The organism is Paenibacillus gyeongsangnamensis (assembly GCF_027533625.1).
GTDB lineage: Bacteria > Bacillota > Bacilli > Paenibacillales > NBRC-103111 > Paenibacillus_G > Paenibacillus_G gyeongsangnamensis.
This window is the reverse complement of record NZ_JAQAGZ010000010.1, coordinates 1-115,343: the sequence shown is the minus strand read 5'-3', so window position 1 is coordinate 115,343 and position 115,343 is coordinate 1. Positions and strand designations below refer to the sequence as shown.

Genomic DNA, 115,343 nt, shown 5'->3' with positions numbered 1-115,343 from the left:
CCGTCCCCGTACATTTCGGCCGTATCGATGACGCGCAAGCCCAGCTCGATGCCTTGTCTCAATGTACGGATTTCCTCCCGCTTCTTGGACGGCTCGTCCCCGATATTCCATGTGCCCTGTCCGATTGCGGGCAGCAGCGTTCCGTCCGGCAGATTGACCTGCGGTACCGCTTGATCGCTCATATGATGCCTCCTTCCGCTTCCTTTTCATGTTAAGTTCCTCAAAAAAACGAAAATTCCTGCCCCTTCAAGACATTTCACTCGATCCGTACACGCAAAAAATGAGCCCGGCCGTTTTATTCGGCGAGCTCATTTCATCTTGTGTTTAGATCCACTTCTTCTGATACTCGGCAATCGCCTCGTATTCTTCGGTCAACAAGCGGGACAGGCGGATATAGATGGGGATCAAGCCCTTGTACATCTTCACGTTCCCCGGATCCGGCTTCAGGTGATGCGTCTTGCCGACCATGCCGGAGACGACGCTGAGCGAATCGATCTCCCCGAGGCTGTACAACCCGAGGATCGCCGCACCGAGGCACGAGCTCTCCACGCTCTCCGGCACGTACACGTGCTGGTCGAAGATGTCGGCCATCATCTGGCGCCATACCTGAGACCTTGCGAAGCCGCCAGTCGCCTGAATTTTGTTCGGCACGCCGATCAGCTCTTCCAGCGCCAGGAAGACCGTATACAGGTTGATCAGCACGCCCTCCAGCGCGGCGCGGATCAGATGCTCTTTCTTATGATGCAGGCCGAGTCCGAAATAAGAGCCTCGGGCGTTCGCATCCCATAGCGGCGCCCGCTCGCCCGACATGAACGGATGGAACAGCAGCCCGTCCGAGCCCGGCTTCACCTTCGCGGCGATATCCGTCAGGATGTCGTACGGGTCCATGCCGAGCCGCTTGGCCGTCTCGACCTCGGATGCGCCGAGCTGGTCACGGACCCAGCGGAAGATCATCCCTCCGTTATTGACCGGGCCGCCGATAACCCACATATTTTCCGTCAGCGCGTAGCAGAAGATCCGGCCCTTCGGATCGGTCACCGGCTTGTCCGTTACGGTGCGAATCGCTCCGCTCGTCCCGATCGTAATCGCGACGACGCCGGGATCGATCGCGTCCACGCCCAGATTGGACAGCACGCCGTCGCTGGCGCCAACGACGAACGGCGTCGATGCAAACAGGTTCATTTCCTTTGCATAGGCTTCGTCCATGCCGGTCAGACTGTACGTTGTCGGGACCGGCCTTGAAAGCTGCTCCGCCGCCACTCCGGCAACCCGAAGCGCCTCTTCGTCCCAGGCTAGCGCAGACAGATTGAACATGCCGGTAGCTGAAGCGATGGAATAATCGACGACATATTCGCCGAACAGCCGGAAGAAAACATATTCCTTAATCGAAATGAATTTATGCGCCTTCGCGAACAGGTCCGGGTGATCATGGCGCAGCCAGGTCAGCTTGGACAGGGGCGACATCGGATGAAGCGGCGTTCCCGTCCTAAGGTATATCGCATGCCCGTTCATCTCTTCGCGGATCTTGCGGGTCCAGCCCGCGGCCCGGTTATCCGCCCAGGTGATGCACTTTGTTACCGGATGGCCTTCGCCGTCCACCGCAATGACGCTGTGCATCGCGGAGCTGAACGACACGCACAGGATATCTCCGGGCGCCGCGCCTCCGGCGGCGATCACTGTTTTGATCGTCTGCACGACGGCATGCAGGATTTGCTCCGGGTCCTGCTCCGCCACCTCCGGCGTCGGCGAATACAGCGGGTATTCGATCCCGTGGCTTGTAACGATTGTTCCTTCCTTGGTGAACAGGACCGACTTCGTGCTGGTCGTGCCGATGTCCACGCCAATCATGTAGGTAGAACTCATGCTTGTTCCCTCCTTTGGCCGGGCCGCCGTCTATTCTTTCACAACCTGATGCCCGCCGAATTCGTTCCGCAGCGCCGCCACCACTTTGCCGGAGAACGTATTCTCCTCCAGGGAGCGGTACCGCATCATCAGCGACAAGGCGATAACCGGCGTAGCGGTCTGCAGGTCGAGCGCGGTCTCGACGGTCCATTTGCCTTCGCCGGACGACTGCATGACGCCCCTCAGGCCTTCCAGCCTCGCATCCTTCGAGAAGGCGTTCTCCGTCAGCTCCATGAGCCACGAACGAACCACGGACCCGTTGTTCCATACGCGCGCGACTTTCTCGTAGTCAAAGTGGAAGGCGCTCTTCTCGAGGATCTCGAACCCTTCGGCAATCGACTGCATCATGCCGTACTCAACCCCGTTATGCACCATCTTCAGGAAGTGGCCGCTGCCGCTCTCGCCCGCATACAAATAACCGTTCTCCACGCAAATATCCTTGAAGAGCGGCTCCACATGGGCGAAGGCCTCTGCGTTGCCGCCGATCATCGTGCAGGCGCCATGCCGCGCGCCCTCCATGCCGCCGCTCGTACCGACGTCGAGGAAGTGTATGCCCTTCTCCTTCAGCTCTTCCGACCGGCGAATCGACTCCTTATAATTGGAATTTCCGCCGTCGATCAGAATATCCCCCGGGCTCAGGAGGCCCTTCAGCTCCTGAACGACTCCTTCCGTAATGTCGCCCGCAGGCACCATAATCCAAACGACCCGCGGGACGGGAAGCTGCTCCGTTAGCGCCGCGATCGTGGATACGCCGGCCGCTCCCTCCCGGGACAGGCGGTCCACCGCCTCCGGGTTCACGTCCGTAGCCACGACCTCATGCCCGTGCTCCATCACGTTGAGCGCGAGATTAAATCCCATTTTACCTAATCCGATTAGTCCCAGTTTCATGTCCAAAACTCCTTTGTGATTTGGCATCTTCATTAGCTCTATTATACGAAAATTATTTTCTCATTCAAATAAATAAAAGAAAAATTTTTTTCCAGCAAATCCATATGCTATAATTTTGTCACAAAAAGAAATAAGAGGGGGAGCCGCCATGGACAACTGCCTGGGCAAGATCCGATCCTACTACAGCAAGCTGAGCGAAAAAGAGAAACGGATCGCTAAATATATATTGGATCATCCTGACAAAATTATTCACAGCACCATCAATGAAGTCGCCGACGATCTGAATGTGGCGGACGCTACCGTATTCCGTTTTTGTAAGCGCTTAGGGTTCCGCGGCTACCAGGCGCTCAAGATCGCACTCGCTTCCGAGATCATGACCCCGATCCAACAAATCCATGAGGAGATTTCCGAGGACGACAACGAGAAGGTCGTTGCGGAAAAAATTTTCAAATCCAACATCCGCACACTGGAAAACACGCTGCAGATTCTGGACCGAAGCGCCATCGAAAAGGCCGTTGAGTGGATTCTGCAAGCGAACCGGCTTGAGCTGTACGGCATCGGCGGCTCGTCCGTCATCGCGATGGACGCCTACCATAAATTCATCCGTTCGGGCATTCTGGCGGTGGCGAACTACGATTCACACTTCCAGCTCATGTCGGCCTCGCAGCTGACGCAGCGGGATGTAGCGCTCGTCATCTCGCACTCCGGCACGAACAAGGACACGCTGCGCATCCTCCATGCGGCGAAGAAGAGCGGCGCGAAGACGATCGGCATCACGAGCTACCCGAAATCCCCAATCGGGCAAAATGTCGACGTCGCGCTCTTCACCAGCTCCGAGGAAACGGAATACCGGTCGGAGGCGCTCGCTTCGCGGATCGGCCAGCTGAGCCTGATCGACGCGCTCTACGTCAATATCATGATCCGCAACAAAGCGAACGCGAAGGTATCGCTCGAGAAGGTGCGGGAGGCGATCTCCGAGACCCGCATTTAGGGCGCTGAAGCGCCCCGCAGCAGCACGGTGATCCATCCAGGATAAACGGCTACACCGTCCTTGTCATACAAGGACCAGCGCGTTTATCAAGGTTAATGTGAAGCTATAAGTTACGACAACTTATAATTCTAATCATCGAATGAAAGGTGAACCCTACGTCCTATCGTAGAGTCCACCTTTTTTGCGCGCTTACACGAACACGGCCAGCACCATGATCAGCGCGAGCGCCACTACGGAGATGATCGTCTCTACGGCCGTCCACGTGAGCAGCGTTTCCTTCACGCTCATGCCGAAATATTCCTTGATCATCCAGAAGCCGGAATCGTTCACATGGGATAGAATCAGCGATCCTGCGCCCGTAGCGAGCACCAGAAGCTCTGCGCTCGTCCCCGGAATGACGGCCGCGATCGGGGCGACGATGCCCGCAGCGGTCATCATCGAGACGGTAGCCGAACCGGTGGCTACGCGAATCATTGCCGCAATGCCCCACCCCAGCAGAATGGGAGATACGTGCGAGGACTGCGCCCAATCGGCGATATATTTGCCGATCCCCGAGTCCAGCAGCACTTTATTGAAAGCGCCGCCCGCTCCGATGACGAGCAGAATGGTTGCTGTCGGAGCCAGGCAATCATTCGTAAATTTCAGGATCGTTTCCCTGCTCAGCCCCCGGGCGAAGCCGAGACTGAAGAAGGAGTATACAGTTGCAACGAGAAGCGCCACAACCGGGTCTCCCAGAAATTTAAAGAAATTGAACAGCGGGCTGTTCTTGACCAAGAAGAGATCGGCTATGGTCGCCGTCAGCATCAGGATGACCGGGACCAGCACGGTAAATACCGTGTTGCCGAAGCCCGGCAGCTCCTTCCCTTCCTTGCTCTCCGCCAGCTGCTCGCCGATTTCCTTCGGGATTTCCTTGAAGATGCGCTTGCCGATCCACTTCCCGTAGATCGGTCCGGCTATGATGGCCGTCGGAAGACCTACGATAATCGAATACAGAATCGTGAGACCGACATCCGCCTTGAAAATGCCGACCGCCGCCATAGCCGCCGGATGCGGAGGAACAAGCCCATGCACGACCGAGAGGCCCGCAACGAGAGGCAGACCGATCTGTACCAAGGATGCGCCGGTCTTGCGCGCAATCGTAAAGATGAGCGGTACGAGCAGGACGAAGCCTACTTGGAAGAAGACCGGGATCCCTACGATAAAAGCGACGAACATCATGGCCCAGTGAACGTTTCGTTCCCCGAACCGGTCGATGAGCGTCCTGGCGATCCGCTCGGCGCCGCCGGATTCCGCCATCATTTTGCCCAGCATCGTGCCCAGCACGAGGACGATCGCCAAGAACCCGAGCGTGTTACCCATACCGGCCTTGATCGAATCGATGATGCCGGGATGCGCCGAATCCGGTCCGACCAGAGGCATGCCAGCCGCATAGCCGACGCCGATCGCCGTAATGATCAGAGAGACAAAAGGATTTAATTTGGCCACAGTGATAAGCAACAGAAGTACGACAATCGCAGCCAATACGATAAGTAATAACAAGGTGAGCCCTCCTATCTTTTCTCCTGCCGCGAAGCGGCTTTTCAATTATATGAAAAAAAATTTCTCAAATCAATTATTATTTTGAAAAAATATTAATTCATATTGTTTCCATGTTGCTTCTGCGGTTACACTTTTTTCCACTCTTTGAAAACATTTCTTATATTGCGCCGATACGTCCGATCTATTCACAGAATGGGCAAAAAAAGAGAGCCTCGCCTTCCGGCGCGCCCTCCCCGCGCTTGCTGGGTTACCCCTTTAAATTAGGCCGATAGTCTCATAAATTACAAAATATTTATCTAAATTTTTCTTGCGGTCGTTCCAATACGTATGCAATAATTAATTGAGTTTCGTACATCACACGCTGTAGCTTGGAGCTGTTTATACAAGTGGATCTTCTCTTACTTAAATACAAGGATTCAGCGTACCGGCTGTTGCAAAAGTACAAGGACCGCGACTTTATTTACTATATTCCGTTTATCCTGCTGTCGCTTGACGCCCGATTGAGCTATTTCTTCTATTTGCTGAGGCCGGGGAATAGCTTGCCCCAATCCGAAGACTCCCAATGGTACATTGATTATGCCTACGCTTTAATGAACCATTTCAACATCGGCCTCCATATGAACGATATTATGTATTTAGGGTATAACGTCCTGCTTGCCTTGCTGCTTGCCGCAGTCAAGGACCCTGTTTCCGTCATCTTCATCCAAGCTGTCGTCGCCAGCCTGAGCATCATACTTGTATTTAAGATTGCGAGAATGCTGTTCAACCGCAGCACGGCCATCCTGGCGGCTTATTTCTACTATGATCTTTGGGACATGACGCTTTGGTCGACGTATATCCTGACCGAAACGTTCTTCATCACCCTTTTGCTGTTGAATGTCTACTTTCTCCTAATGGCTCTAAAATTCAATAAAAGCGTTTACAAAATTCTGTTCGTCGCAAGCGGCGCCTATATGCTGATCTTCCGTCCAACGGGGCTCGTCTCTTTTCTCTTTATTCTCATCTATATCGTGATCAATCTGGACCGTGCCGTCATCACCGGGTTTCTCCGAAAATACGGATGGATCATCGGCGGCTCCATCGCGTCCATGATTGCAGCCCTGGCTTTTGTGTACTCGCTCGGCAAGCTGGACCCCCTTCTCGCATCCATGCAGTTCAACGCCAAGAAAGTGCTGTACAATATATACGCCAACGGCTGGATTTACGATAAGCCTTCGCCATACGACCATAAATTCAAACCGAACTATACGATAAACATAGGGAACAGCCTTATCGCCAGCTTCATCGTCAACAACTGGGACAACGTACTTGTCATCTACGGCAAGCGTACGATTGCCTTCCTCGGAAGATGGGTGTGGCAGACGGACCTGCATACCAAACGCGGCGTGCTCCGAATCGTCCATCAGTTGCTTCCGACCTTGTTGTTCGTAACGGGAACGGTCGCGGCGATCGCAGGCAAGCGGTTCAGGAAAGCCTCGGTGCTTTGGCTGATCATTCTGGCCGTTTATCTCTTCTGTATTGTCTTCTTCATTGACTTCATGTACCGTTACAAAGCTCCAGGCATGCCGTTCATCGTCATTGTCGTCGCTTACGGGGCCAATCGCGTCATTTACTGGGCCTTATCAATCGCCAATAAATATTCGGGGATGTTGCTATATGGAACAAGGAAACCTGCAAAGAAAAATACTGATCGTTATTCCTGCATTCAATGAGCAGCACAATATCTCCAAGGTCATCTACGATGTCCGGGAGAGCATCCCCGATTCGGATATTCTCGTGATTAACGACTGCTCCCAGGACGCCACCTCGGCGACCGCCAGGAAGTCGGAAGGGGTCAAGGTGGTCGACCTCCCCTATAATCTCGGCATCGGCGGGGCCGTACAGACCGGTTTCATGTACGCTCATGCGCACGATTATGATTTTATGGTCCAAATCGACGGGGACGGCCAGCATATGCCGAAGGAAGTGGACAAGCTGTTTCTGACGATGTCCCGTACCGGGGCCGATATGGTCATCGGCTCGCGCTTTCTCGATATCAAGTCGTTTCGGACCAGCTGGACTCGAAGACTCGGCATCAAGGTATTTTATGTACTGTTCCGGCTGCTGATCCAAACGAAGGTGACCGACAGCACCTCGGGCTTCCGCATCTATAACCGGAAGAGCATCCAGCTGCTGTCCAAGCACTATCCGGACGATTATCCGGAGCCGGACGCGATCATTTTGCTCAAAAAGCACGGACTTCACATATGCGAGGTAGGCGTTGAAATGAGGCAGCGCGAGCACGGCTCGTCCTCCATCACCCCCATTAAGAGCCCGTATTATATGATGAAGGTTATCTTATCAATCTTATTCTCTTATACCAGGACAAGGTGGTGAACGGACATGCCGGGTGCAAATCTGGACAGCATTCATCTGATCGGCACTGCCTTCAGTCTGTTCCTCCTGATCTCCGTGTTTCTGCTGGTCAGGGCAAGACTGATCAAAGAAAAATATTCGCTCGTCTGGTTTCTGATCGGGATCTTTACGCTGGTGATGTCCCTGTTCAAAGGCTTGATGGACTGGTTCTCGAATCTGATCGGCGTAGATTACGCGCCCTCCGCTTTCTTCGCCATCCTGGTCTCCTGCGCTTATTTGCTGCTGCTGAATATGAGCGTCAGCCTCTCCGGGATGAAGATGCACAACAAAGCGCTCACCCAGGAGCTGGGCCTTACGAAGCTAAGGCTGGAGGAGCTGGAAAAGAAATTGACAAGGGGCGATTCCCATTAAGTTTTTGATGTTGTTCGGAAGCGTTACGTTAACCGTCCTGGCCAGCACCCTGTTGAAAATCGGGAGCCGGTCGGTGAACTTCGAGGGCCCTCTCTGGACGATCGCGCTCGGATACCTTACCTCTCCCGTCATTATTGCGGGCTTTGCCGTCTACGCCATGGCCGCCTTGGTCTGGGTGTACTGCCTGTCCGCATTCGATCTGAGCTATGTGACGTTCGTTTCGAGCGTGCAGTATGTGCTGCTGATTCTCGTCTCGATCCTCGTATTCCAGGAGCAGATCAGCGTGATGAAATGGTCGGGGACGGTCATTATTATGATCGGCGTTATTTTTTGGTTGAGAGGTTAGCATGGCGATGTTCAGGTGCGTAGCTTATACCGACTCGATGCAAGAAGCCTGGGACCGGCTGGCCTGGTCCGAAGGAACGGTGTACCATACGACGGCCTTCCGCCAAATTCTACTCCGCTCATTCGGTTACCGCTGCAGATACCACGCCGTGGTGGACCGGGAGGACCGGATCCGCGCGCTGCTTCCTCTCGTCGGCGGCCGAAACCTCGGGCTGAAGCAGGCGGGGGTCTCGCTGCCTTTCATCAACTATTGCGATATCGTGTCCGACAGCGAGGAAGCCTTCAGGTTTGGCCTGGAATCGCTCGCGGAGCTGAAGGAGAGGCTGCGGCTGGGCTATATCGAGCTCCGGTTCAAGGAACGGAGCCCGGACCTCCCCGGCTGGACGGAGAACCTGGCCCACTACACCTTCGTCCTGCCTTTATCGGAGGATGAGGAGCAGGTATTGGCCCGTTCTAGCGGCAGCAACCGCAACCATGTCCGGAAGGTATACAAGAACGATTGGTTCGAGACGTCCTTCGATACGGGCCATCTGGATGCGTTCTATAACGTCTATGTCCGAAGGATGAAGCAGCTCGGCTCGCCCGCTCCCTCCATTCGTTATTTCCGGCAATTTTTCGAATGCTTGCCGGACCACGCTGCGCTGCTGACCGTCCTGGATAAGGCGACCCGGAACGTAGTAGGCGGGATGCTGCTTGTGAAAAGTCCCGGCAATTCGACCGTATACTATCCGTACGGGGCCAATCTTATCGAATACAACGGCAAGTATCTTAACAATTTCATGTACTGGGAAGCGGTCCGTTTCGGCATTCGCAGCGGAATGCGGTATCTGGACCTCGGCCGCTCGCAGGCCGGCTCCGGTACGTATAAGTACAAGCTGCAGTGGGGCGCCGAGCCCGTGCAGCTCTCGTATAGGACGTACGATGGCGGCTCATCGGTCTCCGGCACGCCGGACAAGGATCGCCTGCGGCTCTTCATCGAGCTGTGGAAGGTTGCGCCGGGCTTCATCACAATGCCGGTGGGCGAGCGGCTGATTAAGTATTTGATGCCTTAAGGTTTTGGAAGCATACGCTTAGCTTTCCATTAGGAAAGCTGCTTCGGAAGCATTATAACGGCAAGCATTTTGTCATCAGCGGAGGAATGCAAGGGATGAGCAGTTCCAATATGAACTGGAAGCAATATTTTGACCAAAAGGCCGAAACGCACGGAGCATCCGTCAAATCATCCGATTATTTCGATGACGACAGCTTCTTCATGCAGCGGGACCATACCCTCCGCTGGCTGGGGGAGCTGCAGCACAAAGAAATTCTCGATGCCGGCTGCGGCGTGGGCGCCTTCAGCGAGCCGCTTGTGAAGCGCAATACCGTGTACGGTGTCGATTTCTCTCAGAAGAGCCTCGAATTCGCGGCGGCCCGCGGGCTGAAGACGATGACGGAGGACTTGACGGCGCTGCCGTTCGAGGACGGCAAATTCGATGTAGTCTTGTGCATCGGCGTCATCCAGCTGATCGAGCAGCATGCAGCGGTGCTGAAGGAGCTCGCGAGAGTGACGAAGCCGGGGGGGACGCTGCTCATACAGACGCTCCACCGGGGCTCCATTCAGCGGAAGCTGCTCAAGCTGTTCGAGCAAAGCAAGAAGTTCGATAAAATGTACGGTATGGACGAGCTGAAGCAGCTGTTCGATCAGTACGGCCTGGAGGATATGCAATATTTGAAGATGTATCATCCGTTCAAGTTCGTCACCAAGGGCGAGGCGCGAACGGTCTCTGACCTGTTCTGCACCTCGTTCGCGATCAAAGGGAGCAAGAAAATTGACTAGCCCGACATCTCTCCATCCATCCGCCCCTGGGACGGGCGTCACCAATATGCTGACCTTTGATATCGAGGAATGGTTTCATGCCAATTACGACGATGTCGTGCCGGACCGCAGCAAGGGCTCCGGCTTTCGCTCCCATATGGATAAGCTGCTGGAGCTGTGCAGCGAGACCGGGAGCAAGGCGACCTTTTTCGTGCTCGGCTATATTGGGGAGCATTACCCGGATGTGGTCCGGGCGATCGCCCGCGAGGGGCATGACGTGGCGTCCCACGGATATGCTCATGAGCTAGCCTATAAGCAGACCATCGATGTCTTCAAGGCGGATGTGAAGAAATCGGTCGATATCCTGGAGGAGCTTACCGGGACGAAAATTATCGGATACCGGGCGCCGTCCTGGTCCATCGTGGAGAGCAATCTCCACTACCTGGAAGCGCTGGAGGAGCTCGGCATGAAGTACGACGCCAGCATTTTTCCCGTGAAGACGTTCCTGTACGGCATTCCGACGGCTCCCACGGAAATCCATAAGCCCCGGGTTAACGGAAGAACGCTCGGGCTGTACGAGGTCCCGATGTCCGTCATGAAGCTGGGCGGGAGGAACATAGGGTATTCCGGGGGCTTCTACTTCCGGTTCTTCCCCAGGTTCGTCGTCAAGCAGGCGATTCGCTCGGCGAACCGGCAGGGGAACAGTTCCATCGTCTACCTGCATCCGAGAGAGATCGACGAGAAGGAGCACAAGCTCGACCTGCCGATGAAGGAGAGCTTCATCCATTATTACAATGTGCGCGGTACTTACGCCAAGCTGGAGAATGTGCTCCGGAGCTTCCGCTTCACCTCGATATCGGACCACCTGAAGCGGCATTACGGCCTGGAGACTTGAATCTTACGCAGAAAAGCACCGACCCAACGGGTCGATGCTTTTTTCGTTTTTTAACAGTTATTTAGAGAAGAGCTTCTCCTCGTCATCCATGGCCAGCTCTGCGCCCAACGCCGAATAATCGAGCCACGGCTGCTCCGCCGCCCAAGCGGGAATCAGCCGAATTTATACGTGATCCCGTATCCGCCCTTCGGATACACCCATTCAATGTTATCGTAGGGACAGGCGATCCGGCACGTGCCGCATTCGATGCAGTTCTCGTACGCCACCGTCGTCATCTTCTGCTTCTTCTCCCATTCGTACACATCGGCCGGGCAAAAATAATTGCAGTCCTTCGTCACGCACTTCAGGCAGTTCTGGTGCTCCTTAATGATCAAGTGAGATACGTCGTCGCATTTGAAGCGGATCGTAAACAGCTTGTCGGAAATCAGCTCGCTCATCCGTTCATCGCCCTCCAGCTCTTGTAGCCTAGCTTCATCAGGTTCATCGTGCCGCCGGCAGCCTCCTTGATCAATTTCACGGCGAGCCGCTGCTTCTCCGCCTTGGGCACGCCGTCCACCAAGAACATATGGTATGCCGCTTCATTCAGCGCATGAGGCAGCTTGTCGAACAGGAGCTCGGGGTCCTGCTCCTTCAGGAAATGGTGCATCCCCTTGTACTTCTTCAAGTCCTTCTCGATAAAAGAGCTCCGGAGCTTTTCGTCATACCGCTTCAGCGAAGCCCTCGTATAGTCGCCCTTGGCCTTCGCCTCGACAATCGCCTCGCCGGCCAGCCGCCCCGAGGTCATGGCGAGGTTCGTGCCCTCCCGGTGGACGAAGTTCACGAGCTGCGCCGCGTCGCCCACAATGCACCATCCGTCTCCGGACAGCGGAGGAATGGAATGATAGCCGCCTTCCGGGATCAGATGTCCCGAATATTCGAGCGCCTCCCCGCCCTGGATCAGCTTACGGATCATCGGATGCTGTTTGGCCGCCTCCAGCAAGGCATACGGCTTGATCCGCTTCTCCCGGAGCTGGTCGACCATGACGCCGACCCCGAGCGAAAGCGTCTCCTTGTTCGTGTACAGGAAGCCCATCCCCGCCATCCCGAGCGTCGTTTCCCCCATGAACTCGATCGTAACGCCTTCGTCGCCCTCCAACTGGAAGCGATCCTCGATCTTCTCCCTCGGCAGGGCGATCACTTCCTTCACCGCCAGGGAGACCTCATCCGGCTTCCATTCCTTGTGGATGCCCAGCGACTTGCCGAGCAAGGAATTGACGCCGTCCGCGACGACCACCACATCGGCATACAAATTCCCGTCCGACCGGTCCGTCTTGACGCCGACGACGCGGTCCCCTTCCTTGAGGAATTCCGTAGCCACCGTCTGGTACACCGGGATCGCCCCGGCCTGCACCGCCTTGTCGGCAAACCATTGATCGAACTTCACCCGCAGTCCGGTAAAACAGTTGTACGGCTCCTTATACGCCTCGTTCCGATGGCCGAACGTCACCACCGATTCCTTGCCCATCATCCAGATGCGCTGCTCCACGATATGCCGTTCCATAGGGAAGCCCTTCTCCGTCCAAAACTCCGGCACGAGGTCCTCCAGCATCCTGCGGTACAGCACGCCGCCGAATATATTTTTGGCGCCCGGGAACTCGCCCCGCTCCAGCAAAACAACCGAGAGGCCCGCCCGGGCCATCGTGAGAGCCGCTGCGGCTCCGGCCGGACCGGCGCCCACGACCACCGCGTCGAATTTCTCGCTCAATGTCCCCCGCTCCTTTCCTGCAGCAGCGCCGCTTCCGCTATCGCGCCAGCTGGAGGCTTCGGCGCAGCCGTTCCCCCGGCCCGGTCCGCCGCCCGCTTCTTCCGGACCTCGGCCGTAATGGCCGGGACGATCTTGAACAAATCCCCGACGATCCGGTAATGCGCGGTTTGAAAGATCGGCGCATCCGGATCCTTGTTGATCGCCACGATCACCTCCGAGCCCGACATCCCGACCGTGTGCTGCACCGCCCCCGAGATCCCGATTGCAAAATACAGCTTCGGCCGCACCGTACAGCCGGTTTGTCCGACCTGATGCTCGTGCTTGATCCAGCCGGCATCGACCGCCGCCCGCGAAGCGCCCACCACGCCCCCGAGCGCATCCGCCAGCTCCTTCAGCAGGGCGAAGGGCTCCGGCCCGCCGAGCCCCCGCCCGCCCGCGACAATGATGTCCGCTTCCTCCAGGTTCACCTTCTCCTGACCCTGGATGAAATCCAGCACCTCCGTCGCAATATCCTCCTCGGTCATCGGGCTGGCTATACGGATAATGTCTCCTTCGCGGCTCGTGTCGCGGGCCAGCGCCTGGAACACGCCCGCGCGGGCGGTCGCCATCTGCGGACGGTACTGCTTGCACAGGATCGTCGCCATCATTTTCTCGGAGAATGCGGGCCGACTCGCCAGCAGCAGCCGCGACGGATGCGGCTCGACATCGAGCTCAGTCGTATCGGCCGTAAGCCCGGTCGGCAGGTGCGTCGCGATCGCTCCCGCGAGGTCGCGGCCCGTCCCAGTAGCTCCGAACAAGCAAATCTCCGGCTTCGCCTCGTCGATGACCTTCATCGCAACCCGGCTGTAAGGCCGGGTCCGGTAAGCCCGAAGCTCCGGCGCATCGCACAGGAATACCTTGTCCGCGCCGTAATACACCGCCTCTTCGGCCAAATGCTCCACTTGATGCCCGATGACCAGCGCGATCAGCCCGACCTCCAGCTTCTCCGCGAGCCGCTTGCCTTCCCCGAGCAGCTGCCAGGAAACCTTCTTCGCCTCGCCTCCGCGCTGCTCCACAAACACCAGCACGCCCCGGTACGCGGACCAATCGGGCGCCTCAACCGTATCTCTTCTTGCAGACACCGGCTTCTCCTCCTTTATGACGTCCAGCCTAACCGATCCGGCAGACCGATTCCCCACAGCTTCTCGACCAGCTGCGCGGCCGCCTGCTCCGGACGGTCCCCGCCGACCTGCTCCCCGTTGATTTTGCGGACCTCGGGCACCCAAGTCTTGCTGACGATGGTCGGCGATCCCTTCAGCCCGATCTTCGCCCCGTCCAGATCGGGAAAATCCGCCGTCGTCCATACGACCGGCTTAAACCGCGCCGCCTTGATCATCCCCGGCAGCGAAGCCCGGCGAACCGTATTCAGCTCCTTCAGCGCCGTAATGAGCACCGGCATCGGGGACCGGACGACTTCCGTGCCGTCCTCCAGCACGCGGTGGACCGTCACGGTCCGTCTGCCCGGATCGACCTCGGCGACTTTCCCTACATACGTGAGCTGATCTACATCGAGCCGGCAGGCAATGCCCGGTCCGACCTGTCCGGTATCGCCGTCGAGCGTCTGCTTCCCGCAGAAGATCAGATCCGCTTTTCCCCACTCCGCCTCCACCTTCTCGATGGTTTTGGCCAGTACGTAGGAGGTCGCCAGCGTATCGGCTCCGGCAAATTTCCGGTCGGTCACGAGCACCGCCTCGTCCGCCCCGAGCGAGATGCATTCCTTCAGCGCCTTCTCTGCCGGAGGAGGCCCCATGGTAACGACCGTCACCCGCGCCCCATGCTCATCCTTGATGCGCAGCGCCTCCTCAAGTCCGTGCAAATCATAGAAATTCACGATGCTCGGCACCCCTTGCCGGATCAAGGTATTGTTTACGGGATCGATGCGGATTTCCCGGCTGTCGGGGACCTGTTTGATGCAGACGATCAGATGAAGCATGTTCTCCCTCCTTCACATGAATTAGATGGCTTCCCAGTAGTCCCAGTAAGGATGGACGAAGGTGCGGGTCAGCCGGTCCTGCTCGGAGCTGGTCTTGATCGCCTCCGATAGTTTCCAGGCCTTCTCGAACGTACCCGGCGCGAGCGTATGAAACAGCGGCGGAGACGCCCAGAACACGCTGTGGACCGACACCGGAAACACCACCACCTTCCATCCGCGGTCCGGCGGGTCCTCCACCCACATCAGCGCTATCAGCCAGTCGGTGAACTTGCCGGGTCTTCCGTCCTTGCCGGTGTACATGTCCTCCAAGCCCATCCGGTCCTCCCGCCCGATCGGAATGAGCGGTCTCGGGTACAGGTCGGCCAGATGAAGAAACGATCCCATCGCTTTACCCCCTCCATGAAGCTCACGCGGAGATGGAATGCCATTCGGATAAGCGCTTGCAATGCTTCGCTTCGTCATGCACGTATGTTCTATCCTATGCGGACTTGTCAGAATCTTTCCATGCGGGAGGCACGTAATTTTTTCGAGCGGGAACGTTACGCAGTTGGAGAAGCAATTCCGCGATATCGACTGGGAGCCGCCTCTGGCCTATCAAAAAACAAAGAGCAGCGACCGAAGGGGTCGATGCTCTTTGTTTTTGCGCTTCACTTACCAGCCGAAGTCCAGCGTTTTGCCTGTTTCCACATACGTCTTGACGTTGCTTAGGATCATCCACCAGGAATTTCTGGCATTCTCGAACGAAGGATGGTTGTCACTATACTGGTCGTTGATCAAGGTCAGCTTCGTACAGCTGCCGACCGTATCCAGCGTATACATAATTCTTGAGGTCAGCTCTTCATGATTCGCGTGGTAGGATGGGCCTGGATGCTCGATGCAGCTCATCTCCTTGCCCGGCACACAGGTCAGGATCGTCCCGTACACATGCACCGTCTCGTCGCCTTCGGCTCCCGGACCAATATAGGCGAACGGTTCTCCTTCCTTAAGGGAGGACTGGAAGACGCAATTAAAAAAGATTTTGCGCGTCCCTTCATCCGATACGAGCGCATCCCACACCTGTTCGGGGGTGCCGTCGATATAAAATTCGTATTTCAGTTCCATAAGATCTCTCCTTTTCTTGAGACAAGCCTCGTGTTTGAAATTCCGGGACTTCTGCGGCTGCTAAGATGTGTTAAACTAAAGATAGCCGATCTCCAATTGGTAGTATTGTAAAAATGCGACAACCCCCGTCAAAATGATAGACAGGAGCGACCGAACATGAATTCCCATGTCCCCATGCCCAGTATGGGCGTCCTGTATTTAAGCGAAGGCTCGCAGAAGTTTCAATTGACGCGCCACGCTCCGTCGGAGGATCTTCGGTTTTTCGTCAAGCATTACTGGATCGTCACCTGGGATTTAACGGGACAACCTCCGTACTTGCAGGACGTTTTTCCGAATCCGTGCGTGAATCTCGTCATCGAACCGGGCAAGTCCGGCATCTTCGGCCCCGCCAAGGCTAAATTCTCTTATCTCCTCCAGGGCCAAGGCTGCGTATTCGGCGTCAAGTTCAAGCCCGGCGGATTTTATCCGTTTCTCCGGCGGCAGGTCACCGGCTTATCGGAGCATCCGATACCTATTAGAGACGTGTTCGATGTGGATGCTGCCCAGGCGGAGCGCGACATCCTGTCCCGGAAAGAAGAACGGCAGATGGTTGAGCTGGCGGAGGGCTTCCTGCGCCCTAAGCTTCCGGGGAAGGATGAAACCATCACCCTGATCAACGATATCATCGACCGGATCAGGGACGAAACGGACATCACCCGGGTGGATCACATCGCGGAATGCTTCGGCCTCAGCGTAAGAAAGCTACAGCGCCTCTTCCATCAATACGTCGGCGTCAGTCCGAAATGGGTCATTCAGCTGTACCGGCTCCATAACGCCGCGGAAGCGGCGGAACGCGGCCGGCAGCCGGACTGGCTGAAGCTGTCGATGGATCTCGGATACCATGACCAGTCTCATTTTATCAAAGACTTCAAGGCCGCGACCGGGAAAACCCCGGAGGAGTATGCTCGCCGGAATGCATAGGGATGACGGCCAAGGTTCGCCGCAAACCCGATACCGAATTTACGGCGCCCCCCTCCATATCCTTTCTCCCCATATTTCCAGCGTGATGCCGCCGTCGCGGCTGCGGGGCAAGCCGTTCATCTCATCCGGCTGCCCTGTGTCCTATTCGTACGGTTTCACGTCAAACCGATAGGTACCCTCATCCACCTTGCTTTTCTAGGTCGTAAAGCAAAAAACAGGCCCACGCCAACAACGTGAGCCTGCTTTCTGTGCAGCTTACTTATAATAAGACGTGGTCAGCGGCATGAACAAACTGCCGTCCTCCTTCACATCGTCGTAAATAAATCATTAAAAAACGCCGGAAGCGCCACAAGGGCGCCGTCGGCGTCGACCGGGAAACGGCCGGGCATCCGCCAGAGTTTTTCTGCTCCTCGGCGGGCCCGGATCAGGTTTCAATCCGCATACGAAGCTCCCGGTCTCCGATAGAGACGGTCTCCATGCCTTCTTCGAAGGCAAACCGTACGCCGGTCAGCAGCACATGGTCGTGCAGCACGCGGTTATGCTCCTCAAGCGCTTCTCTTAGCCCGGAGTCGACGCCCAGAACCAGACCGACGCGCTTCTCGATGGGCAGCTCCAGCTTCTTCCGGTAATCCTGAACGGCGCGTACGACCTCCCGTACGAGACCCTCCTGCTCCAGCTCCTTCGTCAGGACGGTGCTCAGCGTCACCGTGATGCCGTAACCGGAGGCGGAGGCGAAGCCTTCCTTGGCCCGCTTCTCCACCAGCAGCTCTTCCATTATCAGCCGAAGCTCCTCCCCGTCCAAGCTGACCGTCAGAAAGCCTTGTTCGACAACCTTCTTCGCTGACTCTGCGGACAAAGCCGCCAGATGCTGCTGCAGCGGCCCGACGAATTTGCCGTATTTTTTGCCGGCAGCCTTCAGGTTCAGCTTCAACCGGTAATCCACGAAGCTGCTGTCGCCAGACTCGAACCGGATCGCTTTGACATTGATCTCTTCCTTGACAATCTCCTCGAAACGGCTCAAGTCGAGCTCATGAGCCATCGACACGATCAGCTCGGACAGCGGCTGCCGGGTCTTGAGCGCCGTCTCGTTCCGGATATTGCGCGTGAGCTCGACGATTTGCCGGACGGCATTCATATCGCTCTCCAGCTTCCGATCGACGACCGCTTCATCCGGCTTCGGATAATCGACCAGATGAACGCTGTCCCGGCCTCCGAGGTTGCCGTACACGTCCTCAGCGATCAGCGGCATATACGGGGCGATCATACGCGCCAGGGTCAGGAGCACCTCACGCAGCGTCTGATAGGCTGCAATTTTATCCGGCGTCAGCCCCGCTCCCCAGAACCGGTCACGCGAGCGGCGGATGTACCAGTTGCTGAGCTCGTCGACGAAGATTTCGATCTGCTTGGCGGGGTTCAGGAAGTCGTTTGCCTCCAGCCCTTTCTCCACCTGCTGCAGCGTACTGTTCAGCCGCGAGACGATCCACCGGTCCAGCTCGTTCTTGGAGAGCTGCGGCGGATGCTGCTCGGGATCATACCCGTCAATGTCCGCATACAGCACATAGAACGCGTGGGTGTTATGGATCGTATCCACCAGCTTCGACTTGGCATCGGCTACGATCGACTTGGAGAACCGCTTGCTGTTCCAAGGCGCACTGTCCGACAGCAGCGCCCAGCGGAAGGCGTCCGTGCCGAATTCGTCGATGATGTCCCAAGGGTCAATGACGTTGCCTTTGCTCTTGGACATCTTCTGTCCGTTCTCATCCAGCACGTGTCCGGTCGAAATGACGGCCTTATAAGGCGACCGGCCGTTGTACAGCGTCGAAACCGCCAACAGACTGAAGAACCAGCCGCGGGTTTGGTCGATGCCCTCGCAGATCATGTCGGCGGGGTACTGGTCTTGGAACACGCTCCCGTCTCCGAACGGATAATGGTATTGGGCGAAAGGCATCGATCCGCTGTCGAACCACACGTCGATGACTTCCGGCGTCCGGTCCATGATGCCGCCGCAGGAGCAGCGCAGCTTCACTTCATCGACAAACGGCTTATGCAGCTCCAGGTGGTCGCCGATCGGGTTCACCGACTGTTCCTGCATGTCCTTGTAGCTTCCCGGCGCATGCTCGCTGCCGCAGTCGCGGCACAGCCACACATTGAGCGGGGTCCCCCAGTAGCGGTTCCGGCTGATGTTCCAATCGACCAGATCCTCCAGGAACTTGCCGAACCGCCCTTCCTGCAGGTGAGACGGATACCAGGCGATCTCCCGGTTGTTCTCGATCAGCCGGTCTTTGACCGCAGTCGTTTGAATGAACCAGCTTTCCATAGCATAATAGAGCAGCGGAGAGCTGCAGCGCCAGCAGAACGGGTAGCTGTGCTCGTAGCGCTCTTTGGCGTACAGGAGGCTGCGTTCGGCCAAGCTTTTGACCACATCCACATCGCAATCCTTGACGAAGCGCCCCGCATATTCCGTGACGACGTCCATATAGCGTCCGGCCGCATCTACGACATTCACGAAATCCAGTTCATGCCGACGGACGGTACGGTAATCGTCCTCGCCATGGGCCGGAGCGATATGGACGATCCCGGTGCCGCTCGTATCGCTGACGTAATCGGCGTCTACGATGACATGCCCCTTGCTTGCCTTCACATAGCCGAATGGCGGCTCGTAGGCCGTCCCTACGAATTCCGAGCCCTTATGAGTGGACAGGACGACATAATCTTCCTTCAGCACCTTCTCCGCGAGCTGTTTGGCAACCACATACACCTCGCCCTTCTGCTCCGCCTTGACATATTCCAGATCGGGGCCTACGGCCAAGGCTACGTTCGCAGGCAGCGTCCAAGGGGTCGTCGTCCAGGCAAGGAAGATTTCGCGGCCCGAACGGCTCCGGAATTTGACCGTCGCGCTCAGGTCCTTGACGTCTTCGTAGCCCTGCGCCACTTCGTGCGAGCTGAGCGTGGTTTGACAGTCCGGACAGTAGGGACTGACCCGGTGCCCTTTGTACAGCAGCCCTTTCTCATGAATGACGGACAAAATATGCCATACGCTCTCGATATAATCGTTCGTCAGCGTAACGTAAGGATGCTCCATGTCGGTCCAGTAAGCGATGGCCTCGGTCAATTCGCGCCACTGCTTCTCGTACTCGAATACGCTGCTCTTGCACTTCTCCACGAACTTGGCTACGCCGTAGTTCTCGATCTCCTGCTTGCCCGAAATCCCGAGCTGCTTCTCCACGCCGAGCTCGACGGGAAGGCCATGGGTGTCCCAGCCCGCCTTGCGAATGACCCGGTAGCCGGACATCGTCTTGTATCGTCCGATGAAGTCCTTGATCACCCGTCCGAGCATATGCCCGATATGCGGCTTGCCGTTGGCCGTCGGAGGCCCTTCGTAGAAAACGAAAGAGGGCCTTCCCTCCCGGTTGTCGACGGACCTCCGGAACGTATCGTCCCGTTTCCATTGCTCCAGCACCCGCAGCTCGCGGGTTCTCGCTTTTTCCTTCACATCCACTTTTCTCATCGTTCTCATCCTTTCTTCGCCTGTTCTCCAGTTTTTGAAAAAACAAAAAAATCCCGCCCCGTAAGGGACGAGATTTCATCTCGCGATACCACCCTTGTTCCGCAAGGATCACGCTCTAGTCATCCTGCGGCACCTCTACTACGTACCATCATACGCGTCCCTTGTAACGGCAGGATCCCGGGTCAGCTTACTTCGGCAGCTTCAGCTTTCCTTCTCGGAGAGGATTTTCGACTAAGTCTTGAACGTTGGCTTTCAGCGCGGGGCCAACTCTCTGGGGAACAAGAGATTAGTGTACTCTTTCTCGTCAACGAATTTGATCGAACGATTCGGTTTCTTCTGTTGTACACCTATTTCGCCGAAAAGTCAACCGGGCTCCCGCCCCGTTCCGCCAAACGGAGCCGCGATGCCCGAAAGGCTTGACACTCCTTGAACCCGTCTTGTATAGTTTACACATAACATAAACATTGGACGGCTTACGACGGAAGCACCCGTAAGAGAAGGCTTGATGCCTTTTTTTACAGGTGCTTTTTTTTTGTTTGCCCGCCGTCCCGCACCCCACACAACGGAAAGGAAGATTCTCATGACTCAATGCAAAAAGGTTCTGTCAACGCTCCTCGCTCTCCTACTGGTCTGGGCCGTCCCGACGACAGCTGCAGCCGCTTCCCTTGAAGTAACGGCCTCCCTGAAAGCATCGCTCGATAAGACCCTTGCCGCCGCAGACCGTGCGCAGGCGGAGAAGATCAGCGCCCTGTACAACGAGCTGCTGTCGCTTCAGCAGCAGGAGCAGGAGTGGGACAGTAAGCTCAAGGCGCTCCACGAGAGCAATAAGAACACATCCTCGGCGCTGGCCAAGCAGGTCAAACAAATCGATGAAGCCAGCCTGAACAGGCTCGAGGCCGAATTCAACCAGGCAAAGGAACGGTATAAACCGTTATTCGCCCAGTATACCTCGCTCAATAAGCAGATCGACGCGGCCCGGGCAGCGAAGAACAAGGATCTCAGCGCCATGCTTCAGCTTCATGCGAACGTGCTGAAGATCCCGATCAAGCTGGCGCGGATGGACCTTGAGGCCAAGATGAACGCATGGCAGGCCGCCAAGAAGGCTACGGGGCAAAAGGTGAAACGGATCCGAGGCATCCTGGATGACGCCGATCCGATCCGCGAGCAGATCAAAGCGAAGAACAGCGCCGTCCGTACACTCGAAAGCAGTATAACTCCGGCATGGAACGGATTCAAGCAAGCGGCGAGGAAAGGCGACTCCTCCGGCGTGCAGAGCAGCCTTGCTACCGCGGTCTCCCTTTCCCGGCAAATCCATTCAGAGAAACAAAAAACGTATCAGCTGGAAGCCAAAATCAGCGAAATCCTCTCCAAGGCCGGATCCCAAATCCCATGACGGCCAGGATAAACGACTACGCCGTCCTTGTATTACGAGGACCAGCGAGTTTACCAAGGTTGATGCGAAGCTATAAGTTACGGAAACTTATAAATTCTTATCAACCAAGAAAAAACTCAAAGCCGCGGAAGGAGATTCAATCCGCCGGCTTTGAGTTTCCGGGCAATTATTTATGGACAGGCGCTTCGTTTCTCAGCCGGGTCAGCTGCTCTTCAATCAAGGCTTCCCGCGATGCGGTGGCGGCGGCCTTCATCGACTCGGCGTACTCCAGCTGAGCCTCCTTTTGCATAATCCGCTCTTCGATTCGCTGAAACCCATGGACGGCCGCCCCGGTATCCGCCCGGTAGCCGAAGCTTGACGCGGCAGTCTGTTCCTTGTCCTGTACCTTCTGCGCGCGCTGCATAAGCTCATCCCGCTTCGCCTGCATACTTGCATATTCCGTTTGCGCCTGCTTCAGCTGCTGCTCCAGCTCTGCGGTGCGCAGCTTGGAAGCTTCATAAGCGCGCGTATACTCAGCGGCCTGGTCCAAATACGTCTGCCGGGCCTCCAGCGCCTGGCGTGCTTCGATTGTGCGGTCATCCGCCAGAGCCTCGCGCGCCTTCTGCTCGCTCTGCTCCGCCTGCCGGAAGCAGCCCGCGATTTGCTGCTCCCAAGTCCGGGACGATGCCGTTTCCTTGGTCAGCTCCCGCTGCAAAGCATGCAGCTCCTCTTCCATGCTGCGAAGATATTGGTTCAGCATCATTACCGGCTTCTCCATCTTGTCCAGCGTTTCATTCACTACCGCTTTCGTCAAATCCATTAATCTTCTCAGTGCACCCATCGTATATACCTCCCGAAATTGGTTTGGTTTGAAGCAAGTCCGACATAGAACATGCGAATTTGAACCGGAATTACATGAATTGGATATGATCGTAACGCTTAGGAATCAACAGGCTGGCTATGAAATACAGAAGGACGGTCGTTCCGAAGCTGCAGAATGCGGCGATTACCGTCAAGATCCGCACGAGCGTCGCGCTGATTCCAAGATAATCGGCCAGCCCTCCGCACAAGCCTGTAAACCAACGGTCCGAAGCAGAACGATACAATTTTCTCATTTGAAATTTCTCCTTTGCGTATATGGTCGGTGTTTCATTGATGTTCGTTTCATTTGGTGTCGTGCTGTCTTTCATGTCTTTATTGTAAACGGAACGCTCCATCTCCAAAACCGACCGGGGACGGTTTTGGAACCTGGTCTCAAGTCGGGGAAACAACTCGACCGACCGCGACTGACGGACGCTAGAAAACCGTACGGATGCCCGGCAAGTAATTGCTCCCATCCCGCGCCTAAGGCAAGTCAAAAAAGCCCGGATCCGATCAGGGATCCAGGCTTGATTTCTTTATTCAAGTTATTCCGTTACAATGTCATGCACAAGCACGGGCGCTTCCGCATGGTCCGCGATCCGGATGTTGGCGTAAATTTTCTCCACGACATCCTTCACGTCCTCCCGGTTCGCGTGAATGGTCACCAAGGATTCTCCGGCTTTGACCGGATCGCCGACTTTTTTGTTCAGCATCAGGCCGACGGCAAGATCGATGTCGGATTCCTTCGTAGCCCGGCCTGCGCCGAGCCACATAGCCGCGGTACCGATCTCATCGGCGATAATGTCCGCAACCACGCCGTCTTCTTTCGCCGGAACTTCGATTTGGTAAGCGGCTTGCGGCAGCTTCTCCGGATGATCCACGACGGACGGATCGCCACCTTGGTCCGCGATGAATTCCTTGAATTTCTCCAGCGCTTTGCCGCTGCGGATCACTTCTCTCAGCTTCTCTTCGGCTTCCTCAAGCGATGCGGCTTTGTTCGCCAGGAACACCATTTGCCGGCCAAGGGCGAGGCAGAGCTCCTCCAGATCCTTCGGCCCGTTGCCCTTCAGCGTATCGATCGCTTCCTTCACTTCCAGGGCATTGCCGATCGCATAGCCCAGCGGCTGGCTCATATCGGAGATGACCGCCATCGTCTTGCGGCCGACATTGTTGCCGATGCGGACCATCGCCTGGGCCAGTTCTTTGGCATCCTCGGCCGTCTTCATGAAGGCCCCTGCCCCGGTCTTTACATCCAGCACGATGGCGTCGGAGCCTGCTGCAATTTTCTTGCTCATGATCGAGCTCGCGATGAGCGGAATCGAATTGACGGTTGCCGTGACGTCGCGGAGAGCGTACAGCTTCTTATCGGCCGGCGTCAAATTGCCGGACTGGCCGATGACCGCGATTTTGTGCCGGTTCACCAGATCGACGAACTCCTCCTTGCTGATCTCTACGTGGAAGCCGGCGATCGCTTCCAGCTTATCGATCGTTCCCCCGGTATGGCCGAGTCCGCGGCCGGACATCTTCGCTACCGGGATGTCGAGCGCGGCAACGAGAGGAGCTAGGACAAGCGTCGTCGTATCGCCTACGCCGCCGGTGGAATGCTTGTCCACCTTCACGCCTTCAATCGCCGACAGGTCGATCGTTTCCCCGGAGTTCACGATCGCCATCGTCAAGTCCGCCCGCTCCCGCTCCGTCATATCCTTGAAGAAAATCGCCATGGCCAGGGCGCTGACTTGGTAGTCGGGAATTTCGTCTTTCGTATAGCCCTCGATAATAAAGTTGATTTCTTCCGTAGTCAGTTCCCCGCCGTCGCGTTTCTTCTCAATCAGATCCACCATTCTCATCGTCTGCTCTCTCCTCACTTTTGTTCTATGGGGTCTTCCGTATGGTTTTCTATAGGATCCTATCCTTGGGTCCGGTACAGCTTCTTACAAGGAAATGGCCGTGTCCAGCGCCACTTCCATCATGTCGTTAAACGTCGTCTGCCGCTCCTCCGCGGTTGTTTCTTCTCCGGTCAGCAGATGATCGCTCACGGTCAGAATCGTCAAGGCGTTGACACCGAATTTCGCCGCGAGCGTGTAAAGTGCCGTCGTTTCCATCTCGACACCCAGCACGCCGTAGTCCATCAGCTTCTGAACGACGGATTTGTCGTCGCGGTAGAACATATCGGAGCTGAAGATATTCCCGACATGCAGCTTCAACCCTTTGGCCGTGCCGCGCTCATAAGCTGCCTTCAGCAGCGGGAAGCTGGCGATCGGGGAGTAATCGAACCCGCCGAACACATGCCGGTTCATGCTGGAATCCGTGCAGCAGGCCTGCGCGAGAATGACGTCGCGCACGCGGACATGCTCCTGCATCGCACCGCAGGTGCCTACCCGGAACAAATTTTTAACGCCGTACTGGCTGATCAGCTCGTTGACATAAATGCTGATGGACGGAATGCCCATGCCCGAGCCCTGCACCGAGATGCGCTTGCCCTGGTACGTCCCCGTGAAGCCGAGCATGCCCCGGACCTGGTTATAGCAGGTGACATTCTCCAGATAAGTTTCCGCAATATATTTGGCCCGCAGCGGGTCGCCCGGCAGCAGGATCGTCTCGGCGATGTCGCCCGGTTGTGCTCCGATATGAACGCTCATTTCGTTTCCCCCTGATCGATATTATTTCAATTCCGCCAAAAAGCTCGTGCCGTGCGGCGGCATCGTCACGCCGAAATTGTCCGCCACCGTGGCCCCGATATCGGCAAACGTCTTGCGGAGCGGAAGCTCCCGGCCGCCGCCTTCCCGGAACCGCGGCGAATAGACGAGAAGCGGCACATACTCGCGGGTATGGTCAGTCCCCCGGTAGGTAGGATCGTTGCCGTGGTCGGCGGTAATGATCAGGAGGTCGTCCTCCGTCAGCTTGGCGAACAACTCCGGCAGCCGCGCGTCGTATTCCTCCAGCGCTTGACCGTACCCCTGCGGGTCGCGGCGGTGTCCGTACAGCGCGTCGAAATCGACGAGATTGACGAAGCTGAGTCCGGTGAACGGCTCGTCCATCGTGGCGACCAGCTTATCCATCCCGTCCATATTGGAGACGGTGCGAACCGCCTTGGTTACGCCTTCGCCGTCGTAGATATCGGATATTTTGCCCAGCGCGATGACGTCATAGCCTGCATCCTTCAGCGCATTCATCGTCGTAGGACCGAACGGCTTCAGCGCGTAGTCATGGCGGTTCGCCGTCCGGGTGAAATGCCCTGGCTCCCCGACGAACGGACGGGCGATGATCCGGCCGAGCATGTAAGGGTCCTCCAGCGTAATTTCCCGGCAAAACTCGCAGATTTCGTATAGCTCCTTCAGCGGAACGACCTCTTCGTGGGCCGCGATCTGAAGCACGGAATCGGCGGAGGTATAGATGATGAGCGCCCCCGTCTTCACATGCTCTTCGCCGAGCTCAGCGATAATTTCCGTACCGCTTGCCGGCTTGTTGCCGATCACTTTGCGGCCGGTCTTTTCCTCGATCCGGGAGATCAGCTCCTCCGGAAATCCGTCCGGGAATACCCGGAACGGCGTATCGATACGAAGCCCCATGATCTCCCAGTGGCCGGTCATCGTGTCCTTGCCACTGGAGGCCTCTTGCATCTTGGTGTAGTAGGCCATCGGCTTGTCCGCTTTCGGAATCCCTTGAATTTCCCGAATGTTGGACAAGCCCAGCTTGGCCATATTCGGCATGTTCAGTCCCCCGCGCTCGCGGGCGATATGTCCGAACGTATCGACATCGAAGTCGTCAAACTTGGCAGCGTCAGGCGCTTCCCCGATCCCTACCGAATCCAGCACAATCAAGTGAATCCGTTTAAACTGAGCCATGCTACCCCGCTCCTTTGCTAGGTTTTACTAATTACAGGAACAATCCCGCTACCGTAGCGGACAATACACTGACCATCGTGGCCCCGTACAGCAGTTTGAGACCGAAACGGGCCACCACATTGCCCTGCTTCTCATGCAGCCCCTTCACGGCGCCGGCAATAATGCCGATGGACGAAAAATTCGCGAACGATACGAGGAACACCGATATGATGCCGATCGTCCGTGCGGACAAAGCGGTATGCTTGCCAAGATCCAGCATCGCCACGAATTCGTTGGACACCATCTTCGTCGCCATGATGCTGCCCGCCTCCACCGCTTCCTTCCATGGTACCCCCATGACGAAAGCGAACGGCGCAAAGATATAACCGAGAAGCTCCTGGAAGGAGATGCCGAAAATGCCGGTGAAGATGCCGTTGACCAGCGCGATCAGCGCAACGAAGCCGACCAGCATCGCCGCGACGACGACGGCCACCTTGAACCCGTCCATAATGTATTCGCCTAGCATTTCGAAGAACGACTGCTTCTCTTCATCCTGCACTTCCAGAATATCCTCTTCTCTCGAAACTGTATACGGGTTAAGGATCGAAGCGATAATAAAGCCCCCGAACAAGTTTAACACAAGTGCGGTAACAACATACTTCGGATTAATCATTTGCATGTACGCGCCGACAATTGACATCGAAACCGTAGACATGGCGGAAGCGCAGAGCGTATAAAGACGCTGCTTCGGCAGCATGCCGATTTGCTTTTTAACGGAAATGAATACTTCCGATTGCCCGAGAATCGCGGAAGCGACCGCGTTGTAGGATTCCAGCTTGCCCATTCCGTTGATTTTGCTGAGCGCCAGACCGATATATTTGATAATGAAAGGCAAGATCTTCGTGTACTGCAAAATCCCGATCAGAGCGGAGATAAAGATGATCGGGAGCAGAACCGACAGGAAGAAGGTCATTTGACCTTGATTGACGAGACCCCCGAATACAAAATTGACGCCTTCCCCCGCATAGGACAGCAGCTTCTCGAATATCGACGCGAAGCCTCCGATGAGGAGCTCGCCGATACCGGTATGCAGCAAGGCAAAAGCAAGCAGCGCCTGCAGGACGATCATGATGAAGAGCGGCCGGTAGCGGATTTTCCGGCGGTCGCTGCTTGCCGCATACGTCAGGCCGAACACGACCAGCACACCCAGAATAGCGATTAAATATCTCATGATGTGTATTCCTCCACTGTGAATGTATTCTAAGTGTTCCTTTCTTAAGCGCTTACAACACGCTTGTAAGAAGAAAGATCCCGAAGGGATTAATTCTTCTTCATATCTCCGGCTTGAAACGCCCCCGGAAGCAGCTGGGCCATCGTCCACTCCTCAGTATTCCCGTGGAGATTTGTTAAATAAATCTTGGTATCGTGGTCGCAAAATTCCGCCAGCACCTGACGGCAGGCCCCGCATGGGGATACCGGCCCGTCCGTATCGGCGACGACCGCGATCGCTTCGATCTTGCGGTTGCCTTCGGAGACCGCCTTGAAGACGGCCGTCCGCTCCGCGCAGTTAGTCAAACCGAAGGAGGCATTCTCAATGTTGCAGCCCTGGTATACTTTCCCGCCGGATACCAGCGCGGCGCCTACCGGAAAATGCGAATAAGGAGTATATGCCTGTTTGCGCGCTTCGATGGCTTGCCTAATCAGCTGCTCTTTCATCCTCATTACCTCCTTGGATTGGGGGTGTTAAGCTTAATAAGATGAGGCGGATTGGCCGCCCTCCATAATTTTCACGCCGGAGCTGGCCCCGATCCGGGTAGCGCCCGCTTCGATCATCTTCATCATGTCTTCCAGGCTGCGCACGCCGCCGGAAGCCTTCACGCCAGTCTTCTCGCCGACGGTCTTGCGCATCAGCGCTACATCCTCCGGCGTCGCTCCGCCCGTGGAGAAGCCTGTGGACGTTTTGACAAAATCAGCGCCGGCCTTGACCGCAAGCTCGCAGGCGCGCGTTTTTTCCTCGTCGGTCAAAAGGGAGGTTTCGATAATGACCTTCACCAGCGCCTTGCCTGCCGCCGCTTCGACAACCACGCGGATGTCCTTCTCAACAAGCTCGTTGTTTCCGTCCTTCAACGCTCCGATATTGATGACCATATCGACCTCGGTCGCGCCGTTCGCAATCGCGTCCTTCGCTTCAAAGGCTTTTACAGCCGAGGTCGAGGCTCCGAGCGGAAACCCGATCACCGTGCACACCTTCACCTCGGTCCCCGACAGCTGTTCGGCCGCATAGGCCACCCAGGCCGGATTTACGCAAACCGAAGCGAACGTATATTTCTTCGCCTCTTCCGTCAGCTTCGTAATCTCCGCCTTGGTCGCATCCGCCCGCAGCAGCGTGTGGTCGATCATTCCCGCTAAATTCATGTTCATTTCGCTCCTTTATATGCAGTTAGAAAATAACGTACAACGCAAGAGTCTCTTTCATTCTTCTGCATTCGTACGCATATTATGCGTTTTCAAATCATTAATGGATGACTGCATGACTATCATAGCACGGACATGAACAAATGTAAAATGGTAAATGAAATTATGTTCAGATGAACTTGAGAAAAAGAAGGCATACTCCATTCGTATGCCTTCCGCACGCAAAACAAGCCTGCCGCAGCCGCGGCAGGCTTGTGCCCGATAGGATTCGGTTCAGGATTAGTACTCCATGAAGACTTACCTTAATAAAGCTTGGGCCGTGTACTGATCCGTCACCAAAATGTTGGCATATTTGCCGGTCAATGCGGCCCGGATCGCATCGATCTTCCGCTGTCCGCCGGCTACGAGAATCGATTTCTCCTTGTTCCGCAGGTCCGACAGGTTCATCCCTACGGTACGGTTGTCGATCTCTTCGCTGCAAATGCGGCCCTCAGCATCGAAGAACCTTGAGCATATATCCCCGGCACCGATCCGCTGAAGAAGCTCCTGCTCTTCTTTATTGAAGTAGCCGAGTCGGAACAGCAGCGCATCCTCTCTGACGGTCCCTACCGTAAACACCGCAATGTTGGCCTGCCGGCCCAGCTCCATGATCCGCTGAATATGCCGATCCTTCTCTACCATCTCTTTTACGGCGATATTGTCGAATACGACCGGGAGCGGCAAATATCGGGGAGCCGTATGGAACGCTTCGGCGAACAAATTGACCGTTTCCGCGGCAAACGTATTTACGTGAGAATGACTTACACCGCCTTTAAGCTGAACGACCTCCACGCCTCTCACCTGCTTCGGCTGCAGCTGGCGCGCCACCGAGTACATCGTGGTTCCCCAGGTAACCCCGATGATATCTTTATCCTGCACCGTCTCATAGAGATACTCCGCGGCTCTCCGGCTGATATGCTTCTGAATTTCCTGGTATTCGCCCGTCGGCGAATAGCAGACGAGTACCGTATCCAGCATATACTTTATTCTCAAATCATGGCCCAGTGCGTCCAAATCCTCGAGTGGGTCCACGATGTCGATACGAACGTAGCCGCGTTCTTTGGCATGCTGAAGCAGCCTGGAAACGGTCGGACGGGAGACGCCGAGCCTTGTCGCGATATCCTGCTGACTGTAATCGGAGAGGTAATAAAGCCTCGCCGCTTCGATGCTTAACCGCTGTTTCTCATCATCCATCGATTCCAACCCGCTTCTTGTTAGTTTTCCGTTCCGGGGAGACTGCGGTCTCCTCAAGCTATTGAGAAACCCATGTATTGGAAAGATATACCACGGTGTCCCGGTAGGGTATCCCCTTCCGGCCGCTGTTGTTATCGGAAAATTTTTAATTTATTTCGCTATCCGGCAGTCATTTTCCGATAACAAAGGCGGACGCTATCGCTCCTACAGGGGATACCCCACCTATACCTTAGCATTTTTTCCGCATATCAGGGTTTTTCGTCAATCCCTGGAGACCACGGTCTCCTACTCCCTTATTATAGTCCCCTTCGATAGAAGCACAAGCCGCGAAAAAAGGCACCGACGATAAGCGGTGCCTGTTACATGTGCTTATTCTTTTACCGCGATCATGATATCATAGTCAAACCGATCGATGGTATCGGCTGGAATGTCAAACGGATTGACCGGAATCAGCCGGTTGGGCTCCATCCCAAATACCCCATCGCCGGTATCCTTTTTAAGTCCTTCCCTGGCTATCCATTCATCAATCCATGCATACGCGTGGTTCATCTGCTCGCGGTCGCCGCGGCAGGGCAGGAGGGCATAGGTTCTCGCGGGAATGTGAAGCCGCTCCGTGCCATCCGGAGTGCGTTCCCCGCGGCCGATTCGGATTCCAACCCGGAGCTCGAGCTCCTCTTGAGGCTCGGTGATCCACTGGGGAATCAATACGTACCCTATGTTCCTCTCCGTCCATTCGACTCCGTCCCGTTCCACGATGGCCTGCAGTTCATGCCACGCCCTGCGCACATCTTTCGGAAGCTGAAAATGTTTCATGCTCCCCTTCGCCTTGACGGTTAACAGTTCAAGCGCTTCTCCAGATACCAACCGCGCCTCCATCGCAACGCCTCCTTATGGCTTTACCTACGCAGGAATTGGACATGATTTCCTTTATGCCATTATACCAAACCCCATAAATTGGTAAATAAGAAAAATCTCCGTGTCCCCGGACAGTCCTTTAGCGCTTATTCCTACGATTGCGCTTAGGAGGGTTGGGTATGGGGTTCCAGCCGCTGTTAAAGTCATCCGGCTTGAATTGGATGGGAGTTTTCCGGCGCCCGGAGTACCCGCATCGCGTTCAGAACGGCCAGCAAGGTCACGCCGACGTCGGAGAACACCGCCTCCCACATGGTGGCTATGCCGAAGGCGCCGCAAAGAAGAAATACCGCTTTGATCCCCAGGGCAAACCAAATATTTTGCCAAACAATCCTGCGGGTACGCTTCGCAATGGAAATCGCAGCCGCGATTTTGGAAGGCTCGTCGTTCATGATGACGATATCCGCCGCTTCAATGGCGGCGTCCGAGCCTAATCCGCCCATGGCTACGCCTACGTCCGCCCGGGCCAGCACGGGGGTATCGTTAATGCCGTCCCCCACGAACATGATTTTCTCTTTCGGCCGCTTATGCTTCTCCAGCTTCTCGAGCTCTTCGACTTTATGCTGGGGAAGCAGCTCGGCATGCACCTCGTCGATGCCCAGCTCCCGGCCAACCGCTTCCCCCACCGCCCCGGCATCGCCGGTCAGCATCACGGTCTTGCGAATCCCGAGCTGCTTCAATGAACGGATGGCTTGCGCTGAATCCTCCTTCACTTCGTCAGCAATGACAAGGTAACCGGCATACTTTCGTCCGATGGCGATATGAACGATCGACCCCGAGACCTTAGGCTGCTCATACGGGATGTTCTCCTTCTTCATCAGCTTAGCGTTGCCTGCCAGTACCTCTACGCCCTGCACCGACACCTGGATGCCATGTCCCGGAATTTCATGATAGCCTGTAAGCCGCTCTTCCTTCATTTCTTTCCCGTACGCTACGCGAATCGATTCCGCGATGGGATGACTGGAATGCAGCTCCGCATAGGCGGCGTAATGGAGAAGCTCCTCCTTGGAGCGGTCCCCTTGCGAATGGATGCCGATGACTTTAAACGCTCCTTTCGTCAGCGTACCGGTCTTATCGAATACGACATATCGGATATCGTTCAGCGCTTCCAGATAATTGCTTCCTTTCACGAGAATACCGGCTTTAGAGGCTGCCCCGATGCCGCCAAAGAAGCCCAAAGGAATGGATACCACGAGCGCGCAAGGACAGGAAATCACAAGAAACACGAGCGCTCGGTAAATCCAATCAGAGAACACAGCGCCGCTGACGACTAGAGGAGGAACGACGGCCAACAGATGAGCTATAATGACGACGACCGGCGTATAATAACGGGCAAATTTGGTGATAAAACTTTCAGTCCGAGCTTTTTGGCTGCTTGCATGCTCGACTAATTCCAGAATTTTCGAGACGGTGGATTCCCCGAAACCCTTGGTTACTTTAACGGTCAGCACACCGTTTTTGTTTATGAATCCGCTAAGCACGCTGCTTCCGATTTCAACTTCCCGCGGCACCGATTCGCCCGTCAGCGCAGACGTATCAATCATGGAGCTGCCCTCGACCACTTCGCCGTCCAGAGGCACCTTTTCACCGGGCCTTACGATAATGTAATCGCCGATGCTTACCGCCTCCGGCGGCACCCGCTTGGTCTCGGTTCCGGTCTTCAGGTTGGCATAGTCCGGCCTAATGTTCATAAGCGAGCTGATCGACTTACGGGAACGGTTGACGGCCATGCCCTGAAGCAGCTCCCCGAGCTGGTAGAACAGCATCACCGCAACGCCTTCCGGATACTGCCCAATCGCAAAAGCGCCGATCGTGGCGACCGACATCAGGAAATATTCATCGAACACTTGGCCGCGGATGATGTTTTTAACAGCCCGTAATACAACGTCGCCGCCGATCAGGAGATAGGCCGCCAGGTACAAACCAAGCTCCGGCCACCCGGATAAGGGAGCCGTCATTCCAATTCCGGTTAGAAGGGCTCCTGCTGCCAAGCGGATGATCAGTTTTTTGTTCAGTCCGTGCTCATGCGAATGCGGTTTGTGTTCGTCCTTAACATCCCGATGCTCATCTTGATGCTCGGAGGCGGCTCCTCTTCCCACCGGCTTCCCCTTTACGGATACGGCAATATGCCGTTCGATCCGGTTAACCGTTCGGATCGCCTCGGCAACCGTCTCTTCACTCCGGTTCGCAGCGGTCTCTATCGTTAGGGTCTTCGTCATCACATTGACGGCGCACGAGGCCACGCCTTCTACTTTTTTAACGCCGTTCTCAATTTTCATCGCGCAGTTGGCGCAATCCAATCCTTCGAGCAGCAGCTCGACTTTGGTTATGCCTTGTCCTTGGTTCAAGAGCCCCATCCTCCTACCCGATTCCATCAATTCATAATATATGAGTATATATTCATATGTTATGTTCATTATAGTGCTGTCTGCAAGTTCCCGTCAACCATTCCTGCGCCCGACTTATCTCCATTAATAGTAATGATTTTGCTTAATACAAAAATTCGTTATAATAGAAACAGCCATGGAGAACAGGTAGGTGGAAGAATGGATCAACATGTTATGCCCGCAGAGGAATGCGATGATGCGTGCTCCGGTTCCGAACAGGACCTTCATTTGATAAAATCGGCCATGATGAGCCCGACTTCGGCCGTTCATATGGCGGATTGGTTCAAAGCCTTCAGCGACCCTACGCGAATCCGCATCATTGATGCCTTGCTTCAAAAGGAATTGTGCGTCCACGATCTGACGGTCTTAATGAACATGGGACAATCGGCGATCTCCCATCAGCTAAGGTCCTTGCGAAATATGCGCATCGTCAAACGCCGGAAAGTAGGCAAAACCGTTTTCTACTCGCTCGATGACACGCATATTGAACAAATTTTCCTTCAGACGCTGCATCATATCGGACATGAGTAAGCTAGGATCAAATAACGTGAAAGCAAACTTTTCAGCCCTTTCGCTTCCCAGCAGGAAGCCGGAAGGGCATTGTTTGTGTTCCGGGACAAAAAAAATCAATGCCAGGAAATTGATCCGTAAACCCTTCCTATGCCTTAAAATCGGCGTTACAAAAATGGATGATTGCCGGAAACGGGGCTCCGGTGTAGATTAAATTCAGCGTTCCGATTGTAATACCAACTACCATGTGAACGGAGGGCAGACTTCATGGATTCAACTTTGAAACCGGTTACTCACGCGTCATCCCAAAGTAAGGGTGATATAAGAACGGGCCGAATTAAGCAGATTTGGACGGGAATCGTACGAGACCGATTCTTATATGTATTGGCGCTGCCAGGCCTGCTTTATTTTCTTATATTCCGTTATGTGCCGATGTGGGGAATTGTCATTTCCTTTCAGAACTATTCCCCCTACCAAGGAGTCACAGGGAGTCCTTGGGTGGGATTGGAGCACTTTCAACGTTTCTTCTCGAATCCGGATTTTCTCGTACTGTTCCGCAATACGTTAGCGATTAACGCCCTGTCTTTGGTTCTTTTCTTTCCGCTGCCGATTGTTTTGTCCCTGATGCTTAACGAAGTGAGAAACGCGATGTACAAAAAAATCATTCAATCCATCGTTTATTTGCCGCACTTTCTCTCCTGGGTCATCATTGTAGGGATTACTTTCCTCTTATTTTCGACAGGTGATGGAGCGGTTAATCAAATCCTTGTCAGCTTAGGGTTCTCCAAAATCGATTTCTTGACGAACAAAAATTATTTTTGGGGGATGCTCACGGCACAGTCCATCTGGAAGGATGCCGGATGGGGAACGATCATCTTCCTGGCTGCCATGGCGAGCATCGATCCTCAGCTGTATGAAGCAGCCAAGATGGATGGAGCAGGCCGTTTTCGCCAAATGTGGCATGTCACCTTGCCCGGTATCCGGTCGGTGATCATTATTTTGTTGATCTTACGGCTAGGTCATATTATGGACGTCGGTTTCGAGCAAGTCTTCCTAATGATGAACGGCGCCGTCTCCGAGGTTGCGGATGTTTTCGATACGTATGTGTACCGCTTGGGTGTAAAGCAGGGACAATTCAGCTATAGTACGGCTGTCGGGCTGTTTAAATCCGTCGTCGGGCTTCTGCTGGTCATCGGGGCGAACAAGCTTGCCAAAAAATTCGGCGAAGAAGGCGTATATTAACATGAAGGAGGGGCCAGACCGTGATACAAAACAGAAGTGACCGCGTCTTCAATGTGGTGAATGTCTTCCTTCTCGGAGTCATCGGCATTATTACTTTCTTCCCGCTCTACTATGTCTTTGCCGTTTCATTCACGGATCCTTCGGTTTATTCGTCGAATGAAATCAGGCTGCTTCCGGCGAAATGGAGTTTGGCTTCCTACAAATACTTAATGTCCACCGATGCTTTTCTTCATGCTATAGGAAACAGTGTATTTCTGGCGGTTGTCGGCACGGTGCTCAGCTTACTCGTCACCTCCTGCCTTTCCTACGCCATATCGCGCAAAAGATTGCAGGGACGCAAATGGATGATGCTGCTGATCCTTCTGACCACCTTATTCAATCCGGGGATTATACCGCCGTATTTGCTGGTACGGGACTTGCATCTTATCAACAGCACTTGGTCGCTGATTTTACCGGTACTGACCAGCGGATGGTATATTTTACTGATGAAAGGCTTCTTCGACAGTATTCCGGCAAGCCTCGAAGAAGCAGCGAGAATCGATGGCTGTAACGATATCAGCGTTTGGTACCGGATCATCTTGCCGTTATCGCTGCCTTCGCTTGCCGCATTCGGGTTGTTTTACGCCGTAGCTTATTGGAACACCTTTTTTACGGCGCTCTTATACATCAATGATTTTACGAAGCATCCGCTTCAGGTATTGCTGCAAAACATGCTGATCGACGCTTCCACGGCGGCAGGCGGTTCTGCGGCGGCCGAGATGATGTCCGAGCAGCGGATTCCGCCGGAAACGCTGAAGATGGCGGCGGTTGTCATCGCTACCGTACCGATTCTCTTGGTCTACCCTTTTCTGCAAAAGCATTTCGCCAAGGGAGCCATGGTCGGTTCCGTCAAAGAATAAGTCCCACAAATCAGGAGGTCTAGAGAAAATGAACAAGAAAACTTCAATGGTTGTCGCTTCCGCTTTATTGGCTTCTTCGCTCCTCTCAGCATGCTCGTCCGGCGATAAATCCGGCCAGGCGGCGGGCGGTACGGCAGGAGCCTCGGGAGGGAAGCCGACGGACATCAGCATCATGACCATGTATTATACGCCGGAGCCTCCGGGACCGGACAACGTCATCATCAAAGAAGTAGAGAAAAGAACAAACAGCAAGCTGAAGATCACATGGGTTTCGCCGAACAATTACGCGGATAAAATTAACGTCACCTTGGCCTCCGGCGACATTCCGGATTTGATCCTGCTGGATGACCCCTTCAGCGCACAGGTGCGCGGCATGGTGTCGCAAGGCGCATTCTGGGATCTGACCCCGCTCCTTAAGGATTACCCGAATCTGATGCAATATCCGAAGGAATCGTGGGAAAATACGAAGCAGGCGGACGGCAAAAATTACGGCATTCCCCGTCCCCGACCTACCGATGGCGGCGGCTTCCCTTATATACGCAAGGACTGGCTCGATAAATTGAATCTTCAAGTTCCGAAAACGACCGACGATCTGTACAATGTCATGAAAGCGTTCGCCGAAAAAGATCCGGGCGGAAAAGGCACCATCGGTTACGTAGGCTTCGTGGATCAAAACGGAATGTCCTATTTTGGACAGATGCAAAACAGCTTTACCAAAACGAACGGAGACTGGAAACTGGTGGACGGCAAGCTGGTCAACGTAAACCTGCTGCCTGAGATGAAGGACTGTCTGGTATGGCTTAACCGTGCTTATAAAGAGAAGCTGATTCCTGAAGACTTGGCGGTATTAAAAAATACTCAGGCCAAAGATTTGTTGAAATCGAACCGCGGCGGCGGGTTCCAGGATACGGTCGAAGCGGCCTGGGAGCCGACGGAGGAGCTTCGCAAGACCGATCCGAAGGCGGATTTCCTGCCGCTTGTATCGCTCAACGGCTATTCCAATAAAGACAGCGGATTTTTCGGAATGTACGCAATTCCGAAGTCCGTTCCGGAAGCGAAGGTCAAGCAGTTGCTTAAATTCATGGATTATGGAGCGAGCCAAGAAGGAAGCGATCTGGCCAGCTTCGGCTTGAAGGATGTACACTACACCGAGAAAGACGGCATCAAAACGCCGACCGAGCAGGCAAAAAAGGATATTGTCGCCCAACAAGCCTTCGGTCAAATTTTCTTGAAATATGACCCTTATCAGCGCGCTTACAGAACAGGTATGCCTCAGGATGTGCTGGAACGCAACAAAAAAATTATCGATGAGAAAGCCAAGATCAGCATAGGCGACCCTTCTGTCGGTTTGAATTCGGATACGAACGTCAAGGTAGGAACCGAGCTCAAGAAGAAAATTCAAGATATGAAAACCAAGGTCATTATGGGCAAGGAGCCGATCAGCGCATGGGATGATTATGTCGCTAAGCTGAAGGCCGATCCGGATTTTATCAAAATTACGGCCGAGATGAACGACGCTTACCAAAAAAGAATGAGTGCGAAGAAATAACACTCTCACCCCCCGATCGGGAAGTTCAGGCGACGGGGGGAATTTTTCATGACTATATGCAGCCGCGTCGGGGTTAAGTATAATAAAAGAACACGACGCGGGAAGAGGGAGAAGCTATGTGGTTTCGGTGGAGGCAGCTATGGCAATGGTGGACCCAGCGCACCGGTAAGAGCAATTTTTATCGCAAAAGCTTGATATTGGTGCTTTGTATTACTAGTCTGCCTACAGCGATTATCGGGATCACCTCCTATTTAACGGGACGCTCGCATATAGAGAATGAGATTATTAAGAATCACGAGGCGCTGCTGAAGAAAACGATAGACCGCATGAACGATAATTTTGCCCAGCTCGAGCTGGCAGCCACTCAGTGGTCTCTTGACAGCAGATTGGACGCACGTTTACACGATATCAATCTGAATGAAGACTATAATATAACGCAAAGTCTATACCGCTTCTTAGGTGTGATGAAGGGAGCTTATCCGTTAATCGATCAGGTGCATTTGTATTTAAATCAACGGCAGCCGATAAGCGTTTCCGATATTGAGGGGATCGTACCGATTACCGATGAGCAGGACCGCAACCGGTTTCATTCCCTGCTGGATCAGGGTAAAGGAGTATTCTGGATCGATTCGCTCAATAAAGCGAATGCCAAGGGGGCCGGCTCTTACGTCGCTTTGGTGCACAAGCTTCCAAGCATCGGTCAGCCTTACGGCGCTCTCATTTTTTACCTGGATAAAGCCAAGCTGGTGCAAATGGTGGAGGAAATGACTACAGACGATAAAGGAGCCTCCTTTCTTATGGGGAAGGACGGGCATATTATCGTATCCCAGACGATCACCGACCCCGAACAAGCGTCGTTGGAGTCGGCTATTCAAACTGATTTGATGAAAAGAAACGAAGAAAACGGCTCTTATTTATTCAGCTGGAAAGGTCAGTCGTATTCCGTATCCTACGGGGAGTTTTCCAGGCTGGGGAAGCCGTGGAAGTATGTGACCGCCAGTTCCCTGTCCCAAATGACGGCGCCGGTCGTCATTATGTCGAGAATCATGTTAGGCATCGGCTTATTCGGGCTTCTGATGGCCGTTCTGCTTTCTTGGGTGGCATCGAACCGCTTATATCGCCCGATCGGGCGGTTAGTCAGCGTGATTAAGGAAGACAAGCCCGTTCATGACAGCCTTGGAGATGAGCTGGAATTTATTGAAAGCCAATGGAACCATTTGAGCCAAGAGAGCAAAGCGCTGGAGTCGAAGCTGGAGCAAGCGTATCCTTCGCTCAGAGCCGCTTTCTTGATGCAGCTCGTGCAGGGGCACTTTTATTCTTTAAGCGAGCCGGAGCTGCGGCGCCGAATAGAGGGCTTCGGATGGCAAGCGGAATCCCGATGGTTCGTTGTCATGCTTATTCAGATAACCGGATTCTCCAGAGTCGACGGCAGATTTATGGAAAGCGAAGACCAGTTGGTGACGTTTGCGGCAGCCAATATCGCCCAAGAAATCATCGGTAAACGAAGCTGTCAGGCGGAGATCATTAATTTTCAGGATTTAACGGTCGGCATTCTGCAATCCTATCCGATCGAAAAATCGAAACAGCAGGTTAAAGAGGAGTTGTATCTGTTAGCGAATGACCTGACTCGAACGATCAGCTCGCTGCTCAAGGTGCAAAGCGCGATTTGTATCGGAAGATTAACCTCGCAGGCCAAAGATATCCCTCAGATGCTGCCGTTTTTGCGCAGCGCGATCCGTTACCGGGATTTGAAAGAGGATTATCAGGTGCTCGACCTGGAGGAAATGCTGCCTAGCGCCAATCATCATGTCCAATACCCTTTTGCTCTTGAGAAGGAACTGATACAGGCGATACGAATGGGTCAGGGCGAGCAATCCATGCGTCTTATCGATGCTTTCGTCATGGAGTTTGTCCGTCAATCCGGCAAAGAGAAGCTGCTTCAGGAAGGAGTCATGCAGGTGCTGGGAAGCATCCTGCATACGATGCTGGAAGCCGGCTTTCATCCGCACAACTTATTCGGGGGCGACAATCTTTACGAGCAATTGAACCAGCTTCGCGAGCCGGAGCAGATGATCAAGTTTTTCCAGCGCAAGGTCATCTCGCCTTACACTGAGAAATTAAGTCAGCATCAGGACATCCACATGAAACAGCTCATAGAACAAGTTACGGAAATGCTGAGACAGCGGTTTACCGATGATATATCGCTTGAAGCGTGTGCGGAAGCTTTCAACACTACCCCTTATGCGCTCAGTAAAGCGTTCAAACAGATCAACGGAATAAATTTTATTGATTATTTGATACAACTGCGATTGGATAAGGCAAAGGAATTGCTCGGCGGCACGGACCTGAAAGTAAATGAAATCGCCGAATCGATCGGATATCAGCCATCCTACTTTATACGTTTGTTCAAAAAATTCGAGAATATGACGCCCGGCCAATATAGAGATAAGTTTATGGCAATGAAATAGTCCATGCAGATCTTGAACGTGACTCGTATGAGAGACATTTTTGGAATAAATGTGACCCTCATAGCGGGTCATTTTATTGTTTTCAGAGGGCGAAAGGTCCGATTCAAACGGCCGGGAAGATGCAGGCTCCATCGATACCGGATCGCCAGCATTCGAATTCCCGCCGCGCCCAGGACAATGAACGTAAGCTGAATCGAGCTTGTCCAGCCGAGCCACACGCAGCCCCCGCAGAGCAAAGCCAGCACGGCATGAATCTCTTCCTTCAAGGCGAGCGGCTTACGCCCGGCCAGGAGGTCCCGGATCATCCCTCCGCCCAGTCCCGTGAACATCGCCGACAAGAGGAGCACGCTCGCGTGATCATGAACCTGCTTCGCGGCTAAGGCCCCTTGCAAGGCAAAGGAGGCAAGTCCTATGGAATCGAAGAACAAGCCCCATCTTCGCCAATGATGCATCCAGCCGGACGGCAGTAAGACGATCAGCGTCAGCGTCGCTAATACGATAGCGATCGTAAACGAGTCCCAAAGCCCGGAAACCGGGGCTTCAATGATGACATTCCGGATGATCGCCCCTCCGAAGGAGGTCGTAAATCCGAGCACAAAAACGCCGATAATGGAATATTCGGCCTCCATGGCCACCATAGCTCCGGTTGCGGCATAAGCCATGATACCTAAAACATGCAGTACGATCCAAGACATGCAGAAACCTCCGTCGTTACCAGGATAAACGGCTACGCCGTCCTTGTTTTATAAGGACCAGCGCGTTTACCAAGGTTGATGCGATGCTATAAGTTACGAAAACTTATAAATTCTTATCAACTAAAATAAAAAAACTCCTCCTTAAGGAGGCAGCCGAGTCACGGCATGCCGTTCCTTAAAGAGGAGTAGTAAGTTAGCAATCCCTACTAAGCTACCATTCCACTGGAATGATGGATTGTCAATAGAACAAGAACATTGGTTATCCCTGTTCCATACGCTTGACAATATGTTTAATATTATAGCTGAATCGGATCCGGTCTTCAATGGTATCCTAAGCTAAGCCGCCAAGCTCCCCTGCTACCTCCTCCGGACTTGGACGGCTCCGACCCATCCTAGCAGCCCCAATAAACCTAACCAGCCCCAGTGGGAGCGGTCCTTATCATTCACAGACTGGATAATGGCGGAACCAACCGAAGGATTATAAACCTCATAGCTCTGTGCACGGCTTGCCGAAGGGTAAAACCCGTTGCCCGTATAGCCTGAGCCTGAAAATCCGGATGCGCCGTAGGGACCTCCAGAGCTCGCCTGCGAGTTCGTTGAAGGAGCGGTCTCCGCAAGCATAGCGGAACATACCAACAGACTGATCACTAAGCCGGAGAGCAGAGCAGCCAGGAGCTTGTTAAAAACCATGGGTAATTCCTCCATCCGTTAGCACCAATTGCTTCTAGCATGCCCATAGACGGCGGGGATTATTTGGCCGTCTAGGCAGCCTGCGCTCACCACCGGATTTGCTGAATCAGATCAATCATCCGTGTCCGCTCCTCAAGACTTGCCGGCCACCGGGCGATTTCGTTCCGTATACGCTCCAGGTTGGTGTATCCCTTGGCTAGTCCGTTCAACCGGGCCGCAAGGGTGGAATTGACCAGTTCCTTCTCATCCCGATAGAGGGCGCTCAGCTTTTCCATCGCATCCGGGTATCTTTTTAAATAATACTTTTGATGCCGGTCCTCGGCCAGGTAAAATCCGCTATAAGGAGCTGCCTCGGTTTGCGGTTCTCCCTTTCCTTGTTCCTTCCGCTGCCTTATCACGCGTTGTATAGCATCCCATTGCTTCTCGTCCCGGTACAATACCAAGGAGCGGTATTGGCGCCCTTTATAATCATTGATGTTGACCGGGTTATGATGCTCCCAGAACACCTCCAGCAGTTCTTCGATCCGGATGATATCGGGTGAAAAATCGATCTCGACCGTTTCCGAATGGTCCCCCATCCGGCGGTAAGTCGGGTCCTTCGCGGTCCCCCCGGCATACCCCACGCGCGTTCTTATCACGCCGGGCAAATGGCCGAAGAGCGCTTCCGGACTCCAAAAGCAGCCCATTCCAAGCGAAACGGTTTGAATCGTTGAGCACATGATAAACCCGCCCTTATCTTGTTCTTGAATGCATTAATCCTAGTTTAACTTGAATATGGCAAAAAGACACCTGGGCAGGTATCTTTCGCTTGTCGGAATTTAACCGACATAGGAATATGGTTTCCCCGGGTCGCAGGACCGCCGATTTAATGCGTCAGCCAGCGAAGCAGGAAGATGGTCCTCATTTCGTCGTTGTTTTCTTGCTTTGTTTTTTCGCCGGCACCTTCTCAGGCAAGGTTTCCGCCCATGACAGCGACCGGGCGATTAAATCGCTTATCTTATCCGGATCGTTCCGCCACTCATCCGGAACCGCAACATACTCCTTCATCGGTTTGCCCGGCATCGGTGAAAACTCGGTTGCGCCTTCTTGAATCAATTGCAGTCGCTGCTCTTCCGGCAGACGGACAAAGATCTCCTGTCCATACAGGCCGGTAAACATATTGCCGTTAATAAAGCCGGCCAAAGAACCGAACATGGGCTTGATCTTAACGCGCGGGTCTGCCGGCACAACCGAAGCGAATAACGCTTTGGATTCATCATCAGGGCGTGGCATGGACATGGGTTATTACCTCTTTTCAATAATCAGACGTTAGACTCTACACCCTATCATTGTCGGCTCTCCAATTTTTAATCGCCTTTTTAATATCATCCGGGCTTAAGTTTTGGGATACGGCTTTCTGGGCTAAGTCGGGAAATTCAGCATCGCTTGCAAAACGCAAAGCTGTAATCTGAGCAAACGTAAGCCGTGAATCAAGCAATTGTCCTTTCAAAACGTAATGCCGAAGATTTTCCTCCGCTTTAATGGCTCTGTCCTGCGCTTTTAACGGATAAGCTCTTAGTAAGAAGAAGCTTATTGCGAGACCTACAAAGATAAGCAAGATGACAACGGAGGAGAGACTGAAGCCTTCTTTGAATAAAAGAACGATTACGCTTATTAACGTTGCCAGTAACAATAAAGGCATAAAATAATGATAAATCGGATGGAATCTCCGGTGATTATTATAGTTTTGAGTAGACAATGTATTGACCTCCCAATGGATAGATTAGACCTGCTGCTCCAAATAATGTTTAAAGCCTTCCAAAGAGCTGCTCCAGCCGTTGTTATGATTCTCCGCTTCGTTCATGGTGGAGAAGTTTTCATGCGTAACAACGAGCTTGGTTCCCGTATCTTGCTCTGTAAACTCGATGGTGACCAGCGTTTCCTCCTGTTCCTTGCCGCCGCTTTGATGCTCCCATTTCCAAGTAAACACTAACTTTTCATTCGGGACGATCTCGACATAGCTGCCGCCAATAATATGATTTGATCCATTCGGAGCTTGCATAATGAACCGGTAGCCTCCCCCTTCGACAACATCCATTCGATCCACGGTAGTCGTGAAGCCTTGCGGCCCCCACCATTGTTTCAGCAGATCTTGTTTGGTCCAAGCTTGAAATACCCGATCTCTGCTCGCCTTGTAGGTATGATTCAGTTGAAGTGTGAATTGGCCGTTATGCATATCGATCATGTGCATTGTCTCCTTTAATCTTTGTTTGTATTTTGTTCCAAAAAGCGTTCAAGATTTGATAATTGTGAAGTCCAGAACCGCTGCAGGTCGGTTAGCCATTGATTCGCACAGTCTATGGATGCCGGGTTTAGAAAGTAATAGCGGTACCTCCCTTCTTTTCTCACAGAAACTAAACCAGCCTTTTCAAGAACCTTCAGATGCTTGGATACAGCAGGCAACGACATCTTAAAAGGCTCAGCTAATTTCATGACCGTCATCTCGCCTTTGGCTAACTGTGCAATCATCTCTCGCCTCGTGGGGTCAGAAAGAACTGAAAAAACACGATTTAAAGTATCTCCATCGTCACATTTAACCATATGGTTAAATATAATGGCTTGATTTTCTTCTGTCAAGCTTGCAAAAGAAAAAAGCAGCCATCTCAGAGAAATCTCTGTGATAGCTGCTGCAATTCGTGAATTAATCGTTTCGTTTCGGGGCTAGCTCGATCGCCTGCCGCAAAGCTTCCTTGATGCTCTGCTCGTCGGCAATCCCTTTACCGGCAATATCGAACGCCGTTCCGTGGTCGACGCTGGTACGGATAATCGGCAATCCTACCGTAATATTAACCCCCGCTTCCAGCCCGAGCACTTTGACTGGACCATGCCCTTGATCGTGGTACATCGCGACCACAATGTCGAAGTCCCCTCGGGTCGTACGGAAGAATAGTGTATCCGCCGGGAGCGGCCCTTGAACCTGTATTCCTTCTTCCAGCGCACGCTTCACGGCCGGGACGATCTTCTCCTCCTCCTCGCCGTAGCCGAACAATCCGTTTTCTCCGGCATGAGGGTTGATGCCGCACACGGCAATGCGCGGATTCGCATAGCCCGCCTTTTGAAGGGTTTCATGCGCCATCCGAATGACATGGTAGACGCGCTGCGGTTCTATCATTCTCACGGCGTCGATTATGCCTACATGAGTCGTTACATGAATGACCTTCAGCTTAGGCGCCGAGAGCATCATGGCAAAATCTTTCGTGCCAGTCAATTCAGCCAAAATCTCGGTATGCCCGGGATACAAATGACCGCCCTTGTGCAGGGCTTCTTTATTCAAGGGAGCTGTACAAATGGCATCGATCTGTCCTTCATTCGCCAGCTCGATCGCTTGCTTCAGGTACATAAACGCAGCGTGTCCGGCTTCGGCCGAAACTTGTCCGAACGGCAGGTCGGCGGGCAGCAGCTTTAGGTCGAAGCAGTCCACGACGCCAAAGGCATAGTTCGCCTCCGACAAGGACGAGATCGATCGAACCTGCAGCGGACTGCCGACAACGCGGCCCGCCCGCTCCAGCAGCTGAGCGTCTCCGATGACGAAAGGACGGCAGCCTTCATAGACTGACGGATCCCCCAGCGCCTTCATAATGATCTCGGGGCCGACCCCCGCTCCATCCCCCATCGTAATGCCAATGATCGGTTTCGTCATATCCATTACTCTCCTCTCTCCAGATGAATAAATTGCATGGCGTGCCATAATGACTTGGCGTTTCCGAAAGCGCCCGCTTTGGTCACCGTAGCCATTCGGACTCCTCCAAGCAGCATTCCGTAAGGAATACCCGGCTCTACCTCCGTCCGCAGCTCAATACCGTGTACCCCCAAATATCTGCAGACCGCCTTAGCCGTATCGCCTCCGGTCAGCACAAGCCCCTTGACCGGTTCAGCGGAAACCGCCTTGCTTGCGATCGCCCCTAACGCGTCTGCGATACGGTTGGATACGTCCGAGGGCTCCAGGCCCAGCTCCGCCCCTCTTTCTTTCGTCGCGGCAACCTGCTCAGGCGACGAGCCGGTATACAAAGAAGCATCCGTCCCTTCGGACAGGGCGGACTGCAGCTTAGCGATGCAGCGCTCTATTTCTTGACCTCGGGCTTCAGCCGATCCGATGACTGCGATCGGGTCCATCTCCACGGCCGTCACATGCGCCTGCCGATTCACTTCCGCCACTTGCTCGCGGGTCGTACCCGATAAGCTGCCGGCAACGAGCATCACGGGTCCTTGGGCCGGGTGCTGCTTGCTATGAGAGCCGGGCTTCTTAGGATGACCCGCCGTTAATAAAAATTCCGCCAAGCCTGCGGATCCCGCCCAGAGAACCCGCGAGCCGAAGAATTGGAACAATGCGGCGATACGTGTCAGATCCTCATCGGTTTCCGCATCGAACACAAACCAGTTCGTACCGCGCCCGATGGCATCCGTAATATAACGGCACACCGATTCGGAACCTTCCCGCAGCAAGGATAGTCCGATATTCGCACAAGCTTTCCCCGATTGGTTCGTTACCATACGTGCGATGTCCGAATCCGGCACCGGCGTCTTCGGATCTCTCGCCATTTCCGTCTCATGAATAGGCATACCGTTCAAATAGTGAATCCCGCCTACGGTCGTTCGGCCGATTCTCGGAAACGCGGGTGCGATAAAAGCGGCCTCGAACCCGTAAGCATCCATGACGCCGCCGATTTCCTGTCCAAGGTTGCCGCGAAGCGTCGAATCCATCTTTTTATAAATCCAACTAAAGCCTTTATCCTTTAACGCCAGCGCGGCGCTCTTCACTCGGTCATAGGCCGTCTTTCCTGCGATGGAGCGGCTGTCCGTATCAATGACGATAACATCCCATTCGCCCTCTTCGTCCGAAATCGACGTCCAATCAAAGATCACCTGCGTCTTGAGCCCGTTTCTGGCAAATTGGACACCGGAGTCCGAAGCACCCGTCAAATCATCTGCAATAATAGATATCCGTTCCACTTGAATGCCTCCCCATAATAAAAAGGAGAAGCCCTGGTCGGCCCAGGACTTAAGGTTCTCCCATGTTAATTTGCTGTGATGCCCGTTGCTTGGCCCACCAAGCCGTGACGATAGGGCAGAAAATGGCCGTTACAATAACGCAAGATGCAACCAGAGCGGTAGCCGAAGGCACAAGCGGAGATCGAGTTCGCTGCAGCCACGGCTGCCGGTACTCCCGCCGCTTACCGCCGTCGTAGCCGCGGCCAAGCCTGCCACTCCGTTCCCTCCGGTCTCGGTCCGTTGCCATGAGAGCCAGTCCCGTGACGATCACAACCGCAACGCCCATCAAGACACCGAGTACGCCGGCTTTCCAGACATCGCCCAGGTTCAGTCCGGCCCCCAAGGAAAAACAGCAAAGGAACAATCATCATACCGCCGGGAATCCGTTCAATAGCTGCTCTACATATTTTGTTTCATTCTGAAACATAATAATGGTTGTGTAAGCGCTACGTTTCTTATTATAACGAGAGAGTTCTAGACATTCAATCGACATTATGTTTCATTATTCAACGTTTTATTTATTTTTCTCCACAGGGTGGTACGGTTGATACCCAGCCTCTTACAAGTCTTGGATTGATTCATGCCTTCCTCCTGAAGGACATGCATGATGATACGCCGCTCAATTTCCTCCATCGACCCCCTCAGATCGATTTGCGCCGTCGTCACCGCATTCAGACTCTCCGTTTGCTTATACCGGTCAATGACCAGCGCCGCTTCCTTGGCTTCAACATAGTTTCCTTTGGTCAAGATGAGCATTTCATGAACGGCATTCTCCAGCTCAAGCAAATTCCCCGCCCAATGATACTGCGTCAGCTCGTCCATCGCGGAATCGCGGAAGCCTACGATTTGCTTGCCGGATTGCAGATTATAGGAGGCGATCAGTACCCTTACGATTTCATCCAAGTCCTCCATCCGTTCTTTCAGTGGGGGAACCGTAATATGCAGCTCGCTCAGTACCAGAATAAGATCTTGGTTATAGTCGGACCTGCTTTTCAACCGGTTCAACGTGGTCGAAGAGGACGCCAGAAAGCGGATGCTCCTATGCTGCTTGATGACCTGAAGCCATTTCTCCTGTGCCGTACGGTCCAGCCTGTCCACATGATTCAGATAGATCGTCCCGGCGAAGCCCGTTTCCGGCAAGCTAAGCTCCTCCGTACTGCCTACGAGCAGAGCATCCAGCTCCTGCTCTATCATCTCCCCGCACGGGATCATATAAAAGCCTTGATCATGCCGCTTGCTTGCCGAATGAATCGCTTGGGCAAACATGGACTTGCCCGTTCCCTTTTCCCCCGAAATCCAGACATTGCGATCGGTTTGGGCATATTTCCGGGCCCGGGATACCGTTTTCTTGAGAATCACGCTCGAACCGACCAGCTGGTGAAAGGTGGTGAGCCTTGAAGGGATATTGGCCGCAAACTTCCGCTCGTTTCTCCAGTTTTCGATCGAATCCAGACTGACCAGGTAATGAAACCGCCCTGCCGCTCCATGAGCCATGACGCTGACTTTATATTGCCGGTCGTTCAAATGAATAAACTGCTGCAGATCCTTGGCGTCCGCCGTCTCTTCCAAGGATTGAATAATCTTGTACAGGCCGGGAAGAAGGAAGCGGATGCCGCGGCCGTAAACGTCTTCCTCCGCTATTCCGCCGGCGATAACGCTAGCCGCCCTATTGAAATACATTACATTCTTGTTACGATCCAGAGCAAAGATCGCCCTTGTATCGCTGTCCAGGATTTCCCGGTAGAACATGACTTTCTCCTGCCCTTGCCGATAGACGTCAAAGACCCGGCGCACTTCCCGGAACATGTCGCTGACCGATTCGCGGCCCGAAGTAATCAGAATCCCGTGATACCCCATCTCCTGCGCGGCGCGGACCGTAACGGCATCGCCCAGAACCATGGTCACGTCGGATTGAAAAGCTTTCCGGAGCGCAGTTTCGACCTCGGAAGGGTCTTTGATCGAAAAGGTAGGGATTTGGAACTCCAACAAACTCGATACCTCCGACACCGCCTTGCATACATTAGGGAAACCGATGATCGCGACTTTGGAATTGGCTTTCCGGACGAGCGTCAGCACCCGCAAAATATCGTAGCCGGACACGGGGATATCCACTACCGGAAGCGAAGTATGCCGGCGAATCAGGCTCGCCGTGCCTCCGCGGCTCACGATCATGTTATAGCCGCGCTCTTCGGCCTGCTGTATTAAAGGCAGGGCCTCCTGCAAATCCGCTACCTCCACATCCATGCGAATCGATGCTTCTTCCTGTACCATCTCGAACAAAAGATCCCGCAGCCCGACATAAGGCGCTATCGCCAATACGTTAATTTTCATCATCTGCACCCCGAAACCCGTTTCATATTGAAACACTTTTACGAGAATTATAATACAAAAAGACCACCCTTAGGTAGGGTAGTCTCCGGATAGATTTTCAATTCAAGCGGAAGTATGATGAACTTTTTTGTGCAGCTCTTGTCTGTTCATTAGCAGCAAACTCATTCATGATAGCACTATGCAAGCAGACTGCTTTTAAAGCGCTCCGCTAACTCCACGTAATCAAGTTCATACCGCTCCAACCAAGATTTGATCTGATCCTCTGCATACTGACGTTCAAACCTGTTCCACTCGTCCCAAATACTAAGCTCTGAAAGCGTATCTTTGAATCTTCGAAAGGGTTTGCGCCCTTCAAGCGCTTCGAACAACTTCAACTCAGGATCCGATTCGGTATGTTTGGCAAATCTCATCATGACATCAAATGCTTCACTTGAATCAATCTTTGGAATGTCGACATATCGATCCTCGTTTTCCTCATCATCCCAATCGATTCCCGGTTCACCCGTATACATCTCATCCAAATCCAATACCACTTCTCCGGTCTGCAAGTCCAGAAAATATGGATGTTCAAAATTATTATCCAGATAGGCTTCCGTCAGTTCTTCCATGAGCTGCCGCATCTTGGTTCACTCTCCGTCCTTTAAAAAATTGAGCATTCTCTATTATTCTATTATATCCAATTATAGCAAAAATGAAGCCTGCCTTGGATGGGCAAGCTTTCATTTAATACATGTTAGTGGGGCGCTACCGGTAGCGAGAAGAGGTGTACTGAAACGAACGTCAGCCTGTTTTTCATCATTTAAAATCACCCTATTTTCGTCATTTTTTGATACTCATTTCGCAAGAACGACAAATCATCATTGGAGTCCGGATGATAACTTCGCAAGTTTAGGTCATAAAATCCCTCCAAACGTGGAATGGTAATAGGGTGAATTTTTTACCATTTATGTCGTTGGGGGATTTATGAATGATTTTGCATAAGAATGAGTTGCAGGAGAACGCGCATAGGCTTGCGCTTGAACATGACCCGCACGGAAGCCGCACCTCACTGAATACGTTGTGGAGGCGGATGGAGAACGATATCCAAGAGCTGCGAACCTTCATTGCGGAGCTCCATGAGCATCGCAGCGTATGCGAGCAGCCTGCCGAAGAGTGGCTGCTGGATCACTCCGAATTTCTGGAAGCCGAGTTAATAGGGATTCGCGAAGAAATCGATCGTCTCCATGTGAAACCTCTTCCCGCAGTGGACAAGGGTGGCCGTCTTAGAGTCTCCTCTGTCTGCGCAGCATATCTGAAACAAACCGACGGGCTGCTGGATGAAGATACGTTAGCGGTTTACTTCAACTCATACCAAGAAGTTTCCGTGCTTACGATCGTTGAAGCATGGTTGATTCCGCTATTTATGAAGATGGAGATGATTCGCCGTCTAACCTCCCTTATTAAGCCTGTGAAGGAACGGCGCGCCATCTGCGAACTCGTGGAGCGCATGTTATCGGGAATACCTGTTGCAGAGCTCACTCCGGAGCGTTTAAAACAGGCTTTAGAGGAGTCGAACGTGGAGCTGCCGTTATCCGGGGCGTTGATTGTCCACCTCGTCAAGCATTTAAGAGAACATGCGGAGGATTCGGCTCACCTCGGAGAGTGGCTGATATGCAAACTGGAGAACCCGCCGGAGAGTCTGGATTCCATTCTCTCCTACGAATATCGGCTTCAGGCGGAGTATCAGGTGAGTATCGGCAATGTCATTACCAGCTTGCGCAAGCTTTCCCGGTGGATTTGGAGCGATTTGTTCGAGCGGATCAGCGTGGTGGAGCAGACGCTCCGGAAAGAACAGGCAGGCGACTACCCCAAGCTGGACGGAGCGAGCCGTCATACGCTGCGCTGCCGGGTAGAGCAGCTCGCCCGGCGCATGAAGGTGCCGGAAAATTTAGTCGCGTCGCAAGCGGTTCATTTGGCAAATGAACAATATGAAGCAGCGAGTGAAGAAAGCCTCGTTCCATTGCCTCCCAGAAATGCGAGTGCGGCTTATTTTTTACTGGAAGCCCAAGGAATGAGGGCGCTGCAGCAGGCGTTAAAGCAGTGCGGAGAAGCAGGCCCTCTTCCGGAAGCCGGGATTAAACTGCGCGCCCCCAGCCTATTTATCAGGCTGCTGGCCCTCTGTATGGTCTTGGCTCTCGCGGGCTTATCCTTAGCGGTCGGCTCGACAACTCCCCTATCCTCGCTCGGCTGGGTGTCCGTGCTTCTTCTGCTGGCCTTGCCGGCAAGCGAATGGGGGGGTACGGCTGTTCATTGGCTCATCGAGCGCACGATCCGGCCCATACGATTGCTGCGATATGATTTTTCCAAAGGTGTGCCCGACGATGCCTCGACGATGGTCGTCATCCCTGTCATTTGGTCTCAGCTCGGAGCTGTGAAGGGGACTGCCGAACGTTTGGAGCAGCATTATTTAGCGAATCGGGACCCTAACATCCATTATGCCATTCTAAGTGATTTCAGGGATGCGGACACAGAGTATCTTCCCGAGGATGAAGCCATCGTAAGCATGGCCAAGGCCGAAATCGAAAAACTGAATCGAAGCTACCCGAAGAGCACCTTTCACCTGTTTCATCGCCACAGAAAGTGGAACCCCTCCGAACAAGCTTGGATGGGGTGGGAACGGAAGCGAGGGAAGCTGGAAGAGTTCGTAAAGCTGCTCAAAGGGGACGAAGACACCAGCTACAGCACGATTCTCGGCGATGCAGCAGTATTAAACCGAATCCGTTATGTGATTACATTGGATGCGGATACCCGCTTGCCTATCGAAAGCGCGCACCGGATGATCGGCGCCATGCACCTTCCCTTGAACCGGCCCCGGTTGGACGAGAGCAGGACCAGGGTGATAACAGGCTACGGCGTACTTCAGCCGCGGATCGGGATGACTTATGAAAGTGCGCAGAAATCGAGGCTGTCTTCTTTGTGGGCCTCTGAAGCCGGCCTTGATCCGTATGCCTTCGCGGTATCGGATCCTTATCAGGATGCAACAGGACAAGGCATATTTACGGGCAAAGGGATTTTCGATGTAGCTACCTTCAACGATGTGCTGGGCAGCCGGTTTCCCGAGAATCGGGTGCTTAGCCATGACCTGCTGGAAGGCGGCTTCTTGAGGGCGGGACTCCTTACGGATATCGAACTGATCGATGACCACCCGCCTACCTTCCTGTCGCATCAGAAACGGCTTCACCGTTGGACCCGCGGCGATTGGCAGCTCCTTCCCTGGCTGAAGTCTCACGCCCGGAATGGTAAGGGGGTACTCGTGCCGACGCATTTATCCGCCGTCACACGCTGGCAGATCGCGGATAATCTTCGGCGCAGCTTGCTCCAGCCTGTACTGCTGCTCATCCTGCTGCTGGCCGGTCCGGTGCTTCCAGGCTCGCCTGGAGTCTGGTTCGGCATCGTTTTCTTGACGATGCTCCTTCCGCTGCTCCGTCAGCTCGTCACTTTAGAGACGATTCTGTACCGGCCCTGGGGCTTGCTTCACACCATAGGTCACTTGCTTGTAGCTTTTTTAACACTTCCGTTTCAGAGCGTGGTGCTGATGGACGCCGTCATTCGAACGCTCTACCGTCTGACCCTTTCGAAGCGCCGGCTTCTCGAATGGGTGAATCAGGCTGAGGTTGAACGGTTAAGCAGCAGGGCAGGCGCTCCTCCCTTGGCTGGACTATTCAGCGGATACGTCTTGATTGCGCTCATGACGGCATCCGCGATTTTGACCGAGTCTGCAGCAATACGGTCGATCGGCTTGATCATCGCTCTGGCATGGAGCACTGCGCCGATAATGATCCGATGGCTCGATCAGTCGCCGGTCCGCATGACGGAGACGTTTACTTCCGATGAGTCCGAGGAGCTGCATAAGCTTTCCCGAGACATCTGGTCCTTCTACGAGGATTTCGTGACGGCTCGGGACAACTGGCTTCCCCCGGATAACGTTCAGATCAAGCCGGACAGGGGAATTGCACATCGCACCTCCCCTACTAACATCGGTATGTATGTAACGTGTGCGCTCGCTGCCAGAGATTTCGGGTTTATCGATACGCCCGGTCTTGTCGAGCGTTTGGAACGAACGGTGGATACGATCGAGCGAATGGAAAAATGGGAGGGTCATCTCTACAATTGGTACGATACGGAATCGCTGGCTCCGCTATTGCCCGTGTACGTGTCTACAGTCGATTCCGGGAATTTCGTCGCCTCCTTGATGACGGTGAAGGAAGGCCTGTTTGAATGGCTGCGCAACGACCTGGGACAGCCTGTGGAGCATGCCGGCAATAATAGCCCTAAAGGCTGGTCAAAAGAGCAGTTTGAAGTCGCCTTCGCGGAGGAAATCGCTGGAGGTCCCCCGACAGACTTGCCTGCTCGCGGGAGCCGCCTGGCGGCCCGAATCGAGGCTTTGGTTCAAGCGACCAACTTTCGGTCGCTGCTCGACCCGAAAACGAACCTCTTTTCTCTCGGGTACCATGTAAAACAGGGCGTTCGGGATACCGTGCTTTACGACCTGCTGGCATCGGAGGCGCGGCAAGCCAGCTTTGTCGCCATTGCCTTAGGGCAAGTATCGGTCTCTCATTGGAATCAGCTCGGAAGAACACTGACGAAGGTCGGCAGCCGGCCGGTGCTGCTCTCCTGGTCCGGAACGATGTTCGAGTACATGATGCCATGGCTATTGATGAAGACGTATCGCCATACGTTATGGGACAGCACCTACCGGGGCATTGTAGAACGTCAAATCGATTACGCACATCGGCAAGGCGTTCCGTTCGGCATCTCCGAGTCCGGTTACTTCGCCTTTGATTACCAAATGAATTATCAGTATAGAGCGTTCGGAGTTCCCGGCCTCGGGTTTCAACGAGGACTTGAGCAGGACCTTGTTCTGGCTCCCTATGCAACGGCTATGGCATTGCCGTACGCCCCGAAGGAGGGGCTCAAAGCCTTGAAGCGGATGGAGCAGTTAGGCGGACGCGGCAAATACGGTTTTTACGAGGCGCTCGATTTCACGCCGAAACGGATGCCGGCAGGCCGCGATCATGTGGTGATCCGCAGTTTTATGGCGCACCACCAGGGGATGTGTCTGCTGACCTTATCCAATCTGCTATTGCCGCGCACGATGTATGAACGGTTCCATCGGAACAAGGAGGTTCGCGCTGCCGAATTGCTTCTGCAGGAGCGGGTGCCGCGGCGTGCAAACTGGATTAAGCATCCTGCGATGTACCGTTCAGCAGTGCGCGGGGAGAAAGCGGTGCAAGAAGCCGGACCGGCACGTGAATTTACGTCTCCCCATACCGCGACGCCGGAAACGTGCCTGCTGTCGAACGGACGCTTTACTGCCATGGTTACCGTCAGCGGAAGCGGGTTCAGCAGCTGGGATGGTCTCTCGATCACCAGATGGAGAGAAGAGCCCGTTATGGATTCATGGGGGAGCTATGTATATATTCGGGATGTCTTATCCGATCAAGTCTGGTCTCCTTCGTATCAGCCCTGCAGAATGGAATCGCCGGAGCAGCGGGTCATCTTCGAACCGGACAAAGCGACTTTCGCGCGTAAGGTTGACGCTGTAGAAACACGCATGGAAATATGCGTCTCTCCCGAGACGGATGCGGAGGTGCGGCGCATCACATTAACGAATACGGGAGATCAACCGAAGGTGCTTGAAATCACGTCCTTTATGGAGCTCGCGCTCTCGAACCCCATTGCGGACGATGCTCATCCCGCTTTTAGCAAGCTGTTTATCCGAACAGCCTACGATGAAGGAAGCGGGTGTCTTGTTGCCAGCCGGCGCAAACGGGAGGCGAAGGATAGAGCACTGTGGTCCGCCCATCTGCTCGCAGCCGATTGCCACACGCTGGGGCTCACGGAATACGAGACGAACCGGTCCGCTTTCATCGGAAGAGGGCACCGGCTTGCGGAGCCTCAAGCCCTCCGTTCCCGGCTGAAGGGAACGACCGGTTCCGTGGCCGACCCTGCCTTTATCATGCGGCATCGCGTACAAGTGGACCCGGGCAAGCATGTGTGTCTCTACGCGGTGACATCGGTAGCCGAGTCGAAGGAAGAAGCGGTGCACATGGCGTCCAAGCTGTCGAAGGCGGAAATGGTAGAGCGAACCTTCCAGTTAGCCTGGACGCGCAGCCGAATCGAGCTTCGCAACCTTCGTCTGGATCCGGTTGAAGCCATTGCTTTTCAACGCCTTGCCGCTCAAGTACTGTACACACCGCCTCTAAGAGATGAGCGCAGCATGAATATTGCGGGCAATTCGAAGGGACAGCCTGGTTTATGGTCCTTCGGCATTTCCGGCGATAGACCGATCATCGTTGTACAAATCGATAATCGAAGCCATTTGCCTTTTATCGTCAAGCTTCTGACGGGGCATGAGTATTTGAGGAGACTGGGGCTCCGGTTTGACCTGGTCATGATCAACCAATCTGCCGACGGCTATCAGCAAAATCTTCAGGATGCTCTTGGACGCGCGGTTGAGCATGGCGTTGACCGGTTTGGAACGGGAGCCGCCGGAATTCACGTCATTCCAGAAAAACGGCTAAGCGAGGAAGAACGAACGCTCCTGATGGCCGTTGCGCGAGTGGCGCTGCGGGCCGGCGGACCAAGCTTGGCCAGTCAGCTTCGTCTCCCGCGTCGCGCAAATGCAGCTCCGTTGCCGGAACCGCTTCAGCGGACAGTTGTACGAAGCCGTCTGCAGGCTGCCCCGCCCTTGCCGGCACCACTTCTCGAGGCAAAAGATGTCCACTTCTATAACAGCTGGGGCGGGTTTACTGCAGACGGAAAGCAATATAAGCTCTTGATCAAGGAAGGGAAGCATCTGCCGGCACCATGGATCAACGTCCTGGCTAATCCCGGCTTCGGCGCCCTTGTCTCCGAGCTCGGTACCGGATACACGTTCTGGAGGAACAGCCGCGAATGTAAGCTGACCCCATGGTCTAATGACCCGGTGCTTGACCCGCCAGGAGAACTCGGATTTATTCGCGATGAGGATTCAGGCGACCTGTGGACCATCACCCCGTCAGCCGGCAAGGATACGGAGCCTTACTTGATCACCCATGGGTTAGGCTTCACGACTTTCGACCATGAGCGTATGGGGATTCGCCACAGGATGACCGTGTTCGTCCCTAAGGAGGATCCAGTCAAAATTATACGGCTGCGGATGAAGAATACCTCGTCCGAAACCCGGCGACTCTCGGTCACCTATTATGCCGAATGGGTCATCGGCGTACAGCGCCAATTGAGCGCTCCCTACATCGTGAGCGAGTGGGACGGAGAGGCGGCTATTCTGACCGCACAGAACCGGTATCAACAAAACTTTCGGGAGGCCACGGCATTCCTTGGGATCTTCCCGCAGAAAGCCGCGGCTTCGGACGACTTGTCTTGGACCTCGGATCAGCTGGAGTTCATCGGCAGGAACGGAAGCTTGGAGCAACCCGCGGCGTTGAACCGTACCCGCCTGTCCGGGTGGGCCGGGGCTAACAATGCCAGCTGCGGTGCGATCCAACGCAAGCTGAGTCTAGAGCCCGGCGAGGAGACGGAGGTTCTCATCCTCCTCGGCTGCACATCGTCCAGGTCTCAGGCCGCGAGCCTGGCTCAGCAATATAGCGATGCATCGCGCTGCGATGAGGCTTGGTCAGAAACGAGCGACTACTGGGATCGAACGCTCGGCCAGATTGTTGTAGACACTCCATCCCTTGAGACCAATTTCCTTCTCAACGGATGGCTGCTGTACCAATCGCTGGCCTGCCGCATGTGGGCACGTTCCGCCTTTTATCAAGCGGGAGGCGCATTCGGATTCCGGGATCAGCTCCAGGATTCGCTGGCGCTCCTCCATACGGTGCCCGAGCTCGTGAGAAGGCAAATTCTTCTCCATGCGTCCCACCAATACGAGGAAGGCGACGTACAGCACTGGTGGCATGAGGAGACGGAGCGCGGCATTCGGACGTTATTTTCCGACGATTTGCTTTGGCTGCCCTACTCGGCGTCCCGTTATGTGGAGCATACCGGAGACGACACTGTTCTCGATGAGGTTGTTCCTTATATCACCAGCGAACCCTTAAAGAAAGGCGAACATGAACGATATGAGGAGACCGTGCAGTCCAGCAGCAGAGGTACGGTGTACGAGCATTGCTATCGAGCAATCGATAAAGCGCTGCAGCGAATCGGCGAGCACGGACTCCCCCTCATTGGAATAGGCGATTGGAACGACGGCATGAACCTGGTGGGCGATGAAGGACGCGGCGAGAGCGTCTGGCTCGGTTGGTTTCTGTGCGAAGTGCTGCAGCGGTTTGAGCGGCTATGCGCGGAACGCGGCGAGAACGAACGGGAAGCGCGCTACAAGCAAGCACGTGAACAGCTGTCCCAGGCGATCCATGAGCATGGCTGGGACGGGCAGTGGTACCGCAGGGCATTTACGGATTCGGGTACCTGGCTCGGCTCCCTCTATAACGAAGAGTGCCGAATCGATTCCATTGCGCAATCTTGGTCCGTCATTTCGGGGGCAGCGCCACAAGACCGCGCTTATCAAGCGATGCAGTCGTTCGACCGTGAGCTGGTGGACCGCGAGCTGTCCGTCGTGAAGCTGTTGACACCCCCGTTTGACCGTACCGAGCCAAGTCCGGGGTATATACAAGGGTACCCGCCGGGTATTCGGGAGAACGGGGCGCAGTACACCCATGGGGTCATCTGGAACATCATGGCCTGGAGCAAGCTGGGTCAGGGGGATAAAGCGTTCGAGCTATTCCATATGCTTAACCCGATCAACCATACGCGCACCGATCATGAAGTGCGGGAATACGTCGGAGAGCCTTACGTCATGGCCGCGGACGTATACACCGCCGAGCCTCATCGCGGACATGCCGGCTGGACCTGGTACACCGGCTCATCGGGATGGATGTATCAGAGTGGGATCGAATGGATATTAGGGATCCAAAAACGCGGAAACCGGCTCTACCTGAATCCGTGCATTCCATGCGAATGGCCCGGCTTCAAGGTAACCTACCGATACAGAAGCACGAAGTATTTCCTTGCTTTCAACAGGGATCCCGCAGTGGAAGGTGGCCTGAAGGCCGGACCCGACACTTCCGTTGAACTGTTGGATGACGGGGTAGAGCGTCACATCACGGTTAGTTTATAACCGCGGCACCCCATTGCAATGCGGAAGATTCATTTACAGTAGTAACGTTAAAAACATTAACGGAAGACAAAAAGAGCCCAAGCTAATATCCGGCTGAGCTCTTTTTGTTATGGAGACCTACGTCATACAATTACAAAAGGTACATTAAAGTTCAATGACCTTTGTTGCAATATTTTTGCAAAATTCACGGTCATGCTCCACAAAAAGAATGGTTGGCGAGTATTCAAGCAGCAGCTCTTCAATTTGCATCCGCGATACAATATCGATAAAATTAAGCGGTTCATCCCAAATATGCAAATGAACTTTCTCGCAAAGACTTTTTGCAATCAGCACTTTCTTCTTTTGGCCGCCGCTAAAAGCCGAAATATCTTTTTCAAATTGAACTCTAGAAAAATCAAGCTTTCTTAAAATTGATTTAAATAGGCTTTCATCTATCCCATGATTTCTGGCGTAGTCCGTTAAATTGCCCTGCAAGTGCGAGGTGTCCTGCGAAACATAGGATATTTTCAGCTGGCTTCCCTTCCTGAAAACGCCGGTATAGTCTATGTTCTCACCGTAAATAAGCTTGATAATGCTTGATTTTCCGGAACCGTTTTTACCTGAAAGCGCAATCCGCTCACCTTGCTCAATAGTAAAACTAATCTCTGTGCAAGCCCTCTTCTCGCCGTAAAAAATCGAAACATTGTCAAACTCGACTAGCTGGTTTTTATGAAAAGCAAGCTGTGAAAGCTTTAGGTTGTCAGAGCTTTCAATATTTTTGAGGAGCTTAGCCTTTTCATCCATAGCGGATTGCTGTCTTTGCTCTATAGCTTTAGAGCGTTTCATCATTTTAGCAGCCTTGTGACCGATATACCCTTTATCTACCTTGGAACCGGAATTTCTTGTACCGTTTTTGGTTTTTTCCACTTCGTGTGACCAGTTGCTCGTTCGTTTGGCGGCATCCGACAAGCGTTTAATGTCTTTTTTTAGTTTTTCATTCTCTGTAAGCTCAAAGTGATCTTGCCTCTGTTTGTTTTCCCACCAATCGGAGAAATTGCCCTTTTGAATTTCGATGTTGGTCTTATTGATGGAGAGGATGTGATCTACGCAGTTATCGAGAAATGACCGGTCGTGGGACACCAGAATAAATCCGCTTTTGGCATTGAGATAATCACTGACAAGCTTTCTTGCATTCATGTCCAGATGGTTGGTTGGCTCATCAATTAACAGAAAGCTATTTTCCTTAAGAAATAAGGCAGCGAGCAGCACTTTCGTTTGTTCCCCGCTGGACAAGGAATCAAAAGGACGATATAAAACATCCTCAGAAACCTTGAGCAATGAAAGCTCGCGCATGAACTCCCAGTAAACATAGTCTGGAACAATGCCTCCAATAACATCAATCGTATTATTTTCCTTGTTTTCAACGTGGAAGGGAAAATATTCAAAGCCGACATTGGCAGAAATATTTCCGCTGTATTCATATTTGCTAAGCAGCAAGCTGAGAAACGTGGTCTTCCCTCTGCCGTTTCTTCCCGTAAATCCTAATTTCCAATCGGTATCCATTTGAAAGCTTACGTTTTCAAATATGTTATCGTAGGTACCGTCGTAGGCAAACGTCAGGTTTGTAACATTGATTAATGACATGAGCTGATCCTCCTGCATGATAAATATAAAAGCTACAAGAAAGTTACTTTTCTTGTAGCTCAAATAAATACAGCAAATCCAACCCGCAATGGAGTTAGATGAGGATATATTGTTTGAGTGAAAAGATAAAGTAACTTTCTTGCATATAAAGAATAAAACATGCGAAAACATATCGCTTTTACTGTTTTATTGTTTTATATTAGCAAGAAAATTCCATTACACTTTTCAACTCCAGTTCATTAAATTAATCGTATCTTAGCATACCCGTGATTTTATTTCAACCATGTCGGCTTTCGCCTTCAGTAACCTCATGATTATTCTAATGGATAGGTATCTACTTTTACAAAACGGAATCCCCTTTTCCTCAATTCCGGGACCCCTAGCATTACGCCTTCCGCCGTATGTTTTTCCGGATGGTTCATATGGCAAATGATGATGGATCCGGAAACGGATGTTAAAAAAGCCTGCCGGATTTGCTCGGCGGAGAATGTCGCCCCCGCGTCGCCTAAAACGTCAAAGTTAACGGGAAGCAATCCCAAATCTTCAACTACTCGGGCAGCTACATTGTCGTAATAAGCGGTACCCGAGCGGAAATAGATCGGCTTTCTCCCCGTAAGCTCCGCAATTTTTCTTTCATTAATCATGACTTCATCGACAACTTGCGAAATATTTTGCGTACCTGCAATGCCCCAGGCTGATCTGCCATTAACGGAGAGCGGCCTATGAAGGTGTCCGTGATTTTCAATTTCAAACAGCGGATTCCGAGCCAGCTTCAGAAAGACGTCCCTATTTTCATCAATCCAACGGCTATTGATGAATAATGTCGCAGGAATGTTCTCACGAATTAAGTATTCAATAAGCCTATGATCATAACCGCTCCCTCCAGGCCCGCCGCAAGCGTCGAATGTAAGGGCAACCACCGGCTGGGATGTTTGCATTTTTCGTTTGACACCTGAAACACGCTCTCCCCATTGATAGGGTGTTTGCCATTTGTATTTTTGGATTAGCTCCCTGGTGAACGTTATTTCTGCCGGAGTCAACCCGATATCTGCAGCCCTGCCGGATAATTGAATTGGAGAAGACATTTGCGCCTGTTGATGTTCGTTTACTGTGGAACTAGGCTCTTTCTGGAAGCAGCCCGTCAATAAAAAAAGCAAAGCTGCTCCGGAGAGACAAAAGCAGATCGGACGGTACAATAAGAGCAATCCCCCTTCAAAGGACTGCCGTTAGAATTCCCCTCTTATCCAGATATTAACCGCAATTTATAACCTGCAGTCAGATCCTTGATGATGCGCCGATCGTTTGTCTTGCAAAGATGCAATTACAAAGTTAAATACCCGCTCAAGGCACCCTCTTGGATACCTCATTTGTTTTATGGAGACGAACCGCGGCGTAGCAAATCCACAATTCGCCGCCGCGTGATGCTGCCACCACATTAGCCTCTAAGGTGAAGTCACCGATTCGGTGTTGAGGTAAATCACCTGGATACAAATTTTTTGTAATTTTTGACCTTCCGAAAAATTTCCGCTCTGCCCCTTAGTAACTTCTTTTCACTAATGATCCATGTATGACCTCTGGAATTTTTTCTTCTTAGGGCTGCAAAATTATATTTTCCCCCCGAGTAAATTTTAAAGCCTTTTGCCCTGCATCTCCTACAAAAAATGTCATCTTCCCCTTTGTTGATATTTGGGAAACGAACCCTTTTAAAAACTGATTTTTTTATAACCAGAGTAGCTCCCGGGACAATCTTTACAAACTTATTCTCAGATCCTTTGTGACGAAGAATTAATACTTTATTTCCGCTTAACCATAAAAAATGGGCACGTTTACCGACAATATCTGCTTTCGTTTTCCTAAAAGTCTTCATCGTCTCTTTTAAATAGGAAGGAGCATAATAATCGTCATCGTCAAATTTTGCCACAAAACGGTGCCTGGCATTTTTAACTCCGAAGTTTAAACATTTCCCCAATGATGTTTTTTCCGGCAAACGATATACAAACGTATTTTTATACCTACTTGCCGTTTCCTTATACTCTTCAATATTCATATTGTCGTTGTTTAAGATGATAATCAGTTCCTTTTTTCTCCACTTCTGTCTATCGTAATTGCGAAACAGATTGTTTATATAGGCCGCTCTGTTCGTACAAGTGATAATCGAGATGCCATTCACGTCATTCTCGCCTCTTTTCTGCAGACACACGTATAGATTTTATTACATATGTATGAAAAGAATCGAAAATAACAACGGCGCTTTACCTAGTCAGGTTTAATATTAGGCCCGGAGGTGGATAATGAGAAAACTGGCTTTGAGAAAACCGAGAGCACGCTCCCGCAAATCAAGACCTGCACAAAAAACAGCCTATCTTACGTTTGATGACGGTCCGAAACTTGTAACAAACCTTATACTTGATGTTTTGGCCCGCAATAAAGTAAAAGGAACTTTCTTTATGCTGGAACCCCTAATACGGCGATTTCCAAAAACGGTGCGCCGTATGGTGCGTGAAGGTCATGCCGTTGGACTCCATGGGGTAACCCATAAGGTCAGCCAATTTTATGCCTCTAAACAATCCGTGATCCGAGAGTTTAATGACACCCGCAATACATTGAAAAAAGTAACAGGCAAGGATACGGTTTTGGTTCGGACCCCTTATGGAAGCTTACCTCATATGAGACCTTCTTATTTTAAAGCAGTAAGACATACCGGCTATCGTTTATGGGACTGGAATGTAGACAGCCGCGATTGGAAACTTCGTAATGAACATTTGATTTATTTGGTAAAGAAAGGAGTGCTGAATCTGGAAAAATCCGGATCGAGACCTGTCATTCTCATGCATGACCTTCCGATGACCGCCAGACTTCTCCCCCGAATCATACGTTTTCTGAAAAACCGCGACTATCGGCTGAAAAAGCTTGATTCTTCCTTAACACCCGTTCAATTATAAAGAACAGGCTATAAATCACCCTAAACGGCTCCAGGTGTCCCCGATCAAGAAAAAAACAGCCATCATAGAGAAATCTTTGCGACAACCGCTTTCTCCGTTCGGAATTCATGGAGAGGAGGAAAGTATCGAATATTAACTAAAAGATGTAACATAAAAAGGAGCTTGCCACCTTACTTAATGGCAAAACTCCTTTTCGTTTTTGTGGATTTACACTATAGAGACGAACAGTGGCTGGGCAAATCTACAATCCGCCGCTTGTACCATGTTCCTCTATAAAACTCTCCAAATCGAAATGTTTTAATTTATTGGCGCAACAAAACTTATATTTCAACCCGCTGCCACATGGACATGGAGCATATACATTGGACGGACTAAGTTTTTGCATCAGCGCTATTCTAAGGTCAGTCAAATCTTCTACATATTCAAACCCAATGATGCATTGAAGGTCGTATCGCTCACATAATTGATAAATCTTCTCGGCTCTTTCTTCCGATCTTACTCTTAATACAATAGGTCTATTATCTGTTCCTAATTGGGTTGCAGGGCGATCCATAACCGGTTTCGGCACCTGCTTGCGGTTCCCCGGCAAGTATTGATCCAAAGTTCGCTCGCTTGCCGGAATCTCATCCCTTCTTAGCCACATATACATTTCAGCCAATGGGTAGAACGATTTCCGATCATCCGGAAAAATCTCCAAGTCCACTAATGCTAACGAAGGAGCTTCAACACCTGCAGCCGTTTCCTTAAATGAATCCAACACCTCAAGCTCTTCTTTTGTCGGCATAAACGCGATTTTCCGTTCTGATTCTACATGAATGTCATATAAATTTTGCAGTCCTATAGCTAAAATCTCTCTCAGTTGCAGAATATCCATCTTTCGGTAATGACGGGCGTACACCAGCATCATTCTGCTGTGATAAGCGGATTTTTCAAGCTCACCAACTTGAAATAACAGCCCGCCCAGCGAATAATAGGATTCCACTTGGGACGGGTCCACCTGAATCGATTTCTCATACGCCGCGGCAGCCAGCTCCGGTCTTCCACCTTTCAAGTACAGGTTACCTAACCGGTTCCACAGATAACCGTCCTGATCATTTTTACGAAGCTTATTCAAAAAATTTTCCTCTGCATCGGTTGCCCATTTGGGAGTACTCCCGTCATAAAGGGCAATTTTTCCTGCCATATAACGGGAATTATCTTCTCTTCCTCTGGAAAGCAGCCCTGTCAATAATCCGAAGATAAATAACGGGTTCTTTAATTTCCAGTCCCCTGCACTATTGCATTGTTTACACCGAAAATACCCTGTTGTTTGCACATAATCCATCATGTCTTTTGGGGCGGATTGGCTTTTGTGCGTTGGATCCTTCTCATCTTTCTGCCAAAGTTCCAGATCGATAGCGACGAATCCGAGATCATAATGTCCTTTGCTCCCGCAATGACCGCAGGTCAATACCTGCTTGTTGGATTCGAATTGGGGATTGATTTTCTTTTTGTGCTTGGCAATGAGCTTGGTAAGAACGCCAGGCAGCAAGGTAACTGCTGGTTTTTCCGGAATACTTGATAAAGGTTGTCCTGTCAGGGTGGAAAGAAGCAAAGGATTAATAGCAGCGTGGGGAGATGGCATATCATGACTCCTGCCTTTCAATAATATATCAACCATGTACTTTTATCGGTAGTTCAGTTTCATCAACTTATGACGAAAAGCCGGCTTTTTAGGGTATTTCGCAAGAAGCTATTTGCTCCCTCTGCAGCTCGTTTAAATTTAACCTGCACTGCTTTTCGGGGTAACACAAAGTGTATGGAAAAGTGCTGTTCAACTTGGGAATCACCTGATTTCGAGAAACGGAGCGAGCGTTTCGTTTCTTTTCCCCAGGATATATAGGCGGTACAGGACTCCTTAAGGTCCATCTCCCTCGCCGTTTTCCGGAATTCTTTCATAAAGAAGCTGAATGAGCCAGATTCCCATGAATGACCCGCTCCAGGTAGGGTACTCTTCCGAATCGCCATTCCTCTACAAGCTTTGGAGAAAGCGTATGGCGAACCTTTTTTTGCAGCTCTAGTCTATTCAAGACGAACTACCCTTTTAATTGTTTGAAAAAGGATGATTATTTTTGTACTTTTCATTCAATTCATTGTAATCCAGTTGAAACCGTTCCATCCAGGATTGAATCGCTTCTTCCGCATACTTGTATTCGAATTTATTCCATTCATCCCAAAGATCCAATTCGTATAGCGTATCCTTGAACCTTCGAAAAGGTTTATGACCATTAAGGGCATCAAACAACTTATCTTCAGGATCGAATTCGGTGCGTTGGGCAAATTTCGTCATCACATAAAACGCCTCGTTGGAATCAATCTTTGGAATGTCTATGAAACGTTCTTCGTTCTCCTCATCATCCCAGTCGATTCCCGGTTCCCCTGTATACGCTTCATCCATATCCAGAATGACTTGTCCGGTATGCAGATCCAAATAATACAGGTGCTCAAAATTATTATCCAAGTAGGTATCTATAAGCTCGTCCATTAATTGCATTTCGATCGACCTCTTTTAAGTTAATTTGATCCTATTTTAGCAGAACTAAGCCTATGTGGACATGATTAAGCTGGTGAGTATATGACTTTCGAAATATTTTTACGTGGGTTTGGACTACAATTTAGCCCTAATAACAGGCAAAAACCCGCTCAATGAGCGGGTTTTCAGTATGTAGACGTGGGGAGTCGAATCCCTGGCTTAATAAATTACTTTTTCGAATTAAAGTACTCTTTATCTACGCGAAGCTGCTGCTTCAGAATCCTGGTAAATAATCCTTTGCTGATCTCGCCAGTTCCTTTCGAAACTGCAGTCCTTAACACTTCCCCATTAGGCAAAGTCTTTTCAAAAATTGTATCCCTGCCATTTTGCCTTATCAGTACCCACCCATCTCGCCTTAATAAACTCTCCAAGTCGCTCCAACTAGGCATGGAACATACGTGCTACTGAATCAAAGTCGTCTTCTAATAGGACACGTAATACGTATGGAGCATGTTTATGTCGATTAGGGGTGTTGTAATAACGGGAATAATTGTTTTCATGAGAATCCCCCCCTCTTTTTTCGCATCTGTCGACCCCGTCGGTGGGAGAAAAACGTCCGCGGTATTATGGATTGATGCCAGTAAAGAAGGGGCAAACAAGTTTTATGATTTATTTTGCAACAATTTAGGGGAAAATAAAAAATCCGTTATTAGCCAGTGCGCCTTATGCCGGTTCGGAAAAAAGTCAACTTGCCGGTTGTGAACATTCCGGTTCCCGGATATCAATCCAAAACCTGTTAACGACTCGGGATCTATCGAGCCCCGATGGAGAAAAACAAGAAAAATGTTTCAAAATGCAATATGTTAACGATTGATAAAGAGATTTATTGCCATCATAATATTTTTATGTATCGATTACATCTTATTAGTGTTGCAAATTACAAAATACACCAAGGGGGAGTTCTTATGAAAATCAAAGCAACGCTTGAAAGATTTCCGGGCTGAATGATGATTGTGCCTTAGTTGCTTTACTCTCTAATCAATATATATTGAATACGATTACCGAAATCGTTTTCAATATGCAAAGAACTTTGGTACACGAACCTATGAAACATTCTCGTATATGCAGCACCTGGTTGGATTTTTCTAAAAAAACCAACATCACAAATGCTTTTTTCGTTTCTTCGATTCCAGTATACAAGGAGGATACAACGTGAAAATTAAGGCTGCAATCGATAGAATTCCCGGTGGCTTGATGATCCTTCCGCTCTTTCTTGGAGCCATCCTGCGGACGATGTTTCCAAATTTGGCTGATGATGCGATCTTCAAGGGATCATTTACAGGCGGAATGATGACAGGTGCGACGGCTTTGCTCGGTGCCTACTACATCTGCTTGGGTACGACATTGCAATTTCGATCAACCGGTTACATTTTAAAGAAGGGCGTCTCCCTTTGGGCAGGTAAGATTTTGACTACACTTGTAATCAGCTTGCTCATCCGTTACTTTGCCCCCGATCAAAATCACTTGTTCTTAGGTTTGTCTGCTCTAGCCATTGTTGCTGCTTTTTCGGATTCCAACGGCGGATTGTACATGGCACTCGTTGGACAGCTCGGAAAACGGAAAGAAGATGTGGCCGCTTACTCCATCATGTCCCTTGAATCCGGTCCGTTTTTCACCATGCTGATTCTCGGCGTTACGGGACTCGCGAACTTCCCTGTGGAAGCGTTTGTATTTGCGCTCTTGCCGCTGGTCATTGGTATGATTCTTGGAAACCTGGATATTGACATGCGGGAGTTTCTCAGCAAAGGGATCCACATTCTCATCCCGATGTACTCCCTCGGTCTTGGTTTCGGAATTAACCTCAGCAACCTCGCGAAATCCGGAGCAACTGGCATCATCTTGGGCATTGCGGTCGTTGTAATTACGGGCAGCGTTCTCTATTTATTGGATCGCCTCACTGGCGGCAACGGCGTTGCCGGCGTGGCCGCAGCATCCACAGCAGGGAATGCTGCGGCCGTTCCAATGACTGTTGCTGCCGTATACACGGGCTATCAAGAAATTGGTGCATCCGCGACTGCGCAAGTCGCGACTTGCGTGATCGTCACGGCTATTCTCGTACCGATTTTGACCGCTTGGTTAGCACGGCGTAAGCAAGCGCAGGAATTGGCCAGCGGCGATTAATGGAAGATTACAGTTCTACGTGATTCGCAAAGTTTACAAACGTATTGCGCCTGCCCACCCTGTGCATTTACGATGTTAAGGGTGGGCAATATTCTTGTCCGTCTTAGGGAGTGATAAATTTGTTAGCTCAGTATCAATTTCAATCAGCAAAAAAAATTGTCGCGGGCAGACATTCCATTGAAATGCTTGTGAGTCAATTACAAGAAATGGGAGAAGTTCGTTCAGCGCTCATTCTCACTCAGCCAAGCCTCATTCGCCTTGGTCACATCGATGAGATGGTTCAAAAGCTGTCTAAAGCGGGAATTTCCTCCGAAGTACTGACGGGTGTCATGAACGAACCTACCGTTCAAAACATTGAAGAACTGGGTCAAAAACTAGCCACACAAAATTTTGACGTTTATATTGCGATTGGCGGCGGCAGCGTTCTCGATGCAGCAAAAATTCTGTCCGTGTTAAGGACAAACCGCGTCCCTGTCTCCGAACTCCTTGGGACCAATTTAGTTAAGAAGCCGGGCGTCCGAACTGTCCTCATTCCCACCACATCTGGAACTGGTTCAGAAGTAACACCAAACGCAATTGTCACCGTACCGGAAGAAGAACTTAAAGTCGGGATTATCAGCCCGTATCTCTTTCCCCAACTCGTTATTGTTGATCCAATTTTAACTCTTGAACTCCCGCCAGCTGTGACAGCGGCGACCGGAATGGATGCCTTTACCCATTCCATTGAATCATTCATTTCAAACAAGGCTAACCCGCTAAGCGACATGTTTGCCCTTGAGTCCATGCGCAAGATCTCTACCAGCATTGTCCATGCGTATGAACGTGGATCATCGGTCGAAGCCCGCGAAAATATGCTCCTTGGCTCGATGTACGGCGGAATGGCCTTAACGTGTGCCGGCACTGCTGCCGTCCATGCCCTAGCATATCCGCTAGGCGGAAAATTCAACATTCCTCACGGTGTCGCTAACTCCATGTTATTACCACATGTCATGGAATTTAACTTCGACGCGATCAGTGAGAAGCTCGCCCAATTATTCCCGGTATTAGGCCTCTCCGCTAGCAACAACTTAAGCCAGATTGACGCTGCGCGGAGAGTCATCGAGCAAATTGTCGCGTGGACAAAAAGTCTGAACATTCCTCAAGACTTGACAGCCTTCGGCGTGTCTGAGGATGACGTCATTGACCTAAGCAAATCTGCGATGAATGTAACTCGACTTTTGAACAACAACCCAAAAGCGGTTAGTATCGAGGACGTTCAAGAAATTTATCGAAAATTGTTACCTTAGAATAATTCATGGAGGTTCGCAATAATGCAACTTACATTAAACCTCGCAAGGAAACTGATTGAATTGGGGAAGGAAAAAGCGACCAAAGACTTCGGCAGACCGATTAGCATCACCATCGGAGATGAGACGGGTTCGATGCTGACGTTTGACCGAATGGACGGCATGCCGCAGCGCAGCATCCGAATCTCCCAACAAAAGGCCTATACTGCCGCTCGTATGGGTGTATCAACGGACTCTTTGTTTGAAAGGATTCAACGGGAACATCTTGAAATCAGTTATTTCTGCGATCCCGGATTGACAGCTTTGCCCGGTGGAAACCTGCTGAAGAATAGATCCGGAGAAATCATTGGGTGCGTAGGAGTTAGCGGTCTTGCCCCCAGCGAGGATCATAGCATCACCGAATATATAGCCGGCATTGTCTCCGAAGAACAAGCGGACTGACAGCCTGAATTATTTCCGGTACTAATGGTAGACTTCTCCGTATATCACTCTAAATGTGAAAAAACGTTCGAGCCTGTCAATGTTGATAGGCTCTTTCATTAGTCCTTACTGACCAGAAATTTCGCCTTACTTGTGATACGGTTCACCCTGACGAATCTTAAACATCCTGACCCAATTTAAAATTTACTGTAGACATCTCGTCTACAAAATGCAAGAAAATTGGGTATCTTAAAATCTCATGTCTACATTTCGTCTACAATTTGATAAATAAAAAGGAAAAAACCCGCTCATAGAGCGAGTTCTTAGTATGGAGACGAGGGGAGTCGAACCCCTGTCCGAAGATAACGCCACATAGGCTTCTACGGGTGTAGTCACAGTTTTGATGTCACCCGAGCAGCGCCCCGTAACCGGCTCTGCGTTGGGTCAGCCTGATTATCTTCTTCAGCTAGCCTCAGGCGGAGACTAGACAGCGTATCCCACTAAAGGTTGAGCCCCTATCCCGGCACATGGGCGATGCAGAGTAGAAGCACGCTCACAGGTTATTAAGCTGCGAAAGCGTAGGATTGTTGTTGTTTGCCATTTAATTGGCTGTAGCGTTGATGAAGCGGACGCTCCCCACTACCCGCTACCCATGCTCGAACTATCCCCGTCGAATCCAAGAACGTCCCCGCATGAGAGGGCCCCCGTAACGGGGGCCCCAAAAGTAAAACAAGGTTATGAGTAAAAACTTACCTGCAAGTCTTGCTCTTCCCTAGTCGACAACGATCTCCGGCAATCTTCCAAAAGGTGAATCACATCACTTCCCTGATGTGCTTTTATTATAACACATCTGAGTGAGCTGTACAGAACAGCTTCTTGGAAGATCCGCCTGCAGATAGCAGAACTGGTGGCTTCTACCGGGCGACCTTCTGCTTCTCGCGAAGCGCCCGCTGAATATCACGCTGCGCATCCCGCTTCGCCGCGGAATCCCGCTTGTCGTACTGCTTCTTCCCTTTACCCAGGCCGAGAAGCAGCTTAGCGAATCCGTTACGCACATACACCTTTAGCGGAACCAGCGTATAGCCCTCCTGCTTCGATAAGCCGAGCAGCTTGTTGATCTCCACCTTCTTCAGAAGAAGCTTTCGCGCCCGCGTCGGATCGGAAGGATTGAAACGGTTGCCCTGCTCGAACGGACTGATATGCATGTTATGGATGAAAGCTTCGCCGTTCCGTATCGTGGCAAAAGCGTCGCCGATGTTCGCCTTCCCCATCCGGAGCGATTTGATCTCCGTACCGGTCAGCACGAGGCCGCATTCATAGGTGTCTTCGATAAAATAGTCGTGAGACGCCTTCTTGTTCTGCGCGAGCTGCTTGCCGTCACTCTTCTTGCTCATCTTCCGCGGTCACTCCTTCCATGAAGGGATTCCCAGCTGCAAAAGCAGGGATAGAGTTCATTGTATCAACTCCATCCACGGAAATCAAGTTGCCACCGCCAGAGCTAACGCTCGCATCCGCGCCCGGCGCCCCCGCGTCCCGCGAAAGCGGCACCCCGCCACAGGCGGGCTACCGCTTCGCGACCCGCTTGCGCCGCTTCTTCGGCCCGCCGCCCGGCCCAGCGCCGGTGCCGCCCCGGGCTCCGCCCGTGCCGGCCCCTGCGGCCGAGCGCGTGCCTGCGGCGCCTTCGCCGCTGCGCGTCGCTTCCAGCGCCCGCGTCCGAGCCGCCGCCGGGCCCTTGCCGCGCCCGCCGCCGCTGGTGCTGCCGCCGCTCCGGCCGCTTCGCGCTGCGCTGCCCGCACGCCCGCCGGCGCTTGCGCCGCCGCGCTTGCCCGTGCGCTCGCCCCGGCCCGCACGCCCGCCTGCGGCGCTGCGCTCCCGTTCACCGCGTCCGCCGCGCTTGTTCCGCCGCACCGCGTCCAGCGCGTCGACGAGGCTCACCTTCTGCTGCCGCGGCTTCATGTGGACCATCTCAAAATCGATGGTCCGCTCATCCATATTCACCCGGGCGACGCGAACCTGCACCTCATCGCCGAGGCGGTAAATTTTCGATGTCCGCTCGCCGATCAGCGCATGCTGAGCCTCATGGAAGTGATAATAGTCGTCCGTGAGATCCGACAGCCGAATCAAGCCTTCCACGGTGTTGTCGAGCTCTACAAACATCCCGAAGCTCGTCACACTGCTGATGAGGCCTTCGAACTCTTCGCCGACTTTATCGAGCATGAACTCCGCTTTCTTCAGCGCCTCCGTCTCCCGCTCGGCATCCACCGCCACGCGCTCGCGGTCCGAGGACTGCTTCGCAATGTCGTCCATGCGCGAAGCCAAATACTCATGCCGCTGATCGCTCAGCAAGCCGCCGTTCTCCAGTACTTCGCGGATAACGCGGTGGATGATAAGGTCCGGGTACCGCCGGATCGGTGACGTGAAGTGCGAATAGAACTCCGCCGCCAGCCCGTAATGGCCTAAGCTTTGCGAATCGTACATCGCCTTCTTCATCGAGCGCAGCATGACCGTGCTGATGACCGTTTCTTCCTTTGTGCCGCGGATTTCCTCGAGCAGCGACTGCAGCGCGCGCGGATGGACGGAATTGCCCTTGCCCCGCACGACATAGCCGAAGTTCGTGATGAACTCCATGAAATGCTGCAGCTTCTCCGCATCCGGATCCTCATGCACCCGGTACAGGAAAGGTACCTTCAGCCAGTGAAAATGCTCCGCCACCGTCTCGTTCGCCGCCAGCATGAACTCCTCGATGATCATCTCGGCGATCGTCCGATCGCGCTTCACGATATCCGTCGGCTTTCCTTCCTCATCCACCAGAATCTTCGATTCCATGAAGTCAAAATCGATCGCGCCCCTCCGCATCCGCTTCCCGCGCAGCTTCATCGCGAGCTCTTCCATCAGCCGGAATTCGTCCATCAGATAGGCGTATTTTTCGACCGTTTCCGGCTCGGCTTCACCGGTCAGCAGGAGACGCACATTTTTATACGTCATCCGTTCGCTCGTCTTGATTACGCTTGTAAATATGTCATGCCGCACCACATTTGCATCCGAGTCGAACTCCATCTCGCAGGACATCGTCAAGCGGTCCACCCGGGGATTCAGCGAGCAAATGCCGTTCGACAGCCGGTGCGGCAGCATCGGGATCACCCGGTCTACCAGATAGACGCTGCAGCCGCGGTTATACGCCTCCTGATCGAGCTCGGAGCCCTCCCGGACATAATAGCTGACGTCGGCGATATGAACGCCCAGAACGTAGTTTCCGTTCGCCAGACGCTCCACGTTGACCGCATCGTCCAAATCCTTGGCGTCCTCGCCGTCGATCGTGACGATCCGCTTATCCCGCAAATCGCGCCGTCCTTTCAGTTCGTCCGGATGAATCACGTCCGGCGCCTTGGACGCCTCCTCCATCACCGCATCGGAGAACGCTTCCGGCAATCCGTGCTTACGGATAATCGATAAAATATCGACGCCGGGGTCATTCTTATGCCCCAGAATCTCGACGACCTCCCCTTCGGCCGCCGCACGGCCTTCCGGGTAATTTACAATCTTGGCTACGACCTTGTGCCCGTCCATGGCGCCGTTAAACGACCCCTTCGGGATAAAAATATCCCGAACCACTCGCTTATCGTCCGGAATGACGAAGGCGTACTCTTCCAGCGCCTGGAACGTGCCCACGATCTGGGTGTTGCTGCGGCTGACGACCCGCACCACTTCCCCTTCCATCCGCCCACCGGCTTGTCCCTTAGAGGAGATGCGGACGAGAATAATATCGCCGTTCATCGCCGTGCCCATATCATGGGCGTTGATGTAAACGTCCGGATGGTCCCGGTCGTCCGGGATCAGGAAGCCGAAGCCTTTGGCGTGCGCCTGCAGCTTGCCCCGCAAAAGGTTCATCCTCTCCGGCACGCCGTAGCGGTCATTGCGCGTCCGAAGAATCAGCCCCTCGTTCTCCAATTCGTTAAGCAGCTTCAGGAAATCCTTGAAATCCTGCGCGCTGTCGATCCCGAACTGCTTCTCCAGCTCGTTATAAGTCATCGGCTTATAAGCCGTTTCTTTCATAAAATCAATTACTTCTTCTTTAGTTACCATTTCGGTTAACTCACCTGCCTTTTCGTCTAAATATTCATTATTACTATATAATTATGGCGAGCAGGCCGCCGCCGCCTGTTCCCATGCCCCGAGTTGCTCTAATTTCAGGATGAACCTATGGATGTCTTCGTATACCTGATCCCGTTCCTCATCGAGCAGAATCGCGTGCGACGTCTTCGGATAATACGCCAATTCCCGGAAGGGAGACGACACATGACCATAAATGTATTCAGCGCTTCTTGGCAGCACAAGCCCATCGCGCTCCCCCTGGGCAACCATTACAGGCGCCTTAACTTGATTTAAACTGGATTTCACCAGCTTAAGCAGCTTTCTTAAGGCGACAACGCACGGCAGGGGCGCTTTTTCGTATGTACAAGCCTCTTCCAGCAGATGAGCGGCCGCCGTAGGTTTTTTATCGACATATTTGATGAAAAATTGCAGCAGCACCGCGAGAATCGTTTTGCGGCTGGTCAGAAACACCGGTGACGCCAGCGAAATGACCCCGTCCAGCTTCCGGTCCATCGACAGCTTCAGGGCGAGCAGGCCGCCCATGGAATGGCCGACGGCGATAATCCGTTTACGCTCCCGGTCGCGGATCGCGTCATACGTATCCAGGACATGACCCCACCAATCGTCCCAGCCCGTGCGGATCATGTCCTCCGGCGTTGTCCCGTGCCCCGGCAGCAGCACTGCGCGAACGGTGTACCCGAGATCGTTCATGTAATAGCCCAACCTGCGGAATTCCGACGGCGATCCGGTAAATCCATGGATCATCAGCAGCTCGGTCGATGCCGTTTCTCCCGCTCCCTCGAATACGAAAGGCTCCGTTGATTTGTATAATCGTGTCATGATCCCCGCCCCCGTTACCCGCAATATAAAAAAACAGCAGGAGTATCATTCCCCTGCTGTCACCTTTTTATGATTTAGTGGGCTTTGACTACGAAAGCTACAACAAGCGCCAAAATAAAGAACACCGCTGCAAGACCCATCGTCAGACGGGACAAGAACAGTTCCAAGCCGCGCGCCTTCTGCTTCCCGAACAGATGCTCCGCACCCCCGGAGATGGCACCGGATAAGCCTGCGCTTTTCCCTGGCTGCAGCAATACCGCCGCAATCAAGCCGAGCGAAGCGATCACCAGTATAATCTTCAATGCTAATTCCATCCTTCCACCTCCTGCGGAAAATCATCTTGCGCTTGTCCGAGAACAGACAGCATGTGTATTATACCATAAAAAAACCATACTGACAAACCTTTCGGTATCAGTATGGCCGCATAGATTAGTCCTCGTATTGCCGGCGATACGCTGTATCTCTCCCCGCTTGCGGAGACCGTTGGCGCCCGCTGAAAAACCACCTCAGCGCACGCATCGCGCACCAGAGGGCGAACAGCGTGAAGAATACGGCCCAGCCGACGGACGGAATAGGCGTCACCTTGGCCAGATTCGTGGCATCGCCCGCCTGAGCCGGGTCCTGCAGCGCGTACAGGATCAGGGAGAACGGGCCGAACACCGATTCCTCCAAGGTCAGGAACGCCACCAGCAAATAGTACAAATCGCATAACCAGCGCGGCATGAAGGTCAGCATGACCGTGTTCAGCACGATGAAGCCGAGTACCCACATGACCCCGAACTCGTTGCGGATGAAGAAGGCTAGCGCAACGATGGCGATCACCGTCATGACCTGAAGGCCGAACCGCTGGCGGCCCTTCGCCCGCTGACGGAACAAAAAAACCGCAAACAAGGACGCGGTCATGTATCCGGCCAGCGCGATCGGGATCAAGCTCCAGTGTCTCGTCACTTGGGAGTAGGTCACTCCGCTGTGGTTCGAGAAGAGCTCGATGTACATCACCTTGCCCGATAAGAGCAGGGTGACCGCCGCGTGGCCGAATTCATGAATCATCGTATCCAGATTGCGGAAGAAATCGCTAAAGGGAATCAAATGCGTAAGAAAAGCCGATACCACCAGAAATAGTATAGTCTTTATCAGGTTACTCATAAGATCCCTCCGGGGGCGACGTCCGTTTTAAATGATTTTTATTGGTCCCAAACCGTTCCCAACAGCAGTAAGCCCCTCCGCCCGCTCTTGAAATCAGGTTTCTTTTATTATAACTAAGCTGCGGTAGTAACCTGATTTCAAATGCGGTACGTAAACTCTCCGGGGCTTACTCTGTCCTCCACTTACCCGGACCGGGGTCAAAACCAATAAAAACGGACTAAATATATACTATATTATTTAAAGTTCTTGAGGTTGTAGAACGCTTTTTTGCCTGCGTATTGGGCTACGCTGGCGAGTTGGTCTTCGATGCGGAGCAATTGGTTGTACTTCGCTACGCGGTCCGTACGGGACGGCGCGCCGGTTTTGATTTGGCCGGCGTTGGTAGCAACCGCGATGTCGGCGATCGTGCTGTCTTCGCTCTCGCCGGAACGGTGGGAAATAACCGCCGTATAGCCAGCGCGTTTTGCCATTTCGATCGCGTCGAACGTTTCCGTCAGCGTACCGATTTGGTTTACTTTAACTAAGATCGAGTTGCCGATGTTTTGCTCAATACCTTGGGACAGGCGGTTGGTGTTCGTTACGAACAGGTCGTCGCCTACGAGCTGAACTTTGTTTCCGAGCTTCTCGGTCAGCAGCTTCCAGCCTTCCCAGTCGTCTTCGGAGCAGCCGTCTTCGATGGTGAGGATCGGGTACTTGTCTACCCAAGCCGCCAGGAAGTCAACAAACTCTGCGGAAGTGTAGGATTTGCCTTCGCCTTCGAGGTGGTATTTGCCGTCCTTGAAGAACTCAGTGGAGGCAACGTCCATACCGAGGAATACGTCTACGCCCGGCTTGTAGCCAGCGCGCTCGATCGCGGTGATGATCGTTTGGATCGCTTCTTCGTTGGAGCCCAGGTTCGGCGCGAAGCCGCCTTCGTCGCCAACTGCGGTGTTCAGGCCTTTTTCCTTCAGAACGGATTTCAGGCTGTGGAAGATTTCAGCGCCCGTACGGAGCGCTTCCTTGAAGGAAGGTGCGCCTACCGGCAGGACCATGAACTCTTGCACGTCGACGTTATTGTCCGCATGCGCGCCGCCGTTGATGATGTTCATCATCGGTACAGGCAGCTGCTTCGCGTTGAATCCGCCGAGGTAGACGTACAGAGGGATATCCAGAGCTTCAGCCGCAGCGCGGGCTACAGCCATAGATACGGCCAGGATCGCGTTCGCGCCCAGGTTCGCTTTGTTCGGCGTACCGTCGAGCTCGATCATTTTGTTGTCGATGCCGACTTGGTCGAGCGCGTTCATACCGATGATTTCAGGAGCGATCGTATCGTTCACGTTCTCGACGGCCTTCAGCACGCCTTTGCCGAGGTAACGGGATTTGTCCCCGTCGCGAAGCTCAACGGCTTCGTATGCGCCTGTCGATGCACCGGAAGGCACGATTGCGCGGCCGCGCGCGCCGGATTCCAGGAACACTTCCACCTCTACCGTCGGGTTACCGCGGGAGTCCAATACTTCGCGAGCATATACATTAGAGATAATTGTCATGTCTGAATAACACTCCTTCTCATTTTTACTCAGATTAGGCAAACCTTAAACACGGGAAGCAATGATCGTTTTGCCCGTCATTTCTTCCGGCTGGCTCACGCTCAGAAACTGCAGCATGGTCGGAGCGATATCCGCCAGAATGCCATCGGTTCTAAGTGTAACATGTTTGTCCGTAACAATAAAAGGTACCGGATTCGTCGTATGCGCCGTGTTGCGCGTGCCGTCCGGATTCGTAACGACGTCGGCATTGCCGTGATCCGCCGTGATCAGGGCCACGCCGCCTTTGGCCAGGATGGCTTCTACCACTTGACCAAGGCAAGCATCCGTTACTTCGATCGCCTTGACCGTCGGCTCGAGAAGGCCCGAGTGGCCGACCATGTCCGGATTCGCGAAGTTGAGAATGATCACGTCCTGACGCTCCGCTTCGATCTCGGCTACGGCTGCAGCCGCCACCTCGTAAGCGCTCATCTCCGGCTTCAAGTCATAAGTCGCGACCTTCGGCGAGTTGATCAGGATACGCGTCTCGCCCGGAAGCTCGACGTCGCGCCCGCCGCTGAAGAAGAACGTCACGTGCGGATATTTCTCCGTCTCGGCAATGCGGAGCTGCTTCAGGTTGTTCTGTACCAGCACCTCGCCGAGCGTGTTATCCAGGTTCTTCGGTTTATAGGCAACAAATCCGTCGACGGATTCGCTGAACAGCGTGAGACATACGTAGTACAAGCCCTGCGGGAACTTGTCCCCCCGGTCGAAGCCGCGGAAGTCGCTGTTCGTGAACACTTGGGACAGCTGGATTGCGCGGTCGGGACGGAAGTTGAAGAAGATGACCGCATCGCCCGATTCCACGAGGCCTACCGGCTTGTCGCCGTCCTCTACGATAACGGTCGGCATGACGAACTCATCGAATACCGATTTCTCATACGATTCCTTGATCGCTTTGAGCGGATCGGTGTAATGAGGGCCTTCGCCATACACCATAGCGCGGTAGGATTTCTCCGTACGCTCCCAACGCTTGTCGCGGTCCATCGCATAGTAACGGCCTTGGACCGTTGCGATTTTGCCTACGCCAAGCTCTTGGATTTTGGACACTAGCTGGTCCATGTATTTCACGGCGCTGTCCGGCGCAACGTCGCGGCCGTCCAGGAACGCATGAATGTACACTTCGTGGAAGTTTTCTTTCTTGCACACCTCAAGCAATGCGAACAAGTGCTCGATATGGCTGTGTACGCCGCCGTCCGACAGCAGGCCGTACAGATGCAGCTTCTTGCCATTCGTTTGCGCGTGGCGGATGGCTCCGAGAATCGTCTCGTTCTCAAAGAACTCGCCGTCGCGAATCGACTTCGAGATCCGGGTCAGATCCTGATAAACGATCCGTCCTGCGCCGATATTCAGATGGCCGACCTCGGAGTTGCCCATTTGGCCTTTCGGCAATCCTACCGCTTCGCCGCAGGCCGTCAGCGTCGTATGCGGATACGTTTCCCAATAACGGTCGTAGTTCGGTTTATTCGCCTGCGCTACCGCATTGCCCTGCACATCCCCGCGAAGTCCGAACCCGTCCAAAATAATAAGCGCAACCGGTTTAGGTCTGGCCATCTTACTTGGCCCCCTCAACCAGGGCGATGTAGGAAGCCGGCTCCAGGCTGGCGCCGCCTACGAGCGCACCGTCGATCTCGGATTGCTGCATGTACTCGGCAATGTTGTTCGGCTTCACGCTGCCGCCGTATTGAATGCGGACTGCGCCCGCCACGTCGGCGTTGTACAAGCCAGCGATCTGCTGGCGGATGAAGCCGATGACTTCGTTAGCGTCCTTAGCGGTCGAGGATTTGCCCGTGCCGATCGCCCAGATCGGCTCGTAAGCTACGATCACTTGAGCCGCCTGCTCAGCTGACAGCCCGGCAAAAGCCGCTTCGGTTTGCACCTTGCAAACCTCTTTCGTTTGGCCCGCTTCACGTTCTTCGAGCTTCTCGCCGACGCAGACGATCGGAGTCAGGCCGTGCTTGAACGCGGCGTGCACTTTTTTACCGACAATTTCGTTCGTCTCGGCAAAATAAGCCCGGCGCTCCGAATGCCCGATGATGACGTAGTCTACGCCCAGGTCCTTCAGCATGACGCCGCTGATTTCGCCGGTGAACGCGCCGCTGTCCTCGAAGTGCAGGTTTTGCGCGCCGATTTTGAGAGAAGTGCCTTTAACCGCTTCGACAAGGGCAGGAAGGTTCGTGAACGGAGCGCAGATCACGCTCTCCACGCCGTCCACTTCCGCTTTGCCCTTCACTTCGTTCACGAAGGACACGGCCTCCTGAACGGTTTTGAACATTTTCCAGTTGCCTGCAATGACCGGTTTCCGCATCGATTCCGGGCCTCCTTATTTATCGTTCAGGGCAACGACGCCGGGAAGCGCCTTGCCTTCCATGAATTCCAGGGATGCGCCGCCGCCGGTGGAGATGTGGTCCATCTTGTCGCCAAGGTGGAATTTCTCAACCGCTGCCGCCGAGTCGCCTCCGCCGATGACCGTATAGCCGCTTGTTTCCGCGCAAGCTTCCGCCACTGCTTGAGTTCCGTTCTTGAACGGCTCGAGCTCGAATACGCCCATCGGTCCGTTCCACACGACCAGCTTGGAGTTTCTGATGACGTCCGCATAGATTTTACGGGTTTCCGGTCCGATATCGAAGCCTTCCCAATCTGCCGGGATGCCGTCGACAGGAACGATTTTCGAGTTCGCTTTCGGAGAGAAATCGTCACCGACAACGATATCGACCGGAAGCAGGAAGTTGACACCTTTTTCCTTCGCCTTGCGCTCGAACTCTTGAACGAGCTCCAGACGGTCGTTGTCCACGAGGGATTTGCCGATTTCATAGCCTTTGGCTTTGAAGAAGGTGTAAGACAAGCCTCCGCCGATGATGATGTTATCTGCGATTTCGATCAGCTTCTCGATGACGGCGATTTTGTCCTTCACCTTCGCGCCGCCTACGATCGCCGTGAACGGACGGTCCGGGTTGTTCAGCGCCTTGCCCAGCACCTCCAGCTCCTTCTCCATCAGAAGGCCGGATACGGCCGGCAGGTGATGCGCGATGCCTTCCGTCGACGCGTGCGCCCGGTGGGCCGCGCCGAAGGCGTCGTTCACGTACAGGTCCGCGAGTTCGGCAAAAGCCTTCGCCAGCTCCGGATCATTCTTCTCTTCGCCCGCGTAGAAACGCACGTTCTCGAGCAGCAGCACGTCGCCGTCGTTCAGCGCAGCCACCTGCGCCTTCACCGCGTCGCCGATCGCTTCGTTTGCTTTAGCTACCGGCTTGCCGAGCAGCTCGGACAAACGCTCCGCCGCAGGAGTCAAACGCATCTCTTCAACGACTCCGCCCTTCGGACGTCCCAGGTGGCTCGCCAGAATCACTTTCGCTCCGCGCTCGGTCAAATACTTGATCGTCGGCAGCGTCTCGCGGATCCGCGTGTCGTCGGTAATTTTGCCGTTCTCGAGCGGCACGTTGAAATCGACGCGCACAAACACTCTTTTCCCGCTTACTTCCACGTCACGAACACTTTTCTTATTCATCCTGCCATCGCCTCCCGGGTTTCTTTATTTTTTACTCCTATCCACATAAAAAATTGTGGTTTTGATCCTTGGCTTTGTCATAAAGCACGTTAGTGCAATGGAGTATGTACCGGAGAGCGCCAGCGAGGATCCTTTGAAATTGGATTCATACTGCGATCCGTTTATTCAAAAGAATCCAATTTCAACAGAGCCCGGAGGTACATACTCCTTTGCTTGGTACATCGTGCTTTTATGACGCTTCGGAGATCACAACCACAATTTTTTATCTATTTTACAGTCCTTTTTTCGCGATAAATGCAACCAGATCCACTACGCGGTTGGAGTAGCCCCACTCGTTGTCGTACCATGAAACGACTTTCACCATGTTGTCGCCTACGACCATCGTGGACAGCGCGTCAATCGTGGAGGAAGCAGGGTCGTCGTTGAAGTCGCTGGATACGAGCGGCTCTTCCGTGTAGTTCAAGATGCCTTTCAGCGGGCCTTCTGCAGCAGCTTTCAGAGCCGCGTTCACTTCGTCAACCGTAACGTTCACTTTCAGCTCGGCAACGAGATCCGTAACGGATACGTTCGGCGTAGGCACGCGGAAAGACATACCGTTCAATTTGCCTTTCAGCTCAGGCAGTACAAGGGAAACGGCTTTAGCGGCACCGGTCGTGGACGGAATGATGTTTTCCGCAGCGGCACGGGCACGGCGCAGGTCTTTATGCGGCAAGTCGAGCACTTGCTGGTCGTTCGTATAGGAGTGAACCGTCGTCATCATGCCTTTGACGATACCGAACTTTTCGTTCAGAACTTTCGCAAAAGGAGCCAAGCAGTTCGTCGTACAAGAAGCGTTGGAGATGATCGTATGTTGAGCCGGATCGTATTTGTCTTCGTTTACGCCGAGAACGATCGTAATGTCTTCGTCTGTAGCCGGAGCGGAGATAACTACTTTCTTCGCGCCGCCTTTCAGGTGAAGAGAAGCTTTTTCTTTGGCAGTGAAGATACCCGTGGATTCAACGACGATTTCAACGCCGTTTGCAGCCCAAGGGAGGTTTTCCGGATTGCGCTCGGCGAATACTTTAACGGATTTGCCGTTAACGATCAGCGCGCCTTCCGTAGCTTCTACGGTAGCGTTCAGACGGCCATGCGTCGTGTCGTATTTGAGCAGGTGAGCCAGCGTTTTTACGTCCGTCAGGTCGTTGATCGCTACGATTTCAACATCCGGATTGTTCAGAGCTGCGCGGAATACGTTACGACCAATGCGTCCAAAACCGTTAATACCTACTTTTACCATGTGAGTAGCCTCCTAAAAAATAAGTTTTTATGTCAAGACAGGCATAAGCCCGTCAAGATGGCAAGCTTTCGACAACGACCTTCGCCGCGGCTTCGTCGGTGATCAGGACATCCTCGTGTCCGTGCCGCAGCACGGCCGCAATGGCCTCGCCCTTGCTCTTCCCGCCGCCGATACAGATCACGGCGTCCATGCCGTGAATATCCTCGATGCGCAGCCCGATCGTCGGCATTTTGTGCAGAATGTTTCCGTCCCGGTCAAAATAGTACCCGAACGCCTCTGCCAGCGCTCCGTCTTCTCTGAGATGCTCCGTCGTCTCGGGGTCTACCTTCCGCCGTCTGGCCATTACCATAGCCTCTCCTATGCCGTGAACGACCATCCGCGCGCTGCGGATGAATTCGATGATCTCGGCAATGCTGGAGTCCTGCATCAGCGACTGATAGGCATCTTCTCCGAGATGGTCCGGAACGTGCAGCAGACGGTAGCGTCCGCCGGTCTTCTTCGCCATCGTGGAGGCGATCGTGTTCGCCTGCAGCTCTACGCTCTCTCCCAGTCCGCCACGGGCCGGAACGAACCAGCAGCCCTTCAGCGAGCTTGAAGCGGTGAGATGCGTGGCGACCTCCGCCATCGTGGATCCGCCCGTTACGGCGATGATTTCATCATCCGCCACGAACTTGCGGAGCATCGAAGCGCCTGCGCGGCCGAGCTCCTTCTTCGTGTGCGGGGAAACATCCGAATCCCCGGGTACGATGACCACATGCTTCAGTCCGAAGTGGGAACGAATCCGTTCCTCCAGCTCCGTGAGCCCGAACAAATCCTTCACGAGCGGTTCAATGCTTTCGAGCAGCTGTTTGCCCGCCGCACTGACTCTCATTCCGGATACCTCCACATCAATGAGCCCCTGTTCCTTGAGAAAGTCCACCTCGGCCCGCAGAATCCGTTCCGTCGTATTTAAGGATACCGCCAGCGTTCTGCGGCCTACGATTCCGGAAACCAGGATATGGTGAAGAATCGTATAGCGCTTCTTCATCGCGTCCAGCAGGTCCGGCACCAGCTGCTTTTGAATGTCGAGGATTTCTCTCATGGTCAAGTCTCCCATTAATCATGGACATATTTCGTCCCGGCATTGCATTTTAAGTCCCACATGCTCCAAAAAAATAGCTAAGCTGTCACTTAGATGACTTTATTATAACTTAACCGCCACCATTCATCAAGAGAGCGACAGACCATTTTCATGCTTATTTTCAAACCGCCATTAGGATGCCCGTATATAGGACATTCAAACGTAAATCCAGTCCGGCCGCGGCGAAACGGCCGCTCCCGGCCGATCCAAAAAAAGGTTGTATTGAACAGTTGCTTTTTGGCGGACGTTCGATTATAATTACTTTTGCTGTCCCAAATAAATATGAATTTGCGCCCGTGGTCCAATGGATATGACGTAGGCCTCCGGAGCCTGAGATTAAGGTTCGATTCCTTACGGGCGCGCCATACACACAACAACAACGAGTCGGTTTCTTGAGAAATCGATTTTTTTATTTTATTGGTTTGACCTTTCTTGACCTTTGGTTGTTTTTCCGCTATTATGGTTATAGTTTTAAATAAAGGAGGCTGCAGCTTATGAGTTTTATACCTATGGTAGTCGAACCGGACGCTAGAGGGGAACGCGCCTACGATATTTACTCGCGTTTGCTGAAGGACCGCATCATTTTTCTTGGCAGCGGAATTAACGATGTTGTAGCCAATTCGATCATCGCGCAGATGCTGTTCCTGGCCGCAACGGATCCGGACAAAGACATTAGCTTGTACATTAACAGCCCAGGAGGCTCCATTACTTCCGGGATGGCGATTTATGACACGATGCAGTTCATTAAGCCGGACGTCTCCACGATCTGCGTGGGCATGGCCGCTTCGATGGGCGCATTCCTGCTGGCCGCAGGCGCGAAGGGCAAGCGATTCGCACTGCCGAACAGCGAAGTCATGATTCACCAGCCGCTGGGCGGCGCCGAAGGCCAAGCCAGCGACATCGAGATTCGCGCGAAGCGCATCCTCAAGCTGCGCGACAAGCTGAACACAATCCTTGCGGAGCGTACTGGGCAGTCGTTCGAGCGCATCGAGAAGGATACCGACCGCGACAACTTCATGTCCGCCGAGGAAGCCCGTGAATACGGCTTGATCGATAAAGTGATCGAACGCGTGTAAACGATCATATGAACAACAAAGCCCTGCCTGACCGGCCAATCCGGTGAAGGCAGGGCTTTTTGCATACATACAAAAAAAAGGCCTCCTCCGCCGCCGTAAACTGCAGCGGGGAAGGGACCTGCGCGGGCCTAATGGGTTTCTCTATCGTCCAGCGGATAGAAGATCAGCTCAATCGGGAAAGCGGAGCCCGCCGGCGGGCTGAACTCTATATCGAGGGCATCCTCTTTGCCCGTCGTCTTAGCGAGAATCTGCATGCCGTCGAATGCCGTCAGCACGCCGGATTGCGGTACGAGACGCATGTCGCCGTTGATCTTGAACGGCCCCTTGAAGATGCCGCCCATCGCCAGAATCATCACCGCCATCTTCCGCGGCTTATCGGCATGGATTTTGTACACGACTCCGTAGTTGCCTTCATTCTTCACGTCCAGCTTGCGCATGGGATCGTTGCCGGGCTGGAACGGGTCCGTCTGTCCGTCGCCGATGATGATCCGGGACGGCTTGTTGAAGTTCGTCGCATCGATGTTCCAATTCACCTGCGAGACCGGGAACGTACCGCGCACATGGCCGTTGAAAGCAAGCAGCGGCAGGAGCGCCGAGTTCTGCGATATTTCCGTATCGGCTACGAACGAGAACTGGACCTTGCCGTCGGTCTCGACGTCATAGAACAGGTTTACGCCTTGCCCCGGATAGAAATCCGGCATTTGCTTGTAAACGAACGTTTGCTTCGGCGGAATCGTGAATGACTCGTCGTGCGGATCATTTAAGAGGAAATCCACCGTCGCTTCATTGCCGATCAGGTTCGCGTACACGGAAGGCCACACTTCGCCTTTGTTGGTCGTCTTCACCGTCACCGGCTTATCGGTCATGTTCTTGGCCAGAATCGCCATCGTGAGCTTCTGCTGCGTTCCATTGACGTGATCCGCATACAGGCGCCCCTTGCCTTCCACTTCATCCTGATACAGGATGCCTTTCTCCGTAAACTCTTCCGGGCTGTCGCTCACGAGCAGCTTGCGGGAGCGGTCCTCGGTCACTTGCTTCGTCAGCTGCGGCAGCTCCCAGAACTTGCCCCAGAGCGTGCTCCAGTCCGTCTTGATGTAGGAGCCCACCGGTTTCATGTAAATCGGATATTCCACATTATCCAGGTATGTGTCATTCGTAATCACAAGGTTGCGGGTATACACATCGCTCTTATTGCCGTGGGCATCCGATACGACGAGTGAAATCGGGTATGTACCGGGAGTAAAGAACGCTTCCTGCTTACCGGTCCATTGATAATTCACAATGCCTTCGGCATCCGGGTCGTAACTCAGATCGACGTACTTGACCGGCTCGCCGATTTTGTAGCTGTCCTTGGCAAAGGTAAACTTCGCCACCGGCCTGGAGTTGCCGGAATTCGGGTTGTAGATGCCTTTCTGCGGCTTCACATGCAGCACTTCGACACGACGAAGCTCATCGTTGTACGTATACTTGGCCCCCATGTAATCGGCAAGCCACGTCAGCTTGATCATCAGCCTTCCGTTGATGATGGCGGCCGCCGTATCAAAGCTCTGCCAATAGCCATTAATCCATACGGATTTATTGTCGGGATCCAGCATGATCTTGGCCGTCGGCGTTTCCATGGTGATCTGGCGCGTCTTGTCGTTCCATTCGACCTTCATCCCGAAGGTGTCGCCGAGAAACTTTGCAGGCACAAAGGTTTTTTCCTTCAAAATCGTTGCCGGAGCATCCAGCGTCACTTTCTTATTGTTGACGAAGGCATCCGGCTTATCGATGTACAGCATCACATAGGTGGTGCTGGAGGACATCGGCGTTTCTTGATCGGCCGAAGCCGGAGTCAGACCGGTAAACGACAGCAGCATGGTAAAAATAAGCAATAAGGCCAGTTCTTTCTTCATCCGTTTCATCTCTCTACTCCTCTTTCTTTACTTGCGAGAACCCAAGAAAAAGGTGGCAAACAACCTTCTCCCTTTGCAGACACGACAATATAGACGCGCGCGGCAAAAAAAGGTTGCGTAGAAATGACCGGATGTCATTTTATACCTTTCGTGAATATCGTTCGCTATTTCGGCCCCTCAAAAAAAGAAAAAAGCTTCCATATCGGAAGCCCGCGGCGGGTGTTACTGGTTCTCCAGTTCTTCTTTACTGACGAGTGTGACTAAAGCGTTTACAGCCTGCTCGGCGTCCGAACCCTCTGCACTGATGTGAACTTCCGTACCCGTGCTGATAGCCAAGCTCATAATACCCATAATACTCTTGGCATTCACCTTCTTCTCGTCCTTCTCCACGAAGATCTCCGAAGAGAATTTATTCGCTTCCTGAACGAACAATGCCGCCGGTCTAGCATGAAGGCCTGTTTTCAATTTGACGACTACTGGGCGTCTCGACATGCAACCATTACCCCCTAAATCTTTGAATTCCAATAATAATTAAAGGGCAGAACGCCCTAAAAAAGCGATTTTTAAAACATTATAGCATTTTTCGGCAGATTGCACTAGAAAAATTGAGAAATTACACAAAAAATCTATATTTGACTTGACGTCCAATCAAGATTTCCTCAGCTTCTCCGCCAGTTCATCGATTTTGCGAAGACGGTGGTTGACGCCCGACTTGCTCACGCTGCCCTTGAGCAGTCCGCCCACCTCACTGAGATTCATATCGGGATGCTGCAGCCGAATTTCCGCGACCTCGCGCAGCTTCTCGGGCAAGTTGTTCAGGCCGATCTCCTTCTGCAGCAGACGGATGTTGTCGATCTGCCGGACGGCCGCCCCGATCGTCTTGTTCAGGTTCGCCGTCTCGCAGTTGACGAGCCGGTTGACCGAATTACGCATGTCCTTCATGATCCGGACGTCCTCGAACCGGAACAGCGCCTGGTGCGCTCCGATCAGACTGAGAAACTCAATGATTTTCTCGCCTTCCTTGATATAGAAGACGAAGCCCTTCTTGCGTTCGATGCACCGGGCGTTCAGATCGAATTCGTTCGCCAGCTTGCACAGCTCCTGGCAATGCTCCTCATACATCGACGAAATTTCGAGATGATAGGAGGAGCCTTCCGGATTGTTGACCGATCCCCCGGCAAGGAAGGCGCCGCGCAGGTAAGCCCGCTTGCAGCACGCCTTGCGGATAATTGTCGGCTCGATGCCGTCCGTGAAGTTGAAGCCTTCGGAGACGATATGAAGCTTAGACAAAATATCCTGCACCTGGCTCGGTACGCGGACGATGTACACGTTGTTTTTCTTCAGCCGCATCTTCTTGCGGACGAGCAGCTCCGTGTGCACCTTGAACGTCTTTTTGAGCAGCGAATAAATTCTTCTGGCAATGGCAGCATTCTCCGTGGAAATATCGAGCACGATCTTCTGCGACGTCAACTGCACCGCTCCGTTCATCCGGATCAGCGCCGACAGCTCCGCCATCTCGCAGCAGGAATCGGTCTCGATCATCGTAAGCTCTTTCTTCGTTTGGGCGGCGAAGGACATGGGAATCACCTCTTCTTGAACATCCAGCTCTCCACCAGTTGATAAATATGCTGACTCAGCTTATCGGCGTCATGCCGCAAATACGTGCGGAAGAGCACCAGCCGGTCGGCGATGACTTTGTAGCCCTGCTTCGTTACTTCATCCAGATCCAAATGGACGACCCTCGCGCCCTGCTCCGCATACAGATTCTGCACCTGCTCCGGAATTTCTCCGTTGTTGACGATGACGTAATCGAACAAATCGTGGCCTACGTGGTCGCGAACCGCTTTCAAATGGTCGCTGACCTTGTAATCGTCCGTTTCGCCGGGCTGCGTCATGACATTGCAGATGAAAATCTTCAGCGCATCGGACTGCACGACCGCCTCCGCGATTTCCTTCACGAGCAGATTGGGCAGTATGCTCGTGTACAAGCTGCCGGGACCGACCAGAATCGCGTCCGCCCGTTCCAGCGCCTCGAGCGCTTCGGGCAAGGGCGAAGCATCCTCAGGCTCGATCATAACGCGTTTGATGACGCCGCCGGCCTTCGGAATCTTGGACTCCCCCTCGACGGTGGAGCCGTCCTCCATAAGCGCCTTCAGCACGATCGGGTGGTTGGCCGCCGGGAGCACCCGACCCTGAACAGCGAAGACGCGGCTCAGCTCCCGCACCCCGGTAACGAAGTCGCCTGTAATATCGCGCATCGCCGCCAACATTAGGTTGCCCAAACTGTGGCCGGCTAAACCGTTCCCCTTCTCGAAACGGTATTCCAGCAGCCTCGTCAGCAGCGGCTCGACGTCCGACAAGGCGGTCAGTACGTTGCGGATATCGCCCGGAGGCACCATCGCCAGCTCCGAGCGGAGAATACCTGAGCTGCCCCCGTCATCGGCTACGGTCACGATCGCCGTAATATCCACCGGTTTCTGCTTCAAACCGCGGAGCATGACGGACAATCCCGTACCCCCGCCGATCACGACGATGCGGGGCTTATAATTTTCTCTGTCTTGCGGAAGGGTCATCGCCTCACCTCTACCCGATCGCGTTCCGAGTCGCGGTGACTGACGCGGACAACCTCCGTTTCGCTGTTTCCAAGCACCTTGCCGAGATATTCCGCAATAGCCACGGAGCGGTGCTTTCCTCCGGTGCAGCCGATACCGATGACGACCTGGCTCTTGCCTTCCTTCTTATACTGAGGCACTAGGAAATGCAGCATATCCAGCAGCTTCACCAGGAACTCCTGCGTCTCCGCCCACTTCATGACATATTCATACACGTCAGGATCGAGACCGGTGTTTGGGCGCAGCTGTTCGATATAATGCGGATTGGGCAGGAAGCGGACGTCAAAGATAAGATCCGCATCGATCGGCACGCCGTATTTGAACCCGAAGGAGATGACATTGATCGCAATGCCGCCGCCACCCGAATTGTTGAACCGGGAGATGATGCGCTCCTTCAGCTGAGCCGGCTTCAGACTGCTGGTGTCGATGACCTGCGTAGCCAGCCCCTTTAGCTCTTCGAGCAGCGTACGCTCTTGGTGGATGCCCTCCAGAGGCCCTTCCGTAGGCGCGAGCGGATGCTTGCGCCGGCTTTCCTTATAACGCTGGACGAGAACGGAATCCGTAGCGTCGAGGAACAGGATCTCGTAGGTCAGCGTGTAGTTCTCATCCAGATAACGAAGCGACTCCGAGAGCGAAGTGAAAAATTCGCGTCCGCGAAGGTCGATGACGAGCGCCACTTTGCCGATCCGGCCCTTGGACTGCTCGATCAGCTCGGCAAATTTGGGGATCAGAACCGGGGGGAGGTTATCCACGCAGAAAAAGCCCAAGTCCTCCAAGCTCTGAACGGCGATCGTTTTGCCGGCCCCGGACATGCCCGTAATGATGACCAGCTTCCCGAGGGAATGCGCTTCTTCCATGGTTTCTCACTCCTCGTTATCCTTGATTTCGTACTCTATCTGTTACCCGTGAAGATTTAGCCCGGCTGCGCCGACGACGCCCGCATCGTTGCCGAGTACGGCCGGAACGATATCGACGCCTTCTTTGGCCGTCTCCTGAGTGGAATCCTCATAATACTTGCGAATGGCATCGAACAGAATGTCTCCCGCCTTAGAGACGCCTCCGCCTACAATATAACGCTGCGGATTGATGACGACGGATACCGCAGCCATCGACTTGCCGATATACATGGCCGCACGGTTAATAATGCGCAGGCTGACCTCGTCGCCCGTCTTGGCGGCATCGAACACATCCTTGGCCATAATGTTCTCGACCAAGGCCAGTGAAGTATGCTCGCCGCGCTCAACCGCTTCCTTGGCCATCCGGATAATGCCCGTTGCGGACGATACCGTCTCGAGACAGCCTTTTTTGCCGCATCCGCAGTCGATAGCTTCAAGATCCGGTACGACGATCATATGGCCGAGCTCGCCGGCCATACCGCTATAGCCTTGATAAATGCGGCCGTTGATAATGATGCCTCCGCCTACACCCGTGCCGAGCGTATAGCACACGACGTTCGGAATGCCCGCGCCGGCGCCGCTCCATGCTTCTCCGAGCGCCGCCACATTGGCGTCATTGTCGATTTTCACGGTCTTTCCGAGCTTCTCCTCGAGAATCTTCTTCACCGGCACATTGCGCCAGCCCAGATTCGGGGACAACTTGACGAAGCCCTCCGGAATGTCCATGAACCCAGCGATTCCGGCCCCGATTCCGGCTACCTGTTCCCACGTGTAAGGGGATTCGGACACTAACTTGCGCACATATTGCGCAATATTCTCGAGCACCACATCGGCGCCGTGCTCGGTCCCCGTCGGGCCTTCGTAGGTTTGCAGAAGCTTGCCCTGCGGATCGCACAATCCCACTTTAATCGTAGTACCGCCTAAATCGACACCTACATACACTTGGTCTGTCATTCCGATTGTTCACCTCTACCGATAGTTCAGCGGCGCTTGACGCCTGCCTATATGTCATTATTGGTTTACGTATGAGACAAATGCTCCTTACCCCACTATAAGGCAACCCAAACCGTAGGTCAAGACAGTCGGGGCATCCGGCGGACGGAGGAAAAAACCAGATTTGGCGCAGGCTCCCGCAGGATCGGGGCGGGACATTTAGTATCCCGGAGGTTGACCAAAAATTAATTATGCCGCTTCGATGAATAAACGAAGAAGGCCCCGATCCGCGAAGAATCGGGATTTTTACAGGTGTAGGCAATCTTTTTTAAGTTGATAAAAATTTATAAGTTTTTCGTGGCTTATAGCTTCGCATCAACCTTGATAAACGCGCTGGTCCTTGTAAGACAAGGACGGCGTAGCCATTTATTTTGGTTAACTTTTAGTAAGTGACTTGATTTTTGTTAACGAATGATTTATCTTAATATTAAGATTTAACCGAAAGGGGGCTGCCGGTGACAACGCCAAAGAACGACGCGCTTCATCTGTTCGTCGTACTGTCCCGCGCTTCGCAATGGGTGAGCGCTCATGCCTTCCGGGATATCCGCCTCAGCGGGCTGAACCCGACCGAGTACGGGGTGCTAGAGCTTCTGTACCATAAAGGACCTCACCCGCTGCAGCAAATCGGCGACAAAATTTTGATGACCAGCGGGAATATTACCTATGTGGTCGATAAGCTGGCGAGCAAAGAGTTGGTCGTCCGGACGCCGAGCCGGGACGACCGGCGGGTCAGCTTCGCGGAGATTACGCCCAAGGGACGGAAGCTCATCGAGGAAGCTTTTCCCCGCCATCAAGCGGTGCTTGAGAACGCCGTGCAGGGCTTGACTCCCGAAGAGCGGCAGCAAGCCATACGGCTGCTCAAGAAGCTCGGCATGGCGGCGCAAGAACAATATACGAAATCATTAGGAGGCGAATGACATGCAAGTTATGGTATATACACCGGCCATGCAGGCCGTTGGCGCTTTTGACGGCGGAAACATTACGGAGCAGAAGCCGATCGGTTTTCCGGGCGAAGGCTCGGTCGTGAAGGGTGTCGGCCCGTTGTTCTACTGGGCTTGGGCGCATACTAAGCAGGAAGGATATATCGGGCTTCACCCGCATCAAGGCTTTGAAATTATCACTTATGTCGTCGAAGGAACGGCCGAACACGGCGATACGCTGGGCACCCGCAGTACAGTTGGTCCGGGCGGCGCCCAAGTGATGCAGACCGGCTCCGGCGTATCCCACGAAGAGCGGTTCATCGGCCCGGATATGGAGGGCTTCCAAATTTGGTTCGAGCCGTACTTGTCGGAAGCGGTCAAACGGCAGCCGACCTACAGCCAGTTTGAGCATGAGGCCTTCCCGATAACCTCCGGCGAAGGCTATACCGTGAAGACGGTCATCGGCGGCGAAGCCCCGATCAAGCTTGTGGCCGAAGCCCGCATGTGGGATGTCGAGGTGGGTTCCGGAGGCCGTTTCACGCATACGATTCCCGCGGGCCATACGCTCACGGCACTGGCCATTCGCGGAGACGCGGCTTGGCACGCGGGGGACGCCGTTACGGCATTCCCACACAAGAGCTTTGCCCTCCTTCGCGCCGATCAGGATACTGAGGTGACCCTGGAAGGCTCGCCGGAAGCGGCCCGCGTCATTCTCATCGAGGTGCCGACCAAGGTCGATTATCCGCTGTATCCGAAGCGTTAATGCCTAACCGAAGAGCATCCCGGGCCCGCGTGTCTTGCGCGGCCGGGATGCTCTTTGCGCTTCCCCGGGCATTAATAAAAGCGGGCCCCCGTCGCCGGGTAACCCGCTTTATTAGCCCTCTGCCGCCTGTTACAGCGTTTTGCTCCAGTCATGAACCATATGGCCGTCGAGGAATTTCTCGGCTTCCAGTGCCGCCATACAGCCGCTGCCGGCCGCCGTGATCGCCTGCCGGTACTTGCTGTCCTGCACGTCGCCGCAGGCGAATACGCCTTCGACGTTCGTCATGGTCGTGCCCGGCTTCACGATGATGTAGCCCAGCTCGTCCGTCGTGATCTGTCCCGCCAGAAAATCCGTGTTCGGCTTATGCCCGATCGCCACGAAGATGCCGTCGGTTTCGAGGATTTCTTCCTCGCCGGTTTCGTTATTCTTAACCTTCAGGCCGGTTACGCCCTTATCTCCGGAGATGACCTCCAGCGGCGTGCGGTTTAGGCCCCAAGTGATTTTGCCGTTCTCCCGCGCACGGTCCTGCATGATCTTCGATGCGCGAAGCTCATTACGGCGATGTACGAGCTTCACTTCCGTCGCGAACCGCGTCAAGAAGTTCGCTTCCTCCATCGCGGAATCTCCGCCGCCGACGACGATGATCTTTTTGCCGCGGAAGAAGAAGCCGTCGCATGTAGCGCAGGTGCTCACGCCCCGGCCCATGCTTTCCTTCTCGTTGGTAATGCCGAGCAGCTTCGCCGATGCGCCGGTCGAAATAATAATCGATTCCGCCACCAGCTCGCCCATGCCCTCCACTTGGAGCTTGAACGGACGCTGCGACAAATCGACGCTGTTCACCCAGCCGGTCTTGAATTCGGCGCCGAAGCGCTCCGCTTGCTTACGCATATTAGCCATCAGCTCGGGACCCAGGATGCCTTCCGGGAAGCCCGGGAAGTTCTCCACTTCCGTGGTCGTGGTCAGCTGACCGCCCGGCTCCGGGCCTTCGATGACCAAAGGCTTCAGGTTAGCGCGCGCCAAATAAATGGCCGCCGTCAGCCCGGACGGGCCCGTTCCGATTACGATTGCTTTATACATCTCACTACTCCTCCTATCGTCTCTATCCCGAGTACCGCTGCGAGCTCATGCCGCATCGATCCATCGGTTATTCCTTAGGCGAATCCAATGGGCCGAACTTGCTGAATATGGCGTCCATTTTCTCCTTCAGTCCGCAGGCTTGATCGATCAGCTTCGCATTCTTGCTGATCGTCGCTACGGATACGTCATAGCGCTCCGCCGCTTCCTGGTACGTGATCGGCCTGCGATGCATCTTGGCTGTCAAATATTCAAGCGCGGCCGCCCAGCCTTCGACCTTCGTCATCTTGGGCACATCCGGGAATACTCGCGTTAAATATTCTACCCAAAGTGTCTGAAGATCGTACTGCTGCACCATATCGTAGCGGCGGGCCATATGCCGGAGCGCCGTCTCCATGACGGTCTGCCACCTTCGGTTCCACACGGGCAGGCCCGGCGATACGGGCACGGCCGATACCGCCAGCTCTTTGCCGTCGATCACTGCGGGCACCGGCTCCTTCACCCCGATGCTGCGCAGCACGAAGAGCGCCACCTTCTTAAGATAATCGTCCTCGTCCCGCTGCAATACGAACTCTCGAAGTGCATCCTTCACCTCATCGTCGCCGATCAAGGCGAAGGCCTGAATGACCTGAAGCTTTGTATCGTTATCGCCGTGCCGCAGCGCCCAGAAGAAGGAAGAACGGACGAGCGGGTCGCGCTTCAGATTGTCCGGCAGCCCCTCGCCGGAGCGTTCCAATCCCCTGAATTGCTCTTCGAAGGGCAGGTGGTAATGATAGCCGATGGACGGCTTCACCACTTCGCCGCGGTGCTTCTTCAGGAGCGCCAAATAGAACTTCGGAATCTCCGAGCCGGGATCGAACTTCTCGGCTTGCTTCCACTGACGCTCGGCTTCCTCGAAACGCTTCGTATTGTAGGCCGCCACCGCTGTATAGTGAAACAGACACGGGTCCTGCCCGGCTTCACCGGTTTTGAGCAGCCGCTTAAACAGCGAAAAAGCCTTCTCATGCTCCCCCAGAATGCCCATTGTGGTAGCCAGCTTAAAAACATGGTCCTGGTGAAATGGGTACGTCTTCCGCAGCAACTCAAGCAGCTCCGACAGCTTCTCCCGGTCGTCGAAATGCTGGTAGAAGATAGCCAAATTACATAACGCATGCAGGTTGCCGGGCTCGAGCTCCAGCACTTCGCGGATCATGTCGACGGACTTGTCGAAATGGCCCATATAATAGTAGGCAAGCGCCAGATTGTTGCGCGCCGCCATAAAATCCGGATGCTTCTTGACGATCCGCTCCAGGATGCGCACCGCTTCTCCGAACCGTCCTTCTTCGAGCAGAGAGCGCGCCCGGTCATGCTCAAACAACCCTTCGCGGCTTTTGATGGTCGTCAGCTTCGTCGGCCGGTCCAGCTCATAGCTGAGCAGCTCCATCATTTCCTCGGATTCCTCGAGGAATTGCCCTGTCGGGTCGTTCTCCAAATAATGAATGATCGCTTTCTCCGCCGATTCGTAATTCTCCATATTGGCGAAATTGTTCGCCATATAGAAGTAGCATTCGGTCATGGTCGGGTCAATCCGGTCGAGCACATTTTGCAGAATACGGTTCGATTCCTCGTAATTCCCGAGTTCGGACAGCAGCCCGGCCAAATTGCAATGGTTGACCGGATTGTCCGGCTCATACTCCGCGGCGCGGCGAAAATACTTTAATGCCTTATCATAATGATATCGGTCCAGGGACTGAACGGCTTTTTCGAAAAAGAACGTAGCATCCATATGCATCGGGATGACTTTCTTGCTGGTTGGCGGGGACACACGTTGTTTCTTCTCCATGATCAAGGCACCTCCGTTACGCGTCCGGCATGGAATGGGAAACCGGAAACCTAATGATTCCTAAGTATAACATACTCCGGCCCAAAACCGTAAAGGTTTCGGAGCCGGAGTTGCATGGAAGTGCGTATTAAATTCCGCCGTATTTGAACAGGGAGCTGATGGAACCGCCTTCTTTGATAATGCGGATCGCATCGGACAGCAGGTGGGCGACAGACAGCACCTTGAAGCGGTCCGAATGATCATCCGGAATGGCGATCGAGTCGGTGATGATGACTTCCTTGATGTTTGGATGGTCCAGCCGCTGAAGCGCCGGGCCCGAGAACACCGGATGCGTCGCCAAAATGTACACGTCGTTCGCGCCGCGCTCCTTGAGACCTTCCACCACGTTGACGATCGTTGTCCCCGTGTCGATCAGATCCTCGATGATGACCGGCGTACGGCCTTCGACATCGCCGATGACGTGGGTCACGACGGCTTCGTTATGCGCGTAACGCTTCTTGAACATCATGGCAATCGGAGCTTCCAGCACGTTGGCCAGGTTCTCCGCTCTTGTCACGCCGCCGGCGTCCGGGGAAACGACGATGAGGTCCGGGATGTTCTTTTTCTTGATGTGATCGCTCAGCAGGTCGAGCGCGGTCAGATGATCCACAGGGATATTGAAGAAGCCTTGGATCGCAGGCGCATGCAAGTCGATCGTAATCACGCGGTCGGCTCCGGCGGTCGTCATCAAATCCGCAACCAGCTTGGCTGAAATCGGCTCTCGCGGCGCCGCCTTGCGCTCTTGACGGGAATAACCATAGTAAGGGACGACAAGGTTAACGGTTCTGGCCGATGCCCGCTTCGCCGCATCCATCATCACAAGAAGCTCCGTGAAGTGCTCGTTGATCGGATGAGAGAACGTCTGTACCAGAAACACATCGCAGTTCCGGATGCTTTCTTCATAAAGGCAGTAAATTTCTCCGCTTTTGAATCGGGAAAGCTTGATCTGGCCGAGAGGCACTTGAAGCTCTTTGCAAATTCGCTCCGCCAGCTTCGGGTTGGAAGAACCCGAGAAAATTTTCACTTTGTCGCTATACATGGTTACCTCCGCTTTTTGCTTGTGTTGCATGAACCGTCGAACGGAACATTGGGAACGCATTTATTTAATTTTTGTTAATGTTGTATCATTCTTTTTTATTATACAATAAATCATTAGAAACCAATAGGCATCATAGACCGTTTACGGCGCCTAAATGTGGCTAATTCGTTAAAACCGACGGATCTCAATATCTCGACGGCCTGATCCAAATACTGGGCAAGCCGTTCCGGCTGGTGTGCGTCCGACCCGATTGTAACAGGAATGCCAAGCTCTAACGCGGCTTCCAGCATTCTCCGGCTCGGGAACATCTCGTTTACGGGCATGCGAAGCCCGGACGCATTGAGTTCGATGGCGAGGCCCGCCGCCTTGACTGCCTCCAGCGCTTGGCGCTCCAGATGCTCGGTGCTGCGCTCCGGTTTGAAGCCGAACCGCTTGATTACGTCAATGTGGCCGATGTAATCGTAAAGCCCGGTCCGGGCCGCCTTCTGCACGGCGTCGTAGTACTGCACATAAACTTCGTAAGCGTCGCGGTCCTTCCAGCCGTCTGTCTGGCGGTAATCCGTAATGTCCCATTCCCCAAGAAAATGGACCGAGCCGATCACATAATCCCACGGGTACGCCTCGACGATCCGGCGGATTTCGGATTCCCAGCCCTCAATGTAGTCGCCTTCGAGACCGACGCGGATATCGATCCGGTCCTTATATTTCTCCTGCAGCCGGAACGCCTCTTCGACGTAGCGGGGCAGCTCGTCCATCGGCATCGCCATGCCGGGCAAATACGTTTCGGGGTTTACATGGAGCAAGGGCATATGATCGGACAGGCCCAATTGGGTCAGTCCGATCTCTATGCCCTTCTGCACATATTCCTCGAGCTCGCCCGACGCATGTCCGCAGCGGACGTGGTGCGTGTGGTAGTCGATCATGTGTCCTCCCGCGTTGTTTTAAACCCGTGCTTCCCCCGCCCACCGTTTCCGAACAAAACAAATACCTGCGGTCGCTTTAGAAAAAAGGTTTCTTCATTGAAATGGTTCAGTAGGTGAAACCTTTTTTCAAATGCGAACGGCATCCGCCTCCTACGGCACTTGTTTTGTCCTCCAACTACGACGGAAATCCGACAGGTTAAATAACAACGCCTGTTTTTTATTTTTTAGTATTATGGCGTTTGTCGAGCTCGCCGAGCACGTCGTCGAGCGGGAGCTTGCGCTCGCGGAGGAGGACCATGAGATGGAAGATCAGGTCGCTCGCCTCGCAGCGGAGCTCGTCGTTGTCCTTGTTCTTTGCGGCGATGATGACTTCGGCCGTTTCTTCGCCGACTTTTTTGAGGATCTTGTCTACGCCCTTCTCGAAGAGATAGGTCGTATAGGCGCCTTCCGGGCGTTCGGCGTCGCGCTGAGCGATGACGGACTCGAGCTTCGAGAGCATCGCGAAGCGGTCGGCTTGGCCCGCAACGGTAACCGCTGCAGCCTCCCCTCCGGCGAGGGCTCCGGCTTTTACTTCATTGTGGAAGCAGCTGTATTGCCCCGTATGGCACGCCGGACCGGTCTGGTCGACGAGCACGAGCAGCGTGTCGCCGTCGCAATCGTAGCGCAGGCTGCGCACCTTTTGAATATGACCCGAGGTCGCGCCTTTATGCCACAGCTCGCTGCGCGAGCGGCTCCAGTACCAGGTTTCGCCCGATTCCACCGTCAGCTTCAGCGACTCTTCGTTCATGTACGCCATCATCAGTACTTCTTTGCTGGACGCATCCTGCACGACGGCAGGCACCAGGCCTTGCGCATCCCACTTGACTGCCCTCAGCAGCGCCTCCAAGCTTTCTACCGTTACGCCCGCTTGCTGAACTTGTTCACTCACCGGACTTCCACTCCTTTGCCCCTCAGCTCGTTTTTGACTTCTTCGATGGTGATTTCCTTATAGTGAAAAATGGTGGCCGCCAGCCCCGCGTCCGCTTTCCCTTCCGCAAACACGTCGTAGAAGTGCTCCTTCTTCCCGGCGCCGCCCGAAGCGATGACCGGGATCCGCACGGACTCCGAAACGGCGCGGGTGAGCGGCAGATCGAAGCCGTCCTTCGTCCCGTCCGCATCCATGCTCGTCAACAGCAGCTCGCCAGCGCCCATCTCTTCCATGCGCTTCGCCCATTCGAGCGCGCGGATGCCCGTAGCATTCCGTCCGCCGTGGGTGAATACTTCCCACTCGCCCCACTGCGGGTTAAACCGCGCGTCGATCGCCACGACGATGCACTGCGACCCGAAGCGGCGCGCGCCGTCTGCGACAAGCTGAGGATTTTTGACGGCCGCGGTGTTGATCCCGATCTTGTCCGCGCCCGCCCGCAGCAGGCGCTTCATGTCGTCCACGCTGGCAATGCCGCCTCCGACCGTGAACGGGATCGTAATTTGGCCCGCCGTCTGCTTCACGACCTCTACCATCGTCGCCCGTCCTTCATAGGAGGCCGAGATGTCGAGAAACACGAGCTCGTCCGCCCCTTCGCGGTCATAGATGGCGGCCAGCTCGACCGGATCACCGGCGTCCCGCAAATTCACGAAATTGACTCCCTTGACGACACGCCCGTCCTTGACGTCAAGACAAGGAATAATCCGTTTGGCCAGCATATGTTCCTACCTCCTCCATTTCGGAAAAAAGACAACCGGCTCCCCGGCTGTCCCGCTTCCCTTATACAAGGCTCAGCGCTTCCTCCAGCTTGATGCTGCCGGTATAGAGCGCCTTGCCGACGATTGCGCCGCCCACACCCGACAGCGCATGCTCCGCCAGCTTCTGCAAATCGGAGTACTGGCTCACGCCGCCCGAGGCGATGACCGTTTGACCGGATACCTTCGCCAGGTTTAAGATCGCTTCCACGTTCGGTCCGCCCATCATCCCGTCGCGGGAGATGTCGGTGAAAATAAACGTCTTCGCGCCCTGCGCCGCCAGCTCCTTCGCTAGGTCCTCGGCCTTCACCTCGGACGTCTCCAGCCAGCCGCGCGTCGCGACATAGCCGTTTCGAGCATCGATGCCGATCGCGACCTTCTCGCCGTGCTTCGCCAGCACCTTGTTCACAAACTCTCGGTTCTCGATCGCCGCCGTTCCGAGAATGATGCGGGACACGCCAAGCGACAGCAGATGATCAACGTCCTGCTCCGTGCGGATGCCGCCTCCGACCTGAACCGGAACGTTCACGGCCTGCGCGATCTCGCCGATCAGCTTGTCATTGACCGGATAACCGGCCTTGGCGCCGTCGAGATCCACCAGGTGAATCCATTTCGCCCCTTGCGCTTCCCAGGCTTTCGCCACCTCGAGCGGGCTCTCGTTATACACGGTCTCTTGGTTGTAATCGCCTTGAACCAGCCGTACGCATTTGCCGCCGCGGATGTCGATCGCGGGATAAACGATAAATGAAGACATTCGTTAAGCTCCTCTCAACTAAACCCAAAAAGTTACTGCGCAGCCGCTCCCGGCCCGCCGCACATCGCCAAGAAATTCCCAAGCAGCCGCATGCCGACGCTGCCGCTTTTCTCCGGGTGAAACTGCATGCCGTATACGTTGTTCCGGCCTACGATCGCCGTCACCGGTCCAAAGTAATCGGTTGTCGCCAGCAGGTCAGACGTCTGCTCAGGCAGCGAATGATAGGAATGCACGAAGTACACGTGCCCCTCTTCCAGATCGCGGAACAGCAGGCTGGGCTGGCGGAAGTCGAGCCGGTTCCAGCCCATATGCGGCACCTTGTAATCGCCCTGGAACCGGACGACCCGCCCGGGCAGCAGGCCGAGCCCTTCGTGCCGCCCGTGCTCCTCGCTGCTGGTGAAAAGCAGCTGCATACCGAGGCAAATGCCGAGCAGCGGCTTGCCGCTCCCCGCAAATCGCTTCACCGCTTCATCCAGCTTCGTCTCACGCAGGTTCTCCATCGCATCGCCGAACGCGCCGACGCCGGGCAGAACCGCGCCGTCCGCCTCAAGCAGCTCGCGCTCGTCCGTAATGATCTTGTACGCATAGCCGAGACGCTCGACGGCCGAGCTGACGCTGTGCAGGTTGCCCATGCCGTAATCGATAATCGCGATCATCGCTTACAAGACCCCTTTCGTGGAGGGCACGCCTTTCACCCGGGGATCGATGCTCGTCGCTTCGTCCAGCGCCCGCCCGAGCGCCTTGAACACGGCTTCCACCATATGGTGGGTATTCTGGCCGTAATGGACGATCACATGCAGCGTGATGCGTGCTTCCAGCGCGAATTTCCACAGGAACTCATGAACGAGCTCCGTCGTGAAGCTGCCGACCGTAGCGGACGGATATTGCGCCCGGTACTCCAGGTGCGGACGGTTGCTGATGTCGATCGCCACTTGGGCCAGCGCTTCGTCCATCGGCACGAATACGTTCGCATATCGCTTGATCCCGCGCTTATCACCCAGCGCTTCCCTCAGCGTCTGGCCGAGACAAATGCCGATATCCTCGGTCGTATGATGATCGTCGATCTCCACGTCACCCTTGGCGTCTACCTTCAGATCGAACTGGCCGTGCTTGGTGAACAAATCCAGCATATGGTTCAAGAACGGCACATCCGTCTCGATCTCCGACTTGCCTTCCCCATCGACGTTAAAGCTCAGCTTTATATCCGTTTCATTCGTACGGCGCGCGATTTCGGCGCGGCGCTCTCGTTGCAGCTCCTGTTCAGCCACGGGCATTCCCTTCCTTCTCCAACCGAATTTGAATCGCTCTTGCATGCGCCTCCAGACCTTCGTGGCGGGCGAGCGTCATGATCTTCTCCCCGTCGCGAAGCAGCGCTTCCTTGCTATAGTAAATCACGCTCGATTTCTTGATGAAATCGTCCACGTTCAGCGGCGACGAGAAGCGCGCCGTACCGTTGGTCGGCAGCACGTGGTTCGGTCCCGCAAAATAATCCCCAACCGGCTCCGAGCTGTACGGTCCGAGGAAGATCGCGCCCGCATTCTCGATCGCGCTCAAATATTGGAACGGCTCCCGCACCAGAATTTCAAGATGCTCAGGCGCCAGCCGGTTCACCGCGTCGACACCCTCCGCGAGGCTTGCGACCGTCAGAATCGCGCCGTAATCTCGGATCGACTTCTCCGCGATCTTCCGCCGCGGCAACAGAGCCAACTGCCGGTCCACTTCCAAACGAACCGCTTCGGCCAGCTCCGCCGACGGCGTGATGAGAATCGCGGAGGCCATCTCGTCATGCTCCGCCTGCGACAGCAGGTCGGCCGCAATGTAGCCCGCGTCGGCCGAATCGTCCGCCAGCACGACAATCTCGCTCGGGCCCGCGATGCTGTCGATGTCTACCGCGCCGAACACATACCGCTTGGCCAGGGCGACATAGATGTTGCCCGGCCCTACGATCTTGTCCGCGGGCGCGATCGACTCCGTGCCGTAGGCGAGCGCCGCTATCGCTTGCGCTCCCCCGACCCGGTAAATCTCCCGCACGCCCGCTTCCGCCGCCGCCACGAGGATGTGCGGGTTAATCCCCTCCACGCCCGCCGTCGCCGGTGGCGTGACCATCACGATCTCGGGCACTCCGGCCACCTGTGCGGGGATCGCGTTCATCAGCACGGAAGACGGATAAGCGGCCTTCCCGCCCGGCACATACAGTCCGACCCGGCGAAGCGGCCGGATCACTTGGCCCAGGATGCTGCCGTCGGCCTGCAGATCCATCCAGGACGTGCGCATCTGCTTCTCGTGGAAGCGCCGCACGTTGACCGCCGCCTCGCGGATCGCGGCGAGGAAGCTCTCGTCCACCTCGCGGTACGCGGCCTCGATCTCCGCTTCCGTCACGCGCAGCTCGCCCACGCGGACGCCGTCGAGCTGCTCCGCGAGCCGCCGAAGCGCGGCGTCGCCTTCTTGGCGCACCTCTTCGATGATGCGCTTCACGCGATCGTTCTGCTCCGCCGAGCCGTATTCCACTTCCCTCTTCAAAGCAAATTCTGATGCTGGCACTATTTTCATCTCAACGCCGACCTCCTTAGCTTCCGAACTTCAAAACTTCCTTAAACCCCGCCCGCTGCCGGAGCCTTTGCCGCAATGACCGGCTGCAGCCGGTCGCACAGCGCTTGAATCGCATCGTTCTTCATCCGGTAGCTCACCCGATTGGCAATCAGCCGGCTCGTAATTTGAAAGATTTGCTCATGCTCCATCAGCCCGTTCTCGCGGATCGTTCCTCCGGTTTCCACCATATCGACGATGCGGTCCGCCAAGCCGATCAACGGAGCAAGCTCGATGGAGCCGTTCAGCTTGATAACCTCCACCTGCTGCCCCTGCTCGCGGAAATATTGCGATGCGACATTCGGATACTTCGTCGCCACCCTTGGATTCAGCACCGGCTTCCAATCCGGCAGGCCGATCACCGACATACGGCAGCGGGCGATACCGAGGTCGAGCAGCTCGTAAACGTCGCGGTTTTCCTCCATCAGCACGTCCTTGCCCACCACGCCGATATCCGCCACGCCATACTCCACGTAAGTGGGCACGTCGACCGGCTTCGCCATAATGAATTCCATCCGGGCTTCCGGCACGGGAATAATCAGCTTCCGCGAGTCGTCCATCTCCTCCGGGATCGTCAGTCCCGCTTCGCGGAACAGCTTGGAGGCTTGTTTATAGATACGCCCTTTAGGCATGGCTACCTTTAATATATCCTGCATCCTCATCCCGCTCCTTTAATCGGCAAACTCGACGAGTTCCCGATAGACTGCTCCTCGTACGGTGACGGTTTCGTCCGCCTGGCGTTCCGCCGCCAAGCCCTCCGGACCGATCAGCCGCGTCTCGACCGCCGTTGCCGAGCCTTCACGTCCCCGCAGCTCCGAGGCATGCTTCAGCGCCTCCGCCCGCTTCCCGGGCGTGTAGACGACCAGTACCCGGTCCTGCGTTTCCGCCCGGCCTTTGCCGGTGACCTCGAGAATCCGGTTCGTCTTGAGCGCGAACCCGGTGGCCGGCGCCGGACGCCCGAACTGCGAGAGCAGGTTGTCGTAGCGGCCGCCGCTGCATACCGGGAAGCCCAAATCCGCCGCATACCCCTCGAAGGTCATGCCCGTATAATAGGAAAAGTCCCCGATCATCGTCAAATCGATCAACACTTGCTCGCTGACCCCATAAGCCTTCAGCACATCCCAGATCTCGCACAAATGCTCGATCGACTGCTGTGCGAGCGGATCCTGCGTCACCTTCCGCGCCTGGCTGCAAATCTCTTCGCCGCCGCGCAGCCTAAGAATGCCTTCGAGCTCCTGCTCGAGCTCAGGCGATAAGCCGAGCTTCTTGATTGCCTCGCGGTAACCGACATAATCGCGGTTCAAGAGGCATTCCTTCAGGAGCGTCTGGTCGTCCCTGCGGCCCGTGAGTGTCTCCTGGAATAATCCGTTCAGGAATCCCACATGGCCAAGGGCTATCTTGAACTCCTTAACGCCGGCCGCCTGCAAGCAGGCCACGGCCAGAGCAATCACTTCCGCATCCGATTCGGAGGAAGCGTCGCCGACAAGCTCGACTCCGCTCTGGAAAAACTCCGCGTCCCGGCCCGCCTCCGCTTCAAACGCCCGAAACACATTGGCGTGATATGAGAGCCGCAGCGGGAACGCCTGCTCCTTCAGCAGAGAAGCGACGACGCGCGCGATCGGCGCTGTCATATCGGAACGCATCACCAGCGTCGTCCCGTTGCGGTCCAGCAGCTTGAACAGCTTCTTGTCTTCCGTGGAGCTCGCCACGCCGACCGTGTCGTAATATTCGAGCGTCGGCGTAATGATCTCGCGGTAGCCCCATCGCTCCATGCACTGCATAACCTTCCACTCGATGCTGCGCAGTTGCGCGGCCGCCTCGGGGAGATAATCCTTGACGCCTGTCGGCTTTTCAAACACCTTCGGTTTGGACACCGGCTTCACCCTGCTATCTATATTTATTCGTTTCAGCTCATTCGCTTTAGTTCGCTAATATGCTACCATACTACCAAAGTAAAGAATTTAATCGTTATTTTACCACGGAACCTCCGAATCGTCAATGAATTCCTGCAGCAAAATGGTGCCGCTTACGTCCTCGCAATCCATCGATTTTTCGAAGCCTTCCGTTCATTTTTCGCAGCCTCTCCGCCCTCTTTAACGCTTTGGCGGAGAGACCCGCTTCAAGCCTGGCCGCCTCCGCTTATCCTTGGCCCCCCGCTCTCCTTGTCATGGCCTGCGCATCAATTGAATCCGCTTCACCCGGAACCCCCGCAGCATCCTCCCGCACATCTTCGCGGATCACCCTCAGCGGATTGCCCGCCACGAAGCTGTACGGCGCGACATCCTTATGCACGACCGAGCCGGCCCCGACGATAGCATGGTCCCCAATAGTTACACCCGGCAGGATCGTCGTATTCGCTCCAATCATCACGTGCGAGCCGATGCGCACCGTTCCGATCCGGTATTCTTTGATCAAATACTCATGCGTCAGGATCGTCGAGTTATACCCGATAATCGTATTATCCCCTACCTCGATCCGCTCCGGGAAAAACACATCCACCATGACCATCAATGCGAAAGAGGCATGCTCTCCCACCTTCATCCCAAGCGCATGGCGATAAATCCATCGCTTGAAGGGCAAAGAGGGGGCATACCTGGAGATTTGAATCCATATAAAATTGCGCACGGCCTTCCAAGGGCTGACCGTTTTGTACACCTGCCACAATGCGTTAGGTCCCTCTACCGGAAACCGGTCGGTTTTTCTCAAACTAATCCCCTCAGGCGCCTGCGATCGGCAAAATTTCACGAATATCATCAATGATGTAATTCGGGTTATACTTTTTCAAATACACGGTGCCTTTCAGCGACCAGGCCACGGCAACCGAGATCACGCCGGCATTATGGGCCGCTTCAATATCGTAGTGGCTGTCGCCTACCATGATGGCCGAAGCTTTATCCCCGCCAAGCTCCTTCAAGGCCCGTTCGATGCCCTCCTGATGCGGCTTCGGCTGGACGACATCCTCAACTGTTACGATGGTGCCGAACAGCTCAAAGATACCGCACAGCTTGAGTCCCATCTCCGTAGTCAGCCTCACCTTGCTCGTCACGACGCCCAGCTTGACCCCTGCTTCATGCAGCTTCGTCAGCGTTTCCTTCACAAAAGGAAACTCCACCACAAACTCGTCATGCCGCTGCACATTGTAAGCTCGGTATTTCGCAATCAGGTCGTCCACATCCTGCCGTCCGGAGAAATGCCTCATTTGGTCAATGAGCGGACGCCCCATATTCGGTATCAGAATCTCGCGGGTGAGCGGCTCCGCCGTGATCCCCTCGAACGTGTGCAGAAACGATTGGATGATCAATTCATTGGTATCGAGTATCGTACCGTCAAGGTCGAACAGTATGGTCTCTATCATGCTCCTACTCCTTCTTGGTGCCGTATTCGTCAGGCTTTCCATCCGGTTTCCGCTCTTGCTCTCTCTCTTGTTCTGTCTCTTGCTTATCCGCCATATCCCGCTCCATCTTATCCTTGGCTTCCGCGTGTGCTTCGGGCATCGAGGCCTGCGGCGCTGTCTCAGCCTCATCTTGCGTATGCGCAGATAAGTCGGCCGCCTCCCCCGCCTTGCCCGCCGGCACGATCGGATCGGAATATTTCACGTCGGCCGCGCCCGTTCTTCTGCGCACCGCGATCAGAACGATCGCCGCGATTATGATAAGTACTGCCAGCAGCTGCGAAATCCGCACATTCCCGCCATAAGTCATCGTTCCGGGCTCGAAGCCGAACGCCCGCATCGGCGACCACAGCCCGTTCATTAAGGAAGCAAGCCAGGCCGGGCCCGTGAAATCCAAGCTGTCCGTGCGCAGGCCTTCAACGAAGAAACGGCCGATCGAGTACCAGACGAAGTAGCTGATGAACAGCTCGCCCGCCCTCAGGAACGGCCTTCTGCGCAGAATGAAGAGCAGGATCAGGCCTGCAATGTTCCACAGCGACTCATACAGGAAGGTCGGATGATAATATTTCCCTTCGATCAGCATCTGGTTCACGATCCAGTCCGGCAAATGCAGCGAATGCCGAAGGAACGTTTCGGATACGGGTTCTCCGTGCGCTTCCTGGTTCATGAAATTGCCCCAGCGCCCGATGGCTTGTCCGACAATCAGACCCGGCGCGCAAATATCCGCGATGCGCCAGAACGGATAGCCCTTGCGCCGCACATAGATGACGGCCGCAATGATCGCGCCGATGAGCGCGCCGTAGATCGCGATCCCGCCGTGCCATACGGCAATAATCTCCCCCAGATTATCCTTATAATCTTCCCATTTAAAAGCGACATAATAAATCCGCGCTCCGACAATGGCTGAGGGTACGCCAATCAGCACCAAATCCATGAAAAAATCGGGAACGATCCCGAACCGCTTCCCTTCTTGAACCGCCAGCAGCAGTCCGACGAGCGCGGCTGTGCCAAGAATAATGCCGTACCAATGGACGCTCAGCGCGCCAATGGAGAAAGCGATCGGGTTGATTGCCAGAAACATGCCGGTACCCCTTTTCTCATTAATGTAGAAAGCGTTGCGGTCTTATTCGTAGTCGTCCATATCCTCGGACAGCGACTCCGTCAATTTATTCGTAAACTGCAGCGCAGCGTTATACCCCATCCGTTTCAGACGGTAGTTCATCGCAGCCACTTCAATGATGACCGCCAGGTTCCGGCCCGGCCGCACCGGAATCGTTACCAGGGGAACATCCGTTTCGATGATGCGCGTCGTTTCCTCATCGAGCCCGAGGCGGTCATACTGCTTATCCTGCTGCCAGGTTTCGAGCTTAACCACGACGGAAATTTTTTTGTTGTTCCGTACGGCGCCCGCTCCGAACAAGGTCATTACATTGATAATGCCGATCCCGCGGATTTCGAGCAGGTGACGGATCAGCTCCGGTGCGTTCCCGATCAGCTGGTGATCGGCCGTCTGGCGAATCTCCACCGCATCGTCCGCAATGAGCCGGTGGCTCCGTTTCACCAGCTCGAGAGCCGTTTCGCTCTTCCCGATCCCGCTGCTTCCCGAGATAAGCATTCCGATCCCGTATACATCGACCAGTACGCCATGAATCGTCGTCGACGGCGCCAGCCGGTTCTCCAGGAAGCCGGTCAGCCGGCTCTGAAGAATCGTTGTCGCGATTGACGTGCGCAGCACAGGCACCTGCTTCTGGTTGGCTGCCGCAAGGAGCTCGATCGGAGCCTCCAGTCCCCGGCTAATGATGATGCAGGGCGTTTCCTCCGACATGCACAATTGGTTCATCCGTTCCGTACGATCCTCGGAAGGCAGTCCGTCGATGAACGTCAGCTCGGTTCTGCCGAGAATTTGCACCCGCTCCCGCGGATGAAACTCGAAATAACCGGCCATCTCCAGACCCGGACGGTACAGGTCGGCGACCGTTATTTGCCGCTTCAGCCCTTCATCTCCGCAGATGACCTCCAGATGAAACTCCTTCACCAAATCCGATACCTTTACCTTTTTCGGCATGTAACCGATCTCCTTTATATCCCAATACTTTCATCGTATAAAAATTAGTCCGGGAAAGCAACCTTTCCCTTACGGCTCGCAGGCCGGACCGGATTCGCCGCAGCCGGGGAGATTCTTCCCTTCGGCCCCGCCGCAGCCCATATCCCGCGGCTCGCCCCAGTTCAACGACCAGTTGCGGATTTCATCCAGCACCGGCTTGAACGCGCGACCCTTCTCGGTCAACACATATTCTACCCGCACGGGGGTTTCCGGATAAATGTTCCGTTGAACCAAGCCCTCCGCCTCCAGCTCCTTTAACCGCTCCGACAGGAGCCGCCCGCTTATGGCAAGACAGCCTTCCATTCCCGAGAACCTTTGAGGTCCCTCGAGCAGCTTATCCAGCAGAAAAATCGTCCAGCGTTTGCTCAATAATTGAACGGCCTGCGACATCGAACATTCATGGGATTCTCTCATGGTCCTTATCACCTCTTCCCGATCGGCCTGCTCCGGGGCCGATTCATTATCAACTTATACGAGGGTCCTGTCCGCCGCGCAGCTACTTAATGAACACGCCGCCGAATGGAAGCAGCTCGCGCAGCACTCTGCGTATCAGCCCGTTGCTCTGCATTTGATCGTCCAGTGTCTTATCCGGCTTACACGGCTGTATGAGCACCGATCCTTGGCCAGTCAGCTCCCATTGATAATTCATATGCTGGCTCGCCAGCGTATTTCCATATACGCAAGGCCTGATCTGCGATTGCCGGGGGTAAGCCACAAGACATGCCGTATCCACAAAGAGCGGTTCGGTCGGATGAAGGGCCAATTCGTACAGCGGCCCCGAGGTTAGCAGACCCAAGGTTCCGGGTCCTTCAAAGCGCATTCTCACCAAATCCCGCGTCATTAATGCTTTGGCGACCGTCTGGATATGGGTCCGGAATTTCATTCCCTCCGTATAAAACAACACATGCCGGAATTCAAACAGCAGATCATCCTCCGCCGCGATGTTCACTGCGGTGAGGATGTAGCCGTCCGGCAAACCAAGCAGGAACCGGGACTTTCCCCGAATACACGATTGAATCATCCGCTTCTTCCGGTACATGCCCGACAGCTTCATCAGAGAATCCTCACGCTGGGAGGAGGCCCCTCGAAACGCCACGATCTGGTTCGGATGAAGCACATGGACCGCCTCGCCCTCCTCCAGCTCCAGCGCAGCCAAGCTCCAGCTGCTGTTTGGAAGCGTCAAATTGCTTCTTGATTCCGTCCACTTAACCCGGAAGCTCGTACAAGGCTTTGGCCCGATCCCACCGCTTCGGCGGTGGAGACCGGAATGATCCATAAGACGAGCGCTGCTGCCAATAGGGCCCGTCCCGCCGGAATGCGCGGCTTATGCCTTTTATTACGCTTCGTGTTCTTCATATCCGTCTCCACCCCCGTCATTCGACATTTACCTTTATTTTACCCGATCTTTCACTCCAAGCCAACGCATTTGGACGGCGGGCGGCCCATTTCCCGCACAGCAGCCGGACCTCTTTTCTTAAATACTCCAGGATAAACGGCTACGCCGTTCTTGTCTTACAAGGACCAGCGCGTTTATCAAGGTTGATGTGAGGCTGTAAGTTACGAAAACTTATAAAGTCTTATCAACTAAAAAAGGCCAGCCCCACAGGACTGACCTTTGTCTTATTCAAGAAAAATCGATTATGCGTTCAAGAGGATGGAAAGCGTCGTTTCTTTATCAAAGAAATGAACTTTGTTCATGTCGATGGCAAGCTTCACGTTCGTGCCTTCCTTCACGCCGGCGCGGCCGTCTACGCGAGCCACGACGCTTTGCGTGCCCAGACCGTTCAGGTACAGGAACATTTCGTGACCCAGGTTCTCGGCAACCTCGATGTGTGCGTTCACGACCGTGTTAGGAGAAGCTTCCATGAAGATCGCTTCTTCGTGGAAATCTTCCGGACGAATGCCGATAACAACCTCTTTGCCTGCATAGCCTTTCTCGCGAAGCAGCTTCGCTTTGCCTTCCGGCACTTCCACATTCAGGCCGGGAGCCTTGAAGTACAAGCTTCCGCTTTGCTCTGCGAATCCGCCGGTGATGAAGTTCATCGAAGGGGATCCGATAAAGCCGGCTACGAACATGTTCGTCGGATGGTTATAGATTTCTTCCGGCGTAGCGGCTTGTTGAATGATGCCTTTATCCATAACGACAATACGGTCGCCCATGGTCATAGCTTCCGTCTGGTCATGCGTTACGTAGATAACGGTCGTTTCCAGACGCTTGTGCAGCTTGCTGATCTCGGCGCGCATTTGTACGCGGAGCTTCGCGTCCAAGTTGGAGAGCGGTTCGTCCATCAGGAACACTTGCGGTTCGCGGACAATCGCACGGCCCAGAGCGACGCGCTGACGCTGACCGCCGGAGAGCGCCTTCGGCTTGCGGTCCAGCAGATGCTCGATGTCGAGAATCTTCGCAGCTTCGCGAACGCGAGCTTCGATGTCGGCTTTCTTGAACTTTCGGAGCTTCAGACCGAAAGCCATGTTTTGATATACGTTCATGTGAGGATACAACGCGTAAGATTGGAATACCATGGCGATGTCGCGGTCTTTCGGTGCTACGTCGTTGACCAGGCGGTCGCCGATGTAGAGTTCGCCCTCGGAAATTTCTTCAAGGCCTGCAATCATACGAAGCGTTGTAGATTTGCCGCAACCGGAAGCGCCTACCAGAACGAGGAACTCTTTATCCTTGATATCGAGGTGAAAATCTTTTACCGTTGCTTCTTCGTTACCCGGATATTTTTTAACGATGTGGTTTAAGCGTACACCTGCCATGATTAATTCCCCCTACGAGAAAGTATCGTGTTATTAATTCCATCTTACCTTAAGGGGGGCGGGCTGACTATGCACAATCTTCACAAAAAAATTACTTCCTTTTCGTTACTTTGTACAATAGCATGGCAATCTTTACTAAAACGGCATCGTTGAAGGTCCGAACGTCCAGCTCCGTCTCCTGCTTGAACTTGTCCAATCGGTACAACAGCGTGTTGCGGTGGATGTACAGCTTCTTGGCGGTTTCGCTGACGTTGCAGTCCAGCTGGAAGAACTGGTCCAGCGTCGTCAGCATCTCCGCATCCAGCGCCACGTCCAGCCGTTTGAGCACCCGCTCCAGGAATCCGGCCTTCTCGCTCTCGGGAATCAGATGAATCAGCTTCTCCAGCTGCAGCATCCAGGGCAAATGCATATTGCTTCCAACATGATACGTCCGGCCCAGCAGGATCGTTTCCTTCAGCTGCTGCACCGCGGCATACAGCGACTTGCCCGGCATCATCGGATAATGGACCGCCAGGTGGCACTCCCCGACCCATTCGTTCTCCAGCATTTCGTGAAGCCCGTAGCCAACGGCCGCGAGCTGATCCTCCAGGCTCTCGCCTTCTTCGCTGTCGCGCTCGTCGCCGGAGCCCATCGACAATATTTTCTCCGGGGCCAGGATGACCCATTCCTTGTCCGTCAATGGAATCAATGTGATTTCCGCGTCAAAAAACGATTCCAGCAGCTTCTTCAGCTCGCTGTACTGCACGCGCCTCGAGGTGGTGGAGTCCCCGTAGAGAAGCAGCGGAATTTTGATTGAGTACAGAGACAGCTGGGAAACGAGCGAATCCGGCATTTCCGCATGCGTAAGTCCAAGCTCCTGCTGCTGACGAAGCCAATCGCACGCCAGCCCCGCCTTGCGCTCTTCTTCGCTGACGGCCCCCCCGGCCTTCTTCTCCTGCGTCTTGCCAGAATCCAGCATCAGCTCCACCAATTGGCGTTCGGCATCCGAGAGCCCGTCCGAATCGATCGTCAGCACCGTAGCCTCAGAGCCATCCTTGCCTATCAAAAATTCCGTCGAGCCTTTCAGCACCGCGCTCTTGGGAAGAACGGCGGTTACGGCTCCGCTGCCTCGCTTCGCCGCGGCACGGCTCCATTCCTCCCAAGGTCGGCGGCTTATCGTCACTTTCCGATTCCAAATGCTTTCCAGCTGCTGCCTAACGAGTTCCCAGTCCATCCGGCTCCCAACCTTTTATGTCTAGTGTTAGTTTATTGCTATTGTAACATAATGAACTCCCCTAGGGGAGAACCCCGGTGCTGAAGCCGATCCTTCTGCGGGATAAAACCGCTCTTGATGGAAATACTGGAACTATCTGTCGGATCAAAAATTAACGCGATTTATGGGGGAACACGCTTATCGTTACTTTACCTTACGGCCGCTCGTCGGTCTCCTTCGATTGGCCATCCGGCCTTGATTGCGATCTGCTAGAGTATCCCGGCGCCAGCCACACCGTCCCGGAAGTCGAATCCGCGAGACGCATTCGCGAGGCGCTGGACCGGCCGATCGGTACGCCCCGGTTAATGGAGCTTGCTAAGGGGAAGGATCAGGCCGTCATTCTCATCAGTGACGGAACCCGTCTGTGTCCGAGTCCGCTGCTGCTGCGGGAGCTTCTCCGGGAGCTTAACGGCGCAGGAATCGCCGATGACCGGGTGGATGTGGTGGTCGCCTTAGGCCTCCATCGCAAGCATACGGAGACGGAGCTCGAAGCGTTGACGGGGCCGGATATTTTTCGCCGGGTACGCGTACATAATCATTCCCCGCTCACGGAGCATTGCGTCCGTATCGGAACGACCTCCAGAGGAACTCCTGTGGAAATCAACCGGCTGGTAGCCGAAGCACCCCTGCGCATCGCAACCGGCAACATTGAGCCGCACAATCTGGTCGGCATATCTGGCGGGGTAAAAGCTTTGATTCCGGGTGTAGCCTCTCACGCCTGCATCGAGCGGAATCACAGCTTATCGCTCGAATATACGACTGAGCCCGGGAAGGCGGACAATCCGGTCCACCGCGATCTGGAAGAAGCACTGCGGTTCATTTCGATCGACTATATGTTGAATGTGGTGGTCAACCATCGCAGGCAGGTGCTGGAAGCGGTGGCCGGAGACATTCAGGAGGCCCATCGTAAGGGAACCGACTTGGCGGTCCGTCATTTTCTGATTCCCGCAGAGCGTAAGTACGACCTGGTAGTGATTGCGCCCGGAGGGACGCCGAAGGATTGCCAGCTCTATCAATCCTTGAAATCGCTGCGCAATGCATCCGGCTTTGCCAGACCGGGAGGGACGCTGCTTATGGCAGCGGAATGCGGCGAGCTGTTCGGGAACGGAATATTCCAGTTTTGGGTGGAGACGATGCATAAGCGCGAAGAAGCTGCAGCACAGCTGAAGAAGCAGTTCGTTCTAGGCGCGCACAAAATTCTCCATGCCGATGAAATTCTATCCCGGCACAACGTTTGGCTGTATTCTTCCATCCCCCCTGCCTTGGTGGAGCTTCTGGGCTTCCGGCCGGTTGAGCGGCTTCAGGAAACCGTAACCGCTTTGACCGAACGTAAGTCGCTGTCCGTTGCTGTTATGCCGTACGGCGCATTAACGTTTCCGATGCTCTCATCCGTTTGAAGGAGGTGCGGCCATGCAGTGGCTGGAGCGGCCCTTGGAACGCGTCTTGATCCTTTCCCTCGGCATCGCTTTCCTCGCGATCGGGTTGCAGGTGACGCTGTCTCATTACCGCCAGAACTTTCATCATGAAGCGATGTGGGCCCCGGTCGTTTCGATACCCGTCTTCTGTATCACCGCCTTGGTCCTGGCCTTTAACCGTTCCGAAGGCTTGTTCACGTTCTTCCTTGTGCTGATGTGTGCCGGCGTTCTGAAAGGCGGGACAGGCATGTATTATCATGTTCATGGAGTGGGCATGCGGGTAGAGGGCTTTACGTCGAGGAATTTTCCTTACCGGACCGCCGGTCGTTCTCTCTTGCAAGTTCGCAGTGCTTTTCGCGCCAGGCTCGATCGCCTATTACTGGAGGTGACCTTGTGAAGAAGACAGCCACCCGCTATCCCTCTTACGATGTAACCGACGAGCAATCGGCTTGGGACGAGCACACGCGCAGCATTGTTCTCAGCAGGCTTCATACATCAGGCAGCCATCGCTTTCTGACCGAGGTGGAAACGGGAACGCTAAGAGCCTGCTGCTGCCAGCTGCTCGACGAGCATCGTCCCGAAATCATCCAGTTCGTGCTGGACCATATCGATCACAAGCTGTGCGGCGGCCAGGAAAGCGAGCGCAAGCCCGGAGTCCCTCCTCAGGCTGAGCTTGTACGCCGCGGACTCCGTGCGCTGGACGCCGCTTGCCAGGCCATGTACACGAACCGTTACTTTCATTTGGACGATGACCGCAAGAAGCAGCTCCTCTCCGATATCAGCATCGGTGAAAGCGTTCCTTACGAGCCTTGGGAGGGGGTGCCCCAGGCCGTCTTTTTCCAGAAGCTTCTGACGCTTGCGGTGGAAGGCTGCTACTCCCACCCAAAGGTCTGGTCGGAGATCGGCTATGGAGGGCCTGCTTACCCAAGAGGGTATGTTCGGATGAAGCAGCTAGATCCATGGGAGGCAAGGGAGGAAGACCGCAGGGGTAATACTTAATCGACGAAGTACTTCTGCTTATATGGGATGCCAGCCTATGTATGACTTCAGGCGGGGAACCCTACCAACACCATGATGGCCTTGGCTTCCCGTCGATGAACTGTAAGCTGCGGAATGAATAGTGTACAATAGAGATAGTTCAATGTCTAATTGTACCAAGAGGAGAGACTCTAATGGCAATTATAGAAGTGACCGTCATCCCCATCGGAACCGCAACTACCAGCCTCAGCGCCTACGTCGCCGATTTACACCGTATGCTGGAATCGGCCGAGGAGCCGATCCGCTTCGAGATGACGTCCATGAGCACGATCATCGAAGGCGATTTGGAGGATCTGATGAACGTCGTGCGCCGTCTCCACGAAGTGCCGTTTATTCATGGCGCCCATCGGGTATCCACCTCCATCAAAATCGACGACCGCCGCGACAAAGCCGCCTCCATGGAGCAAAAACTTCGCTCGGTGCAGGAAAAACTAAAGGGATAGCCCAGCGATGCTGGCTATCCCTTTTTTGGGTAGAACCGTGTTCCGGTGCCCCATTCCAAAATAAAAAAAGACCTTCGATTGAGGTCTATGTACTCACCTAAATGGTGAGCCATGTAGGACTCGAACCTACGACACCCTGATTAAAAGTCAGGTGCTCTACCAACTGAGCTAATGGCTCATAAGTAAATGGTGGAGGCTGATGGATTCGAACCACCGAACTCAATGAGAACAGATTTACAGTCTGCTGCGTTTGGCCACTTCGCTAAGCCTCCGAGAAACTATGGTGGCTCGGGACGGAATCGAACCGCCGACACGAGGATTTTCAGTCCTCTGCTCTACCGACTGAGCTACCGAGCCATATGTAGTATAGCTTGTCCTGTGATCTTGCTTTGCACATCCCTTGCAGGATGTTTAATGGCGGAGCCGACGGGATTCGAACCCGCGGTCTCCTGCGTGACAGGCAGGCATGTTAGGCCTCTACACCACGGCTCCACACATTATGAAACTGGTGCCGTCGAGAGGACTTGAACCCCCAACCTACTGATTACAAGTCAGTTGCTCTACCAATTGAGCTACAACGGCATATGATGGTGGAGGCTGACGGGATCGAACCGCCGACCCTCTGCTTGTAAGGCAGATGCTCTCCCAGCTGAGCTAAGCCTCCATAATGATCAAGGTATAAATGGTAGCGGCAGAGGGGATCGAACCCCCGACCTTACGGGTATGAACCGTACGCTCTAGCCAGCTGAGCTACGCCGCCACATTAAAGAATTACAACGGAGAGAGAGGGATACTCATCAATCCTTGATGAGACTGCGATGTTGTCCTAACGAAGCTATGCTCCGACGAACCTTCGGTTCTCATCCCTTACGATGAAAGTATTACAACGGAGAGAGAGGGATTCGAACCCTCGCACCACTTACGCAGTCTAACCCCTTAGCAGAGGGTCCCCTTGAGCCACTTGGGTATCTCTCCAAGCTATGCATTCAGGTATTGCACCCTGAAAACTGGATCGAAACATTGTACTTTCGCTGAGGTAATCTTGCTTGCTTTTTGCTTTACCGGGGCCCCCGCAAAGTAATCGGAATCCGCTTCGTCAGCTTCTTCTTCACTTTGTGGGGTATATTTAGGATAAGCCCTCGACCGATTAGTATTCGTCAGCTCCACACGTTGCCGCGCTTCCACCCCGAACCTATCTACCTCGTCGTCTACAAGGGGTCTTACTTACTGGGAAATCTCATCTTGAGGGGGGCTTCACGCTTAGATGCTTTCAGCGCTTATCCCGTCCGTACTTGGCTATCCAGCCGTGCTCCTGGCGGAACAACTGGTACACCAGCGGTAC

General features: G+C 53.9%; 104 protein-coding genes, 9 tRNA genes, 1 rRNA gene, 1 other RNA gene and 1 other annotated feature (1 of these 116 running past the window's edge). Of the genes, 28 read left to right on the top strand and 87 right to left on the bottom strand.

Going from position 1 to position 115,343, the window contains the following annotated elements; genetic code table 11:
- The 3 genes from O9H85_RS16530 to gnd form a co-directional block, all read right to left on the bottom strand.
- Positions 1-182, bottom strand: the beginning of a protein-coding gene (locus O9H85_RS16530; RefSeq protein WP_269882519.1) for an aldo/keto reductase. The gene continues 682 nt to the left of window position 1, outside the view; 182 of the gene's 864 nt are visible here — the first part of the coding sequence; it begins with the start codon at positions 180-182; the stop codon falls past the left edge of the window.
- Between the two features lie 142 nt (positions 183-324).
- Positions 325-1,848: a gluconokinase gene (gntK, locus tag O9H85_RS16525; RefSeq protein WP_269882675.1), complete on the bottom strand. Its 1,524-nt coding sequence runs from the start codon at positions 1,846-1,848 to the stop codon at positions 325-327.
- Positions 1,849-1,893: 45 nt separating this feature from the next.
- Positions 1,894-2,790, bottom strand: coding sequence for a phosphogluconate dehydrogenase (NAD(+)-dependent, decarboxylating) (gnd, locus tag O9H85_RS16520; protein ID WP_269882518.1), 897 nt, complete (start codon positions 2,788-2,790; stop codon positions 1,894-1,896).
- 148 nt (positions 2,791-2,938) lie between these two features.
- Here gnd and O9H85_RS16515 point away from each other — a divergent pair, with 148 nt between their 5' ends.
- Positions 2,939-3,781, top strand: a complete 843-nt coding sequence (locus tag O9H85_RS16515; RefSeq protein WP_269882517.1) for a MurR/RpiR family transcriptional regulator — start codon at positions 2,939-2,941, stop codon at positions 3,779-3,781.
- 189 nt (positions 3,782-3,970) lie between these two features.
- Here the strand turns inward: O9H85_RS16515 and O9H85_RS16510 are convergent, their stop codons facing one another.
- The gene (locus O9H85_RS16510; protein WP_269882516.1) at positions 3,971-5,320 is read right to left on the bottom strand and encodes a GntP family permease; all 1,350 of its coding nucleotides are present in this window, start codon (positions 5,318-5,320) and stop codon (positions 3,971-3,973) included.
- 386 nt (positions 5,321-5,706) lie between these two features.
- On the opposite strand from O9H85_RS16510, the gene O9H85_RS16505 reads away from it, so the two are divergent.
- The 7 genes from O9H85_RS16505 (at position 5,707) to O9H85_RS16475 (ending at position 11,121) form a co-directional block, all read left to right on the top strand.
- On the top strand, positions 5,707-7,032 hold the full coding sequence (locus O9H85_RS16505) for a glycosyltransferase family 39 protein (protein WP_269882515.1): 1,326 nt from the start codon (positions 5,707-5,709) through the stop codon (positions 7,030-7,032).
- On the top strand, positions 6,977-7,696 hold the full coding sequence (locus tag O9H85_RS16500; RefSeq protein ID WP_269882514.1) for a glycosyltransferase family 2 protein: 720 nt from the start codon (positions 6,977-6,979) through the stop codon (positions 7,694-7,696). Before O9H85_RS16505 ends, O9H85_RS16500 begins: the two co-directional genes overlap by 56 nt.
- Positions 7,697-7,702: 6 nt before the next feature.
- A complete protein-coding gene (locus O9H85_RS16495; protein WP_269882513.1) occupies positions 7,703-8,086 on the top strand; it encodes a DUF2304 domain-containing protein in 384 nt (127 codons plus the stop codon).
- A gap of 73 nt (positions 8,087-8,159) precedes the next feature.
- Positions 8,160-8,432 (top strand): EamA family transporter, encoded by a 273-nt coding sequence (locus tag O9H85_RS16490; RefSeq protein ID WP_269882512.1) that lies wholly within the window; start codon positions 8,160-8,162, stop codon positions 8,430-8,432.
- 1 nt (position 8,433) lies between these two features.
- The gene (locus O9H85_RS16485; protein WP_269882511.1) at positions 8,434-9,483 is read left to right on the top strand and encodes a GNAT family N-acetyltransferase; all 1,050 of its coding nucleotides are present in this window, start codon (positions 8,434-8,436) and stop codon (positions 9,481-9,483) included.
- Between the two features lie 95 nt (positions 9,484-9,578).
- Positions 9,579-10,247 (top strand): class I SAM-dependent methyltransferase, encoded by a 669-nt coding sequence (locus O9H85_RS16480; RefSeq protein WP_269882510.1) that lies wholly within the window; start codon positions 9,579-9,581, stop codon positions 10,245-10,247.
- Complete coding sequence (locus O9H85_RS16475) at positions 10,240-11,121, top strand: polysaccharide deacetylase family protein (RefSeq protein WP_269882509.1); 882 nt, start codon at positions 10,240-10,242, stop codon at positions 11,119-11,121. The genes O9H85_RS16480 and O9H85_RS16475 overlap by 8 nt, the downstream gene beginning before the upstream one ends.
- A gap of 152 nt (positions 11,122-11,273) precedes the next feature.
- Here the strand turns inward: O9H85_RS16475 and O9H85_RS16470 are convergent, their stop codons facing one another.
- The 6 genes from O9H85_RS16470 to O9H85_RS16445 form a co-directional block, all read right to left on the bottom strand.
- Complete coding sequence (locus O9H85_RS16470; protein ID WP_269882508.1) at positions 11,274-11,558, bottom strand: ferredoxin family protein; 285 nt, start codon at positions 11,556-11,558, stop codon at positions 11,274-11,276.
- The gene (locus tag O9H85_RS16465; RefSeq protein WP_269882507.1) at positions 11,555-12,865 is read right to left on the bottom strand and encodes an FAD-dependent oxidoreductase; all 1,311 of its coding nucleotides are present in this window, start codon (positions 12,863-12,865) and stop codon (positions 11,555-11,557) included. Before O9H85_RS16465 ends, O9H85_RS16470 begins: the two co-directional genes overlap by 4 nt.
- Positions 12,862-13,986 (bottom strand): electron transfer flavoprotein subunit alpha/FixB family protein, encoded by a 1,125-nt coding sequence (locus O9H85_RS16460; RefSeq protein WP_269882506.1) that lies wholly within the window; start codon positions 13,984-13,986, stop codon positions 12,862-12,864. Before O9H85_RS16460 ends, O9H85_RS16465 begins: the two co-directional genes overlap by 4 nt.
- A gap of 14 nt (positions 13,987-14,000) precedes the next feature.
- Positions 14,001-14,837: an electron transfer flavoprotein subunit beta/FixA family protein gene (locus tag O9H85_RS16455; protein ID WP_269882505.1), complete on the bottom strand. Its 837-nt coding sequence runs from the start codon at positions 14,835-14,837 to the stop codon at positions 14,001-14,003.
- Positions 14,838-14,858: 21 nt separating this feature from the next.
- Positions 14,859-15,299, bottom strand: coding sequence for a hypothetical protein (locus O9H85_RS16450; protein ID WP_269882504.1), 441 nt, complete (start codon positions 15,297-15,299; stop codon positions 14,859-14,861).
- Between the two features lie 189 nt (positions 15,300-15,488).
- Positions 15,489-15,938 (bottom strand): SRPBCC domain-containing protein, encoded by a 450-nt coding sequence (locus tag O9H85_RS16445; RefSeq protein ID WP_269882503.1) that lies wholly within the window; start codon positions 15,936-15,938, stop codon positions 15,489-15,491.
- Between the two features lie 156 nt (positions 15,939-16,094).
- Between O9H85_RS16445 and O9H85_RS16440 the strand changes: the two genes are divergently transcribed.
- Positions 16,095-16,898, top strand: a complete 804-nt coding sequence (locus O9H85_RS16440) for a helix-turn-helix domain-containing protein (protein ID WP_269882502.1) — start codon at positions 16,095-16,097, stop codon at positions 16,896-16,898.
- A gap of 424 nt (positions 16,899-17,322) precedes the next feature.
- On the opposite strand, the gene ileS is transcribed toward O9H85_RS16440, so the two are convergent.
- Positions 17,323-20,406 carry an isoleucine--tRNA ligase gene (gene ileS, locus O9H85_RS16435; RefSeq protein WP_269882501.1) on the bottom strand — a complete coding sequence of 1,028 codons (3,084 nt, stop codon included), beginning with the start codon at positions 20,404-20,406 and terminating at the stop codon, positions 17,323-17,325.
- A 60-nt stretch (positions 20,407-20,466) separates the two neighbouring features.
- Positions 20,467-20,723, bottom strand: a binding site (T-box leader).
- Between the two features lie 263 nt (positions 20,724-20,986).
- Between ileS and O9H85_RS16430 the strand changes: the two genes are divergently transcribed.
- Positions 20,987-21,799 carry a coiled-coil domain-containing protein gene (locus O9H85_RS16430; protein ID WP_269882500.1) on the top strand — a complete coding sequence of 271 codons (813 nt, stop codon included), beginning with the start codon at positions 20,987-20,989 and terminating at the stop codon, positions 21,797-21,799.
- Positions 21,800-21,965: 166 nt separating this feature from the next.
- Here O9H85_RS16430 and O9H85_RS16425 read toward each other — a convergent pair whose 3' ends face one another.
- The 11 genes from O9H85_RS16425 to O9H85_RS16375 all read right to left on the bottom strand — a co-directional run bounded on the left by O9H85_RS16425 (position 21,966) and on the right by O9H85_RS16375 (position 33,371).
- The gene (locus O9H85_RS16425; RefSeq protein ID WP_269882499.1) at positions 21,966-22,619 is read right to left on the bottom strand and encodes a PspA/IM30 family protein; all 654 of its coding nucleotides are present in this window, start codon (positions 22,617-22,619) and stop codon (positions 21,966-21,968) included.
- A 70-nt stretch (positions 22,620-22,689) separates the two neighbouring features.
- The gene (locus tag O9H85_RS16420; RefSeq protein WP_269882498.1) at positions 22,690-22,893 is read right to left on the bottom strand and encodes a PspC domain-containing protein; all 204 of its coding nucleotides are present in this window, start codon (positions 22,891-22,893) and stop codon (positions 22,690-22,692) included.
- A 291-nt stretch (positions 22,894-23,184) separates the two neighbouring features.
- The gene (locus O9H85_RS16415) at positions 23,185-24,486 is read right to left on the bottom strand and encodes a pyrimidine-nucleoside phosphorylase (protein ID WP_269882497.1); all 1,302 of its coding nucleotides are present in this window, start codon (positions 24,484-24,486) and stop codon (positions 23,185-23,187) included.
- A gap of 84 nt (positions 24,487-24,570) precedes the next feature.
- Positions 24,571-25,278 (bottom strand): purine-nucleoside phosphorylase, encoded by a 708-nt coding sequence (deoD, locus tag O9H85_RS16410; RefSeq protein WP_269882496.1) that lies wholly within the window; start codon positions 25,276-25,278, stop codon positions 24,571-24,573.
- Positions 25,279-25,299: 21 nt separating this feature from the next.
- On the bottom strand, positions 25,300-26,484 hold the full coding sequence (gene deoB / locus O9H85_RS16405; RefSeq protein ID WP_269882495.1) for a phosphopentomutase: 1,185 nt from the start codon (positions 26,482-26,484) through the stop codon (positions 25,300-25,302).
- A 31-nt stretch (positions 26,485-26,515) separates the two neighbouring features.
- Entirely contained in the window at positions 26,516-27,694 is a 1,179-nt protein-coding gene (locus tag O9H85_RS16400; protein WP_269882494.1) for a NupC/NupG family nucleoside CNT transporter, read from the bottom strand.
- 89 nt (positions 27,695-27,783) lie between these two features.
- The gene (locus O9H85_RS16395) at positions 27,784-28,179 is read right to left on the bottom strand and encodes a cytidine deaminase (protein ID WP_269882493.1); all 396 of its coding nucleotides are present in this window, start codon (positions 28,177-28,179) and stop codon (positions 27,784-27,786) included.
- Positions 28,180-28,212: 33 nt separating this feature from the next.
- Positions 28,213-28,878, bottom strand: coding sequence for a deoxyribose-phosphate aldolase (deoC, locus tag O9H85_RS16390; protein ID WP_269882492.1), 666 nt, complete (start codon positions 28,876-28,878; stop codon positions 28,213-28,215).
- 297 nt (positions 28,879-29,175) lie between these two features.
- Positions 29,176-30,111: a sugar-binding transcriptional regulator gene (locus O9H85_RS16385; RefSeq protein WP_269882491.1), complete on the bottom strand. Its 936-nt coding sequence runs from the start codon at positions 30,109-30,111 to the stop codon at positions 29,176-29,178.
- A 369-nt stretch (positions 30,112-30,480) separates the two neighbouring features.
- Positions 30,481-30,987, bottom strand: coding sequence for a GyrI-like domain-containing protein (locus O9H85_RS16380; protein WP_269882490.1), 507 nt, complete (start codon positions 30,985-30,987; stop codon positions 30,481-30,483).
- A gap of 182 nt (positions 30,988-31,169) precedes the next feature.
- Positions 31,170-33,371, bottom strand: a complete 2,202-nt coding sequence (locus O9H85_RS16375; protein WP_269882489.1) for a heavy metal translocating P-type ATPase — start codon at positions 33,369-33,371, stop codon at positions 31,170-31,172.
- Positions 33,372-33,569: 198 nt separating this feature from the next.
- On the opposite strand from O9H85_RS16375, the gene O9H85_RS16370 reads away from it, so the two are divergent.
- The 5 genes from O9H85_RS16370 to O9H85_RS16350 all read left to right on the top strand — a co-directional run bounded on the left by O9H85_RS16370 (position 33,570) and on the right by O9H85_RS16350 (position 40,078).
- The gene (locus tag O9H85_RS16370; protein WP_269882488.1) at positions 33,570-33,941 is read left to right on the top strand and encodes an ArsR/SmtB family transcription factor; all 372 of its coding nucleotides are present in this window, start codon (positions 33,570-33,572) and stop codon (positions 33,939-33,941) included.
- Between the two features lie 246 nt (positions 33,942-34,187).
- Entirely contained in the window at positions 34,188-35,162 is a 975-nt protein-coding gene (locus tag O9H85_RS16365; protein WP_269882487.1) for an ABC transporter permease, read from the top strand.
- A gap of 20 nt (positions 35,163-35,182) precedes the next feature.
- Positions 35,183-36,061, top strand: coding sequence for a carbohydrate ABC transporter permease (locus O9H85_RS16360; protein WP_269882486.1), 879 nt, complete (start codon positions 35,183-35,185; stop codon positions 36,059-36,061).
- A 28-nt stretch (positions 36,062-36,089) separates the two neighbouring features.
- Entirely contained in the window at positions 36,090-37,610 is a 1,521-nt protein-coding gene (locus O9H85_RS16355) for an extracellular solute-binding protein (RefSeq protein ID WP_269882485.1), read from the top strand.
- A 116-nt stretch (positions 37,611-37,726) separates the two neighbouring features.
- The gene (locus O9H85_RS16350; protein ID WP_269882484.1) at positions 37,727-40,078 is read left to right on the top strand and encodes an AraC family transcriptional regulator; all 2,352 of its coding nucleotides are present in this window, start codon (positions 37,727-37,729) and stop codon (positions 40,076-40,078) included.
- Positions 40,079-40,146: 68 nt separating this feature from the next.
- Here O9H85_RS16350 and O9H85_RS16345 read toward each other — a convergent pair whose 3' ends face one another.
- The 12 genes from O9H85_RS16345 to O9H85_RS16290 all read right to left on the bottom strand — a co-directional run bounded on the left by O9H85_RS16345 (position 40,147) and on the right by O9H85_RS16290 (position 49,442).
- Positions 40,147-40,773 carry a trimeric intracellular cation channel family protein gene (locus tag O9H85_RS16345; RefSeq protein ID WP_269882483.1) on the bottom strand — a complete coding sequence of 209 codons (627 nt, stop codon included), beginning with the start codon at positions 40,771-40,773 and terminating at the stop codon, positions 40,147-40,149.
- A 357-nt stretch (positions 40,774-41,130) separates the two neighbouring features.
- Positions 41,131-41,463 carry a WGxxGxxG family protein gene (locus O9H85_RS16340; RefSeq protein ID WP_269882482.1) on the bottom strand — a complete coding sequence of 111 codons (333 nt, stop codon included), beginning with the start codon at positions 41,461-41,463 and terminating at the stop codon, positions 41,131-41,133.
- 86 nt (positions 41,464-41,549) lie between these two features.
- A complete protein-coding gene (gene msrA, locus O9H85_RS16335) occupies positions 41,550-42,182 on the bottom strand; it encodes a peptide-methionine (S)-S-oxide reductase MsrA (protein WP_269882481.1) in 633 nt (210 codons plus the stop codon).
- Positions 42,183-42,363: 181 nt separating this feature from the next.
- Positions 42,364-42,741: a TfoX/Sxy family protein gene (locus O9H85_RS16330; RefSeq protein WP_269882480.1), complete on the bottom strand. Its 378-nt coding sequence runs from the start codon at positions 42,739-42,741 to the stop codon at positions 42,364-42,366.
- Between the two features lie 37 nt (positions 42,742-42,778).
- Positions 42,779-43,201, bottom strand: a complete 423-nt coding sequence (locus O9H85_RS16325; protein WP_269882479.1) for a DUF6526 family protein — start codon at positions 43,199-43,201, stop codon at positions 42,779-42,781.
- 24 nt (positions 43,202-43,225) lie between these two features.
- Positions 43,226-43,687: an SRPBCC family protein gene (locus O9H85_RS16320; RefSeq protein WP_269882478.1), complete on the bottom strand. Its 462-nt coding sequence runs from the start codon at positions 43,685-43,687 to the stop codon at positions 43,226-43,228.
- Between the two features lie 14 nt (positions 43,688-43,701).
- Entirely contained in the window at positions 43,702-44,043 is a 342-nt protein-coding gene (locus tag O9H85_RS16315) for an ArsR/SmtB family transcription factor (RefSeq protein WP_269882674.1), read from the bottom strand.
- Positions 44,044-44,143: 100 nt separating this feature from the next.
- The gene (pdxA, locus tag O9H85_RS16310) at positions 44,144-45,148 is read right to left on the bottom strand and encodes a 4-hydroxythreonine-4-phosphate dehydrogenase PdxA (RefSeq protein WP_269882477.1); all 1,005 of its coding nucleotides are present in this window, start codon (positions 45,146-45,148) and stop codon (positions 44,144-44,146) included.
- Positions 45,148-46,452: a four-carbon acid sugar kinase family protein gene (locus tag O9H85_RS16305; protein WP_269882476.1), complete on the bottom strand. Its 1,305-nt coding sequence runs from the start codon at positions 46,450-46,452 to the stop codon at positions 45,148-45,150. The genes pdxA and O9H85_RS16305 overlap by 1 nt, the downstream gene beginning before the upstream one ends.
- A 49-nt stretch (positions 46,453-46,501) precedes the next feature.
- Positions 46,502-46,855, bottom strand: a complete 354-nt coding sequence (locus tag O9H85_RS16300) for a 2-keto-3-deoxygluconate permease (RefSeq protein WP_269882475.1) — start codon at positions 46,853-46,855, stop codon at positions 46,502-46,504.
- Positions 46,856-46,983: 128 nt separating this feature from the next.
- Complete coding sequence (locus tag O9H85_RS16295; RefSeq protein ID WP_269882474.1) at positions 46,984-48,822, bottom strand: sigma-54-dependent Fis family transcriptional regulator; 1,839 nt, start codon at positions 48,820-48,822, stop codon at positions 46,984-46,986.
- 176 nt (positions 48,823-48,998) lie between these two features.
- A complete protein-coding gene (locus tag O9H85_RS16290; protein WP_269882473.1) occupies positions 48,999-49,442 on the bottom strand; it encodes a UPF0158 family protein in 444 nt (147 codons plus the stop codon).
- Positions 49,443-49,789: 347 nt separating this feature from the next.
- Between O9H85_RS16290 and O9H85_RS16285 the strand changes: the two genes are divergently transcribed.
- Positions 49,790-57,979, top strand: a complete 8,190-nt coding sequence (locus O9H85_RS16285; protein WP_269882472.1) for a GH36-type glycosyl hydrolase domain-containing protein — start codon at positions 49,790-49,792, stop codon at positions 57,977-57,979.
- A 144-nt stretch (positions 57,980-58,123) separates the two neighbouring features.
- On the opposite strand, the gene O9H85_RS16280 is transcribed toward O9H85_RS16285, so the two are convergent.
- From O9H85_RS16280 to O9H85_RS16270, 3 genes are all read right to left on the bottom strand, one after another.
- A complete protein-coding gene (locus tag O9H85_RS16280) occupies positions 58,124-59,602 on the bottom strand; it encodes an Lsa family ABC-F type ribosomal protection protein (RefSeq protein WP_269882471.1) in 1,479 nt (492 codons plus the stop codon).
- Positions 59,603-59,916: 314 nt separating this feature from the next.
- On the bottom strand, positions 59,917-60,798 hold the full coding sequence (locus tag O9H85_RS16275; protein WP_269882470.1) for a polysaccharide deacetylase family protein: 882 nt from the start codon (positions 60,796-60,798) through the stop codon (positions 59,917-59,919).
- 281 nt (positions 60,799-61,079) lie between these two features.
- Positions 61,080-61,772: a glycosyltransferase family 2 protein gene (locus O9H85_RS16270; protein WP_269882469.1), complete on the bottom strand. Its 693-nt coding sequence runs from the start codon at positions 61,770-61,772 to the stop codon at positions 61,080-61,082.
- Between the two features lie 121 nt (positions 61,773-61,893).
- Here O9H85_RS16270 and O9H85_RS16265 point away from each other — a divergent pair, with 121 nt between their 5' ends.
- The gene (locus O9H85_RS16265; protein ID WP_269882468.1) at positions 61,894-62,544 is read left to right on the top strand and encodes a polysaccharide deacetylase family protein; all 651 of its coding nucleotides are present in this window, start codon (positions 61,894-61,896) and stop codon (positions 62,542-62,544) included.
- Between the two features lie 241 nt (positions 62,545-62,785).
- On the opposite strand, the gene O9H85_RS16260 is transcribed toward O9H85_RS16265, so the two are convergent.
- From O9H85_RS16260 to O9H85_RS16250, 3 genes are all read right to left on the bottom strand, one after another.
- Entirely contained in the window at positions 62,786-64,168 is a 1,383-nt protein-coding gene (locus O9H85_RS16260; RefSeq protein WP_269882467.1) for a tetratricopeptide repeat protein, read from the bottom strand.
- Between the two features lie 459 nt (positions 64,169-64,627).
- The gene (locus tag O9H85_RS16255; protein ID WP_269882466.1) at positions 64,628-65,077 is read right to left on the bottom strand and encodes a UPF0158 family protein; all 450 of its coding nucleotides are present in this window, start codon (positions 65,075-65,077) and stop codon (positions 64,628-64,630) included.
- A gap of 206 nt (positions 65,078-65,283) precedes the next feature.
- Positions 65,284-65,505 (bottom strand): type II toxin-antitoxin system HicA family toxin, encoded by a 222-nt coding sequence (locus O9H85_RS16250; RefSeq protein WP_269882465.1) that lies wholly within the window; start codon positions 65,503-65,505, stop codon positions 65,284-65,286.
- Positions 65,506-66,268: 763 nt separating this feature from the next.
- Here O9H85_RS16250 and O9H85_RS16245 point away from each other — a divergent pair.
- The 3 genes from O9H85_RS16245 (at position 66,269) to O9H85_RS16235 (ending at position 68,964) form a co-directional block, all read left to right on the top strand.
- Positions 66,269-67,237, top strand: a complete 969-nt coding sequence (locus tag O9H85_RS16245; protein WP_269882464.1) for a 2-keto-3-deoxygluconate permease — start codon at positions 66,269-66,271, stop codon at positions 67,235-67,237.
- A gap of 119 nt (positions 67,238-67,356) precedes the next feature.
- Positions 67,357-68,523, top strand: a complete 1,167-nt coding sequence (locus O9H85_RS16240) for an iron-containing alcohol dehydrogenase (RefSeq protein ID WP_269882463.1) — start codon at positions 67,357-67,359, stop codon at positions 68,521-68,523.
- Between the two features lie 24 nt (positions 68,524-68,547).
- Positions 68,548-68,964, top strand: coding sequence for a GlcG/HbpS family heme-binding protein (locus tag O9H85_RS16235; RefSeq protein ID WP_269882462.1), 417 nt, complete (start codon positions 68,548-68,550; stop codon positions 68,962-68,964).
- Between the two features lie 305 nt (positions 68,965-69,269).
- Here O9H85_RS16235 and ssrA read toward each other — a convergent pair.
- The 12 genes from ssrA to O9H85_RS16175 all read right to left on the bottom strand — a co-directional run bounded on the left by ssrA (position 69,270) and on the right by O9H85_RS16175 (position 82,445).
- Positions 69,270-69,633, bottom strand: a transfer-messenger RNA (tmRNA) gene (gene ssrA, locus O9H85_RS16230).
- 224 nt (positions 69,634-69,857) lie between these two features.
- Complete coding sequence (gene smpB / locus O9H85_RS16225; protein WP_269882461.1) at positions 69,858-70,337, bottom strand: SsrA-binding protein SmpB; 480 nt, start codon at positions 70,335-70,337, stop codon at positions 69,858-69,860.
- Between the two features lie 169 nt (positions 70,338-70,506).
- Positions 70,507-73,026: a ribonuclease R gene (rnr, locus tag O9H85_RS16220; RefSeq protein WP_269882460.1), complete on the bottom strand. Its 2,520-nt coding sequence runs from the start codon at positions 73,024-73,026 to the stop codon at positions 70,507-70,509.
- A 51-nt stretch (positions 73,027-73,077) separates the two neighbouring features.
- Complete coding sequence (locus O9H85_RS16215; RefSeq protein ID WP_269882459.1) at positions 73,078-73,875, bottom strand: alpha/beta hydrolase; 798 nt, start codon at positions 73,873-73,875, stop codon at positions 73,078-73,080.
- Positions 73,876-73,949: 74 nt separating this feature from the next.
- The gene (gene secG, locus O9H85_RS16210; RefSeq protein WP_269882458.1) at positions 73,950-74,189 is read right to left on the bottom strand and encodes a preprotein translocase subunit SecG; all 240 of its coding nucleotides are present in this window, start codon (positions 74,187-74,189) and stop codon (positions 73,950-73,952) included.
- Between the two features lie 115 nt (positions 74,190-74,304).
- Complete coding sequence (locus O9H85_RS16205) at positions 74,305-75,021, bottom strand: M50 family metallopeptidase (RefSeq protein WP_269882457.1); 717 nt, start codon at positions 75,019-75,021, stop codon at positions 74,305-74,307.
- Positions 75,022-75,254: 233 nt separating this feature from the next.
- Positions 75,255-76,547, bottom strand: coding sequence for a phosphopyruvate hydratase (eno, locus tag O9H85_RS16200; protein WP_269882456.1), 1,293 nt, complete (start codon positions 76,545-76,547; stop codon positions 75,255-75,257).
- A 45-nt stretch (positions 76,548-76,592) separates the two neighbouring features.
- Positions 76,593-78,137: a 2,3-bisphosphoglycerate-independent phosphoglycerate mutase gene (gene gpmI / locus O9H85_RS16195; protein WP_269882455.1), complete on the bottom strand. Its 1,545-nt coding sequence runs from the start codon at positions 78,135-78,137 to the stop codon at positions 76,593-76,595.
- Between the two features lies 1 nt (position 78,138).
- Positions 78,139-78,891, bottom strand: coding sequence for a triose-phosphate isomerase (gene tpiA, locus O9H85_RS16190; RefSeq protein ID WP_269882454.1), 753 nt, complete (start codon positions 78,889-78,891; stop codon positions 78,139-78,141).
- A gap of 15 nt (positions 78,892-78,906) precedes the next feature.
- The gene (locus O9H85_RS16185; RefSeq protein WP_269882453.1) at positions 78,907-80,088 is read right to left on the bottom strand and encodes a phosphoglycerate kinase; all 1,182 of its coding nucleotides are present in this window, start codon (positions 80,086-80,088) and stop codon (positions 78,907-78,909) included.
- Positions 80,089-80,359: 271 nt separating this feature from the next.
- Positions 80,360-81,364 (bottom strand): type I glyceraldehyde-3-phosphate dehydrogenase, encoded by a 1,005-nt coding sequence (gene gap, locus O9H85_RS16180; RefSeq protein ID WP_269882452.1) that lies wholly within the window; start codon positions 81,362-81,364, stop codon positions 80,360-80,362.
- 52 nt (positions 81,365-81,416) lie between these two features.
- Positions 81,417-82,445: a sugar-binding transcriptional regulator gene (locus O9H85_RS16175; protein ID WP_269882451.1), complete on the bottom strand. Its 1,029-nt coding sequence runs from the start codon at positions 82,443-82,445 to the stop codon at positions 81,417-81,419.
- A 329-nt stretch (positions 82,446-82,774) separates the two neighbouring features.
- On the opposite strand from O9H85_RS16175, the gene O9H85_RS16170 reads away from it, so the two are divergent.
- Positions 82,775-82,849, top strand: a tRNA-Arg gene (locus O9H85_RS16170).
- A 129-nt stretch (positions 82,850-82,978) separates the two neighbouring features.
- On the top strand, positions 82,979-83,560 hold the full coding sequence (gene clpP / locus O9H85_RS16165) for an ATP-dependent Clp endopeptidase proteolytic subunit ClpP (protein ID WP_269882450.1): 582 nt from the start codon (positions 82,979-82,981) through the stop codon (positions 83,558-83,560).
- Between the two features lie 128 nt (positions 83,561-83,688).
- Here the strand turns inward: clpP and O9H85_RS16160 are convergent, their stop codons facing one another.
- The 6 genes from O9H85_RS16160 to O9H85_RS16135 form a co-directional block, all read right to left on the bottom strand.
- Complete coding sequence (locus tag O9H85_RS16160) at positions 83,689-85,464, bottom strand: copper amine oxidase N-terminal domain-containing protein (protein WP_269882449.1); 1,776 nt, start codon at positions 85,462-85,464, stop codon at positions 83,689-83,691.
- A gap of 213 nt (positions 85,465-85,677) precedes the next feature.
- A complete protein-coding gene (locus O9H85_RS16155) occupies positions 85,678-85,947 on the bottom strand; it encodes an HPr family phosphocarrier protein (RefSeq protein WP_010500412.1) in 270 nt (89 codons plus the stop codon).
- Between the two features lie 156 nt (positions 85,948-86,103).
- Positions 86,104-87,033: a DNA-binding protein WhiA gene (whiA, locus tag O9H85_RS16150; RefSeq protein ID WP_269882448.1), complete on the bottom strand. Its 930-nt coding sequence runs from the start codon at positions 87,031-87,033 to the stop codon at positions 86,104-86,106.
- 5 nt (positions 87,034-87,038) lie between these two features.
- Positions 87,039-88,028: a gluconeogenesis factor YvcK family protein gene (locus O9H85_RS16145; RefSeq protein WP_269882447.1), complete on the bottom strand. Its 990-nt coding sequence runs from the start codon at positions 88,026-88,028 to the stop codon at positions 87,039-87,041.
- A complete protein-coding gene (gene rapZ / locus O9H85_RS16140) occupies positions 88,025-88,924 on the bottom strand; it encodes an RNase adapter RapZ (RefSeq protein ID WP_269882446.1) in 900 nt (299 codons plus the stop codon). Before rapZ ends, O9H85_RS16145 begins: the two co-directional genes overlap by 4 nt.
- A 42-nt stretch (positions 88,925-88,966) precedes the next feature.
- Positions 88,967-89,917, bottom strand: coding sequence for an ROK family glucokinase (locus tag O9H85_RS16135; protein ID WP_269882445.1), 951 nt, complete (start codon positions 89,915-89,917; stop codon positions 88,967-88,969).
- Between the two features lie 494 nt (positions 89,918-90,411).
- Between O9H85_RS16135 and O9H85_RS16130 the strand changes: the two genes are divergently transcribed.
- Positions 90,412-90,873 carry a MarR family winged helix-turn-helix transcriptional regulator gene (locus tag O9H85_RS16130; RefSeq protein WP_269882444.1) on the top strand — a complete coding sequence of 154 codons (462 nt, stop codon included), beginning with the start codon at positions 90,412-90,414 and terminating at the stop codon, positions 90,871-90,873.
- A gap of 1 nt (position 90,874) precedes the next feature.
- Entirely contained in the window at positions 90,875-91,639 is a 765-nt protein-coding gene (locus O9H85_RS16125; RefSeq protein WP_269882443.1) for a pirin family protein, read from the top strand.
- Between the two features lie 129 nt (positions 91,640-91,768).
- On the opposite strand, the gene trxB is transcribed toward O9H85_RS16125, so the two are convergent.
- The 20 genes from trxB to O9H85_RS16025 all read right to left on the bottom strand — a co-directional run bounded on the left by trxB (position 91,769) and on the right by O9H85_RS16025 (position 111,066).
- On the bottom strand, positions 91,769-92,716 hold the full coding sequence (gene trxB, locus O9H85_RS16120) for a thioredoxin-disulfide reductase (protein ID WP_269882442.1): 948 nt from the start codon (positions 92,714-92,716) through the stop codon (positions 91,769-91,771).
- A 67-nt stretch (positions 92,717-92,783) separates the two neighbouring features.
- On the bottom strand, positions 92,784-94,535 hold the full coding sequence (locus O9H85_RS16115) for a tetratricopeptide repeat protein (RefSeq protein ID WP_269882441.1): 1,752 nt from the start codon (positions 94,533-94,535) through the stop codon (positions 92,784-92,786).
- Between the two features lie 127 nt (positions 94,536-94,662).
- Positions 94,663-95,613, bottom strand: a complete 951-nt coding sequence (locus O9H85_RS16110; protein WP_269882440.1) for a ribose-phosphate diphosphokinase — start codon at positions 95,611-95,613, stop codon at positions 94,663-94,665.
- 113 nt (positions 95,614-95,726) lie between these two features.
- Entirely contained in the window at positions 95,727-96,536 is an 810-nt protein-coding gene (gene hisJ, locus O9H85_RS16105) for a histidinol-phosphatase HisJ (RefSeq protein WP_269882439.1), read from the bottom strand.
- Positions 96,537-96,753: 217 nt separating this feature from the next.
- Positions 96,754-97,464 carry a bifunctional phosphoribosyl-AMP cyclohydrolase/phosphoribosyl-ATP diphosphatase HisIE gene (gene hisIE / locus O9H85_RS16100; protein WP_409348153.1) on the bottom strand — a complete coding sequence of 237 codons (711 nt, stop codon included), beginning with the start codon at positions 97,462-97,464 and terminating at the stop codon, positions 96,754-96,756.
- Positions 97,461-98,219, bottom strand: a complete 759-nt coding sequence (gene hisF / locus O9H85_RS16095; RefSeq protein ID WP_269882438.1) for an imidazole glycerol phosphate synthase subunit HisF — start codon at positions 98,217-98,219, stop codon at positions 97,461-97,463. Before hisF ends, hisIE begins: the two co-directional genes overlap by 4 nt.
- A gap of 61 nt (positions 98,220-98,280) precedes the next feature.
- Entirely contained in the window at positions 98,281-99,009 is a 729-nt protein-coding gene (gene hisA / locus O9H85_RS16090; protein ID WP_269882437.1) for a 1-(5-phosphoribosyl)-5-[(5-phosphoribosylamino)methylideneamino]imidazole-4-carboxamide isomerase, read from the bottom strand.
- A 32-nt stretch (positions 99,010-99,041) separates the two neighbouring features.
- Positions 99,042-99,665, bottom strand: coding sequence for an imidazole glycerol phosphate synthase subunit HisH (hisH, locus tag O9H85_RS16085; RefSeq protein WP_269882436.1), 624 nt, complete (start codon positions 99,663-99,665; stop codon positions 99,042-99,044).
- A 3-nt stretch (positions 99,666-99,668) separates the two neighbouring features.
- Positions 99,669-100,283: an imidazoleglycerol-phosphate dehydratase HisB gene (gene hisB / locus O9H85_RS16080; RefSeq protein WP_269882435.1), complete on the bottom strand. Its 615-nt coding sequence runs from the start codon at positions 100,281-100,283 to the stop codon at positions 99,669-99,671.
- Positions 100,270-101,559 (bottom strand): histidinol dehydrogenase, encoded by a 1,290-nt coding sequence (gene hisD, locus O9H85_RS16075; RefSeq protein ID WP_269882434.1) that lies wholly within the window; start codon positions 101,557-101,559, stop codon positions 100,270-100,272. Before hisD ends, hisB begins: the two co-directional genes overlap by 14 nt.
- A gap of 41 nt (positions 101,560-101,600) precedes the next feature.
- A complete protein-coding gene (hisG, locus tag O9H85_RS16070; protein ID WP_269882433.1) occupies positions 101,601-102,251 on the bottom strand; it encodes an ATP phosphoribosyltransferase in 651 nt (216 codons plus the stop codon).
- A gap of 15 nt (positions 102,252-102,266) precedes the next feature.
- Positions 102,267-103,469: an ATP phosphoribosyltransferase regulatory subunit gene (locus tag O9H85_RS16065; RefSeq protein WP_269882432.1), complete on the bottom strand. Its 1,203-nt coding sequence runs from the start codon at positions 103,467-103,469 to the stop codon at positions 102,267-102,269.
- Positions 103,470-103,734: 265 nt separating this feature from the next.
- On the bottom strand, positions 103,735-104,301 hold the full coding sequence (locus O9H85_RS16060) for an acyltransferase (RefSeq protein ID WP_269882431.1): 567 nt from the start codon (positions 104,299-104,301) through the stop codon (positions 103,735-103,737).
- A 10-nt stretch (positions 104,302-104,311) separates the two neighbouring features.
- Positions 104,312-104,950, bottom strand: a complete 639-nt coding sequence (ppaX, locus tag O9H85_RS16055; RefSeq protein ID WP_269882430.1) for a pyrophosphatase PpaX — start codon at positions 104,948-104,950, stop codon at positions 104,312-104,314.
- A 4-nt stretch (positions 104,951-104,954) separates the two neighbouring features.
- Positions 104,955-106,067, bottom strand: coding sequence for a prolipoprotein diacylglyceryl transferase (lgt, locus tag O9H85_RS16050; RefSeq protein ID WP_269882429.1), 1,113 nt, complete (start codon positions 106,065-106,067; stop codon positions 104,955-104,957).
- 42 nt (positions 106,068-106,109) lie between these two features.
- On the bottom strand, positions 106,110-107,051 hold the full coding sequence (hprK, locus tag O9H85_RS16045; protein WP_269882428.1) for an HPr(Ser) kinase/phosphatase: 942 nt from the start codon (positions 107,049-107,051) through the stop codon (positions 106,110-106,112).
- Between the two features lie 69 nt (positions 107,052-107,120).
- Positions 107,121-107,504, bottom strand: a complete 384-nt coding sequence (locus O9H85_RS16040; RefSeq protein WP_269882427.1) for a winged helix-turn-helix transcriptional regulator — start codon at positions 107,502-107,504, stop codon at positions 107,121-107,123.
- A gap of 82 nt (positions 107,505-107,586) precedes the next feature.
- Positions 107,587-108,366 (bottom strand): AIM24 family protein, encoded by a 780-nt coding sequence (locus O9H85_RS16035; RefSeq protein ID WP_269882426.1) that lies wholly within the window; start codon positions 108,364-108,366, stop codon positions 107,587-107,589.
- 362 nt (positions 108,367-108,728) lie between these two features.
- Entirely contained in the window at positions 108,729-109,853 is a 1,125-nt protein-coding gene (locus O9H85_RS16030; RefSeq protein WP_269882425.1) for an ABC transporter ATP-binding protein, read from the bottom strand.
- A 91-nt stretch (positions 109,854-109,944) separates the two neighbouring features.
- The gene (locus O9H85_RS16025; protein WP_269882424.1) at positions 109,945-111,066 is read right to left on the bottom strand and encodes a PucR family transcriptional regulator; all 1,122 of its coding nucleotides are present in this window, start codon (positions 111,064-111,066) and stop codon (positions 109,945-109,947) included.
- Between the two features lie 179 nt (positions 111,067-111,245).
- Between O9H85_RS16025 and O9H85_RS16020 the strand changes: the two genes are divergently transcribed.
- From O9H85_RS16020 to O9H85_RS16005, 4 genes are all read left to right on the top strand, one after another.
- Positions 111,246-112,502, top strand: a complete 1,257-nt coding sequence (locus O9H85_RS16020; protein WP_269882672.1) for a nickel-dependent lactate racemase family protein — start codon at positions 111,246-111,248, stop codon at positions 112,500-112,502.
- 13 nt (positions 112,503-112,515) lie between these two features.
- Complete coding sequence (locus tag O9H85_RS16015) at positions 112,516-112,917, top strand: hypothetical protein (protein WP_333474209.1); 402 nt, start codon at positions 112,516-112,518, stop codon at positions 112,915-112,917.
- A complete protein-coding gene (locus O9H85_RS16010; protein ID WP_269882423.1) occupies positions 112,914-113,519 on the top strand; it encodes a gluconate 2-dehydrogenase subunit 3 family protein in 606 nt (201 codons plus the stop codon). Before O9H85_RS16015 ends, O9H85_RS16010 begins: the two co-directional genes overlap by 4 nt.
- Positions 113,520-113,692: 173 nt before the next feature.
- Entirely contained in the window at positions 113,693-114,001 is a 309-nt protein-coding gene (locus tag O9H85_RS16005; RefSeq protein WP_269882422.1) for an MTH1187 family thiamine-binding protein, read from the top strand.
- Between the two features lie 102 nt (positions 114,002-114,103).
- Here the strand turns inward: O9H85_RS16005 and O9H85_RS16000 are convergent.
- From O9H85_RS16000 to O9H85_RS15960, 9 genes are all read right to left on the bottom strand, one after another.
- A tRNA-Lys gene (locus O9H85_RS16000) sits at positions 114,104-114,179 on the bottom strand.
- Positions 114,180-114,188: 9 nt separating this feature from the next.
- A tRNA-Tyr gene (locus O9H85_RS15995) sits at positions 114,189-114,273 on the bottom strand.
- A gap of 9 nt (positions 114,274-114,282) precedes the next feature.
- Positions 114,283-114,358: transfer RNA gene (locus O9H85_RS15990), tRNA-Phe, on the bottom strand.
- A 58-nt stretch (positions 114,359-114,416) separates the two neighbouring features.
- Positions 114,417-114,493: transfer RNA gene (locus O9H85_RS15985), tRNA-Asp, on the bottom strand.
- 14 nt (positions 114,494-114,507) lie between these two features.
- Positions 114,508-114,583 (bottom strand) — tRNA-Thr (locus O9H85_RS15980).
- A gap of 6 nt (positions 114,584-114,589) precedes the next feature.
- A tRNA-Val gene (locus O9H85_RS15975) sits at positions 114,590-114,665 on the bottom strand.
- Between the two features lie 19 nt (positions 114,666-114,684).
- Positions 114,685-114,761, bottom strand: a tRNA-Met gene (locus tag O9H85_RS15970).
- Positions 114,762-114,888: 127 nt separating this feature from the next.
- Positions 114,889-114,976 (bottom strand) — tRNA-Ser (locus O9H85_RS15965).
- A gap of 152 nt (positions 114,977-115,128) precedes the next feature.
- A 23S ribosomal RNA gene (locus tag O9H85_RS15960) occupies positions 115,129-115,343 on the bottom strand; the annotation flags it as partial.

Bases quoted from the DNA above. Each gene is read 5' to 3' on its own strand.
- hisJ (WP_269882439.1), bottom strand. From the start codon at position 96,536: ATGATCGACTACCACACGCACCACGTCCGCTGCGGACATGCGTCGGGC.
- O9H85_RS16415 (WP_269882497.1), bottom strand. From the start codon at position 24,486: ATGAGAATGGTGGATCTGATTGAGAAGAAACGCGACGGCGGGGAACTG.
- O9H85_RS16005 (WP_269882422.1), top strand. From the start codon at position 113,693: ATGGCAATTATAGAAGTGACCGTCATCCCCATCGGAACCGCAACTACC.
- hisA (WP_269882437.1), bottom strand. From the start codon at position 99,009: ATGTCTTCATTTATCGTTTATCCCGCGATCGACATCCGCGGCGGCAAA.
- O9H85_RS16295 (WP_269882474.1), bottom strand. From the start codon at position 48,822: ATGAAAATTAACGTATTGGCGATAGCGCCTTATGTCGGGCTGCGGGAT.
- O9H85_RS16255 (WP_269882466.1), bottom strand. From the start codon at position 65,077: ATGCAATTAATGGACGAGCTTATAGATACCTACTTGGATAATAATTTT.
- rnr (WP_269882460.1), bottom strand. From the start codon at position 73,026: ATGGTAACTAAAGAAGAAGTAATTGATTTTATGAAAGAAACGGCTTAT.
- O9H85_RS16355 (WP_269882485.1), top strand. From the start codon at position 36,090: ATGAACAAGAAAACTTCAATGGTTGTCGCTTCCGCTTTATTGGCTTCT.
- O9H85_RS16450 (WP_269882504.1), bottom strand. From the start codon at position 15,299: ATGACGAAGCGAAGCATTGCAAGCGCTTATCCGAATGGCATTCCATCT.
- trxB (WP_269882442.1), bottom strand. From the start codon at position 92,716: ATGTATAAAGCAATCGTAATCGGAACGGGCCCGTCCGGGCTGACGGCG.
- O9H85_RS16385 (WP_269882491.1), bottom strand. From the start codon at position 30,111: ATGGATGATGAGAAACAGCGGTTAAGCATCGAAGCGGCGAGGCTTTAT.
- O9H85_RS16315 (WP_269882674.1), bottom strand. From the start codon at position 44,043: ATGGTTAAATGTGACGATGGAGATACTTTAAATCGTGTTTTTTCAGTT.
- O9H85_RS16175 (WP_269882451.1), bottom strand. From the start codon at position 82,445: ATGAGAGAAATCCTCGACATTCAAAAGCAGCTGGTGCCGGACCTGCTG.
- O9H85_RS16110 (WP_269882440.1), bottom strand. From the start codon at position 95,613: ATGTATAGCGACAAAGTGAAAATTTTCTCGGGTTCTTCCAACCCGAAG.
- O9H85_RS16515 (WP_269882517.1), top strand. From the start codon at position 2,939: ATGGACAACTGCCTGGGCAAGATCCGATCCTACTACAGCAAGCTGAGC.
- O9H85_RS16350 (WP_269882484.1), top strand. From the start codon at position 37,727: ATGTGGTTTCGGTGGAGGCAGCTATGGCAATGGTGGACCCAGCGCACC.
- O9H85_RS16205 (WP_269882457.1), bottom strand. From the start codon at position 75,021: ATGAGTAACCTGATAAAGACTATACTATTTCTGGTGGTATCGGCTTTT.
- O9H85_RS16330 (WP_269882480.1), bottom strand. From the start codon at position 42,741: ATGTCCATGCCACGCCCTGATGATGAATCCAAAGCGTTATTCGCTTCG.
- rapZ (WP_269882446.1), bottom strand. From the start codon at position 88,924: ATGGAAGAAGCGCATTCCCTCGGGAAGCTGGTCATCATTACGGGCATG.
- O9H85_RS16320 (WP_269882478.1), bottom strand. From the start codon at position 43,687: ATGATCGATATGCATAACGGCCAATTCACACTTCAACTGAATCATACC.
- O9H85_RS16425 (WP_269882499.1), bottom strand. From the start codon at position 22,619: ATGGGTGCACTGAGAAGATTAATGGATTTGACGAAAGCGGTAGTGAAT.
- gpmI (WP_269882455.1), bottom strand. From the start codon at position 78,137: ATGGCCAGACCTAAACCGGTTGCGCTTATTATTTTGGACGGGTTCGGA.
- gnd (WP_269882518.1), bottom strand. From the start codon at position 2,790: ATGAAACTGGGACTAATCGGATTAGGTAAAATGGGATTTAATCTCGCG.
- O9H85_RS16285 (WP_269882472.1), top strand. From the start codon at position 49,790: ATGATTTTGCATAAGAATGAGTTGCAGGAGAACGCGCATAGGCTTGCG.
- O9H85_RS16340 (WP_269882482.1), bottom strand. From the start codon at position 41,463: ATGGTTTTTAACAAGCTCCTGGCTGCTCTGCTCTCCGGCTTAGTGATC.
- hisB (WP_269882435.1), bottom strand. From the start codon at position 100,283: ATGCCCGTGGCTGAACAGGAGCTGCAACGAGAGCGCCGCGCCGAAATC.
- deoD (WP_269882496.1), bottom strand. From the start codon at position 25,278: ATGAGCGTTCATATCGGAGCACAACCGGGCGACATCGCCGAGACGATC.
- O9H85_RS16430 (WP_269882500.1), top strand. From the start codon at position 20,987: ATGACTCAATGCAAAAAGGTTCTGTCAACGCTCCTCGCTCTCCTACTG.
- tpiA (WP_269882454.1), bottom strand. From the start codon at position 78,891: ATGCGGAAACCGGTCATTGCAGGCAACTGGAAAATGTTCAAAACCGTT.
- O9H85_RS16395 (WP_269882493.1), bottom strand. From the start codon at position 28,179: ATGAAAGAGCAGCTGATTAGGCAAGCCATCGAAGCGCGCAAACAGGCA.
- pdxA (WP_269882477.1), bottom strand. From the start codon at position 45,148: ATGGATATGACGAAACCGATCATTGGCATTACGATGGGGGATGGAGCG.
- gntK (WP_269882675.1), bottom strand. From the start codon at position 1,848: ATGATTGGCGTGGACATCGGCACGACCAGCACGAAGTCGGTCCTGTTC.
- hisG (WP_269882433.1), bottom strand. From the start codon at position 102,251: ATGCAGGATATATTAAAGGTAGCCATGCCTAAAGGGCGTATCTATAAA.
- O9H85_RS16370 (WP_269882488.1), top strand. From the start codon at position 33,570: ATGGATCAACATGTTATGCCCGCAGAGGAATGCGATGATGCGTGCTCC.
- ppaX (WP_269882430.1), bottom strand. From the start codon at position 104,950: ATGATAGAGACCATACTGTTCGACCTTGACGGTACGATACTCGATACC.
- O9H85_RS16485 (WP_269882511.1), top strand. From the start codon at position 8,434: ATGGCGATGTTCAGGTGCGTAGCTTATACCGACTCGATGCAAGAAGCC.
- hisF (WP_269882438.1), bottom strand. From the start codon at position 98,219: ATGCTGGCCAAACGGATTATTCCTTGTCTTGACGTCAAGGACGGGCGT.
- hprK (WP_269882428.1), bottom strand. From the start codon at position 107,051: ATGCCGAAAAAGGTAAAGGTATCGGATTTGGTGAAGGAGTTTCATCTG.
- O9H85_RS16455 (WP_269882505.1), bottom strand. From the start codon at position 14,837: ATGCTTCATCTGATCGTCTGCATCAAACAGGTCCCCGACAGCCGGGAA.
- O9H85_RS16470 (WP_269882508.1), bottom strand. From the start codon at position 11,558: ATGAGCGAGCTGATTTCCGACAAGCTGTTTACGATCCGCTTCAAATGC.
- O9H85_RS16160 (WP_269882449.1), bottom strand. From the start codon at position 85,464: ATGAAACGGATGAAGAAAGAACTGGCCTTATTGCTTATTTTTACCATG.
- O9H85_RS16345 (WP_269882483.1), bottom strand. From the start codon at position 40,773: ATGTCTTGGATCGTACTGCATGTTTTAGGTATCATGGCTTATGCCGCA.
- deoB (WP_269882495.1), bottom strand. From the start codon at position 26,484: ATGGCTCAGTTTAAACGGATTCACTTGATTGTGCTGGATTCGGTAGGG.
- O9H85_RS16135 (WP_269882445.1), bottom strand. From the start codon at position 89,917: ATGACAGACCAAGTGTATGTAGGTGTCGATTTAGGCGGTACTACGATT.
- O9H85_RS16440 (WP_269882502.1), top strand. From the start codon at position 16,095: ATGAATTCCCATGTCCCCATGCCCAGTATGGGCGTCCTGTATTTAAGC.
- msrA (WP_269882481.1), bottom strand. From the start codon at position 42,182: ATGTGCTCAACGATTCAAACCGTTTCGCTTGGAATGGGCTGCTTTTGG.
- O9H85_RS16290 (WP_269882473.1), bottom strand. From the start codon at position 49,442: ATGCGGCAGCTCATGGAAGAACTGACGGAAGCCTATCTGGATAATAAT.
- O9H85_RS16260 (WP_269882467.1), bottom strand. From the start codon at position 64,168: ATGCCATCTCCCCACGCTGCTATTAATCCTTTGCTTCTTTCCACCCTG.
- O9H85_RS16280 (WP_269882471.1), bottom strand. From the start codon at position 59,602: ATGTCATTAATCAATGTTACAAACCTGACGTTTGCCTACGACGGTACC.
- O9H85_RS16495 (WP_269882513.1), top strand. From the start codon at position 7,703: ATGCCGGGTGCAAATCTGGACAGCATTCATCTGATCGGCACTGCCTTC.
- O9H85_RS16480 (WP_269882510.1), top strand. From the start codon at position 9,579: ATGAGCAGTTCCAATATGAACTGGAAGCAATATTTTGACCAAAAGGCC.
- smpB (WP_269882461.1), bottom strand. From the start codon at position 70,337: ATGAGCAAGAAGAGTGACGGCAAGCAGCTCGCGCAGAACAAGAAGGCG.
- O9H85_RS16145 (WP_269882447.1), bottom strand. From the start codon at position 88,028: ATGACCCTTCCGCAAGACAGAGAAAATTATAAGCCCCGCATCGTCGTG.
- secG (WP_269882458.1), bottom strand. From the start codon at position 74,189: ATGGAATTAGCATTGAAGATTATACTGGTGATCGCTTCGCTCGGCTTG.
- clpP (WP_269882450.1), top strand. From the start codon at position 82,979: ATGAGTTTTATACCTATGGTAGTCGAACCGGACGCTAGAGGGGAACGC.
- whiA (WP_269882448.1), bottom strand. From the start codon at position 87,033: ATGTCCTTCGCCGCCCAAACGAAGAAAGAGCTTACGATGATCGAGACC.
- O9H85_RS16125 (WP_269882443.1), top strand. From the start codon at position 90,875: ATGCAAGTTATGGTATATACACCGGCCATGCAGGCCGTTGGCGCTTTT.
- O9H85_RS16445 (WP_269882503.1), bottom strand. From the start codon at position 15,938: ATGGAACTGAAATACGAATTTTATATCGACGGCACCCCCGAACAGGTG.
- O9H85_RS16015 (WP_333474209.1), top strand. From the start codon at position 112,516: ATGCAGTGGCTGGAGCGGCCCTTGGAACGCGTCTTGATCCTTTCCCTC.
- O9H85_RS16250 (WP_269882465.1), bottom strand. From the start codon at position 65,505: ATGCCTAGTTGGAGCGACTTGGAGAGTTTATTAAGGCGAGATGGGTGG.
- O9H85_RS16365 (WP_269882487.1), top strand. From the start codon at position 34,188: ATGGATTCAACTTTGAAACCGGTTACTCACGCGTCATCCCAAAGTAAG.
- O9H85_RS16265 (WP_269882468.1), top strand. From the start codon at position 61,894: ATGAGAAAACTGGCTTTGAGAAAACCGAGAGCACGCTCCCGCAAATCA.
- ileS (WP_269882501.1), bottom strand. From the start codon at position 20,406: ATGAGAAAAGTGGATGTGAAGGAAAAAGCGAGAACCCGCGAGCTGCGG.
- hisD (WP_269882434.1), bottom strand. From the start codon at position 101,559: ATGAAAATAGTGCCAGCATCAGAATTTGCTTTGAAGAGGGAAGTGGAA.
- lgt (WP_269882429.1), bottom strand. From the start codon at position 106,067: ATGTTTCTGGCAATCAACCCGATCGCTTTCTCCATTGGCGCGCTGAGC.
- O9H85_RS16215 (WP_269882459.1), bottom strand. From the start codon at position 73,875: ATGACACGATTATACAAATCAACGGAGCCTTTCGTATTCGAGGGAGCG.
- O9H85_RS16035 (WP_269882426.1), bottom strand. From the start codon at position 108,366: ATGGATCATTCCGGTCTCCACCGCCGAAGCGGTGGGATCGGGCCAAAG.
- gap (WP_269882452.1), bottom strand. From the start codon at position 81,364: ATGGTAAAAGTAGGTATTAACGGTTTTGGACGCATTGGTCGTAACGTA.
- O9H85_RS16380 (WP_269882490.1), bottom strand. From the start codon at position 30,987: ATGGAGGCGCGGTTGGTATCTGGAGAAGCGCTTGAACTGTTAACCGTC.
- eno (WP_269882456.1), bottom strand. From the start codon at position 76,547: ATGACAATTATCTCTAATGTATATGCTCGCGAAGTATTGGACTCCCGC.
- O9H85_RS16025 (WP_269882424.1), bottom strand. From the start codon at position 111,066: ATGGACTGGGAACTCGTTAGGCAGCAGCTGGAAAGCATTTGGAATCGG.
- O9H85_RS16040 (WP_269882427.1), bottom strand. From the start codon at position 107,504: ATGAGAGAATCCCATGAATGTTCGATGTCGCAGGCCGTTCAATTATTG.
- O9H85_RS16500 (WP_269882514.1), top strand. From the start codon at position 6,977: ATGGAACAAGGAAACCTGCAAAGAAAAATACTGATCGTTATTCCTGCA.
- deoC (WP_269882492.1), bottom strand. From the start codon at position 28,878: ATGAATTTAGCGGGAATGATCGACCACACGCTGCTGCGGGCGGATGCG.
- O9H85_RS16030 (WP_269882425.1), bottom strand. From the start codon at position 109,853: ATGGCAGGTGTACGCTTAAACCACATCGTTAAAAAATATCCGGGTAAC.
- hisH (WP_269882436.1), bottom strand. From the start codon at position 99,665: ATGATCGCGATTATCGATTACGGCATGGGCAACCTGCACAGCGTCAGC.
- O9H85_RS16185 (WP_269882453.1), bottom strand. From the start codon at position 80,088: ATGAATAAGAAAAGTGTTCGTGACGTGGAAGTAAGCGGGAAAAGAGTG.
- O9H85_RS16155 (WP_010500412.1), bottom strand. From the start codon at position 85,947: ATGTCGAGACGCCCAGTAGTCGTCAAATTGAAAACAGGCCTTCATGCT.
- O9H85_RS16115 (WP_269882441.1), bottom strand. From the start codon at position 94,535: ATGGAGAAGAAACAACGTGTGTCCCCGCCAACCAGCAAGAAAGTCATC.
- O9H85_RS16420 (WP_269882498.1), bottom strand. From the start codon at position 22,893: ATGAGAAAATTGTATCGTTCTGCTTCGGACCGTTGGTTTACAGGCTTG.
- O9H85_RS16400 (WP_269882494.1), bottom strand. From the start codon at position 27,694: ATGAGATATTTAATCGCTATTCTGGGTGTGCTGGTCGTGTTCGGCCTG.
- O9H85_RS16235 (WP_269882462.1), top strand. From the start codon at position 68,548: ATGCAACTTACATTAAACCTCGCAAGGAAACTGATTGAATTGGGGAAG.